This window comes from Mesorhizobium sp. GW821-FHT04C10, from assembly GCF_059420305.1.
The window spans coordinates 1-113,651 of record NZ_JBWKTL010000001.1; the positions used below are offsets into that span (position 1 = coordinate 1).

Here is a 113,651-nt window from a genome sequence, read left to right on the forward strand (position 1 = left end):
ATGGCGGTCTCCAGCGATGCGGAACAGAAGTTCGACCGGGTCAAGACCCAGTTGAAGGCGCGCCTGGGGGCTGAAGTCTATTCGAGCTGGTTCGGCCGGATGAAGGTCGCGGAGGCATCCAAGGGCATTGTCCGCATCTCGGTGCCCACCGCGTTCCTGCGCTCGTGGATCAACGGCCACTATCTCGACCTCATCTCCGAGCTGTGGAAGCAGGAGGATGCCGATCTCCTCAAGATCGAGATCGTGGTGCGCACGGCCACCCGCCAGGGACGCAGCCATGCGGAACCGGAATTGGCCCCGGCACGCAAGATGACACGGCAGACGCAAACGGCATTGGCCGCCGGCACCGTGAGCCCCGGCAGGGTGGAACGCCCCCCGGTGCCGCGTCCGGGCGCCGCGACAGAGAGCGAGTTCCGCCACAATGTGCTGGGATCCCCGCTCGACCCGCGCTACACGTTCGGTTCCTTCATCGAAGGCCCGTCGAACCGGGTGGCTTTCGCCGCCGCCAAGGCCGTGGCGGAATCGCAGTCGAGCGCAGTGCGATTCAATCCGCTTTTCCTGCACGCGACTGTCGGGCTCGGCAAGACCCATCTGCTGCAGGCCATCGCGGCGGAATCGCTGAAGCAGAATCCCAAGTCGCGCGTCGTCTATCTCACCGCCGAATATTTCATGTGGCGCTTCGCCACGGCGATCCGCGACAACAATGCGCTGACGCTCAAGGAACAGCTGCGCGACATCGACCTGTTGATCATCGACGACATGCAGTTCCTGCAGGGCAAGTCGATCCAGCATGAATTCTGCCATTTGATCAACATGCTGCTCGACAGCGCCAAGCAAGTCGTTGTCGCCGCCGACCGGCCGCCGTCGGAGCTGGAATCGCTCGAGCCGCGAGTCCGCTCGCGCCTCAATGGCGGCGTCGCGCTCGAAATGTCGGCACCTGATTTCGCCATGCGCCTCGGCATGCTCAAGCTGCGCCTGGCCACGGCCCGGGTTGACGACGCGTCGCTCGACATTTCAGACGAAATCCTCAATCACGTCGCCCGCACCGTGACCGGCAGCGGACGCGAACTGGAAGGCGCGTTCAATCAGCTGCTGTTCCGCCAGTCGTTCGAGCCGCAGATCACCATCGACCGCATCGACGAGATCCTCGGCCATATCTATCGCACCGGCGAGCCGAAGCGGGTTCGCATCGAGGACATCCAGCGCATCGTGGCGCGCCACTACAATGTCTCGAAGACGGAGTTGCTGTCCAATCGGCGCACGCGCACCATCGTCAAGCCGCGGCAGGTCGCCATGTACCTGTCGAAGGTGATGACGCCGCGCTCGCTGCCCGAAATCGGACGGCGCTTTGGCGGCCGTGACCACACCACGGTGCTGCACGCCGTGCGCAAGATCGAGGACCTGTCCGGCAACGACAACACGTTGGCGCAGGAACTCGAGCTGCTGCGGCGGTTGATCAACGACCAGGCCTGAACGGACCGGGACAGGCAAGCCAGAACCGCAGCGGAATTCAATGGCTTGCCTGCTCCGTGGTCGCGCTGAAATTGGCTCGCGGCACTGGCTGGCGGCGATCCGGATTCCGGATTCAGCACCCTGCCCGGCGGTCTTCGCGGCCTTTATCCCCAGAAAGCCCGCGCACCCGGCCGGAACCGGCGGCGCGGGCTTGCGTTTGCTGGCTTTTTCCTGTCAGTTTACGCAGATTCTGAGCCTGTTCAGACCTTTCGCGGGGCGCCGCCAGCCGGAGACCCGCTCATCCTTTCAAGCGAGCCTGTTTCGTCATGCGTGTTATCCTGGAACGGTCAAATCTCCTGAAGTCGCTCAACCACGTCCATCGCGTGGTCGAACGGCGCAACACGATACCGATCCTGTCCAATGTGCTGCTCAGCGCCGAGGGCGCCAGCCTCGAAATGAAGGCGACCGACCTCGATCTGGAGGTGACGGAAGCGACGCCCGCCAAGGTCGAGCGCGGTGGCGCGACGACGGTTCCGGCGCACCTGCTCTACGACATCGTGCGCAAACTCTCGGACGGCGCCGAGGTGATGCTGAAGACGGATGAAGACGGCAACGCCATGACGGTGACGTCGGGCCGATCGAGCTTCCGCCTGCAATGCCTGCCGCAATCCGATTTCCCCGAGCTCTCCGCCGGATCCTTCTCGCATATCTTCCGGCTCGACTCGGTTGCCCTGAAGGGGCTGATCGAGAAGACGCAATTCGCCATTTCCACCGAGGAAACGCGCTACTATCTCAACGGCATCTACCTGCACACACATGAAGTCGGCGGCAAGCTGAAGCTGCGCTCGGTGGCCACCGACGGCCACCGCCTGGCGCGCGCCGAAATCGATGCGCCGGCGGGCTCCGAGGGCATGCCGGGCATCATCATTCCGCGCAAGACGGTGAGCGAGCTGCAGAAGCTGGTCGACGACCCGGATGTCGCCGTGACCACCGAACTGTCCGACACCAAGATCCGCTTCACCATCGGCAGCGTGGTGCTGACCTCGAAGCTGATCGACGGCACCTTCCCCGATTATCAGCGGGTCATTCCGACCGGCAATGACAAGAAGCTGATCCTCGACCGCCAGAGTTTTGCCGCCGCGGTCGACCGCGTCTCGACCATCTCCTCCGAACGCGGCCGCGCGGTGAAGCTTTCGATCAGCGAAGGCCAGGTGACACTTGCGGTCAACAACCCGGATTCAGGCAGTGCCACCGAGGAACTGGCCGCCGACTATTCGTCCGACCCGATCGAGATCGGCTTCAACGCCAAATATCTGCTCGATGTCGCCGCGCAGCTGACCGGCACGGAAGCCAAATTCATGCTGGCCGATGCCGGTTCGCCGACACTGATCCACGACATGGCCGACGAGACCGCGCTTTACGTGCTGATGCCGATGCGGGTATAGCCGGCGCTTCATCATCGGTCCGGTTCTGCGGCGGGACCCGCAGCGACAACAATGGCGACTTCTACAGGCGGATAGCGGTTGCCGGCACAAACCCATATAAGTAGGCTTACACTTACCAATTTTCGCAACTATGCGGCGCTGGCGATCGATCTCGCCCCTGGGCCCGTGGTCTTTTCCGGCGACAACGGCGCCGGCAAGACCAACCTCCTCGAAGCGATTTCCTTTTTAACGCCCGGACGCGGCCTGCGCCGTGCGCCCTATGCCGATGTCGCACGCGAGGGCGGCGATGGCGGCTTTGCGCTGCACGCCCGTCTCGACGGGCCTGACGGTCAGGTCGAGATCGGCACGGGCATTTCCGGCGGTGAGGGCGAAGGCGGCAGGCGGGTTCGCATCAACGGCGCGACCGCGAGATCGGCCGAAGACATGCTGGAATGGCTGCGGGTGGTGTGGCTGACGCCGGCCATGGACGCGCTGTTCACCGGACCGGCCGCGGATCGCCGACGCTTTCTTGACCGGCTGGTGCTGGCAATCGATCCCGGCCATGGGCAGCGGGCGCTCGACTACGAAAAGGCGATGCGCGGCCGTAACCGATTGCTGACGGATGGGTCCCGGGACGATCGCTGGTTCGAAGCGATCGAGATACAGATGGCCGAAACCGGCGTCGCCATTGCGGCGGCGCGCGCCGAACTGGTGCGCCTGCTCGCCGCCATGATCGACAGGCTGCCCGACACCGGACCGTTCCCGCAGGCCGACATCAGCCTCTCCGGCGATCTGGAAGCCGAAGTTTCCGCCGCGCCGGCAGTCGATGTCGAGGAGCGGTTCCGACGGGCGCTCGCCGACGGCCGCGATCGTGACCGCGCCGCCGGACGAACGCTCGAAGGGCCGCACCGTTCCGATCTCCTGGTGAGACACAGGCCCAAGGCGATGCCGGCCGAACTCTGTTCCACCGGCGAGCAGAAGGCACTGCTGGTCGGCATCGTCTTGTCACATGCCCGGCTGACCGGCGAGATGTCGGGCCTGACGCCGATCCTGCTGCTCGACGAGATCGCCGCTCATCTCGACGGTGGGCGGCGGGCGGCGCTGTTTTCCATCCTAGAGGAGTTGAACTGCCAGGCCTTCATGACGGGTACCGATGCCGCGCTGTTTTCCAGCCTGCAGGGCCGCGCGCAGTTCCTGACCGTCGACCACGGCACGGTTGGGCCAACCAAAGGCTCCTGACAAGGTTTTTCAGCCGCTATATGGTCCTGACATGACCACCGCGCTCACCTCCGACGAAATCGAACGCTATGCCCGCCACATCGTGCTGCCCGAGGTCGGCGGCCCGGGCCAGCAGAGGCTCAAGCAAGCACGGGTCCTGGTGATCGGCGCCGGCGGGCTGGGCGCGCCGGTGCTCGAATATCTTGCGGCCGCCGGCGTCGGCACGCTCGGCATCATCGACGACGACACCGTGTCGCTGTCCAATCTGCAACGCCAGGTCATCCACGGTACCGATACGGTCGGCATGCTGAAAACCGAGAGCGCAAAGGCGGCGATCGCCCGCATCAATCCCAACACCGCGGTCGAGACCCACACGGTCCGGCTGAGTACGGAGAACGCCCCTGCCCTTGTCGCCCGCTACGACATCGTCGTTGACGGTTCCGACAATTTCGAGACCCGTTATACGGTGGCCGATGCCTGCGCGGGCGCGCGCAAACCGCTGGTGCATGCCGCTGTCGGTCGTTTCGACGGCTCGGTGACGGTGCTGAAGCCCTTCGAGAACGGCAAGGATGGCAAGCCGAACCCGGGCTATCGCGATCTCTTTCCGGAAGCTCCACCGGCGGGCCTCGTGCCGTCCTGCGCCGAGGCCGGGGTGCTTGGCGCGCTGACCGGCGTCGTCGGAACGCTGCAGGCGATGGAGGCGATCAAGCTGATAACCGGTATCGGCGAGCCGCTGGTCGGCAGGCTGTTGCTCTATGATGCGCTGGCCGCACGCTTCGAAACGATCCGCTACGCCAGGCGCTGACCTTGACGCAAACGACGCCCCTTTCCATCGACCACATTTCGGTCGGCTTCAACCGCTGGGACGAGGTGCTTGCCCTGATCATGCGTGCCTTCGCCTTCATGGATGGCGTTATCGACCCGCCGTCCTCCGCTCATCTGCTCACCGTAGACACACTGCGCGACAAGGCCGGGCGGGAGACCGGTTTGGTGGCCTTCGACGGCGCCAGGATCGTCGGCTGCGTCTTTGCTCTTGAAAGGGCAGATGATTTCTACGTCGGCAAGCTCGCGGTCGACCCGGACTGCCAGGGGCAAGGCATTGGCCGGCGGCTGATGCGGGCGGTCGAACTGCTCGCGCTCGACCACGGCAAGGTGGCACTGGAGTTGCAGACACGGATCGAACTCACTGCCAACCATGCCGCCTTTGCCCGCCTCGGCCTCCACGAGACCGAACGGACGGCGCATGACGGCTACGCCAGGCCGACCTCGATCACCATGCGCAAGGCTCTTTCGTAACTTTTGGCTTTCGCTTGAATACGGCGAGCCGGTCAGGTCCTGAGCGGCAGCACGCGGTCCGGCGGGCGGTGGCCATCGACGAATGCCCGGATATTGATGATGACCTTCTCGCCCATGTCGATGCGGCCTTCGAGCGTCGCCGAGCCCATATGCGGCAGAAGCACGACCTTGTTCCTGGCGGCGAGCTTGAGCAGCTTGGCATTGAGCGCCGGCTCGTGCTCGTAGACATCGAGGCCGGCGCCGGCGATCTTGCCGTCCTGGATCAGCTTGACCAGCGCTTCCTCGTCGATGATGTCGCCGCGCGCGGTGTTCACGACATAGGCCGTGGGCTGCAGCAGAGCCAGGCGCCGTGCCGACAGAAGATGGAAAGTCGCCGGCGTCGACGGACAATTGACCGAGATGATGTCCATGCGGGCCAGCATCTGGTCGAGACTTTCCCAATAGGTCGCCTCAAGCCCGTCCTCGACAGCCGGCAGGACGCGATGGCGGTTGTGGTAGTGGATGGAGAGGCCGAAGGCCTTGGCGCGCCGAGCGACGGCCGTGCCGATACGCCCCATGCCGACAATACCGAGGCGCTTGCCCCAGATACGCCGGCCAAGCATCCAGGTCGGCGACCAGCCCGCCCATTTCTTGTCGCCGGTGAGCACATTGGCGCCTTCCGCGAGCCGTCGCGGCACCGCCAGCATCAGCGCCATGGTCATGTCGGCGGTGTCTTCGGTGAGCACATTCGGCGTGTTGGTGACGGTGATGCCCTTCTTGGCCGCCGCCGCCACGTCGATCTTGTCGACGCCGTTGCCGAAATTGGCGATGAGCTTGAGGTTGTCGCCGGCCTGGGCGATCAGCGCCGCGTCAATCTGGTCGGTCACCGTCGGCACCAGCACGTCGGCCTCCTTGACGGCGGCAACCAGTTCGGGCTGCGTCATCGGCCTGTCCTCGACATTCAGCCTCGCGTCGAACAGCTCGCGCATGCGGGTCTCGACCGGGTCGGGGAGCTTTCGCGTGATGACCACGAGAGGCTTCTTTTTGCCTGGCATTGTTTCCCTCGTTGAGACCTCTTTAACCAAGACCGGCGAAACTGAAAGCCGGTCGCGGTAGCCGATTTACCCATGTAACAAGCGGTGCCGCCGAAGACAAAGAAAAAGGGGCGCCGAGGTCACCGGGCCAGCGCCGAAAGGAACGAAAGTGTCTGGTTTCGCGTCGCTTCGCCTGACCCTCAGCGCAGCATTTCTCGGCGCTCTCCTCTATTCCCCGCTCGCCGCGGCGCAGAGCGCGGCCGCACCCGCCCAGAGCGCCGTCACGCTCGGGCCGAGCGGCCTGCCATTGCCGCGATTCGTCAGCCTCAAATCCGGACGCGTCAACTCGCGCGTCGGCCCCGGCGCCAATTATTCGGTCGACTGGATGTATATGAAGGCAGGGCTGCCGATGGAGATCATCCAGGAGTTCGATACGTGGCGCCGCGTGCGCGATGCCGACGGTTCGGAAGGGTGGATCAACCAGTCGCTGCTGTCAGGCCGGCGCACCGCGATCATCGCGCCCTGGCAGCGCGGCAAGGGCGCCCAGATCAATCTTCTGCGCAGCCCCGACAAGGATGCCAGCGTGGTGGCGATCGTCGAGCCGGGCGTCATGGGCACGATCAAGTCCTGCGACGGCCAATGGTGCGAAATGACGCTCGACGGCCATACTGGCTGGCTCGCCCAGGCGGCGGTCTGGGGCGCCTATCCCGGCGAGCGGGTCAAGGACTGAGGTCGTTCCGCTCGCGCCCGATACGGCCGAGATGGGTATCCTGAAAACCGGTTGACAGTTTCAGGCCATGGCCCGATGCGCGGTCGATGGCGATGTGGCGATCCAGACGGCCGCACGACAGCCGATTCGAGCCTGATTGTCAGATTGTTACAGTCTTGCCGGTCATTCCTGGCGCTTGGGGCGCAATCTCACCACGATATCGACATTGGCGATTTCCATGCCCTCGGGCGGGTCCGGCAGGTTGGTGACCGTCACCGGGCCGCTTGCAATGTCGAAAATCCGGTTCTCGCCTTCGACGTAGAAATGATGGTGGTCCGAGGTGTTGGTGTCGAAATAGGTCTTGGCGCCCTCGACGGCCAGGATGCGCAGCAGTCCCGCCTGGGTGAACTGGTGGAGCGCGTTGTAGACCGTGGCCAGCGACACCGGCACGCCGGCGGCCAGTGCTTCCTCGTGCAATTCCTCGGCCGACAAATGGCGGTCGCCCTTGGCAAAAAGCAGGTCGGCCAGCGCAATACGCTGGCGCGTCGGCCTCAGGCCGGCTTCACGCACCCGCTTGTCCACAGCGACATTTTCCTTCCGGCAGCCCCGGTCCATCTGGTCTTCCAAGCTTGCAGTCCCGCTTCAAGACACGCCCAGAATGGCAAAAAAATGAACGTCTGCCGAAACCGGACCCCTGTCGACATATATTCTGTCGTCCGAATGCGATCAATAGCGCGCATTGACCCGGGCAGACTGGCGGGTTAAGCGCAAACGCCGGTTTCCGGCCTGAAACAGATTGTGTTAGGACACCAACGACAAGGGCGCGCTACCGCCCGGACGATATGGGGACGAGATTGATGGCGGGTAAATCCAGCTACGACTACGAAGAATTGCTGGCCTGCGCCCGCGGCGAACTGTTCGGAGAGGGCAATGCCCAGCTGCCCTACCCGCCCATGCTGATGTTCGACCGCATCACCGAAATCAGCGAGACGGGCGGCGCCTTCGACAAGGGCTTCATCCGCGCCGAGTTCGACATCAAGCCGGACCTGTGGTTCTTTGCCTGCCATTTCATCGGCAATCCGATCATGCCGGGATGCCTCGGCCTCGACGCCTTGTGGCAGTTGACCGGCTTCTATCTCGGCTGGCTCGGCGAACCGGGCAAGGGAATGGCGCTGTCGACCGGTGAGGTCAAGTTCAAGGGCATGGTCACCCCATCGGTCAAAAAGGTCGAGTATGGCGTGGATTTCAAGCGCGTGATGCGTGGCCGACTGGTGCTCGGCATCGCCGATGGCTGGATGAAGGCGGATGGCGAGCCCATATATGCGGCTACCGACCTGAAGGTCGGTCTGTCCAAGCAGTCGGCGGTCGCTTGACCGCAGTCCTGGCCGACCAACTGGCCAGCATCCCTGGAAGGAGTTGCGAATGAGACGTGTCGTAGTCACAGGCCTCGGCATCGTGTCGTCGATCGGCAATAATGCCAACGAGGTGCAGACCTCGCTGCATGACGCCAGATCCGGCATCAGCTTTTCCGATTCCTTCGCCGAACATGGCTTTCGCTGCCAGGTCTGGGGCGCACCTACACTCGACCCGTCCGCCATGATCGATCGCCGTGCGATGCGCTTCCTGTCACAGGGCGCGGCCTGGAACCACGTCGCCATGGATCAGGCGATCGCGGATGCCGCCTTGAGCGAAAGCGACGTCACCAACGAGCGCACCGGCATCGTCATGGGCTCGGGCGGCCCCTCCACCCGCACCATTGTCGAGGCGGCCGAAACCACGCTCAAGAACGGCAGCCCCAAGCGCATCGGTCCGTTCGCGGTGCCAAAGGCGATGTCGTCGACCGCGTCGGCGACGCTGGCCACATGGTTCAAGATCCACGGCGTCAACTATTCGATCTCATCGGCCTGCTCGACCTCGGCGCATTGCATCGGCAATGGCTACGAACTGATCCAGTGGGGCAAGCAGGATATCGTCTTTGCCGGCGGCCACGAGGATCTCGACTGGACGATGTCGGACCTGTTCGACGCCATGGGCGCCATGTCGTCGAAGTTCAACGACAGGGCATCGGCCGCTTCCCGCGCGTATGACGTCAATCGCGACGGCTTCGTCATCGCCGGCGGCGCCGGCGTGCTGGTGCTGGAAGAGCTGGAACATGCCAAGGCGCGCGGCGCCAAGATCTATGCCGAGATCGTCGGCTACGGCGCGACCTCGGACGGCCACGACATGGTCGCGCCTTCCGGCGAAGGCGCGGTCCGCTGCATGCGCCAGGCGCTGGCGACGGTTTCCACGCCGATCGATTACATCAACACCCACGGCACCTCGACGCCGGTGGGTGATTCCAAGGAAATGGGCGCCATCCGCGAGGTGTTCGGCGAGAAGATGCCGTTCATCACCTCGACGAAATCGCTGACCGGCCATTCGCTGGGCGCGGCCGGCGTGCAGGAATCCATCTATTCGATCCTGATGATGCAAGGCGGTTTTATCGGCGAGAGCGCCCATATCGAAACGCTCGATCCTGAATTCGAGGGCATGCCGATCGTGCGAAAGCGCATCGACAACGCCAAGATCGACACCGTCCTGTCAAATTCCTTCGGTTTCGGCGGCACCAACGCGACGCTCGTTTTCCAGCGCTATTCCGCATAAGGCCAGCGTTTTTCTAAAAGGATTGCCTGACATGGACGGACTGATGAAGGGCAAGCGCGGGCTTGTCATGGGTGTCGCCAACGACCATTCGATCGCCTGGGGCATCGCCCAGAAATTGTCCGAGCATGGGGCGGAGCTCGCCTTCACCTACCAGGGCGAGGCCTTCGGCCGCCGGGTCAAGCCGCTCGCCGACAGGCTGGGCGCGTCGCTGGTCGTTCCCTGCGATGTCGAGGACAGCGCTTCGGTCACCGCCACGTTCGAGACGCTTGGCAATGCCTGGGGCGGGCTGGATTTCGTCGTCCATGCCATCGGCTTTTCCGACAAGAACGAGTTGAAGGGCCTTTACGCCGACACCAGCCGCGACAACTTCGTCCGCACCATGGTGATCTCCTGCTACTCCTTCACCGAAGTCGCCCGCAATGCCGCGCCCCTGATGACGCAGGGCGGCTCGATGATCACGCTGACCTATGCCGGTTCGGTCCGCGTCATGCCGAACTACAATGTCATGGGCGTCGCCAAGGCCGGCCTCGAGGCCAGCGTGCGTTACCTCGCCAATGACTATGGCCCGCGCGGCATCCGGGTGAACGGCATCTCGGCGGGACCGGTGCGCACGCTGGCCGGCGCCGGCATTTCGGACGCCCGCCACATGTTCTCCTACCAGCAACGCAACTCGCCGCTGCGCCGTACCGTCACCATCGACGAGGTCGGCGGCTCGGCGCTTTATTTGCTGTCCGACCTCGCCTCCGGCGTCACCGGCGAAATCCACTATGTCGATTCCGGCTATCACATCGTCTCGATGCCGACGCTCGATGAGTTGAAGCAGACGGATGGCTAACGAGCCCTGAAACGGGTCAAGGCGACACGTTTCGGGCAATATGGATGGAGCCGTTTCGCGCAAATGGTCCTTTTTCCAGTAAAGAAATAATCCTCTCCAGTAAAATTGGATGCATTCGCGGAAACTCATTTTAAGAGGATTTCCGCTATAGAGGCCCGCAATCTGGGGACCTTTGAATGCCTGCCGTCAGCAACCCGAAGCGAACACCGGTGTTCCGACTGCTCACGATAGCAAGTTCGGGGATTGGCAGTTTCGTCCTCGGCATCTGGGGTCTGAAGCACGGTCTCGGCGCCGAGTTTGCCGGCATATCGGTGGACATGATGGTCGCGATCATGGCTGCGCTTTGCGCACTCGCGGCATCGGTTGCGGCAATGTCCTTCTTCGCCGGCGTCGATGAATCGGCGGATTTCGTTTTCAACGAAACCCATTTCGACAAGCTGACGGGACTTCTGGCGCGACCGGCGATGGTCGGCAAGATCGCCGAGGCGGCATGCGTGACAAGCCGGACCGGAGAACCGGTGTTCCTGATCGACATCGACATCGACCGGTTCAAGCAGATCAACGACGCGATTGGCTATAGCCAGGGCGACGAGTTGATCCGCGCCTTCACCAAGCGGCTGCAAGACAGCGTGCCCGCACGCGCCCTGATCGGGCGCATCGGTGCCGGGGAGTTCGCGGTATTGCTGCCGGATCACCAGATCCCAGGGACGATGGAGGGCATGATCGAGCGGCTCATCGACGAGATGATGGAGCCCTATGAACTCAGCAGCCATCAGCAATCGGTGAGCCTGTCCGTGGGCATCGTGGCCATGCCCAAGGATGGCGTCGATCCGGTCCTTATCCTGCGCCGGTCCAACCTGGCGCTGCAGCATGCGCGCGCCAGCGGCGTTGGCAACTGGTCGGTATTCGACAGCGAGATGGGACGAGTCGCCGACTATCGCCAATGGGTGGAATCCGAGCTGCACACGGCTTTCGAACGTGGCGATTTCGACCTCCACTATCAGCCGCAGCTCGACCTGCCGAGCGGCCGAATCGTCGGCTATGAAGCGTTGATCCGCTGGAACCATCCTGAGCGAGGCATGATCCCGCCCATGGAGTTCATCCAGATCGCCGAGGAAACCGGGATGATCAACCCGATCGGCGAATGGGTCCTGCGCAAAGCCTGCAACGACGCCCGGCATTTGCCAGACGACTGTTTCGTCGCCGTCAACATTTCGCCGGTCCAGTTCATGACCAAGGATTTCGTCGGCATCGTGCGCGACACGATGCGGGCCACTGGCATCAAACCGTCGCGGCTGGAGCTGGAAGTCACAGAGACGGCGATGATGCAGGATCGAGATCGCGCTGCCGCCATCCTGAAAGAGCTTGCCGAAATGGGCATCTCCGTTGCCGTCGATGATTTCGGCACCGGCTATTCGAACCTCAGCTATCTGATCGATTTCTCCTTCGGCAAGCTGAAGATCGACCGCTCCTTCGTCAGCCGCATCGATACCGATTCCAGCTCCGGCGCCGTCGTCTCGACCATTGTCGGGCTTTCGCGCGCGCTTGGCGTCAGCATCATTGCCGAAGGCGTCGAGACCGAGAGCCAGGCCACGCTGCTGCGGGCAGCCGGCTGCGAGGTGGTGCAAGGTTATCTGTTCGGCCGGCCGGCGCCGCTCAAGATCGGCCTTGGTGGCGGGCAAGCCACGGAAGAGGCCCGACGCGTCGCCAACCTGCACTGACCGCGATACGCATCGTTTCAGCGACGCGCGACAAACACCTTGAACATGCCGTCGCGGGCAAGCTCCGCATGGCTGGCGAAGGCGGCCGACAGCACGGGCTCGTAGGGAAGCTGGCGGTTGGCGACCATGACCAGCCTGCCACCGGGCTTGAGCGCCTTGGCTGCCGCGCGGATCATGCCGGCGCCGATCTCCGGCTCCGCCGCACGGCTGCGATGAAAGGGCGGATTCATGGCGATGACGTCATAGCGGCGCTCGACAGGCTCGGCGAGCAGATCCGTCCAGAAAAAGCCTTGCGCCGCTGTGTCGACGAGGTTTCCCTTGGCAGCCTCCAGCGCATCGAAATCCGCCTCGTAAAGATCGAGCCCCGACAAGCCGGGCAAGCGGGCAGCCATCTCGGCCGCCACATAGCCCCAGCCGGCGCCAAAATCGGCACCACTGCCGCGCAGATCGCCGGGCAAATTGTCGACCAGCAGTTTCGAACCCGCATCGACGCGATCGAAGGAAAACATGCCGGGGGCGGTGCGGAACCGATCCTCGACCAGCAAGGCGGGGTTGGCGGCGCGAAATGCCGCTGCAGCCCGCATATCCGCCGGGCGGCGCAGCCAAAAGGCAATGCCGTGATATTTCGGCATATGCCCGTCGAGCGGCACGAGCTCGTCGACGCGCTTGCGCAGGCTGGCAATGCCGTCGTCCTTGCCGCCAGCGATGACGACCAGTCCGCCCGGCACCACGCGCTCGAGAGCCTCGGCAATACGCAGTTCATTCTGGCCGCGATGGCGGCCGGCGAGCACAAGGGCGGCATCAAAACCGTCACCCACCGGTTGCGGCGTGACCGTGAAACCCGCCGCCTGCAACGCGCGGAAATGCGGCCGGAAGCCCTGTACGAGATGCAGCGAGGCCTCGAAGCCCGGTGGTGAGCGCAGGCCGGGCTCGGCGCCGAGGAAGAGGATGCGCTCGCCCTTTCCCGGCATGGCAAGAGCCTCGGCCTCGAACGGATGGAAAAGCGTCTTCAGCGCTTCAGCGGACATTCCCTCTACCTTCCAAACGAAAACGGGCGCGACATCAGCCGCGCCCGTTTCGATTTCCGTGTCAGACCAATCAGGCGGCGTCTTCTTCGCCTTCGGCCTTCTTCTCGCGCACGACTTCCTTGCCGGTGGCCTGGTCTACGACCTTCATCGAGAGGCGGACCTTGCCGCGCTCGTCGAAGCCCATCAGCTTGACCCAGACCTTGTCGCCTTCCTTGACGACATCCGAGGTCTTGGCAACGCGCTCATTGGCGAGCTGCGAGATGTGGACGAGACCATCGCGGGGACCAAAGAAGTTGACGAAAGCGCCGAAGTCGGCGGTCTTGACGACCGTGCCTTCGTAGATCTCGCCGACTTCCGGCTCGGCGACGATGGTGTGGATCCACTTCTTCGCCGCCTCGATCTCCTTGGCGTTCGAGGAGGCGATCTTGACCGTGCCGTCGTCCTCGATGTTGATCTTGGCGCCGGTCTTCTCGACGATCTCGCGGATGACCTTGCCGCCCGAACCGATGACGTCGCGGATCTTGTCGGTCGGAATGTGCATGACCTCGATGCGCGGCGCGAACTCGCCGAGTTCGGCGCGGGCGCCGGTCAGGGCATGCGCCATTTCGCCGAGGATATGCTGGCGGCCATCCTTGGCCTGATCCAGCGCGATCTTCATGATCTCCTCGGTGATGCCCTCGATCTTGATGTCCATCTGCAGCGAGGTGATGCCGTTGGCGGTGCCGGCGACCTTGAAGTCCATGTCGCCGAGGTGATCTTCGTCACCCAGAATGTCGGACAGAACCGCGAAGCGCTCGCCTTCCTTGATCAGGCCCATGGCGATACCGGCAACGGGCTTGGCCAGCGGCACGCCGGCATCCATCAGCGCCAGCGAGGTGCCGCAGACGGTGGCCATCGACGATGAGCCGTTGGACTCGGTGATCTCCGAGACGACGCGCAGCGTGTAGGGGAACTGGTCAGCGCTCGGCAGCATCGGCCGGATGGCGCGCCAGGCCAGCTTGCCGTGGCCGATTTCGCGGCGGCCCGGCGAACCCATGCGGCCGGTCTCGCCGACGGAATAGGGAGGGAAGTTGTAGTGAAGGAGGAACTTCTCCTTGTACATGCCGGTCAGCGAATCGACATACTGCTCGTCTTCGCCGGTGCCGAGCGTGGCAACGACCAGCGCCTGGGTCTCGCCGCGGGTGAACAGCGCCGAACCATGGGTGCGCGGCAGCACGCCGACTTCGGAAACGATCTTGCGGACCGTCTTCAGGTCGCGGCCATCGATTCGCGAGCCGGTGTCGAGGATGTTCCAGCGCACGACCTTGGCCTGGAGTTCCTTGAACACGGACCCGATCTGCTCGGAGGTGTATTTGGGGTCTTCGCCTTCGGCCGGAGCGAACGCGGCCTTGACCTTGGCCTTGACGGCGTCGACGGCGGCATAGCGCTTCTGCTTGTCGGTGATCTTGTAGGCTTCACGAAGCTCGTCGCCGACGATGTTCAGCATTTCGCCTTCAAGCGCGGAATAGTCGGGCGCGGTGAAGTCGCGTGGCTCCTTGGCGGCAACTTCGGCCAGCTTGATGATGGCGTCGATAACCGGCTGGAAGCCCTTGTGGCCGAACATGACAGCGCCGAGCATCAGCTCTTCGCCAAGTTCCTTGGCTTCCGACTCAACCATCAGCACGGCGTCGGCGGTGCCGGCGACGACGAGGTCGAGCTTGGATTCCTGCATCTCGTCGATGTGCGGGTTGAGAACGTATTCGCCGTTGATGTAGCCGACGCGCGCGCCGCCGACCGGCCCCATGAAGGGAACGCCCGACAGGGTCAGAGCGGCCGAGGTGGCAACGATCGACAGGATGTCCGGATCATTCTCGAGGTCATGCTGGACGACCGTGACAACGATCTGGGTGTCGTTCTTGTAGCCGTCGGCGAAGAGCGGACGGATCGGGCGGTCGATGAGGCGCGAAACCAGCGTTTCCTTTTCGCTCGGACGGCCTTCACGCTTGAAGTAGCCGCCCGGGATCTTGCCGGCGGCGTAGGTCTTTTCCTGGTAGTTGACGGTCAGCGGAAAGAAATCCAGGCCGGGCTTGGGCTCCTTCATCGAAACGACGGTGGCCAGAACCTTGGTCTCGCCGTAGGTGGCGAGCACGGCGCCGTCAGCCTGGCGCGCGATCTTGCCGGTTTCGAGGATGAGCGGGCGACCGCCCCATTCGATTTCCACTTTGTGTTGATTGAACATGTCTTGTCCTTTGTATGAGGAAAGGCCGCGCCGTTTCAGCGTGCGCGGGTGCCCTTTCCCCTGGCTTCCTTTCTCGGGCAGCCACGGGCAAGACAACGGGAGGCTCGGGTTTCATCGGCGCGGTGGCCTTCGAGCGTCCTGCAATCCTGCCCCATGACCGTCCATGGGTGGCTTCGAGTGGCCCTCTGCGCGCTCGAAGCCGGATATGGCCAATCGATCAACTGGCCTGCGCACAACCCCGAAGCCCACGGCTTACGGAACGCGTCATGCGCAAATTCCACTTTTCGAGCGTCCGTCCGGCATCCGGAAGGGTGCGCGGCGCTCCAGTCCTGCATTCGAGATCGGGTTGGCCCGGGGCTCGAATGCGCGACCGGCGGACTCCTTGAAGGAGCCCGCCGGTCAATTCGTCAACGGCGCAGACCGAGCTTCTCGATCAGTGTCTGATAGCGCGCGTCGTCCTTGCGCTTGAGATAATCAAGCAGGCTGCGGCGCTGGGACACGAGAGCGAGCAGACCACGGCGGGAATGGTTATCCTTCTTGTGGTCCTTGAAATGGTCGGTCAGGTTCTTGATGCGCTCGGAAAGGATGGCCACCTGGACTTCCGGAGACCCGGTATCGCCCTTGGCGGTAGCGAATTCGCCCATCAATTCCTTCTTGCGCTCGGCAGTAATCGACATCGTGTTTTTCCTTATCTGTTTGAGGAAACGGGTCGCCCTCAGCCGGGATGTCGTCCAGCAGGGGCCGGTGCAAGCAAAGCGTCGTGGCGCTATGCTGCGGCGCATATAGTGCAATTCCCGGCAAAACACCAGCCCAATTCACCAAGCCGGCTTTTCAGCCCCAAATGGCAAGTTTTGCCGCAGTCAAAGCCATTTCTTCCATTTGAAGAACGCAATCAGGCTGACCGCGATAACAGCCATGAACAGGAGCGCCTCCGGATAGCCGTAATAGGCCTTCAACTCCGGCATGTTCCAGGGCGAGCTCTCGGGATCGAAATTCATGCCCCATACACCGACCAGGAAGGTGAGAGGCATGAAGATGACCGAAACGATGGTGAGATAGCTGATGACGTCGTTGGTGCGCGCCTGGCTCAGCGACAGATGCATCTCGATCAGGCCGGTCAGCATGTCGCGCTGGGTCTCGACGAGTTCGATCAGCCTGAGCGAATGGTCGAGCGTGTCATTGAGGAAGACCTTGGTCTCGGCTCTGACATAGGGCACTTCGTTGCGGATCAGCGTCGCCAACGCATCGCGCATCGGCCACAGCACGCCCTTCAGCACATTGGCGTCGCGCCGCAATTCGTGCAGCTGCCGCATCTGATGCTTGTGCGGCGAATGCAGCATCTCATCCTCGATGCTGTCGACCAGGTCGCCGGCCCCCTCGATAGGCGGAAAATAGCTGTCGACGATAGCGTCGATAAGCGCGTAGGCCAGATAGTCGGCGCCGCGGGTCCGCAACCGGTTGGGCGCCGAACTCTCGATGCGCTTGCGCACCGGGTCGAACGGATCGCCCTCGCGCTCCTGGAAGGTGACGACGAAGTTTTCGCCGACGAAGAGAGCGATCTGTTCGTAGCGATGCGAGGTGACATCGTCGATCATGCGCACGACGACGAAGGCATGATCCTCGAAGAAGTCGACCTTCGGCCGCTGGCCGGTGTTGACGACATCCTCCAGCGCCAGCGGATGCAGGCTGAAGATGCGACCGATCTCCTCGATCAGCCCGATGTTGGCGAGGCCGGTGCAGTCGAGCCAGATCACCGGCCATTTCCGGCAATTGGCCTCGACGTCGGCGATGCTGGCATTGTCGATGGTCTTGAACTTCTGCGGCGAGATCAAGGTCAGCCGCAATTCGGAGTGTCGCGCCGCTGGATCGGCGATCAGCGTACCCGGCGAGGCGCCGACCGGCGGCCGCCTTATCTTCACCGGCGCCCGCTTTTTCACCGCCTCGGCTTTTGCCATGTGCCCCTCGAGCGTAGAGTCGACGTGAAGTTAGAACCTTGTTCTCGCAATTTCGAACAGAAAACCGTTTTCGCACTTTTCCTGGGATTGCGTCAGCCGTCAGCCGGCAAAGACCCGCTTGGGCTTGAACATGCCCTGCTCGATCGCGCCGATGGCGACCAGCTTGCCGCGCGCCGTGGCGCAGGCCTCTTCGGCCTCTACCGGCGCATCGCGGCCGCGAATGATGACGGGATTGCCGAGACGGATCTTGGTTGCCGCATCATCGCTTATGGCGATCTGCGGCAAGCAGTCGAGAGCCGCCGATGTGTCGACAAGAAGCGCATCAATGGCATCGAAGTCGACGGGGATATCTATCGGCTCGGCGCCGTCGGCGGCCTCCGGTTTGTCCTCACCTTGTGCTCCGAAGCGGGCCGCCTCGAGCTCGGCGATGGTGACGAAATCCTCTTGCGTAAACGGCTCGACCTCGACCCGGCGCAGGTCGGAAATATGGCCGAAGCAGCCAAGGTCGCGGCCCATGTCACGAGCCAGCGAGCGCACATAGGTGCCCTTGCCGCATTCGACCTCGAAAACCGTGTGATCAGTGTGGTGCTCGATGATGTCCAAACGACCGATCTCGATCTCGCGCGGGGGGATGTCGACCGTCTCGCCTTCGCGGGCAAGGTCATAGGCGCGTTCGCCTGATATCTTGATGGCCGAGAATTGCGGCGGCGTCTGCATGATGACGCCGGTGTATTTCGCCAGCAGCGCCTGGACCTCGGCTTCCGCCGGACTCAGCTCGGAACTCTTCGTCACAGGCCCTTCGAGATCGTCGGTGGAGCGCTCATCGCCCCAGGCGACGGTGAAGCGATAGATCTTGGCGCCGTCCTGCACGTAAGGCACGGTCTTGGTGGCTTCGCCGAGCGCGATCGGCAGCATGCCGGAAGCCAGCGGGTCGAGCGTACCGGCATGGCCGGCCTTTTCCGCCTGGAACAGCCACTTGATCTTGGAGACAGCCTCGGTCGAGCCCATGCCGACCGGCTTGTCGAGCACCACCCAGCCGGAGACCGGCCGGCCCTTCTTCTTGCCGCGGCGCGCCATTATTCGCTGTCCTTGTCTTCGTCTTTGTCTTGGCCGTCCGCATCGAGATCGCGCGCCACTTCGGGCGACTTCAACAGGTCGTTGATCCTGGCGAAATTGTCGAAGGAGGTGTCCAGCCGGAAGCGGAACTCCGGCATGTATTTCATCTGCCTGAGCGCGCCGGAGACACGGCCGCGGACGAATTTCGCATGCTTGTTGAGCGCCTCGATGACGGCGCCGGCATCCTTGGCGCCGAGCGGAGAAACAAAGGCGGTGGCGATCTTCAGATCGGGTGACATGCGCACTTCCGAGACCGAGACGACCGAGTTTTCAATCAACGGGTCGAGGATCTCGCCGCGCTGCAGGGTTTCGGACAGGGCGTGGCGTACCTGTTCGCCGACGCGAAGCATGCGCTGGGACGGGCCAGCCGTTGTTGCTCTTGGCATGAAAACTCTTCCTTCGCGCGGGTTCGAACCGCATCAAATCGCTGACTTAGCGCCGTTGGGCAGGTTTGGCTACCCCACGGAGCCAAGAGTGCCGGTTTGTTCTAGTGCAACGTACGTGGCTCAGGACGCTCAGTCTGTTGGCCAATCTGCCCTGATGTCATGACTGATACGATGTTGTCGTACTCAACCTTCATTTCAGTCTCAGTTCCAAATGCATTCTTCGGGATTATCCAACCGCCTTGTTGCGTCACGAGACCGATGCCGAATTCGGTCAGGGTGATCTTGTCTACCGACCTCCAACCAATATGGGTTTCTGAATCTGTGACGAGCTTTGAGATGCCCGTGCCATTCACCCGGATCAGCGTCGGCTCGGGGTCGAAATGAGCAACCTCTCCTTTTCTCGCCAAGATGGGACTGAGATTGGACATGATGCCTGTAACAATAATCATCATGCCCACAACGCCCATCACACCAGCTAAAGCACCGGTGCGGTCGAGAACATATGTGGCAAGCATAAGCGGGATACCGATGAGCAGATGGTAGGACAATCTTCTCAGGGCGCTGAGACGATTCTCGCTCCGCGCCCTTGAGTAGACTCCTGAAAAATCGGCAGGAGATAGAACAAAGCGGTACTCAAGGCTTCGCTCTAGCTCCATATGCCAACCACTTACAGCGTCCGGGTCACCATCTCGACGCGGAAGCACTCGATGATGTCGCCGACGCGCATGTCCTCGTAGTTCTGGAAGGCCATGCCGCACTCCTGGCCGCCGGGAACTTCCGAAACCTCGTCCTTGAAGCGCTTCAGCGTCTTCAGCGTGCCTTCGTGGATGACGACGTTGTCGCGGATGAGGCGTACGCCCGCGCCACGCTCGACCTTGCCTTCGGTGACACGGCAGCCGGCGATCTTGCCGACCTTGGTGATGTCGAAGATCTCGAGGATCTCGGCATTGCCGATGAAGGTCTCGCGACGCTCCGGCGACAGCAGGCCCGACAGAGCCGCCTTCACATCATCCACGAGGTTGTAGATGATCGAGTAATAGCGGATCTCGATGCCTGCGGCCGCGGCCGCGGCGCGCGCCTGCACGTTGGCGCGAACGTTGAAGCCGATGATCGCGGCACCAGACGTTTCCGCCAGCGAGACGTCGCTTTCGGTGATGGCGCCGGCGCCGGCATGGACGATACGCGCACGCACCTCGTCGGTGCCGAGCTTGTCCAGTGCGGCGTTGATCGCCTCGATCGAACCCTGAACGTCGCCCTTGATGACCAGCGGGAATTCCTTCAGCCCGCTCGTCTGCAACTGCGACATCATCTGTTCGAGCGAGCCACGCTGACCGGCATGCCTGGCCACCGCCTTCTCGCGCGCCAGGCGCTGGCGATACTCGGTGATCTCGCGGGCGCGGGCCTCGTTGTTGACGACCGCGAAGCGATCGCCAGCCTGTGGCGTGCCCTGAAGGCCGAGCACCTCGACCGGCATTGCCGGCGGCGCTTCCTTGATCTGCTCGCCGCGGTCGTTGACCAGAGCGCGCACCCGGCCCCACTCGTTGCCGGCGACGAGGATGTCGCCCGGCATCAGCGTGCCGGTCTGCACCAGCACGGTGGCGACGGGACCACGGCCCTTGTCGAGCTGCGCCTCGATGACGACGCCCTCGGCGGTACGGTCCGGATTGGCCTTCAGATCGAGGATTTCGGCCTGCAGCAGGATCGCCTCGAGCAGCTTGTCGAGATTGGTGCCCTTGGTCGCCGACACTTCGACGTCCAGCACTTCACCGCCCATGGATTCGACGAAAACCTCATGGCGCAGCAGTTCCGAGCGCACCTTCTGCGGATCGGCGTCATGCTTGTCGATCTTGTTGATCGCCACGATGATCGGAACGCCGGCCGCCTTGGCATGGCTGATCGATTCGATCGTCTGCGGCATCACGCTGTCGTCGGCAGCCACCACCAGGATGGCAATGTCGGTGGCCTGGGCGCCGCGGGCACGCATCGCCGTGAAGGCGGCGTGGCCGGGCGTGTCGATGAAGGTGATCTTCTGACCATTCTTCTCGACCTGATAGGCACCGATATGCTGGGTGATGCCGCCGGCCTCGCCGGAGACGACATTGGCATTGCGGATCGCGTCGAGCAGCGACGTCTTGCCGTGGTCGACGTGGCCCATGATGGTCACCACCGGCGGACGCGAGACCAGATCTTCGGCATTGTCGGCGATGTTGAACAGGCCTTCCTCGATGTCGGACTCGGCGACGCGGCGGACCGTGTGGCCGAATTCGGTGGCGACCAGCTCGGCCGTGTCGGCGTCGATGACGTCGCCCGGCTTCAGGATCTGGCCCTGCTTCATGAAGAACTTGACCACATCGACCGCACGTTCGGACATGCGCTGCGCCAGTTCCTGGATGGTGATGGTTTCGGGCAGGATCACTTCGCGCATGACTTTCTCGCGCGGCTCATTGTGCATCGCGCGCTTGAACTTCTCCTGGCGGCGACGCATCGACGACAGCGAACGAGCCCGCGCATCCTCGTCGGAAAGCGCGGAATTCAGTGTCAGCTTGCCACGGCGACGATCTTCCTCGCCCTTGGTCGGCTTGGCCGGACGCGCCACTTCGGGCGTGACCAGGCGACGTACCGGCGCACCGGCGCCCGTCCGCTTCGGCTTGACCTCTTCCTCTTCGTCGACGGTTGCCAGTTCCGCGGCCTGCGGCGCGCGGCGGCGTGCCTCTTCCTCGGCGCGACGGCGCGATTCGGCCTCGGTCTGCAACCGCGCCTCTTCCTCGGCCTGGCGGCGTGCGGATTCCTCGCGTTCGCGCTTGCGGCGCTCTTCATCCTCGGCGCGGCGCTTGGCGTCCTCGGCGGCACGCTGACGGTCCTCGACCTCGCGCACCTTCGAGCCTTCGAGCGCCCTGCGGCGCGCTTCCATTTCACTGCGCGACAGTTCGTTCAGCACCATGCCGCTGCGTTCGACCGGGGGCCGCGGGGGGGGCGGAGGCGGAGGCGCCTTGGGCGCTTCCTGCACGACAGGTGCCGCGACGACGACCGGCGGCTTCGGCGTGAAGACAGGCACAGGCGCGGCAGCAACCGGCTCCGGCTTGTCGCCGGGCAGGGAGAACTTGCGCTTCTTGGTCTCGACCACGACCGACTTGGTACGGCCATGCGAGAAATTCTGGCGCACGGTGCCCTGTTCCATGCCGGGGCGCTTCAGCGTCAAGGTCTTCTTCGGTGTAACACTCAACGTCTTGTCGTCGCCCGATTTCGTATCGCTCATTCCATATCCTCTGCGGGCTCATCTTCGTCAGCAACGGCCGCAAGCATTGCCAGATCGTCCGGGGTACCGCCCCGATATCGGTCGAGCGCAACCATGCGCTTCTGGACCGCCTTACCCGCGTCTCCCGCGAGGACGGCAGCATGTATCACATTTGTACCCCCCAATGCCAAGCTCAACTCGGCCTCGGAGAAAAGTTTGTAGGCAAGGGTGGAAGGGCCGCCGAGATGGACAGTCGCCCGTCGCGCCTGGCTGATCTTGCGCACGCCATCGTCCGATGCTTCGGTCGCGTGGAGCACGAAAAGCGCCAGCCCGCCGCGCACGGCACTCTCGACCTTGGTAGCACCGAGAGCGATCGCGCCTGCCTTGCGGGCGAGACCCAGCATGCCCAGCGCGGATCGGGAGAGCAGTCCGTCGACCATGCCGCCAAGATCCGGCGGCACAACCACCTGTGCCTTGAAGGCGCGGGCAAAAAGGTTCTTGGCCGCCGCCTTGTCGATATGTAGGCGGTCGGCGCTTACCCAGCAACCGCGGCCGGGCAGATTTCTCTTGAGATCGGGAACGACGGCCGAATCCGGGCCGACGACGAACCGGATCAGATCATCCGGTTCGGCCTGCTTGCGGGTGACGATGCAGGTGCGATCGTTCATCTCGTCCTGGGGCGGGTTCTGTGCGATGCGGTTTCACCTCACGCACCAACGGCTTCGTCAGCCGATGCTTCTTCGGCTGCAAGCTCGTCTTCGGTGATCCAGCCGGCCTTGAGGCGGGCATTGAGCACCATCTGCTCGGCATCGGCGCGCGAAACACCGTGATTGGCCAGCACGCCCGGATAGACTTTTGTCTCGCCGTCCTTGCGTTCCTTCCAGCCGGTCAGGTCATCGGCGGCATAGCCGGCGAAATCCTCGATCGTCTTCACGCCGTCCTCGCCGAGCGTCACCATCATGGCGGTGGTGATGCCGGGGATTTCGCGCAGTTCGTCCGAGACACCCAGCGCCTTGCGCTTCTCGTCATGCTCGGCCTCGATCTTTTCGAGATATTCGCGGGCACGGGTCTGGATTTCCGAAGCGGTATCTTCGTCGAAGCCGTCGATCGAGGCGATCTCGCCAGAGTCGACATAGGCGACTTCCTCGACGCTGGTGAAGCCTTCGGAGGCCAGCACCTGGCCGACCATCTCGTCGACATCGAGGGCTTCCATGAACAGCGCCGAGCGCTCGACGAATTCCTTCTGGCGGCGCTCGGATTCCTCGGCCTCGGTCAGGATGTCGATGTCCCAGCCGGTGAGCTGCGAGGCGAGACGCACGTTCTGGCCGCGGCGGCCGATGGCCAGCGACAGCTGATCGTCGGGAACCACCACTTCGATGCGCTCGGCGTCCTCGTCGAGCACGACCTTGGCGACTTCCGCCGGCTGCAGCGCATTGACGATGAAGGAGGCGGCCGAGGGCGACCACGGAATGATGTCGATCTTCTCGCCCTGCAGTTCGCCGACGACGGCCTGGACACGGCTGCCGCGCATACCGACGCAGGCGCCGACCGGATCGATCGAGCTGTCACGCGAGATGACGGCGATCTTGGCGCGAGAGCCCGGGTCGCGAGCGACCGACTTGATCTCGATGATGCCGTCATAGATCTCCGGCACTTCCATGGTGAAGAGCTTGGCCATGAACTGCGGATGGGTACGCGACAGGAAGATCTGCGGGCCGCGCTGCTCGCGGCGCACATCGTAGACATAGGCGCGAACGCGGTCGCCATACTTGTAGTTTTCGCGCGGGATCAGTTCGTCACGGCGGATGATGGCTTCGCCACGGCCGAGATCGACGATGACATTGCCATACTCGACGCGCTTGACGGTGCCGTTGACGATCTCGCCGATGCGGTCCTTGTATTCGTCGTACTGACGGTCACGCTCTGCCTCGCGCACCTTCTGCACGATGACCTGCTTGGCCGACTGGGCGGCGATGCGGCCGAAATCCATCGGCGGCAGCTGTTCGGCGATGAAATCGCCGAGCTGGGCGTCGGGATTGCGCTCGCGGGCCGAAGAAATGGCGATCTGCGTGGCATAGTCGTCGACCTTTTCGACCACTTCCATCAGCCGCTGCAGCTTCATCTCGCCGGTGTTCGGGTTGATGTCGGCGCGGATGTTGGTCTCCTGGCCATAACGCGAACGCGCCGCCTTCTGGATCGCATCGGCCATGGCGGCGATAACGATCGACTTGTCGATCGACTTTTCACGCGCGACCGCGTCGGCAATCTGCAGCAGTTCAAGTCTGTTGGCGCTTACAACCATCTTATTTCTCCCGAGCTTGTTGCCGAGCTTTTACGCCCCGCCGCTCAATCATAGTTCCTGTTAGATTTCATCTTCCGCGCCGCCTTCAACACCCTCGGGTGCGTCATCAGGCTCACCGCGGCGTTTCTTGGCTTCCTTGCGTTCCCGGTTGTCCTTCGACAACGCCTCACGGATGAGGTCGTCGGTAAGGATCAGCCGCACATCGGCGATCGCGTCATAGGGAACGCGCACCGTCGGCTCCTCGCCATAGGCTGCCTTGTCGCGCTCGATCAGCACATCGTTCTCGCCGGCCTCGGCAATCTTGCCCTTGAAGCGCTTGCGATCCGCGACGATGACCGACGTTTCCATCTTCACCAGATGACCGGTCCAGGTGACGAAATCCGATTTGCGCACCAACGGCCGGTCGATACCGGGCGAAGAGACTTCGAGATGATAGGCCTTTTCGATCGGATCATCGACATCGAGCGCCGGCGACACCGCGCGGCTGACCTCTTCGCAATCCTCGACGGTCATGGTGCCGTCCTCGCGCTCGGCCATAATCTGCAGCGTCAGCCCGTTCTGGCCGGACAGATGTACGCGCACGAGGCGAAAGCCGATGCCGCGCAGCACCGGTTGGACGATCAGCGCAATGCGCGCATCGATGCCGCTTTCGCGGATGATGCGGTCGTCACCTTCGCTTGCCGTTGCAGTCATCAATTACCTGTCGTTCGTTTCGAACCTATCGGCAGGTAATAAAAAAGAGCGGGACCGGGTGGACCCACTCTTCGTCATACCGACCAAGAATTTGAGGCTGATATAAACGAACACGGCCCGTGTTTCAAGCCCGGCGTGGCAAACCGACGAGGTATCACGCCGCCGCGCCAGCGTTGCGTCAGACGCATGGCCTCCATGCAGCCTCACCTCTGTGAGCTTTGACGCCGCATCCCCATTTGTAGTGCATCACAAAAAATTAAAGAGATTTCGCAGACGCGAAAGGGCATGACCATGAGCAACCGTAAGATTTTTTCCGCCATAGGCGATCTGTTCACGACGTTCGGCAGCGCGGTGGCCGCATCGCGCGCCGTGGAAGCCGGCCGCAAGCCGCGCGCTGACGACCCGCGCAAGCTTGGCATGGATCCGGCTGTCTTCAACCGGATCGGTCGTTTTTGAAAATCCGGCGGGATGCGCCGTGATACTTATTTCCTGATAAAAGTCAGATAGGCCGGCGGCCGGCCCTCGCGAATGGCCTTCGCCTCGTAACGCGTGCCTGGCCAACCATCGTAAGGGCGATGCCAATCCGCCGCTTCCGCTGCCTGCCATGCGAAGGCGCCATGCGTCCGGCAATGAAGCAAGGTCCAGTTGACATACGTATCGATGTCTGACGCGAAGCGGAATTTTGAACCCGGTTTCAGGACGCGGGCGAAACGGTCAAGGTTGACCGGGCTGACGAAACGCCGCTTCCAATGCTTCTTCTTCGGCCAGGGATCGGGATAGAGAAGGTCTATGCCATCGAGCGAGGCCGGGGGTAACCAGTCGAGCAGCCGGGTGGCATCGTCGTCGTAAACCCTGAGATTGGCCAGCGGCCTCGCCCGCACCGCCATCATCATCTTGGCCATGCCGTTGACGAAGGGCTCCACACCGATGAAGCCGACCGTCGGCGTCTCGATTGCGCGATGCAGAAGATGCTCGCCGCCGCCAAAGCCGATTTCGAGCCGAACCGCCGAAATGTCAGCCTCAAACAGAGTGCGCAGATCCGACGGCGCTTCGGCCGTCAGATCGAGCCGGTAGGCGCCAAGCCCGCTTTCCAGGGCCGCCGCCTGCTGCGGGCGAACGGGCTTGCCGCGTCGGCGACCGAAGAAGGCTTCGGTCGCGCGGCTTGGCCTGTTTTCAGGGCTCATCTGGTTGGCGCGGGGTCTGTCGCGGCTCAGGCCGCGACAGCATCCTTGAGCGCCTTGGCGAGATCGGTCTTCTCCCAGGAGAAAGACCCGTCGCGGCCGGCCTTGCGGCCGAAATGACCGTAAGACGACGTCTTGGCGTAGATCGGCTTGTTGAGGTCGAGATGCCGGCGGATGCCGGATGGCGACAGGTCCATCACGCTGCGCAGCGCTTCCTCGAGCTTTGCCTCGTCGACCTTGCCGGTACCGTGCAGGTCGACATAGACCGACAGCGGCTGGGCGACGCCGATGGCGTAGGAGAGCTGGATGGTGCAGCGGTCGGCAAGCTTCGCCGCCACGACATTCTTGGCCAGGTAGCGCGCCGCATAGGCGGCCGAACGGTCGACCTTGGTGGTATCCTTGCCGGAGAACGCGCCGCCGCCATGCGGTGCCGCACCGCCATAGGTGTCGACGATGATCTTGCGGCCGGTGAGGCCGGCATCACCGTCCGGGCCGCCGATGACGAACTTGCCGGTCGGGTTGATGTACCACATGCAATCGTCGGCAATCTTGAGATCACCAAGCGCCTCGCGGATATAGGGTTCAACGACCTTGCGGACTTTCTTGGAATCCCAAGTCGCGTCGAGATGCTGTGTCGACAGCACGATCTGCGTTGCCTCGGCGGCCTTGCCGTCGATGTAGCGGACGGTGACCTGGCTCTTGGCGTCCGGTCCGAGCTTGCCGGCCTCGCCGTTGTTTTCGTGACGGGCGGCGGCCAGCAGTTCGAGGATCTTGTGGCTGTAGTAGATCGGCGCCGGCATCAGGTCCGGCGTCTCGCGGCAGGCATAGCCGAACATGATGCCCTGGTCGCCGGCACCTTCCTCGCCCTGGCGGTCGGCGGCGTTGTCGACGCCCTGGCCGATGTCCGGCGACTGGCCGTGCAGGAGAACCTCGATCTTGGCTGTCTTCCAGTGGAAGCCGGCCTGCTCGTAGCCGATCTCGCGGATCGCCTTGCGGGCGACGGATTTGAACTTCGCCGGATTCACGACCGGGTGACCCGCCGCGTCCTTGAGGATATTGCCGGCCTTGTCCTTCTTCAGCAGCGTCTCGGGGACGCGCACTTCGCCGGCGATGACGACACGGTTGGTGGTCGCCAGCGTCTCGCAGGCGACACGCACTTTCCATGGGTCCATGCCGGTCTTCTTGGCTTCACGGTAAACCAGATCGACAATTTCGTCGGAGATCCGGTCACAGACTTTGTCGGGATGACCCTCGGCAACGGACTCCGAGGTAAAGAAGTAATTCTGCCGCGTCACGGGTGTCCCCTCTTGAAAAACGATCGGCAGGCTGCCGATTTTGGCGCGCCACGTGTTAGCGGGGCAAAGCGCCGCTCGTCAAGCGTTGCCGCCGTTCTGGCACGACTGTCGATATCAATATCTTGTGCCACCGGCGGCGGATGCCGCCGGTGGCAGGCGCATTGAGCGTCAGTCGAGGTCGTCCGCGGCGAGCGACTTCACCAGATCGATGATCCTGCGCCGTACCTTGACGTCGGCGATCTTGACGAAGGCCCGGTTGAGCTGAAGGCCTTCGGGACTGCCGCAGAATTCCACGGCGAAAGCCATCGACGCATCCTCGGCAAAGCCACGATTGGCCGCGGACTCCTGACCCGGCGCATCCTCGAAAAAGAAGGCGACAGGCACGCCGAGTATGGAGGCAATCGCCTGCAGGCGGCTGGCGCCGACGCGGTTGGTGCCCTTTTCATATTTCTGGATCTGCTGAAATGTGATGCCGAGATTCTCGCCCAGCTTTTCCTGGCTCATTCCGAGCATGTTGCGCCGGAGCCGGACGCGACTTCCAACGTGGATGTCGATGGGATTCGGTTTTTTCTTGTTTTCTTCTGTCATTTTTTCCTCGCCGAATTTTTTCGGCTTTGTGATTTTTTCCCACCCAAACAAAGCCGGGGGCGACTGCCCCAACAGAACGATCCACCGGCTTTGAGAAATTTTCAGGCAGTACAGTATGAGTTTCTAATGTGTCGACTGTCAATTCACCCGTAGCCTTTGCCTTACGTTCAACAGCGCCCCCACCACCGCAAACAGCAACATGATCAGCATTCCGTTAATGCGCCGCTGGCCCGGGGAAACGACCGTCTGTCCGGAAATCGGCACCTTCACATCGATGGCGCCGCGCGCGTCGATCGCCAGCGCATCGACGATGCGTCCGTGTGGATCGACGACGGCCGAAATGCCGTTGTTGGCAGCACGCAGCAAGGGCAATCCGTTCTCCACCGCGCGAATCTGGGCTTGTCTGAAGTGCTGATACGGTCCCGGCGTGTCCCCAAACCAGGCATCGTTGGTGACGTTCACAATAAGCTGCGCTGACGTAGCGTCAACTGCCACAAGATCCGGAAAGATCACCTCATAACAAATAAATGGCAGGGCTCGGATGCCGCCAGGCAGCGTGATGGCGTGCCGCTCGTTACCGGCTGCGAACGTCACCGGCCCAGCAACAAGCTGGGCGATGCCGAAACGGTTGAGCAGATCGGCGAAAGGCAGGTATTCGCCGAACGGCACCAGATGGACCTTATCGACGGCATCAGTGATTTCGCCCTTGTCGTCGATCGCCACCACGGAATTGTAATAACGGCTGTCGGCAGCCGCGGAGCCGCCTTCCTCGCGGACGACGCCGGCGATCAGCATCTGACCATCGGCCAGCATGTCGCCCAGCGCCGTCAGCGCATCCGGACGCTCGGTGAAGAGGAATGGCACCGAGGTTTCCGGCCAAAGAATCAGTTGTGGCTTACCGTGACCGGGGTCCGGCGCCTTGGCGGACAGGCCCAGCAAGGTGGCGAAGATACGGTCGCGCACCGAGGCGTCCCATTTTTCCGACAGGTCGACGGCAGGCTGGACGATGCGGACATCAAGGCTGCGCTGCGCCGGCTTTTCAGGAGCTGCAAGCCTGACATAGCCGAACCCGACATGGGCCACCGCAAGCAGGACGAACAGCGCCGCGCCCAGGCGAAGATGCCGGCGCGCCGCCAGCAGCGCGGGTAGCGAAAAAAGGAACACCGCAAGCGCATTCATACCGATCATGCCGGTCACCGAGACGCTCTGCATCAGCAGAGGCACGGGCATTGCCGCGTAACCGATCGCATTCCAGGGAAAACCGGTGAACAGGAAGCCGCGCAGCCACTCCGTCAGCCCGAAGCCGAAGGCCAGGGCGGCAATGCGGCCGATATCGCTGCTCCACAGCAGCCGGGCAACCATCGTTGCGAAGCCATAGAAAAAGGCGAGCGCGAAGGGAATACCGACCACGGCGAAGGGAAGCGCCCAGGCAAAATCATCGGCCTCGACCAGCAACGCCGAGCCGATCCACCAGAGACCGGCGAGGAAATAGCCGAAACCAAACCACCAGCCTACGGCGAAAGCCGGCCGCAGGCGCCGGAACAGGCTGCCGGAGGCTTCGCCGGTCGCGCCGTCAAGCAGCCAGACCAGCACCGGAAACGAGATGAAGCAGGCTGCGAAGAAATCATAGGGCGCCTGCCCAAGCACCGTCAGCGCTCCGGCAAGAAAGGCCACGAGCGCGCGCCGCCAACCCCAAAGCAGAATTATCCGGCCGGCAAGGCGCTCCATGCATACTTCCGAGTCGCGCGAATCAGGACGCAAGATTTATCAGGCCGCGGCCTGTGCTCCAAACGGCCGGTCAGCCGGGATGCCTCGACCGCCGTTCTAAAGCGCATCGCGTCGAAACGGAACCGTGCGACGCGCTTCAGGTCTTTGTTCTTATGCATGTCGTTCCCCCAAAACCGAGGTCACTTCTGGGCGACGCCCATTAACGGTGCCAGCCGTCGATGCGCAGGCCACTCAGCCGCTCGGCTTCTTCGCGGGAAACGGAACGGATGGGCTGGGTGAAGGTCCAGACATGCCCCTCGGGATCGCAGGCCCGATACTGGCGTTCGCCGTAGAACTGATCGGTCGGCTCCTGGATTATTTCGGCGCCGGCCGCGCGCGCCTGCTCGCAATGCCCATCCAGCCCGCCCACGAGCCTGACGTAGACCGACTGCGTGTTCTTGCCCGACACCGAAGCAGGGCTGGCGACATAATCGCTCCATTCGGAATCGACGATAATGTAGCAATCGCCGAAGCGCATCTCGGAGTGGACGAGCTTTCCCGCGGCATCGGTCACCACCATGCTGGGCTCGAAGCCGAAAGCCGCTTCGAGCCATGCCAGCGCTGCGCGAGGATCCCTGTAGAAGACGCCGGAACCCAGACTTGCGTGCCTGAACGGGTCGTCGATCGTCATCGAAGAGCCGAACCGCTCAGGCTTGTTCGGTGCGCGCCGTGGCCCGCCGGCGGCGCTCGCCCTTCTGGCTCTGCACGATGCGCACGCGCTTGACGCGGCGCGGATCCGCATCGAGCACATGGAACTCGAAGCCCGGAATGGCCTGTACCACCTCGCCACGCGTCGGCACGCGGCCGAGCGTGTTGAAGATCATGCCGCCGATGGTGTCGACATACTCGCCATGCTCGCCGGCGGCGAAGTCCTCGCCGATCATCTTGGCGACGTCGTCGATCTCGGCCTTGCCGTCGACGATGAACACGCCGTCACCGGCCTGGGTGATCATCGGCTCGTCATCGTCATGCTCGTCCTCGATGTCGCCGACGACCATCTCGACAATGTCCTCGAGCGACACAAGTCCGTCGGTGCCGCCATATTCATCTATGACCAGCGCCATCTGCGTGCGCGTCGTCTGCATGCGGCCCATCAGGTCGGAAGCAAGCATCGATGGCGGCACGAACAGAACCTGGCGGATCAGGTTGAGCTCGCCGATGGTGCGCGCGAGATCGACCTGGGCAAGATCGAGCTGCGTGGTGGCAGGCGTCTTCCTGGTCGTGCGGCCCTTCTTGACGCGCGCGAGCTTGGTGATGTGAGCCAGCACGTCGCGGATATGGACCATGCCGCGCGGGTCGTCGAGCGTCTCGGAATAGACCGGCATTCGGGAATGGCCGGATTGTTCGAAGGTGCCCAGCAGGTCGCCGAGCGTCGTGGCGATCTCGACCGCCTCGATGTCGGCGCGCGGCACCATGACGTCCTCGACGCGCACCTCGCGCAGGCGCAGGATGTTGTTGAGCATGGCGCGCTCGCCAGGCGAAAAGGATTCCGCATCGCTAGCCGTCTCGGCCAGCGCGCCGGCGATTTCCTCACGCAGGCTGGTGCCGTTGCGTTGCCTGAACAGGCCCAAAACGCGGTCGAACAGGGAGGGGCCGGCAGGCGAAGACTCGCTGGCAACGCTGCCGGTGTTGGCAACACCAGTGGTGACGGTACTCGGACTTGATCCCTCTTCCGACGTATCGGAAGCCTTGGGCGCACTGCCGGCGTCGGGGCGGGCGGCAGTTTCTGGTTTGTCGTTCATCGTCGTCCGGTCAATTGTCAGATGTAGTTACGCGTAGGGATCGGGAATGGCAAGCCTTGCAAGCGCCACGCGTTCGATGGCTTCCATCTCCTCGGCCTCGGCGTCGGTCTCGTGATCATAGCCGAGCAAATGCAGCAGGCCATGGATGACGAGATGGGTGATATGGTTCTCCAGGGGCTTGTCTTCCAGTGCCGCCTCGCGCGCCACTGTCTCGGCGGCAAGCACGATATCACCCAGCATGGGCGGCAGCGGGCCGCCGGGCACGGGCGGAAAAGCCGGGAAAGACAGGACGTTGGTGGGTTTGTCCTTGCCGCGCCAACCGGCATTGAGCGTACGGATATGGGCGTCGTCGGAAAAAACGACGCTGAGCTCGGAACGACCGGTCACGGCGGTCTCGGCGAAAGCAGCATCAACCGCTCGATCGACCAGCCGCGTCAGGCTTGCCTCATCGGGCCAGTCGCCCGCTTCGACCGATATATCGATGTCGACGGGCACCGAAGGGCTCCCGTCGCCGGATAAATTGTCCTCAGGCATGAAGCCGCATCGCTGAAATCAATTCTCCGCGCCGAGGCCGCGCGCCAGCTTGGCATCGCGGTCATAGGCCCTGACGATCTCCGCCACCAGCGGATGGCGAACGACGTCGACATCGTTGAAGCGCACGGTTACCGCGCCGGCTACACCATCAAGGACACGCAAGGCCTCGACCAGGCCCGATTTGGTGCTCGGAGGAAGGTCGATCTGGGTCGGGTCGCCGGTGACAATCATGCGCGAGTTCTCGCCAAGACGCGTCAGGAACATCTTCATCTGCATCGGCGTGGTGTTCTGTGCCTCGTCGAGGATAACAGCGGCATGCGCCAACGTGCGGCCGCGCATGAAGGCGAGCGGCGCGATTTCGATGACTTCAGCGGCAATGGCGCGCTCGACCTTGTCGGCCGGCATCATGTCGTAGAGCGCATCGTAGAGCGGCCGCAGATAAGGATCGACCTTCTCCTTCATGTCGCCGGGCAAGAAGCCCAGCCGCTCGCCGGCCTCGACGGCCGGCCGCGACAGAATGATGCGCTCGACCATGCCGCGCTCGAGCAGCATCGCCGCATGCGCCACCGCCAGATAGGTCTTGCCGGTGCCGGCAGGACCGATGCCGAATACCAGTTCAGACCGCTCGAGCGCCCGCATATAGGCGTCCTGGTTCAGCGAGCGCGCATAGATGGTCTTCTTGCGGGTGGCGATCTGGGCGGCGGAGACCTTGCCCTTGCGCTCCAGCGTCGGCAGCGTGAGCTGATCGTCGGCGGCGACCGCCATGCGCACGGCACCGTCGACATCGGACTGGCCGATATCGACGCCTTTCTGCAGAATCCCGTAGAGATTGTCCAAGGCACGGCGCGCCTGCTCGGCGGCAGAAGCGGACCCCTTGATGGTCAGCTGGTTGCCGCGCGAGCGGATATCGACGCCGAGCTTCTGCTCAAGCCGGGCGAGGTTCTCGTCGAACTGACCGTAAAGGGCGCTGGCAAGCTTGTTGTTGTCGAAAGTCAGAACGATGTGCGCCATGTCAGAAGCCCCAGATGCCGGTACCGGGGGCAGGTTCTTCAGCTCTGCTGCGCTCAACCGTCTCTCCTCATCTGCCGAGACCATCAGGCCAATTCGGCGAACAGGCTGTTGTAGCCCGTCTTCGTGATTCGCACCTGGATAATGTCACCGATTTCGCCGGCCTTTTCATCAACAATAACGGGCTGCAGCCAAGGTGAGCGGCCGACCTTCTGACCAGCCTGGCGGCCAGGCTTCTCGATCAGCGTGTCGATGGTGCTGCCGACAAGGCTCAAGCCGAAATCCTGCTGTTGTTTCAGGAGCAGTGCCTGGAGGCGCTGCAAGCGCTCGTCCTTGATGGTTTCGGGCACATGATCAGGCATGTCGGCGCCCGGCGTGCCCGGACGCGGCGAATATTTGAACGAGAAGGCCGAAGCGTAGTTCACCTGGCGCACCAGTTCCATGGTCGCCTCGAAATCGGCTTCCGTCTCGCCGGGGAACCCGACGATGAAGTCACCAGACAACGCGATATCGGGGCGCGCGGCGCGGATGCGATCGAGCAACGCCAGATAATCGCTGGCCGTGTGCCTGCGATTCATCGACTTCAGGATGCGGTCGGAGCCCGATTGCACCGGCAGATGCAGATAAGGCATCAGCGACGGCAGGTCGCGGTGGGCAGCGATCAGTTCGTCGTCCATGTCGCGCGGATGGCTGGTGGTGTAGCGCAGCCGGGCCAGGCCGGGGATTTCAGCCAGCCGGAACAGCAGCCGGCCAAGGCCCCACTCCTCGCCGTTCTCGCCCCGGCCGTGCCAGGCATTGACGTTCTGGCCAAGCAGCGTCACCTCGCGCACGCCGGCCTCGGCCAGGCGCTCGGCTTCAGCAACGATCTGCGCCACCGGCCGCGAGACTTCCGAGCCCCTGGTATAGGGCACGACGCAGAAGGTGCAGAACTTGTCGCAGCCTTCCTGCACAGTGAGGAAAGCGGTGACGCCGCGCTTGATCACCTCGGCGCGCTTGGGCTGCGGCAGGTGTTCGAACTTGTCCTCGATGGCGTAGTCGGTCTCGACGATCTTCTCGCCGCCGCGCACTCTCGCCAGCACGTCGGGCAGGCGGTGATAGGTCTGCGGCCCGATGACCAGGTCGACGGCCGGCGAACGCCTGATGATCTCCGCACCCTCGGCCTGCGCCACGCAGCCGGCGACGCCGATCAGCAGTTCGCGGCCGGCAATGGCGCGCTCCGCCTTCATGTCGCGGATGCGGCCGAGCTCGGAATAGACCTTTTCGGCCGCCTTCTCCCTGATATGGCAGGTGTTGAGCAGCACCAGATCGGCCTCGCCGATGGCATCGGTCGCGGTATAGCCGTCGGCGGCCAGCGCGTCGGTCATGCGCTGGGAGTCATAGACGTTCATCTGGCAGCCATAGGTCTTGATGAAGACCTTCTTCGCCGCCGTGGCGCGCACTGCCGGCTGTCCGGCCACGGAGCCGATGTCGTCGCTTTCAATCGTGTTCAAGTCCATCCGGCGGCTTCTAACGCCTTTCCGTGACAAAAAACAGACGATTCTCGGTGTGCGCCGCCAAGGCGCATGTCGGGGCTAGCGGCTCGAGCGCGGATCGGCGAGTGCCGCCTGCATCATCCCGCGCACCTGGCTTTCCATCAGCTTCGACGTTTCCTTTCGGTTCGAACCCTTCGCAAAGGCGATCGGTTCGCCGAAATGCACTTCGACGTCGAGCGCGCCTTCCGCCATCAGCACCTTGAGATGCGGCATCAGATCCTCGTCGCCGATCCAGGCCGCGATCGGCCGGTGCCGCCGGCCGAGCGGCACGCCATGCAGGCGCGTATAGGCGATCGCCACCGGCTGGATAAACACCTGCTCGGCCGCTCCCTCCGAAATCGCCATCGAGGCGGCGCCGAACAGCGTGCTCTTGAACGGCAGGATGACGTTGCCGTCACCGGTCGACCCCTCGGCGAACAGCACCATGGCGTCGCCCTTGGCCATGCGGCTGGCGATCTCGCTTGCCTGGTCGCCGGAGGAACGCTTGCGCTCGCGCTCGATGAAGACGGTGCGCTGCAGCTTGGACAGCATGCCGATCAGCGGCCAGCCTTCCATATCGGCCCTGGCGATGAACTTCACATCGGCAAAAGAGCCCAGCACCATGATGTCGGTCCAAGAGATGTGGTTCGAGGCAACCAGCAGCGGGCGCTTGGCCGACAGCGCCCCTTTGACATGGACGCGCATGCCAAGCGCCCTGAGCACAAGCCTGTGCCAGATCTTGAGGATGAAGGTTTCCGGCCACCAGCCGGTCTTCATCGACAGGATTTGCAGCGGCACCAGGACCAGCGAACCGGCGACGACAAGGCCCAGGGCCAGGAAAATCCTGATTTTTCCGATCATGCTGTCCTGGTCCTGCCATTACAGCGCCGCGCGTTCTCTCGGATGCGCAAAGGACGCCGTAATGCTTTAATCTCGGCGCATGATCCTTTCCGACAATCGGAACCGATTTTCGGGGTCATGCGGCGTCTGGCTAGCGAAGATCGCGGCGCATGACAAGCGCACCGGTCGGCCCGCGATCGGGCGACCTGTAATAGTCCGGGCGCTTGCCGACTTCGCGGAAGCCCAGCCGACGGTAGAGGGCGATCGCGGCGATGTTGGTCTCGTCGACCTCCAGGAACAGCGCTTCGGCGCGTTGCACATGCAGTTCGCGCAGCACAGCGTCCATCAACTGCCAGCCCAGTCCCTGGCGGCGATGGGATCGCGCCACCGCGACAGTCAGGATCTCGCCCTCGCCGGCGGCCAGCCGGGCCAGCACGAAGCCGACAGGCGGCTTGGCGCCCTGCCCGGTTTCGCGCGCGGCGTAGCCGAACACGGTGTCCTGCTCGAGCAAAGCGGCGAACTCGCCATCGGTCCACGGACGGACGAAATCCTCGCGATGCAGCAACGAGACCGCGGGGCTGTCGGTGATCCTGAGCGGCTCGAGCGCATAGTCCCGGCGCCGTGGCTGTAAGAAAGGTATGCGCATTAATTCTGTTGCCTTGAAAGAATAAATCCGGCTTGCGGCTTTGCATCGGCGCCGCGCAGGTAAAGTGGTTTCGGCCTTTCACCCTCGCCTTTGGCGGCGGCGAGGCGGGCGTATGTGACAATGTCGGTGGTGGCCGTCCGAGGCCCGATGTCGGAAACCCGACCCGCCGATGCGGCGATCTGCACCGCCGCGGTGCCGGCAAGCACCGCAAGGTTCTCCACCGCCAGGGCAGTGGCTTCCGGCAATGTGGTCACAGCTGGACCGTAAGTCAAAACTGACATTTCGTCGTAGAGCGCGGTATGGATTTCCTCGCGGCCGGCATCGAGCGCCGCCAGCACGGCACGCCCGGGAAATACCGCTGCCGCCTCGGCAGCCAATGCCTCGAGCGTTGTCACCCCGATCGCCGGTATTTTCAACGCCAGCGCCAGGCCGCGCGCGGTCGACACGCCGACGCGCAGGCCGGTGAAGGACCCTGGGCCGACAGAGACGGCAATGGCGCCAAGGCCGGGATAGTCGGTCGCGCCCGCCTTCAGCGCCTCGGCGATGACGGCCATCAGGTGCTCGGCATGGCCCTTGCCGAGATCGAGCACCGCGCGGCCAAGCTCCCGCCCGGCCGCCGCGTCGTAGACGCAGGCGGCGCAGAGGCTGGCGGCACAGTCGATGGCAAGCACTTTCATGAAACGAAACAACCGGTTCCGAAAAACAACTTCCCTGTGCCCGCCAAGGGGCGCCACCGCAAGCATAATTTGTTAAGCGGCTTCGCTTCGCCGCCTCGACGTCAAACCTGCTCGATGCGCAGCATGTGGTTGTCCCAGACATACTCCGGTTCCCACCGCGTCGCGCCGCTGCCCTCGATGATCTCGCCGGCGCCGGTGGTTGCCATGAAACCAGCCCCGTCCGGCGCCAGGCCACAAACCTCGACCAGCGCACTGGTCGAGACCACCCTGCCGCTCGCCACGTCGACCACGGCAAGTGAATTGCCTTGCGGTGACGAGACGGCGACGGTGCCCGCCAAGGGATTGGCGGCGACCGAGCCTATATAGTTGCGGAAGCCGGACAGCACGTCCGGCGACATGTCGAGCAACTGCAAATCCTTGCCGCGCGCGGCGCGGCCGACCAGCAGCGGACGGTCGGTGCCCGGCCCCCTATACTGACAGCCGAACCAGACGGTGCCGGCCTGGTCGGTGTCCATGTGGCGGATCGACAGTTGGTGCAGGGAAGCCGCCAATTCATGCTTCTCGATCAGGTCGCCCGTGACACGGTCGATCAGCACGTAGGACGGCTTCATGGTGGCGATGTTGAGTTCCGCGCGGCCATAGTCGGGATGGGTCTCGATGCCGCCATTGGCGACCGCGATCGCCCGGCCGTCGCCCAGCAACAGAAGCTCGTGCGGACCCATGCCGTAAGTCGGGAATTCACCGATGCGGCTGAACTTCGCCCGCGCATCGTAGATGCCGACGACGCCGGCAGCGTTGTCGAAGTCGTTCTCGGTGGCATAGAGCAGGGCGCCGTCGGGCGAGAACACACCATGGCCGAAGAAATGCCGGCCGGTGATGCTGGCGATGGTCAACGGGGCGTCGCGGCCGGTATGATCGAACACCACGGCGAAGGTGCCGGGCTGGCGGGCAAAGACGACTGAGCGCTTCGATACGGGATCGAAGGTGACGTCATGGCCGCGATCGGGCAGATCGATCGCATGCAGAACCTTGCCCGCCTCGGACAGGACGGCGGCGCCAAAACTGCCGTCGCGCTTGACGAAGGCGGTGGCGAAGACGGCGTCGGCAGCAAGTGTCCTTGCCCAGGCGGACGGCGCCATCGCAGCGGCAAAGCCGATGCCCGCGGCTCTCAGGAAATCCCGACGATCGATGAGGGTGGTTTTCAAGACATGGCCCTCCCCTGCACTGGCCGGCTCCAAGACATGGTAATTTCCAGGGATCGGAGCTGACGCTTGGCACTTGCAGATTCTTCGAATGATTCATCGCAGACGTTGGAAGTTGGCCGAAGCCTCCGGAACTTCGTCATCCTTGGGCGGAGCAGGAGCGTAGCTCCGTCGCGGAGACCCCAGGACGACGAAGCTATGGGCGTTTCGGCCAATATCAAGGTCATACTCAGTCTCCATCCAGCGACGAAAAGCCTGCGGTCAGGCCGAATTCGGCGGTCAGCCGGGTGCCGATCAGGGTCGACAGGCTGGAGGTGATCAGGGCGAAATGCTCGAGTTTTTCGCGCAGTGCCGGGTCCGCGAGCGTCTTGTCGATCGGACCCGGGACGGACTTCGCGGTGGCGACACCGTTGACCAGCTGGATATGGATCGACTCGGCCATCCAGCGCGTATCGGGCGGCAGCGCATCGCCAAGTTTGGAGGCCTGGAACAGCGCATCGATGCCTGCGAGATTTCCCGCCAGCGAATTGGTGGTGTTTTGCGAACGCCAGTAGATCGCCTGCTTGGGCTTGTCCGCCTCGGGCTTGCCGCCCAGAAAGCCCTTCAGACGGACATCCCTCACCATCTCCAGCTCGTTGATGAAGACACCGACCAGTTCGGTCACCGCTTCGTTGCCGTCGCGGTAGAGCGCGTTCTGCGGCCCGGGATTGGCCCAGAGTACGGCAAAACCGTCCGGCTTGTTCCAGGCTGCGCTGACCTCGCCGGCCATGGTTTCGATATTGCCGGCAACCGCCGCGCCATAGGCGCAGCGATAGGGATCATCCTTGCCCGTCAGTGCATCGGCGCCGTCGCCGAAAAGCACGAATTCCAGCGCGCCGAGCCCCTGCATGGCGACGCTCTTGCCGGCAAGCTGTGCCGGATCGGCGGCGGCCGGATCCTTGTCCGACAAGGCCGCCTGCACCTGTTTGAGACCGATGCTCTTGCGGTCCGGCCAGAACAGCATGCGCTCCAGACGGTTGTTCTCCTTGATCGGTCCAAAACCGATGATCTCGGCCGATGACCAGGCATGGACCGTGGCGGAAAACTCGGTGCGCGCCGCGTCGAGCTCGCCTTGCGAAGGCGCCTCGCAGAGCTTGTGCATCGCCTTCGTCAAGGTTTCGGCATGCTGGTGCAAATCGGCATAGGCCGGGCGGACGAAGCCGTCGATCGCCCGCTGGATGATGTCGGAGGCTTTCACCGCCGCCGATGCGGGGAAGGTACCCAGCAGGGCCAGCGGAAGAGCGAGAACCAGTGCGGAACGCTTCAGCATCAGAGTGACTCCAGGAATTTGACCAGTGCATCGCGCTCGGCCGCATTGGCGGCGGCAAAGCGGTCGCGCGCCTTCTGCGCCTCGCCACCATGCCACAGGATCGCCTCGGTCAGGCTGCGCGCGCGCCCATCGTGCAGAAAGAAGGAATTGCCGTTGACGGTCTCGGTGAGGCCGATACCCCACAGCGGCGGGGTGCGCCATTCACTGCCCGTCGCATCGCCTACCGGCTGGCCGTCAGCCAGGCCGGGACCCATGTCGTGCAGCAGGAAGTCGGAATAGGGCCAGATCAGCTGGAAGGCCTGCGCCTTGTTGGGTGCATCGCGACGGGTGACGAATTTCGGCGTGTGGCAGGAAACGCAGCCCATCTCGTAGAAGACCTTCTTGCCGGCGAGCACATCAGGCGCAGCGAGATCGCGGCGTGCGGGCACGGCCAGGTTCTGCGAATAGAAGGTGACGAGATCCATCACCGGCGTCGGCGCCTCGACCGGACCGAGGCGCGCCTGCACGCCATTCGGCATTGCGAGGCATTCCGACTGCGCGGCGGTGCAATCGCCCCAATGTCTTGGTTCTTCCGGCGTCGAGATGCCGATATCGCCGGCAAAGGCATCCGCGGCCTGCTGCCGGATCGATGCGGTCTGCGCCTTCCAGCCGAAACGGCCAAGCGTCAACTCGCCGCTCAGACCGTCGAGCACGATGTTGGGCCTGCCGGAAATGCCGTCATTGTCGCGGTCGTCCGGATCGGCGTGGGCCAGAATGTCCGCCGGCGCGATCTGCTCGATCAAACCAAGGCCGATCATCGGCGGCGTCAGGCGCGGCGACAGCGTGGTATGCGGATCGAGCGGCCCATAGGCGAGATCAGTGACGGAATAGCTGGGCTTGCGCAGGGAAACCACGGCGCCATCCGTCAGCTCCACCTTACGTTCCTGATAGTCGACGCGCATCCGGCCTTCGCCGCGCAGGCCGGGCACCGCCAGCTCCTGCAACTGCGTGCCATAGACCGGGTCGGGAAAATTGAGCAGTTGGCGGTTGGCGATCGCCGCTTTTTCCTCGGCGCTGCCGGCGTCCCGCGCCAGGCGCAGGAACATCGAGGTGGTGCCGGTATCGCCTTGCGGCGGACGGCCGCGGCCGTCCTTCAGATGGCAGTTCTGGCAGGCCCGCTCGTTGAACAGCGGACCAAGCCCGTCCGACGCCTGCGTCGAGGATGGCGACGAGACCCAGTTCTTGCGGAACAAGGCGTTGCCGAGCTTGAAAGTGCCCTCTTCCTCGAAGGTGATGTTGGCCGAGGATTGCGAGAAGGCGTCGCGGCTGACGTCCTTCTCGGACGTGCCGGCGCCGCCTTGCATCAGCTCGAACGGCTCGGGTTTGGAGAAATCCGTGGTCGGCCTGGTGACGGCGGTGACACGCGCCTGATCCCGGGCATTGAGGTCGCCGCGCGTGGTGGCAAGGCTGGCTGGCTGAAGGTCACCCGCAATCGCGGACGATGTCAGCGCCAGGACAAGAATTGTACAGCGCCGACCAGCCGGTCCGGCTGGCCTTTTCAGGAGGAGCGGCGAGCCGGCGGCCCGCCGCGAGCGGCGCAGGAATTCTAAGGGGCGCCGCATTCCCGCATGCCTTTACTCCGCCTCGTTGGCCGAGTCGGCGTTGAGCTGGCCGTACTTCTCCTCGCCGATCGAGGCGAGCAGGTCGAGCTGCGTCTCGAGAAAGTCGATGTGACCTTCCTCGTCGGCCAGCAGATCCTCGAACAGTTTCATCGTCACGTAATCGCCCACCTCGTGGCAGATCTCGCGCGAACGCTTGTAGGCAGTGCGCGCGTCATATTCACCGGCAAGGTCGGATTCGAGCACTTCCTTGACGTTCTGCCCGATGCGCAACGGCGCCACGGACTGCAGGTTCGGATGGCCTTCAAGGAAGATGATGCGCGCGATGAGCTTGTCGGCGTGGTGCATCTCCTCGATAGATTCGGCCCGCTCCTTCTTTGCCAGCTTGGTGTATCCCCAATCCTCCAGCAGACGGAAATGCAGCCAATATTGGTTGACGGCTCCAAGCTCCAGAAAAAGAGCCTCGTTAAGCCGCTCGATGATCTGACTTTCGCCCTTCATGGGTTCTGCTCCCGTATTGGATGCGCAGGCCTCTGACGCGATCCAGATGTGAAACGACATCCACGCCGCTCGCCTCCGAGCGGGCATGGTAATTTTCGGTGACCCGAATGATCGTTTCCACCACATTTGGGAAGCAGCCGCAACAGCGACCGCGCTTTTGCATCGAGTGATAGATCTTTGCCGGCACGATAAGTTGCCAAGGGTCCTGGTCCAGCAGCCCGATGATCGTCTGCTCGATCTCTCTCTCCGTGATGATGTTGCAATGGCAGATCAGCATTTATAGTGCTCGGATGGCTGACGGCGCCTTCCGCGCCGTGTGGCTTGATTGGTCCTGGAGCCCATTCCGGAGCCAATTGTCAGGCTCCGGAACCGCGCACCAGGTTCGGTCTTACTTGAACACCTTGTCGGGCGCGTCGAGGCTGTCGGAGCCTTCGAAGGCGATGGCGTTGAGTTTCAGCGAGCCAACGGCACGTTCGATCGACTTGGTCTGGTCGACCAACGCGTCGATCGCCGCCTGCACGGTGGCGTTGCCTTCCTTGTTTCCTTCAGCGATCTGCTGGTCATAGGCCTCACCGGCCTCGGCCCGCGCCTTGATCGCCTCCATCTTGGCGACGGTGACATCGAGCTTGTCGGACAGCTCCTTGTCGATCGCCGGATCGGCTGCCTTGACCATGTCATGCACCGAAGGCCCCGAAACGACGGTGCCGTCGAGCCTGGTATAGCTGGCGAGGTAGGCGGCACGGATGCCGATCGCGTCATAGAGATGCGAGTTGTAGGTGCTGTCGGAGAAGCAGTCATGCTCCTCTTCCGGGTCGTGCAGCAACAGGCCGAGCTTCATGCGCTCGCCGGCCAGTTCACCATAGGACAGCGAGCCCATGCCGGTGAAGATGACCGAGATCGCGGTGTTCGGCTCGCCATCGACCAGGTTCTTGCGCGCCGCGCCGTCTTCCTTCCAGTTGCCGACCATCTCCTGCAGGTCCGAAACCAGAAGCGTGCTGGCCGACTTCAGATATTCTGCACGGCGGTCGCAATTGCCGCCGGTGCAGTTCTTGAGGTCGTAGTCGGTGTAGGGGCGCTCGCCGGCGCCCGGGCCGGTACCGTGCAGATCCTGGCCCCAGAGCAGGAATTCGATGGCGTGATAGCCGGTGGCGACATTGGCCTCGATGCCGCCGGCCTCCTGCAGCGTGCCGGAGAGGAATTCCGGCGAAAGCTTCGAGGCATCGACCTTCTTGCCGTTGATCTCGATTTCCCTGTTGGCGATGACATTGGCGGTATAGAGCGAATTCGCATCCGATTCGGTGCCGTAGCTCTTGGCGACATAGTCGATCAGGCCTTCGTCCAACGGCCAGGAATTCACCTTGCCCTCCCAATCGTCGACGAGCTTGTTGCCGAAGCGGTAGACCTCGGTCTGCTGGTAAGGCACGCGCGATGCCTTCCAGGCGTCGCGAGCGGCCTTGAGCGTGTCCGCGGACGGATTGGCAAGCAGCGCGTCGACCGCCTTGTCGAGGGCCTGGGCCGCGGTCAGCGAATCCTCATATTTGGCAAGCGCGATGTCGGAATAGGTGTTGATGACCGCTTTCGCATCGGTTTCGGCCTTGGCCGGCAGCACAAACACCGCCGCCGTCAGCAGTGCCGTGGCGCCAATCGCCGCAAGCCTGCCGCCATATCGTGCTGTCATTATCGCTCTCCAGTTTTTTGGAAATTGTATAAACGGCGCGTGCGGCGGCCGGCGCCATGCCATGTTGACGCCATGGGGCGCAAGACTTGCCACGCGATCGCGCGGTTCAGGGAAGAAAGACACCTAAATGCCTCCAATCGAACGGGTTCAAGGCCCAGACATCAAAGGGATGCGCTAACGCGCAGGCTTCCATAAAGCTTCGACGCCCATGGAAGTCAATGAAAATCGTCTGGAAAAGCCAATTGAAACAATAGTTTAGAATTATTCTAAACTACGAAGGTCAACTTTATGTCTCGACTGTACCGGCTTTGCCGCCGAACTGTACGATTGACAGCCGTCATCCCGGGTGCGACCCGCAAACGCTCTCTTGCGGCGGCGCCAGACAATTGCCACTTGGCGAGACGCCCTAGGATCGAATCGGGATCGGAATGCGATGAAGAACGGTGTGGTCATTGTTGGTGCGGGTCACGCGGGCGTGCAGGCGGCCGCCAGTCTGCGCGAGGACGGCTATGACGGGCCGGTGATCCTCGTCGGCGACGAGAAGGAGTTGCCTTACCACAAGCCGCCGCTGTCGAAGACCTTCATCAAGGATGCCGAGGCCAAGCCGCAACCCTTGCGTGGCGATGCCTTTTATACCGGCAACGCGATCGACTACCGGCCGGGTGTCCGGATCGAGCGTATCGATGCCGGCCGCCACAGCCTGGAAATATCAGGCGGCGGCGAACTTGCCTTCGACCATCTGATCCTGGCGACCGGGTCGCGCCCACGCGTCCTGCCGCTGCCGGGCTCGGACCTGTCGGGCGTCTTGTCGTTGCGCTCGCTGGCCGACGCACGGCTGATCCGGGAGCTCAGCGCGAGCAGCGAGGATGTCGTCATCCTCGGCGGCGGTTTTATCGGGCTGGAGATCGCCGCGACGCTGCGCGCGGCCGGCCGCACGGTGACTGTGGTGGAAGCGGTCGACCGGCTGCTTGGCCGTGCGGTGGCGCCCGTGGTGGCCAGCCATGTCCGCCAGCGGCTGGAGGCGAGCGGCGTGCGCATCCTGACCGGCACCTCGATTTCAAGGCTCGAAGGCGAAAACGGCCATGTCGTGGCCGCGATCACCTCGTCGGGCGAAAGGCTGCCAGCACGCATGGTCATCGTCGGCATCGGCGCCGTGCCCAATGTCGAGCTGGCACAGGAAGCCGGCCTTGCCATCGCCAACGGCATCCGCGTCGACCACCAGATGCGCAGTTCGGCGCCGGAAATCCTGGCCATCGGCGACGCCGCCTCCTACCGGCACTGGTTCACCGGCGGCGACGTGCGGCTGGAATCGGTGCAGAACGCCACCGACCAGGCGCGGCTCGCGGCCCGCACGATCACCGGTCACGCGGACGCCTATTCCGCGGTACCATGGTTCTGGTCCGATATTGGCGACATGAAGCTGCAGATGGTCGGGCTGACCGCCGGCGGCGACAGCCACGTCGTGCTGGGCGACCTGCCCGACAACAAGTTTTCCATCTATCACTATGCGGGTGACCGGCTGCTCGGCATCGAATCCGTCAACCGCCCCGGCGACCACATGCTTGGCCGCAAGATGCTCGGTGCCGGCTTCTCGCCGACGCCGGAAACGGTTGCGGCTGGACCGGATGGGCTGAAGGCGGCGCTGGCCGCGTTTCAGCAGGATGAGCCGGCAAGGGCTGCGGGCTAGCTGGCATTCTATCCCTAAGGCGGGAAAATCCCGATCTGGAGCGCCAGCGCCGCCCCTCATCCGCCTACCGGCACCTTCTCCCCGTATAGGGACGGGGAGAAGGGAAGCGCTTCAGTTCAGGCAGCGCAGACTTCGCGGATCGAGCTTTCCAGGATGTCGAGCGCCTCGTTCATGACCTCGTCCTGGATGGTGATCGGTGCCAGGAAACGGATGACGTTGCCGTAGACGCCGCAGGTCAGCAGGATCAGGCCCTTGTCCAGTGCCTTCAGCCGGATGGCGTTGGCGATCTCTGCCGAGGGCAGGCCCTTCTTGACGTCGTTGAACTCGACCGCGTTCATGAAGCCGAGGCCCCTGATATCGACGATCTCGGGCACGTCGTCGCGGATCGACTGCAGGCGCTGCTTCAGCCGCGCGCCAAGCGTGTTGGCGCGGTCGCACAGCTTTTCGTCCTCGATCACGTCAAGCACGGCGTGTGCCGCGGCGACGCCGATCGGGCTGCCGCCATAGGTGCCGCCGAGGCCGCCCGGGCCAGGCGCGTCCATGATCTCGGCGCGGCCGGTCACCGCCGACAGCGGGAAGCCGCCGGCAAGACTCTTGGCCATGGTGGTGATGTCGGCCGCGACCTCATGATGATCCATCGCAAACATCTTGCCGGTGCGGGCGAAGCCCGTCTGCACCTCGTCGGCGATCAGCAGCATGCCGTGCTGGTCGCAGAGCTTGCGCAGCGCGGTCAGGAGTTCGCGCGGCGCGTCGTAGAAGCCGCCCTCACCCTGGACAGGCTCGATGATGAGCGCGGCGACGCGGGCCGGATCGACATCGGCCTTGAACAGCTTGTCGAGCGCGGCAAGCGAATCGGCGACCGAGACACCATGCAGCGCCACGGGGAACGGCACGTGGTAGACGTCGCCCGGCATGGCGCCGAAGCCGACCTTGTAGGGAACAACCTTGCCGGTCAGCGCCATGCCCATGAAGGTGCGGCCGTGGAAGCCACCGCCAAAGGCGATGACGGCCTGGCGGCCGGTGGCGTTGCGGGCGATCTTGATGGCATTTTCGACCGCCTCGGCGCCGGTGGTGACGAAAATGGTCTTCTTCTCGAACTTGCCGGGCAGCATGGCGTTCAGCCGCTCGGCCAGCCTGACATAGCTCTCATACGGCACGACCTGGTGGCAGGTGTGGGTGAAACGGTCGAGCTGCGCCTTGACCGCCTCGATCACCCTGGGGTGGCGGTGGCCGGTGTTGACGACGGCGATGCCGGACGAGAAGTCGATGTAGCGGCGGCCCTCGACATCCCAGATCTCCGAGTTTTCAGCCCGGTCGGCGTAGATTTGCGTGGTCATGCCGACGCCGCGCGAGATCGACTGGTTCTTGCGTTCGGAAATGGCTGAATTCTTCATGATATCCCTCATCGGGCCGGCGCCCGTCCTCGTTGATCAGATGTCTTCTGACCTTATTTCATGTTTTCCTCAAGTCGGCACCAGCGGATGGCGATTGGGCCTGCCACGAGCGTATCTCCGCCCTTAACCAGTCGGGCGATACAGGTACGAGAACGGTTTCCTTTTTCGGGGGATCGATTATCCTCCGCATATCGGCGAGGCATTGCTGTCAGCGAGTGGCCCGCGGCTGGGGGAGCCCATGAGCAGGAACGCGACATCGTCCGTCTCGCCGCCATCCGTCAAAACCTCCAGCCTTTTGTCCTTTTCCTCGGCAGTGTGCGTCTGCGCAGCCGCCCTGCTGCTGGCCGGTTGCCAGAAGCAGGAAGCGGCGGCCAGGAAACTGCCGGTCATGGTGCGCGCGGAAACGGTGGCGATGGCCGACTACGCACCGAGGACCTCGCTGACCGGGGTGATCGCGGCGCGCACGCTGAACAATCTGTCGTTTCGGGTCGGCGGCCGCGTCGCCGAGCGGTTTGTCGATGTCGGCCAGCATGTCGACCAGGGCGCGGTGCTGGCCCGCATCGATCCGCAGGAACAGGAATCCGATCTGCGCTCCGCACAAGCCGATCTCGATGCGGCGCAGGCGCAGCTGACCCAGTCCGCCGCCGCCTTCCAGCGGCAGAAGACGCTGCTTGCCCAGGGCTTCACCACCAGGCGCGACTATGACGCCGCCGACCAGGCGATGAAGGTGGCGCAAGGCAGTGTCGATGCCGCGCAGAGCGCATTCGCCAATGCCCAGCAAAACCTGTCCTTCACCGAGCTCAAGGCGGGCGCCCCCGGCGTCATCACCGCCCGCCAGGTCGAAACCGGCCAGGTGGTGCAAGCGGCGCAAACCGTCTTTACCGTCGCCGAGGACGGTGACCGTGACGCCGTGTTCAACGTGCAGGAGACGCTGGTCGCCAGGACGCCGGCCTCGCCGGCGGTGACGATCACGCTGCTGGCCGATCCGCAGGTCCGGGCAACTGGCAAGGTGCGCGAAATCTCGCCGGTGGTGGACCAGGCCTCCGGTTCGATCCGGGTCAGGGTCGGCATTGCCGACACGCCCGCCGGCATGCCGCTGGGGGCGGCCGTGATCGGCTCGGTCGGCGCCAAACCGACGAAGGCGATCCTGTTGCCCTGGCAGGCACTGACGTCCAGTGCCGGCAGACCGGCCGTCTGGATTGTCGACCCAGCGACCAAGGCAGTGTCGACGACGCCGATCGAGGTGCTGGCCTTCGATTCGGGCACGGTCGTCGTCGCCAGCGGTCTGAACGAAGGCCAGAGTGTCGTTACCGCGGGCGGGCAGTTACTCAGTCCCGGCCAGACGGTGGAGATATCGGGGGCGGGCCAATGAACCGGCTGCCACGAATCGTGCTTGGCCTGTTCGCGCTTGGCGCGCTTGGCGCCTGCTCGAAATCCGAAGAAAAGCCGACGGAAATCATCCGGCCCGTGCTTTCGGTGGTGGTCGAGCCGCGCACGACCGAGACCTTCGGCTTCGCCGGCTCGGTCGAGCCGCAGGTCAGCGCCGACCTTGCCTTCCGCCTGCTTGGCCGGGTCGTCTCGCGCGACGTCAAGGTCGGCGACATCGTCACCAAGGGCACCACGATCGCCGCGCTCGACCCGACCGCGCTGGAGCTGGCGGTGCAAGCGGCCAAGGCAGAGCTCTCCAATGCCGAGGCACAGTTCGCCAACGCCGCGGCGAGCGAGGAGCGCCAGCGCCAGCTGCTGGCGTCGGCCAACGCGTCGCAGGCCGTCTTCGATGCCGCGCAGCAGGCGCGCAAGGCCGCGGAAGCCAGCGTCGAGCGGGCCAGGGCCTCGCTGGCCAAATCGCAGGAACAGCTAGGCTATGCCAGGCTGTTCTCCGACTTCGACGGCGTCGTCACCGCGGTCGGCGCCGAGGTCGGGCAAACGGTCTCGGCGGGCCAGACAGTCGTCACCGTGGCGCGCTCCGACCTGCGCGAAGCGGTGGTCGACATTCCCGACCAGCTGATCGGCGATCTCACCGCCGGCACGCCGTTCCAGGTCATCCTGCAATCGCTGCCGACGATCCAGACCGAGGCCAAGCTGCGCGAGATCGCGCCACAGGCGGAGGGCTCGACGCGCACCCGGCGCGTGCGGCTGACGCTCACCGATCCGCCGCAGGCCTTCAGGCTCGGCTCGACGGTAACGGCAACCCGCGTGACCAAGGTGGCGCCGACGATCGAACTGCCCATGTCGGCGCTGCTCGAAAAGAACGGTTCCGACAAAGTGTGGATCGTCGATCCGCAGACGTCGAGCGTGAGTACGCGCGACATCAAGATCGCTTCCAGGAATGGCGGCACCTTCACTGTGGCCGAGGGACTTGAGGCCGGCATGCGCGTGGTCACCGCCGGTGTCCATAGCCTTAGCCAAGGCCAGAAGGTTAGAGTGCCGGAGGGCGGCGTCTGATGAAGGGCTTCAATCTCTCCGACTGGGCGCTCAGCCACCGCTCCATGGTCTGGTATTTCATGCTGGTCTTCGTGGTGGCCGGCATATTCTCCTACCTCAATCTCGGCCGTGAGGAAGACCCCAACTTCACCATCAAGACGATGATCATCCAGGCCAACTGGCCGGGCGCGTCGGTCAAGGAGACGGTGCAGCAGGTGACCGACCGCATCGAGAAGAAGCTCGAGGAGCTCGACAGCCTCGACTTCACCAGATCCGTCACCACCGCCGGCCAGACCGTCATCTTCGTCAACCTGAAGGACACCACCAGGGCGCGCGATGTCGTGCCGAACTGGCTTCAGGTGCGCAACATGGTCAACGATATCAAGGCGCAGTTTCCGCAAGGCGTGCAGGGGCCGTTCTTCAACGACCGCTTCGGCGATGTCTACGGCAACATCTACGCCTTCACATCGGACGGGCTGACACCGCGCCAGTTGCGCGACTATGTCGAGGACGTCCGCACAAGAATCCTGACCGTGCCCAATGCCGGCAAGGTCGATCTCGTGGGCGCGCAGGACGAAGCCATATATCTCGAATTCTCGACGCGCCAGATCGCGGCCCTTGGCCTCAACCAGCAGGCGATTGTCGCCAGCCTGCAGGCGCAGAACGCGATAACGCCGTCCGGCGTCATCCAGTCCGGACCGGAGCGCATCAGCGTGCGCGTCGGCGGCCAGTTCACGTCCGAAGAGAGCCTGCGTGCCATCAATCTGCGCGTCAACGACCGCTTCTTCCGGCTGAGCGACGTGGCGACGATCACACGTGGCTATGTCGATCCGCCGACGGCGCTGTTCCGTTTCAACGGCCAGGACGCCATCGCGCTCGCCATCGGCATGAAGCCCAACGCCAATCTGCTCGAATTCGGCGCGGCGCTGCACAGAGAGATGGACAAGGTGCTGGCCGACCTGCCGGTCGGCGTCGGCGTGCATCTGGTCGCCGACCAGCCGGTGATCGTCGAGGAGGCGGTCTCGGGCTTCACCCGCGCGCTGTTCGAGGCGGTGGCCATCGTGCTTGCTGTCTCGTTCATCAGCCTTGGCATGCGCGCCGGCTTCGTCGTGGCGCTGTCGATTCCGCTGGTGTTGGCCATCACCTTCACGGTCATGGAGTATCTCGGCATTTCGTTGCAGCGCATTTCGCTGGGCGCGCTGATCATCGCGCTCGGGCTTCTGGTCGACGACGCCATGATCGCGGTCGAGATGATGGTGGCGCGGCTGGAGGTTGGCGACAACCTGCGCAAGGCGGCGACCTATGTCTACACCTCGACCGCCTTTCCGATGCTGACCGGCACGCTGGTGACGGTCGCTGGCTTCATCCCGATCGGTCTCAACTCAAGCGCCGCCGGCGAATACACCTTCACCCTGTTCGTCGTCATCGCCGTGTCGTTGCTGGTGTCATGGATCGTGGCGGTGCTGTTCGCGCCGCTGCTGGGCGTAACAATCCTGCCGGCGACGATGAAGACCAAGCATCACGACCAGCCTGGCCGATTCACCTCGCTGTTCCGGCGCGTGCTGGTGTTTTCGGTGCGCCGGCACTGGCTGACCATCATCGTCACGGTGCTGTTGTTCGCGGCCTCGATCGCCGGCTTCGGCCTCGTCCAGCAACAGTTCTTCCCGCCGTCCGACCGGCCGGAGCTGATCGTCGACTGGAACCTGCCACAGAACTCGTCGATCGCCGAGACGCGCGACCAGATGGAGCGGTTCGAGCAGCGGGCGCTGGTCGGCAATCCCGACATCGACCATTTCTCGTCCTATATCGGCCAGGGCGCGGTGCGCTTCGTGCTGGCCTATGACGTGCAGCCGGCCAACCCCTATTTCGGCCAGACCGTGATCGTCACCAAGAGCCTCGAGGCGCGCAACCGGGTCAAGCCGGCGCTGGAGAAGCTGCTGCGCGAGGAGTTTGTCGGCACCGACGCATTCGTCAAACTGCTCGAACTCGGACCGCCTGTCGGCCGTCCGGTGCAGTATCGCGTCGGCGGTCCCGACATCCAGACGGTGCGCGAGTTGGCGCAGCAATTCGCCGGCCTCATCTCGGCCAATCCGAAGCTCGCAGCACCCACCTTCGACTGGAACGAGCCGCAACGCGTGCTGAGGGTCGATGTGCTGCAGGACAAGGCACGCCAGCTCGGCATCACCTCGTCCGACATCGCCAGTGCGCTCAACAGCACGGTCGGCGGCGCCACCATCACCCAGGTGCGCGACGCCACCTATCTGATCAATGTCGTGGCGCGCTCACGCGATGCCGAACGTGGCTCGATCGGGACACTGCAGAACATGCAGCTGCCGACCAGCACCGGCGAAGCCATCCCGCTCGCGGCGGTGGCCAATTTCAGTTACGACCTCGAGCAGCCGACAGTGTGGCGGCGTGACCGCATTCCGACGATCACCGTGCGCGCCGGCATGGTGGGCGACACGCTGCCGGCCACCGTGGTCAACGAGCTGAAGCCGTCGGTGGATGCCTTCATCGCCAAGCTGCCGCCGGGCTATTCGGTGGAAACCGCCGGCTCGGTCGAGGAAAGCGCCAAAAGCCAGGGGCCGATCGCGGCCGTGGTGCCGCTGATGCTGTTCATCATGGCGACCATCCTGATGGTGCAATTGCAGAGCTTCCAGCGTCTGTTCCTGGTCGTGGCGGTGGCGCCGCTCGGGCTGATCGGCGTGGTGGCCGCCCTGGTGCCAAGCGGGGCGCCGCTCGGCTTCGTCGCCATCCTCGGCGTGCTGGCGCTGATCGGCATCCTGATCCGCAACTCGGTCATCCTGATCGTGCAGATCGAGGACCTCGTCCGAGAGGGTAAGGACCGATGGACGGCCGTCATCGAGGCGACCGAACACCGCATGCGGCCGATCGCGCTGACGGCAGCCGCCGCCAGCCTGGCGCTGATCCCGATCGCGCGCGAAGTGTTCTGGGGCCCGATGGCCTACGCGATGATGGGCGGCATCATCGCGGGTACGGCGATCACGCTGCTGTTCCTGCCGGCGCTTTATGTGACGTGGTTCAGGATCAAGGAGCCCAAGCAGGAGCAGGACGATGCGCAAGGCGAAGCACTGCCGGAGGGCGGGGCGGCATAAACGGAAGTGCGTTCATTCGATACAAAATTGACAGCCGGCGGGACAGCGCCCCCCTCTGTCCTGCCGGACATCTCCCCCACAAGGGGGGAGATCGGCTGTCTCGGCGCCGCGACCATTCTACAACACTGGAGATTGGCGAAAGCCGCGATGACTGCCAATCTCCCCACCCGTGGGGGAGATGGCCGGCAGGCCAGAGGAGGGCGCGACAGAACTCGACGTAGAAAACCCAGTTACGCCCGCACAAACCCGTCGCTGGCTCGCAGCAGGTTGCGCGTATAATCCTCGGTCACGCGGTGCGCGACAAGTTGGGCCGCAGTCAGATTCTCGACCGCCTCACCGCTCTGCATCACCATCAGCCGCTCGCACATATGGGTGATGATGGCGAGGTCGTGGCTGACCATCAGGAAGGTCAGCTTGCGCCGCCGGCGGACCTCTTCCAACAGGTTCAGCACTTCCGCCTGCACCGAGGCATCGAGCGCCGAGGTCGGCTCGTCGAGCAGCAGGATGGACGGCTCGAGGATCAGCGCACGCGCGATCGCCACCCGCTGGCGCTGGCCGCCCGACAATTGATGCGCGTAGCGGAAGCGGAAGCCGTTGCCGAGACCGACCTCATCAAGCGCACGCTCGATGCGCTTCTCACCATCGGCAAAGCCGTGGATGGCAAGCGGTTCCTGCAGCAGGCGGTCGACGGTCTGGCGCGGGTGCAGCGAGCCATAGGGATCCTGGAAGACCATCTGCACTTCGCGGTAAAACGCCTTGTCGCGACGCGCGCCGAGCTTCTTGCCATTGACGGTGATGCTGCCCGAAGCGACCGGCGCGAGGCCGGCGATGGCCCTGAGCAGCGTCGATTTGCCGGAGCCGCTCTCGCCGACCAGGCCGAAGGATTCGCCTGACCTGACTTCGAGGCTGACGCCTTTCAGCGCGCGAAACCGGTCGAAGATCACTTCCAGCCCGTCGACGGTGATCGCAGAAGTCATGCCGCCCACTCCGGCTTGCGGTCGAGCACCGGCAGCGGGTGGCGTTCGAAGCCTATCCTGGGCATGCAGTTGAGCAGGCCGCGCGTGTAGGGATGCTGGGCCTGGCCGAGTTCGGAGGCCTTGAGCTGCTCGACCACCTTGCCGGCATACATGACGATGACGCGGTCGCAGAAGGACGAGACCAGGCGCAGATCATGCGAAATGAAGATCAGCCCCATGCCGCGATCGCTGACCAATTTATCGAGGATGCCGAGCACGTCGAGCTGCACAGTGACGTCGAGCGCCGAGGTCGGTTCGTCGGCGATCATCATTTCCGATCCGGCGATCAGCATCATGGCGATCATGGCGCGCTGACCCATGCCGCCGGACACTTCGTGCGGATGCAGGTCGAAAACGCGTTTGGGATCGCGGATCTGCACCGCCTCCAGCATGGCCAGCGCCCGCTCGCGCGCTTCGGCCTTGGAGACCTTTTCGTGCGTGCGCAAGGTCTCGACGATCTGGCGGCCGATGCTCATCACCGGGTCGAGCGAATATTTCGGATCCTGCAGGATCATGGCGATGCGGTTGCCGCGCAGTGCCCGGCGTTGGCGCGCCGAAATGCCGAGCAGATCGATGCCGTCGAAGGCCAGTTTCCTGGCCGATATCCGGGCCTGCGGGGGCGTCAGGCCCATGATGGCGCGGCCGGTCTGCGATTTTCCCGAACCGCTTTCACCGACGATGCCCAGCCGCTCGCGGCCAAGCGCGAAGGAGACGCCGCGCACCGCTTCGATCAACCCAGTGCGGGTTGGGAAGGTAACGCGCAGGTCCTCGACCTCGAGAAGCGCGCTCATTGGTCACCACTCATTGGTCGCCGCTCCGCGGATCGAGCGCATCGCGCAGACCGTCGCCAAGCAGGTTGAAGCCGAGGCTGACGATGAGAATGGCAAAGCCCGGGGCGCCAGCCACCCACCATTGGTCGAGGATGAAGCGGCGGCCGGACGCGATCATGGTGCCCCATTCGGGCAGCGGCGGCTGCGCGCCGAGACCGAGGAAGCCGAGGCCGGCGGCGGTCAGGATGATGCCGGCCATGTCGAGCGTCACGCGGACGATCAGCGAGGAGATGCAGAGTGGCATGATGTGGCGCAGCACGATGCGGAAGGGCGAAGCGCCCATCAATTGCACCGCCTTGATGTAATCGGAATTGCGCACCGTCAGCGTTTCCGCGCGGGCAATTCGAGCGTAAGGCGGCCAGGAGGTGATGGCTATCGCCAGCACCGCGTTTTCAATGCCGGGGCCGAGGGCGGCAACGAAGGCCAGCGCCAGAACCAGCTTCGGAAAGGCGAGGAAGATATCGGTGATGCGCATCAGGATGGCATCGGTCCAGCCACCGGCGTAACCGGCAACGGTGCCGACCAGCAGACCGATGGGGGCGGCGATGATGGCGACCAGGATGACGACATAGAGCGTCCAGCGCGAGCCGTAGAGGATGCGCGAATAGATGTCGCGGCCGAGGTCGTCGGTGCCGAACCAGTGCTCGGCGCTGGGCGCCAGCAGCCGCGAATTCTTCAAGTCGCCGAAAGTCGGCGAATAGGGCGCCAGCACGCCGGCAAGCGCGGCGATGACCAGCAAGGCGATGATGATCAGCAGGCCGACAAAGGCCAGCCGGTTGGCGGAAAAGCGCCGCCACGCGACATAGGCGCGGCCGAGTCTTGCCTGCATGCGCGAGGCCGGCCGCTCGCTGAGCAACCAGTCGCGTCGGCTCTGGATGGTGTCTGTGCTCATCTTACCTTCGTCCTCGGATCGAGCACACGGTAGAGAAGATCGGACAAAAGGTTGATGCCGATGAACACCGAACCGATGACGATGGTGCCGCCGAGCACGGCGTTCATGTCGGCGTTCTGCAGCGAGTTGGTGATGTAGAGGCCGATGCCTGGCCAGGAAAAGACGGTCTCCGTCAGCACCGAACCTTCGAGCAGACCGGCATAGGAGAGCGCGATCACCGTCACCATCGGCACGGCGGCGTTGCGCAGCGCGTGGCCCCAGATGATGCGGGTTTCCGACAGGCCCTTGGCGCGCGCCGCGACGATGTATTCCTGCGCCAGTTCGTTGAGCATGAACGAGCGCGTCATGCGGCTGATATAGGCGAGCGAGAAATAGCCGAGCAGCGAGGCCGGCAGGATGATGTGGCGGAAGGCGTCCCGGAAGACATCCCACTGACCCTGCATCGCCGAATCGAGGAGGTAGAAACCGGTGATCGGCGTGAAGGTGTATTCGTAGACGACGTCGAGCCGGGCCGGAAAAGCCACCCATTGCAGCTTGGCGTAGAACAGCACCAGGCCGAGCAGGCCGAGCCAGAAGATCGGCACGGAATAGCCGATCAGGCCAATCACACGCACGACCTGGTCGATGATGCTGCCGCGCTTCACCGCGGCCAGCACGCCCAACGGTACGCCGAACAGCGCGCCGATCAGTGTCCCCAGCGTCGCCAGTTCCGTCGTTGCCGGAAGCGCGCGGCGGATGTCGGTCATGACCGGATTGGTGGTCAGCACCGAAGTGCCGAAATCACCACTCAGGGCATTTTTCACATAGATGTAGAACTGCTCGATCAGCGGCAGGTCGAGGCCCATCTCGCGGCGCGTGCGCTCGACGACATTGGCCGGCGCCCGGTCCCCGAGCACTGCCAGCACCGGGTCGATCGGGATGACACGGCCAATGAAGAAGGTGACCGCGAGAAGACCAAGATAGGTCGTCACCGCGATGACCAGGAAACGGCCGAGCGATGATGCAAGGGCGACGGCGCGGGCACCACCGCGCCCGCCTCCGTTTTCAACCGCGCTCATGCGGCGCGTCCGCGGGCGCTATTCTTTCGAGACCGGCCCGACGAAATTGGTGTCGAAGCTCGGGCCAAGCGCGAAGCCCTTGAGGTTCTTGCGCACACCGGCGACTTCCAGCTGTTGATGGATGACGACGAACGGGCTGGTGTCGAGGATCTTCTTCTCGAGGTCCTTGTACATGTCGGCGCGCTTGCCCGAATCCTTTTCCAGCAGCGCTGCTTCCGTCTGCTTGGTCAGGTCCGGAATGTCCCAGGCATTGCGCCATGCGAGCGTCTTGGATTTGCCTGCATCCGAATTGTCCGGATTCGAGGCAAAGGTCTGGGCGTTGGAGTTCGGATCGAAATAGTCCTGGCCCCATTGGCCGATATAGATGTCGTGATTGCGGGCGCGATACTTGGTCAGCGTCTGCTTGCCGTCACCCGGGATGATCTCGAGCTTGATGCCGGCCTGGCCGAGCGTCTGCTGGATCGATTCCGCCATGCCGGTCGTCGGCTGACCGGTGCGCACGTCCATGGTGACGCTGAAGCCGTCGGGCAGGCCTGCCTTGGCCAGCAACTCCTTGGCCTTGGCGACGTCAAGCTTGAACGGGTTCTCGTCCAGTTCGCCAAGCACGCCCTTGGGCAGGAAGGTCTGGTGGATCTCGCCGATGCCCTTGAGGATGGTCGAGCTCAGCGCATCATAGTCGACAAGATATTTGAAGGCCTGGCGCACTTCGGGCTTGGCCAGGTTCGGATTCTTCTGGTTCAGGCTGATGTAATAAACCGTGCCCTTCGGCGCGCTGGTCGAGGTGAGGTCGGCGTTCTTGGCGATGGCGTCGAGATCGTTCGGCTCGAGGTTGCGGGCGACGTCGATATCGCCGGCTTCCAGCGCCAGGCGCTGGGCCGAGCTTTCCTTCATGTTGCGATAGATGACGCGGGCAAGCTTGGCCTTCTCGCCGTGATAATTGTCGTTGCGCTCCATGACGACGGCTTCGTTGGCGCGCCATTCACGCAGCTTGTAGGCGCCGGAGCCGGCATATCCGGTCTTCAGCCAGGCATTGCCGAAATCATTGTCCCATTTGTAGTCGGCGCTCGGCGTCACTGCCGCGACATGTTCCTTGACCAGCTTGGCGTCGACCACCGAAGCGACGGTGGCCGAGAGACAGTTCAGCACGAAGCTCGGCGCATAGGCCTTGTCGACGGTGAACTGGAAGGTGGTGTCGTCGACGGCCTTGGCCTTTTCGGTGACGTTGTCGCCGCTGATGCCGAACTGGTCGATGATGAAGGCCGGGCTCTTGTCCAGCTTGACGGCGCGCTCGAACGAATAGGCGACGTCAGCCGCGGTGATCGGATTGCCCGAGGCGAATTTGAGGCCCGGCTTGAGCTTGAACGTGTAGGTTAGGCCATCGTCGGAGACGGTCCAGCTTTCAGCGAGATCGGGCTTGACCTTGGACGTGTCGCTGAGGTCGAGGCGGACCAGCAGGTCGTAGGTGTTGCCGGTGACTTCGGCGGTCGACAGTTCGAACGCCTCGCCCGGATCCATGGAGATGATGTCGTCGATCGCAAAACCTTCGACCAGCGTGTCGGCGGGGGTGACCGCGCCAGCCGGCGCTCCGGCCAGAAGCAGTGCCGACATGGCCGCGCCCGCGAGCAAGATGCGGGATCGTAGAGCAAGCTTTTCCATCATCATGGTGATTGTTCCCTTTTTTGTTGTTAACCTGAGTTCCCGGCTCAGGGTTGAGGTCTTCTTTTCAAGGCCTATGATGGCCCCTTGTCCACTTACCGTCGTGGTTTTTGTCCATTTGGTCAACACCATATCCGGCGGCTCCGTGGCCGGCAACGAGCATTTATACGACGACTCATTGAAGCAGGATGGGTGGTCGCGCGTCGACGCATAGGCCGGCCAATCGAGGCCGCCGATCGAGAATAATCTGCTAATTTCGGCGCTATTTCAGTGCGGCGACCAGGCCCGCATCGGGAAAGCAGGTTGCGGCCTGGCCGTTCTTGGCCTGCCACTTGCCGATCGAGCGGCGGGTCTTGAAGCCGGGCAGGCCATCGGCGCTGCCGACATCATAGCCCTTGGCCTCCAGCGACCGCTGCAGGGCGGCAATATCGGAACGGTGCAGATCGCCGACGGGGCCCCAGCTGCCGGAAAAGTTCTGATCGCCATGCGCGATGCGGTCGGCACCATGGCCGATGAACAGCGCGTAGAGGTCGCTGGTGTTGTATTCCTTCAGCACGTAGAAATTGGGCGTGGCGATGAAAGCCGGTCCGCTGCGGCCGGCCGGCATCAGCAGGAAGCCCTCCGCCTTAAGCTCGCTCGCCGGAAACGGCTTGCCGCCGACACGCTTGATGCCCATACCAGCCCACTCAGATATCTTCTTGCCCTGATCGGGACCTTCCAGCGAGCAGGAGACGCTCTCGGGCACGGTCACCTCGAACCCCCAGCCCCGTCCCCTCACCCAGCCATAATGGACAAGATAGTTGGCGATCGAGGCGAGCACGTCGGGCGTCGAGTTCCAGATGTCGACGCGGCCGTCGCCATCGAAATCCACGGCATGCTTGAGAAAGGAGGTCGGCATGAATTGCGGCTGGCCGAGCGCACCGGCCCAGGACGATTTCATCGCGCCGACCGGGGCCATCCCACGCTCGACGATTTCCAGTGCGGCCAGCAATTCGGTGCGGAAGAAATCCTTCTTGGTCGACATGAACGCCTTGGTGCCCAGCACCTCGAAGGCGTCGTAGGGCATCTTCGCGGCGCCGAAACCGGTCTCGCGGCCCCAGATCGCCAGAACGATCTCGCCGGGCACGCCGTAGCGTTTTTCGATCGCGGCAAGGGTCTTGGCGTTGGAAGCCTCGCGCGTGCGTCCGCCTGATGTCACGGCGCGAACCGTCTTTTCGGCGAAATAGGCGCCGGGCGAGCCGAACTCGGCCTGATGCTGCTTCTGCGGCGTCTTCGGCTTCTCGCCGGGCATGACAAGGTCGGGCAACTTCAGATTGGGGTTTATGCCGTCGAAGGCGGCATCGAAGGTCTTCTTGGAAATGCCTTTGGCCTTGGCTTCGGGCCAGAGATCGTTCTGCAACCACGCGCGGAACTGGTCGTCGATCTTGGCGGCCGAGACCGGGGTGACGAGGAAGACACCGAGGAGCATAGCGACAAGGGCGAAGGTGATCGTACGAAGGAATGCAGTCATTTCAGCAAACATCCCCGCCAATTGCGTCAAAACGCCGTCCGCGAGCGCAGCGCAGCGGCGAGCGTGCCCTCGTCGAGATAGTCGAGTTCACCGCCGACCGGCACGCCATGCGCCAGCCTTGTCACCTTGAGGTCGAAGCCGGACAATTGGTCGGTGAGGTAATGCGCGGTGGTCTGGCCCTCGACCGTTGCGTTGACGGCGAGGATGATTTCCTTGACCTCGCCGCCGGCAACGCGGTCGATCAGCGAGCGGATGTTGAGCTGATCAGGGCCGACGCCGTCGAGCGGCGACAGCGTGCCGCCGAGCACATGGTAGCGTACGTTCATTGCCGCCGCGCGTTCGAGCGCCCAGAGATCCGAGACGTCCTCTACGACGATGAGGGTGGCGGCATCGCGGCGCGGATCGGTGCAGATCATGCAAGGATCCGACGTATCGACATTGCCGCAGGTGGAGCAGATGCGAACCTTGTCGGCAGCCTCGCCCATGGCGGCGGCGAGCGGCGACAAAAGTTGCTCCTTCTTCTTGATCAGATGCAGTGCCGCACGCCTGGCCGAACGGGGACCAAGCCCCGGCACCTTGGCCAGGAGCTGGATCAGACGTTCGATCTCGGGACCGGCGATTCGCTTGGACATCGCTCTGATCTAGGATTTTTCAGAGCGCTTTGGAACATCCCGTGTCAGCGCATGGTCTGCCATGCTGCCACGGGATGCCGGGGCGATGCGAATCAGTTGACCTCGAGCGGTCGACTCTGGCTGGCGATCATCGCACCGATGGCGTCGGTGTTCTCCGGCGTCGATTGGAATCCCATCGCCGCCTCTTGCGGCTCACCTTGAACCGAGGAGATGACCCTCGTGTTCAAGGTTCCGCCGAAACGGGCGGCATCCGGTTCTTCCATCGGCTCCTGCATGGCGACCATCGTCTGCTTCGTGGTCACGCGCGCCGACTTCGCCGTGGCCACCGCGGCCGCTGTCACATAGGTCTCTTGAGCCGGGGCGGTCCTGGTTTTGGGCTGCCGGGCCGGTTCCGCGGCGGCGGTCATATAGACCTGCTGCGCCGGAGCGACGCGGGACGCTTTGGCCGGGCGCGCCGGCTCGGCCGAGGCAACCATCGTCACCGGCGCGGACGGCTTCACGATTTCGGACCCAGCCGAGGCAACCGCCACGGTCGGCTCATCGGGCAGCGGCTGCCAGTTGCGGCCGCGCTTCTCATAGAAGGCATTGCCGCCGGCGACCATGGTGTAATGCATGTTCTTGTAGGGGAAGCGCAGGCCCGCCGTGTGGAAATACATGGTGTTCTTGAGCTTGGCCTTGCGCTCGCCCTTGAGCACGGCGTTGGCCGCTTCCTCGACATCGGGCATGGCGCGCGAATTCATCGGCCTCGTCATGACGCCCGGCGCGAACTGCCCAGGTTCACCCACCACGTCACAGATGGTGCTGCCGTGGTTGCCGGAACGCAAGCGGTTCATCACCACGGTGCCGACGGCGATCATGCCGTCGCGGCTCGAGCGGTTGGATTCGAAGAACATCGCCCTTTCCAGGCACTCCCTGTCCTTTGGCGAGTGGCCTGAGGCGCGCGAGGTCAGGAAACTCGGCGTGATGGCATCGGTGAGGCCGGCGACGGACATGCCGTGCGAGGTTGTCTGGCTGCACGCAGCCAAAAACAGGGGAGACGTAATGACGCCGAGCAACAGCGGCGTCTTCCATCGCGTGACGATCAACAGGTTACCCTCTCACTTCGATGCCCGCCCCCAGGCTGCGGCAAGAATGAGACACTTTCGGGCAAAATGATGGCCAAAACGTTATTAACAACGTACTGTTGCCGAAAAGGCACAATTTCGAGGCTTTCCAGATAGATCGAGCCATCATTTCACAAAAGCGATGACCGCTATCCCTTCGTTTCGCCGTAATTGTCGAGGGAAAACCGCGGCACGCTTTTCCGGCGAATCGCTACCGCCCCGCCGCAATCGCGGCCGGCCGACCAGGCTCAAGCTCCTCGACTTTCTCCGAAAACAGGCCGCGCCTGAGGAACAACGCCCGCGCGTCCCTGGCCGTCGGCGCGATCTTTCCCGGCCAGTCGCTATCGATGAATTCGGCCTTGGTGAAATCGGGATTCGTTTCGGAAGCGGCTTCGAGGAATTCGGCGATTTCCAGCACGACCGCGCGCTCCTCCTTCGAAAGCGCCGAGGTGCCGGCCTCGATCGACGGGCGATGCACGAAATCCTCGAACAAGTGGAAATAGCCCTTGATGCCGACGATATCGACGCCGTCATCGCAATCCGCGAGGATTTCCAGGATCTCATAGATCCTGTTGCGGATACGCTGCTCGATCAGTCTTTCGGACGGCTCTTCGGTCATGGGCGCATCGCCGCTGGGCTCAACTTTCGTGCATGCCGTTGCCCCAAAACCGCTGCACGGTTTTGGGCATCATGCATCAGAATGGCAGTTTCATTCCCGGCGGGATCGGCAGGCCAGCGGTCAGCGCCTTGGTCTTTTCCTGCATGATCTGCTCGACCTTGGCCTTGGCGTCATTGTGGGCGGCAAGAATCAGGTCCTCGAGGATCTCGACATCGTCCTCCTTGAATAGAGACGGGTCGATCTTCAGCGACTTCATGTCGAACTTTCCGCTCAGCGTGACGCTGACCAGGCCGCCGCCGGCCTGGCCGACGGATTCGACCGTGGCGATCTCGTCCTGCATGGCCTGAAACTTGGCCTGCATTTCCTTCGCCTTGCCCATCAGGCCGAGAAGATCTTTCATGGTCCGATCCTTGTCTTGGTTTATCAGGTCTCGTCGTCATCCGCCGGCGGCTCGACCGGCACTTCCGCCTCGGTCTCGTCTGCCTCCGGCGCATCGGGAATGCGCACGTCGATGATCTTGGCGCCGGGGAAACGCGCCAGTATGGCGGCCACGGCCGGATCGCTCTTGGCATCGAGGAAGGCGTTTTCGCGCTTCGTCGATTCCATTTCAGCCAGAGTCTGGCCGCCCTCTTCCTTGGATAGCGAGACAAGCCAGTTGCGGCCGGTCCAGGCGCGCAGTTTCGTTGTCAGATCGTTGAGCAGCAGCTTGGGCGCATCTTCGGTCAGGCTGACGTCGATGCGGCCGGGTTCGATGCGCACGGGACGAATGCAGCGCTTGACCAGCACCTTGAAGGCGATGTCGCGTTGTGCGTCGGCGAGGGCAACGATGTCGGCCAGCGATTTCAGGGGTACCGGCGGCGTCTCCGGCGCCGGCTGGGGAGGGGTAACGAAAGCCACCGGCGCGGGTGTGGCCTCGACCAGCCGCATGGTCTGCGCGCCACCCTGTCCGGATGGCATGCGCGTTTGCGCAACCGCGCTGGCACCACCGCCATTGCCAGGGCCAGCGGGCGCCCCGTTTGGACGCGATGCGCCATTTTGAACCGGTCCCGCGCCCTCGAGCGATCTCAGCGCCTCGTCGAGCGTCGGCAGGTCGGCGGCATGCGCCAGCCGGATCAACACCATTTCGGCGGCGCTCACCGGCCGGTTCGAGGATTGCACCTCGGGAATGCCCTTGAGCAGCATCTGCCAGGTTCGCGACAGCACCTTGACGGACAGCGTCCTGGCAAAATCGGCCCCGCGCTGGCGCTCGTCCTGCGACAGCGAAGCATCATCCATGGCGGTCGGTACGAAACGCAGCCGGGTGACAAGGTGGTTGAATTCGGCAAGATCGGTCAGTACGGCGGCCGGATCGGCGCCGGTGTCGTATTGAGCGCGGAATTCGGCGAGCGCCGCCGCCACATCACCCTTCATCACATGTTCAAACAGGTCGACGATGCGGGCGCGGTCGGCCAGGCCCAGCATGCCCCGGACGGCCTCGGCGCTGACGGAGCCGGCGCCATGGGCGATCGCCTGGTCGAGGATGGAGAGCGAATCGCGAGCCGAGCCTTCCGCGGCGCGCGCGATCATCGCCAGCGCGTCGTCGTCGACCGAAATGCCTTCCTTGGCGGCGATCGAAGAGAGATGCGCGACCAGCGATCCGGCATCGATGCGCCTCAGGTCAAAACGCTGGCAGCGCGACAGGACGGTGATCGGAACCTTGCGGATTTCGGTGGTGGCGAAGATGAATTTAACGTGCGGCGGCGGCTCTTCCAGCGTTTTCAGCAGGCCGTTGAAGGCCTGCGTCGACAGCATGTGCACTTCGTCGATGATGTAGACCTTGTAACGGGCCGAGACCGGCGCATAGCGCACACGCTCGATGATGTCCCTGATGTCGTCGATGCCGGTATGCGAGGCGGCGTCCATCTCGATGACGTCGACATGGCGGCCTTCCATGATCGCCTGGCAATGCTCGCCGAGGACGGCAAGGTCGACCGAAGGCTGGTCCACGGTTGATGTCTTGTAGTTCAGTGCCCGCGCCAGGATGCGCGCCGTGGTGGTCTTGCCGACGCCGCGCACGCCGGTCAGCATCCAGGCCTGGGCAATGCGGCCGGTGGCAAAGGCGTTGGTGAGGGTGCGCACCATCGGCTCCTGGCCGACCAGCTCGGAAAAGTTCGACGGACGGTATTTGCGCGCCAGCACGCGATAGGCAGCGGCCTTTCCATTCTCCGGGCCTTTTGGCTCCAGGCTTTTTGGCCCCGAATTTCCGGCTTCGCTCATTCGCCCGTTAAGCTCCAAAAGGCCGCGCCCAAAGGCGCCGATTCCTGCGCATAGTCTCGCCCGCGCTGCAATGCGTCGTCAATGTCGCGAGGAGGGCCGATGAGGTGGGAGGCTGGAACAATGACCCGTTCCGGGCTCGTTAGGGCTGCTTCCTTCCGGACCTGACCCGGTTGGCGAGTGGATCGTCCACCACCAACCTCCCGCTGTCCATATCGGCAATTGCGCGATGAAATGCAAGTGCACACGCGATTTGGCGCACCAAACCGTCAGAGGAACAATGATTCGCTTGCAGCCCTCTTGCCGCCGCTCTAGCGTCATGGGTTCGAGGAAACCAAGAAAAGCAAGGGAAACGCCGATGCTGCCTGGCCTGAAGGCCGGATTCACGCTGGATGCCCGGCTGGAGGCGGACAGCGAGCAGTTGATGTGGCTTGGGCTGTGCGAATTGCGGGTAATGAACGATCGCCGCTGGCCATGGCTGCTTTTGGTACCGCAGCGGCCGGGCGCGGAGGAAATCCACGACATGACGCCGCTCGACCAGGCCATGCTGACCTTCGAGACCAACATGGTGGCGCAGGCGCTGAAGAAGGTGAGCGGTTGCACCAAGATCAACACCGGCGCGCTCGGCAACATCGTGCGCCAATTGCATATCCATATCATCGCCCGGTCCGAAGGCGATCCCGGCTGGCCGGGCCCGGTGTGGGGGCACGGCCTGCGCGAGCCCTATGAGCGCTCCGACCTGCGTCGGTTTGCCGAAACGATAAGGGCGGCGCTATAAGCTCCCCTGTGTTCATTCCAAAACATGTCCATCCCAAAGAACCAGAGTCCGCATGAGCTTCAGCCTGTTTGACGCGCCGCTGCGCGAGCCGAGCCAGTTTGTCGGCTTTGCCGGCAACACCATCGACCGGCAATCCGAGAACCGCGCCGACGATTCGGTCGACAAGGCGCTGGCCGATCCAACGACGCGGCTGCTGTTGATGAATGGCGGCCGGCTCTATCTGAAATTGGGGAATGGCAGCGGCCTCGATCCCTGGTTCGGCGTCTCCGAGAGCCAGTCTTTCAAACCTTCCTTCGACCAAAGCGTCCTGCTCGGCTTTTCCGACCAAGGACCGGTGCTTGCGGTGGTGGCGGGCGTTGACCCCGAACAGCTGCCCGAGACCGTCAAGGCGATCGACTACAGGTCGGTCTACATGCAAGGGCTGATCGACGAAGCGGCCGCCGGCGCGATGGCGCAAGGGGCCGCTTTGCTCGCCTGGCACGCCAGCCACCGTTTCTGCAGCAAATGCGGCACGCAGTCGGAAATGCGGGCCGGTGGCTACAAGCGCCATTGCCCGAATTGCGGCACCGAGCATTTTCCGCGCACCGACCCAGTGGCGATCATGCTGACGGCAACGCGCGAGAAATGCCTGCTTGGGCGCGGCCGGCACTTCGCGCCGGGCATGTATTCGGCGCTCGCCGGCTTCATCGAGCCGGGCGAGACGATCGAGGCAGCGGTACGCCGCGAGACGCTGGAGGAAGCCGGCATCCGGCTCGGCCGCGTCGTCTACCACGCCAGCCAGCCCTGGCCGTTCCCTTACTCACTGATGATCGGCTGCTTCGGCGAGCCGCTCAATGACGACATCCAGGCCGACCTCAACGAACTGGAGGACTGCCGCTGGTTTGGCCGCGACGAAGTGCGCCTGATGCTGACCAGGGAGCATGCCGATAATCTGGTCACGCCGCCGAAAGGGGCGATCGCGCATCACCTTATCCGCGCCTGGGTCGACAGCGAATAGGCGATATTGAAATTCATTGCAGGAGAGACAAATGATCCGCCACACCGTCGTCTTCACGCTGAAGCACGCGCCGCATTCGCTGGAGGAAAAGCGCTTCCTCGTCGATGCCAAGAAAATCCTCACCGCGATCCGGGGCGTCACGCATTTCGAGCAATTGCGGCAGATCAGCCCCAAGAACGACTATCAGTTCGGCTTCTCGATGGAGTTCGCCGACCAGGCCGCCTACACCAGATACAACGACCATCCCGACCATGTCGCCTTCGTGCGCGACCGCTGGGTGCCGGAGGTCGAGAAATTTCTCGAGATCGACTATGTGCCGCTGGGCTTTGGCTGAGATGATCGGCACCAACGTCTGAGATTGGCGCGGCCCTTCATGACATCGTCATGAACGCCTCCGCCAATCTCGAACGTGCTGTCGCGCATTGAAATGCCGGTCAGTTGACGGCGCAATGGCTGGCTAATCCGCCACCTTCCATTGCTCGCGCGACTGGCTGGCCGGATAGACGCCCAGGATGCGCACCTCGCGGGAGAAGAAGCGAAGCTCGTCCAGCGCCAGCTTGACCAGCGGATCGTCGGGATGGCCCTCGATGTCGGCGTAGAACAGCGTCGCCGTGAAAGCGCCGAGCTGGTAGCTCTCCAGCTTGGTCATGTTGATGCCGTTGGTGGCGAAGCCGCCCATCGCCTTGTAGAGCGCGGCCGGCACGTTACGGACGCGGAAGATGAAGGTCGTCATCATCTTGGTGTCGGCCGTCGGCCGTTCGGCCCATTGCTTGCTCTTGGTCAGGACGACGAAGCGCGTGACGTTGGAATCGGTGTCCTCGACGTTCTCCTCGATGATGTCGAGCCCATAGAGCGTCGCCGCCAGCGCCGGCGACAGGGCGGCCATTGTGCGGTCCTTGACCTCGGAGATCATCTTGGCGGCGCCCGCCGTATCGCCCGCGACGACCGCCTTCCAGCCGTTCTTGCGGATGTATTTGCGGCACTGGCCAAGCGCATGGATGTGGCTGTGAACCGTCTTGATTTCTTCCCGCTTGACGCCGGGCAGCACCATCAGCTGGAAATGGATCGGCAGGAAATACTCGCCGACGATGTGCATCCTCGATTCCGGCAAGAGATGGTGGATGTCGGCGACGCGTCCGGCGATGGTGTTCTCGATCGGGATCATGGCGAGATCGGCCTTGCCGGTCTCGACCGCGTTGAACGCATCCTCGAAAGTCGGGCACGGCAACGGCTCCATCGAGGGATAGACGTTGCGGCAGGCGGTATCGGAATTGGCACCCGGCTCGCCCTGGAAGGATATTCTGTTGGTTTTTTCAGGCATGGCGAAGGAATTTCTCAGTTTGAAAGGATGGTTCGGGCGCGCTCAAGGTCTTCCGGCGTGTCGACGCCTAGCGGCAGCGACCGGACGATCTCGGCATCGATGCGCATGCCGGCTTCCAGCGCCCGCAGCTGCTCCAGCCGCTCGCGGCGTTCCAGCGGCGACGGCTTCAGCGCGACGAAGCGCTCGAGTGCCGCGCGGCGATAGGCGTAGAGGCCGACATGGTGATAGAGCGGCCCCTCGCCCCAAGGTGCCGTGGCGCGGGTGAAATAGAGCGCCCTCAGCCTGGCGGCGGACAGCGGCGAGCCCACGATCTTGACGACATTGGAATTGGTCTTTTCCTCCTCGCGGACGATCTCGACACCGAGTGTGGCGATATCCACCGCCGCGTCCTCGAATGGCCTGAGCGAGGCGGCGATGATGCCGGGATCGATGGTCGGCAGGTCGCCCTGCACATTGACGATCGTTTGGACCTCATGTCCAGGATCGAGCGCGACCAGCGCCTCATGGATGCGGTCGGAGCCGGACTCGTGGTCGATGCGCGTCATCACCGCCTCGAACCCATGCGCGCGCACCGCTTCGGCCACGCTTTGCGTGTCGGTCGCCACCACCACCCGGCCGAGGCCGGCTTCGGCCGCACGGCGGGCGACATGGACGATCATCGGCACGCCGGCGATGTCGGCCAGAGGTTTGCCCGGCAGGCGGGTGGAGGCCATGCGGGCCGGTATCAGGATCAAGGTGGACATCGCTGTGGCAAGGCGTTCGAAAAGAGGAGGGGAAAAGTGGCAAAAGGTCTCACTGGCAGCGCCCTTATAGGTGTTGCAACGCCGGAGCAAAAGACCTAGTTTCCGCCCGATTTGACCGGCTCTGGAGGGCAGGTCTCGATACCGACGGACGGAGTGGACGGTTCGGTCCGCCGGAAAAGGGAGCAAGGGGCGTATGGATTCCAACGAAGTCAATAAACTGCTCGCCGGATTGCTCGGAACCGTTTTCGTCGTTTTCTCGGTCGGGCTGGTGTCGGACGCACTGTTTGCCTCGCCGGCCCCGGAAAAGCCCGGCTTCGCCATCGAGGCGGCTGAGCCCGCCGAAGGCGGCCCGGCCGCGCCGGCTGCCGCGGCCAAGCCGATCGCCGACCTGCTGCAGACCGCCAATGCCGAGGCGGGCGCTGCCGTCTTCAAGAAGTGCCAAGCCTGCCATTCCGGCGAAAAGGGCGGCCCCAACAAGGTCGGCCCCGATCTGTGGGATCTTATCGACCGCCCCGTCGCCGAACATGAAGGCTTCGCCTATTCGGCCGGCATGAAGGAATTCTCCAAGGGCGGCACCGAGAAGTGGACCTACGACAACATCAACCACTTCATCACCTCGCCGAAGAAATTCGTGAAGGGCACCGCCATGGGCTTCGCCGGCCTGCCCAAGGACGAGGACCGCGCCAACGTCATCGCGTATCTGCGCACGCTGTCGGACAATCCCAAGCCGCTGCCGGCACCTGGTGCCGCCGCGGACGCTAGCGCGCCCGCCAAGCCGGCCGAAGCAGCCGCCCCGGCGAAGCCGGCTGAAGGCGCCGCACCGGCCAAGCCGGCCGCTCCAGCTCCAGCGCCAGCACCCGCCCAGTGAACAATTTGTAATCTCCACGATCTTGAAAAAGCCGGGTTCAGCCCGGCTTTTTTATTGGGAAAATCCGGGGTGCGGCGACAAAGCCGGCGCATTGCGGTTTTCACCAGCGCCAAATCATCTAGGATCGTGTCCCGGATGATCTGGCACGCATCGCGAAGAGGATAGTGCATGACGGTTGGCCGAACGCTTCTCAAGTCGCTGCTGGCGGCGGCCCTGCTGGCGGCGGGGTTGCAGACAACCCTGGCCGACGAGTGGCGGACCACCTCATCGCTGATCGGCCAATCCAAATACGGCGACAATTTCCAGCATTACGACTACGTCAACCCGAACGCGCCGAAAGGCGGAACGCTGAATTCGGTGCTCCTCGGCACCTATGACAGCTTCAACCCCTATATCGTCCAGGGATCGCCGGCGGCGGGTTTGGCCGGCTTCGGCGGCGGCCTGCTCTACGACACGCTGATGGAGCAGGCGACGGACGAGGGCAGCACCAGCCACCCGCTGATCGCCGATGCCTATAAATATCCTGCCGACTATTCCTCGGCCACGTACCGGCTTGACCCGCGCGCGAAGTGGCATGACGGCCAGCCGATCACCGTCGACGACGTGATCTGGTCGTTCCAGGTGCTGAAGGCCAACAGCCCGCAATACAACCGGTATTTCGAGAATGTCACCGACGCGGTGGCGATCTCCGATCGCGAGGTCGAGTTCCATTTCAACCAGAAGGGCAATCGTGAACTGCCGAAGATCATCGGCGACCTCGTCGTTCTGCCGAAGCATTGGTGGGAAGGTACCGACGCCAATGGCAAGAAGCGCGACATCACCAAGGGAACGCTGGAACCGCCGCTGGGCTCGGCCGCATACAAGATCGCCAGCTTCAAGCCGGGCTCCGAAATCGTCTGGCAGCGCGTGCCGGACTATTGGGCGGCCAAGCTGCCGGTGAAGATCGGCCGCGAGAATTTCGACACGCGCCGATACACCTACATCCTCGACGACAATGCCGCCTGGCTGGCCTTCACCAAGGGCGGACTGGAAGACATCAACCGCGAATACAGCTCCCGCAAATGGGCGACGGCCTATAATTTCCCAGCCCTTCAGGCCGGCGACGTCATCAAGAAGGACTTCCAGACCCAGTCGCCACAACCGATGCAGGGCTTTGTCCTCAACCAGCGCAGGCCGCTGTTCCAGGACCGGCTGGTCCGCGAGGCACTGACCATACCGTTCGATTTCGAGAGCATGAACCGCACCTTGTTCTTCGGCTTCAACACCCGCACGTCGAGCTATTTCCAGGGCACCGAGCTGGCATCCAGCGGGTTGCCGCAGGGCAAGGAACTGGAAATCCTGGAAAAATACCGTGACAAGCTGCCGCCCGAACTCTTCACCCAGGAATTCAAGCTGCCCGTCTACGATTCACCGCAAGCGGAGCGAAAGTACCTGAAGCAGGCTGTCGATCTCTTCGCCAAGGCCGGATGGGTCATAAAGGGCGGCAAGATGGTCAACGCCAAGACAGGCGCGCCGTTCAAATTCGAGATCCTCGGCTGGAACGACACCGACCAGGTAATCGCCAGCCCCTACATTGCCAATCTGCGCAAGATCGGCGTCGACGCCTCGTTGCGCATCATCGACCAGACGCAGTACATCAACCGCGTCAACAACTTCGATTTCGACGTTGTCACGGGCCTGTTCGGCCAGTCGGATTCGCCCGGCAACGAGCAGCGCGATTTCTGGAGTTCGAAGGCCGCCGACGCACCTGGTTCGCGCAATCTGATGGGCATCAAGGATCCGACCGTCGATGCGCTGGTCGACCGCATCATCTTTGCCACGGATCGCGATGATCTCGTTGCCGCAACCCATGCGCTCGACCGCGTGCTGCTATGGAACTTCTACGTCGTGCCGCAGTATCACCGGTCGGCGGTCTGGCTGGCCTATTGGGACAAGTTCAAATTCCCCGACAAGCAGCCTGCCTATGTCGGTGTCGATATCGATTCCTGGTGGATCGACGTCGACAAGGAAAAGGCGCTGGCCGCCAAGTACAAAGGCGGCAATTGATGGGGCGGCAATCGATGACCGCCCTGCCCCGCCGTGATTTTCTCGCGCTTGGCGCGGCGGCGGCCGCCGCCGCCCTGTTGCCCGCAAAAGCTTTCGCCGACATTGCGACCGGCACCAAGCTGCATGGATTGTCCGCCTTTGGCGACCTCAAATACGGACCGGATTTCACCCATTTCGACTATGTGAATGTCGATGCACCAGCCGGCGGAGTTTTCAATTTCTCGCCGCCGAACTGGGGCTACAACCAGGACACACAAACCTTTAACACGATGAATTCCTTCGCCGACAAGGGCGATGCGCCGCCGCGCATGGAGATGTGCTTCGACGGGCTGATGGTGCGCGCACTCGACGAGCCCGACGCCGTCTACGGCCAGATCGCCGACGGCGTGACACTGTCGGAAGACCGCAACTCCTTCACCTTCTCGCTTCGCCCCGAGGCGCGCTTCCACGACGGCACGCCGCTGACCGCCCAGGACGCAGCCTTCACCTTCAAGCTTTACAAGGACAAGGGCCATCCCGACCTGTCGTTGTCGCTGACGCACATGGTCGATGCCGTTGCTGTCGACGACCGCACGCTGCGGCTCACCTTCTCCGGCAAGCAATCGGCCCGCACCGTGCTCAACGTTGTGGAATTCCCCATCCTGTCGAAGGCCTTCTATACGGCCAACCCGTTCGACTCTTCGCAGTTGAACCCGCCGCTCGGCTCCGGTGCCTACAAGGTCGGCCGGTTCTCGGCCGGTGCATGGATCGAATATGATCGGGTTGCGGACTATTGGGGCCGTGATCTGCCGGTCAATCGCGGCCAGAACAATTTCGACCGTATCCGCATCGAATTCTACCAGAACCGCACCGCCGGCTTCGAAGCCTTCAAGAAGGGCGAAATCACCTACCGCGAGGAATTCACCTCGCGCGTCTGGGCGACCGCCTACGACTTCCCCGCGCTGACAGCCGGCAAGGTGGTAAAGCACGAATTCCCGGCCGAGAAGCGGCCGACCATGCAGGGAACGGCCGTCAACCAGCGGCGCGAACAGTTTCGCGACGCTCGCGTGCGCCAGGCGATCGCGCTCTGCTTCGATTTCGAATGGACGCGGCGCAACTTCTTCTACGGCTCCTACGAGCGCTCGCAATCCTGCTTCGAGAAATCGGGTTTTCGCGCCGAAGGTGTGCCATCAACGCAAGAGCTGGCGCTGCTGGAGCCGCTGCGAAGCCAGGTGCCGGCTGAGGTCTTCGGCCAGGCCGTGGCCCAGCCGGCATCCGACGGTTCCGGTCGCGACCGCAAGCTGCTTGGCCAGGCGGCAAAGCTTCTGGCCGCAGCCGGCTGGAAACGGTCGGGCGATTTCGTCGTCAACGGCAAGGGTGGCCGGCTTTCGGCCGAATTCATGGTCGACGACGACACTTTCGTGCAGGTCTATTCGCCCTGGGTCGCCAACATGAAGGCGATCGGCATCGATGCCACGATCCGGCTGGTGGATTCTGCCCAATACCAGGCCAGGCAGGCGACCTTCGATTTCGATCTGCTGTCAGCCGCTTTCTCGTTCAGCGCGACACCGACGCGCGACGATCTCGAAGGCTTCTTCCATTCCAGGACGGCCAACCTCTCCGGTTCGCGCAATCTGCCGGGCACCTCAGACCCCGCGATCGATGCGCTGATCGGCACGGTGGGCGCGGCAAAAGACCGTGAAAGCCTGACGGTCGCGATGCGAGTGCTCGACCGGGTCTTGCGCGCGCGGTGCGATTGGATTCCTAGTTGGTTCCTGGCGAATCACCGAAGCGCCTATTGGGACATGTTCGGCTTTCCCGAGCAAAAGCCCGATTTCGGCTTTCCGGTCGAGGCGCTGTGGTGGTTCGATAAGGGCAAGGCGGCAAAAATTGGCAAAGGCTGAGATATCGGTCCGCAGAGGGCAGGAAGCCTGATGGGCGCCTATATACTGCGCCGCATCCTTTTGATGATCCCGACCCTGTTCGGCATCATGGCGATCTCCTTCGCCGTCATCCAGTTCGCGCCGGGCGGCCCGGTCGAGCAGGTCATCGCCAAGCTGACCAATCAGGGCGGCAGCGACCGCCTCGGCGGTGGCGGCGGCGATGCGGGCGGCTCCAACTTCGACGCCGCCGGCGACGTCAGCTCGAAATATCGCGGCGCGCAGGGGCTCGATCCGGAATTCATCAAGAAGCTGGAGAAACAGTTCGGCTTCGACAAGCCGCCGCTCGAGCGCTTCGGCATGATGCTGTGGAACTATGCCCGCTTCGATTTCGGCAACAGCTATTTCCGCGACATCTCGGTGCTCGACCTGATCCTGGAAAAGATGCCGGTGTCGATCTCGATCGGGCTCTGGATCACGCTCCTGTCCTATCTGATTTCCATCCCGCTCGGCATCCGCAAGGCGGTGAAGGATGGCTCGCCTTTCGACGTCTGGACCAGCGGCGTCGTCATCGTCGGCTATGCCATTCCCGGCTTCCTGTTCGGCATCATGCTGATGGTGCTGTTCGCCGGCGGCTCGTTCTGGGACTGGTTCCCGTTGCGCGGTATCGTCTCGGACAATTGGGACCAGTTGTCCTGGCCGGCCAAGATCGCCGACTACATCTGGCACATGACCTTGCCGCTGACGGCGCTGGTGCTGTCGGCCTTCGCCACCACCACGCTGCTGACGAAGAACTCGTTCCTGGAGGAGATCCGCAAGCAGTATGTGGTGACGGCGCGCGCCAAGGGCCTGTCCGAACGACAGGTGCTCTACGGCCACGTCTTCCGCAACGCCATGCTGATCGTCATCGCCGGCTTCCCCGGCGCCTTCATCTCGGCCTTCTTCACCGGTTCGCTGCTGATCGAGAACATCTTCTCGCTCGATGGCCTCGGCCTGCTTGGCTTCCGGTCGGTGGTCGAGCGCGACTATCCCGTGGTGTTCGCCAATCTCTACATCTTCTCGCTTCTCGGCCTGTTCGTCGGATTGTTGTCCGACCTCATGTACACCTGGGTCGATCCGCGCATCGATTTCGAGCGGAGAGACATCTGATGTCGGAGGCAAGCGTGACCGCCGGAGTGGTGCCGGAGCGGATGCCACGGCCATTCCTGTCGCCGCTCAACAAGCGCCGCCTGCAGAATTTCAAGGCCAACCGGCGCGGCTACTGGTCGTTGTGGATTTTCCTCGTCCTGTTCGTGCTGTCGCTGTTTGCCGAGTTCATCGCCAACGACAAGCCGATCATCGCTTCCTACAAGGGCGAGATCCTGTTTCCCGTGCTGGTCGCCTACCCCGAGGAAAAGTTCGGCGGCTTCTATGCCGTCACCGATTATCGCGACCCGGTGATCCAGGACGAGATCAACGCCAATGGCTGGATGATCTGGCCGCCGATCCGCTATTCCTACCAGACCGTCAACAACGCCATCCCGGAGGCCGCACCCGCCAGGCCGTCCTGGCAGTATGATGCCGCCAAGCGCTGCAACCAGTATCCGCAAGGGGCTGCCGACCCGGCCTGCATCGTCGGCAACTGGAACTGGCTCGGCACGGACGACCAGGCGCGCGACGTCCTGGCGCGGGTCATCTACGGTTTCCGCATCTCGGTGCTGTTCGGCCTGATCCTGACCATCGGATCGGCGCTGATCGGCGTCGGCGCCGGCGCGTTGCAGGGCTATTTCGGCGGCTGGACGGACCTGCTGTTCCAGCGCTTCATCGAAATCTGGTCGGCGATCCCGGTGCTCTATCTGTTGCTGATCGTCGCCGCCATCCTGCCGCCGGGCTTCTTCATCCTGCTCGGGCTGATGCTGTTGTTCTCCTGGGTGGCGCTGGTCGGCGTGGTGCGGGCCGAGTTCCTGCGCGCCCGCAACTTCGAATATGTCAACGCCGCCCGCGCCCTCGGCGTGCCCAACCGAACCATCATGTTCCGGCATTTGTTGCCCAACGCCATGGTGGCGACATTGACCTTCCTGCCCTTCCTGCTCTCAGGCTCGATCTCGACGCTGACCTCGCTCGACTATCTCGGCTTCGGCCTGCCGCCGGGGTCCGCCTCGCTCGGCGAGTTGCTGAAGCAGGCGCAGCGCAACCTCAATGCGCCGTGGCTCGGCATTTCTGGCTTCGTCGTCATCTCGCTGATGCTGTCGCTGCTCGTCTTTGTCGGCGAGGCAACCCGCGACGCCTTCGATCCGCGCAAGACGTTCAAATGAGCGAAGCGCCCCTGCTCAGCGTACAGGACCTCAGCGTCGCCTTCAGCCAGGGCGGCGGCCAGTCTGTCGCCGTCGACCACATCTCCTTCGACATCGCGAAGGGCGAGACAGTTGCGCTGGTCGGGGAATCCGGCTCCGGCAAGTCGGTGTCGGCGCTGTCCGTGCTGAAGCTCCTGCCCTATCCCAGCGCCAGCCACCCGTCGGGAAAAATCCTGTTCCAGGGCGCCGACCTGCTGGCGATGAGCGAGAAGCAGCTGCGCCAGGTGCGCGGCAACAAGATCACCATGATCTTCCAGGAGCCGATGACCTCGCTCAATCCGCTGCACACGATCGAGCAGCAGATCGTCGAGATCCTGAAGCTGCATCAGGGCATGGCCGATCGCCCCGCCAAGGCGCGCACGCTGGCTTTGCTCAACGAGGTCGGTATCCGCGACCCGCAGAAGCGCCTCGACGCCTATCCGCACCAGTTGTCCGGCGGACAGCGCCAGCGCGTGATGATCGCCATGGCGCTGGCCAACGAGCCGGAACTCCTGATCGCCGACGAGCCGACGACGGCGCTCGACGTCACCGTGCAGGCGCAGATCCTCGAACTGCTGGCCGGCCTTAAAAGCCGCAAGGGCATGTCGATGCTGTTCATCACCCACGACCTCGGCATCGTCCGCAAGATCGCCGACCGGGTCTGCGTGATGACCAAGGGCAAGATCGTCGAGACCGGTCCGACCAACGAGATCTTCGCCAACCCGCAGCACCCCTATACGCGCCACCTTCTGGCGGCCGAGCCGAAAGGCAAGCCACCGGCGGCCAATGCCGACGCCAAGCCGGTGATGACCGGCAAGGACATCAAGGTCTGGTTCCCGATCAAGCAAGGCTTCTTCCGCAGCACCGTCGACCATGTGAAGGCTGTCGACGGCATCGATGTCACCGTGCGCGCCGGCCAGACGCTGGGCGTGGTCGGCGAATCCGGTTCGGGCAAGACCACACTCGGCCTGGCGCTGGCGCGGATGATCTCGTCGACCGGGACCATCCAGTTCAACGGGCGCGACATCAATCAGCTCACCTTCAATGCCATGCGGCCGCTCAGGCGCGAATTGCAGATCGTGTTCCAGGATCCGTTCGGTTCGCTCAGCCCGCGCATGTCAATCGCCGAGATCATCGAGGAAGGGCTCAAGATCCACGAGCCGAAGCTGTCGCCCGATGAACGCGACGACAAGGTTGCGGACGTGCTGAAGGAGGTCGGCCTCGATCCGGCGACCCGCAACCGCTATCCGCACGAATTTTCCGGCGGCCAGCGCCAGCGTGTCGCCATCGCGCGCGCCATGGTGCTCAACCCGCGCTTCGTCATGCTGGACGAGCCGACATCGGCGCTCGACATGAGCGTACAGGCGCAGGTCGTCGACCTCTTGCGCAATCTGCAGGCCAAGCATGACCTCGCCTATCTCTTCATCAGCCACGACCTCAAGGTCATCCGGGCGCTTGCCAACGATGTCATTGTCATGCGCAATGGTCGGATCGTCGAAGCCGGCCCTTCCCAGCAGATTTTTGAAAATCCGCAAACCGACTATACTCGGGCGCTGATTTCGGCGGCCTTCAAGATAGAGACGGCGCCGGTCGGCATCGTCAGCCAGTGATTAGAGGGACTAAACGAACAACAATGGAAAAAGGCCGCATCCTGCTTGCCGTCACCGGCTTTCACCCGCAGCGCTGGCGCGAGCTGTTGTCGGCCGAGCGCGAGGTGGTCCTGGAGCCGGACGGCGCCAAGGATCCGTCGATCACCTATGCGGTGGTGTGGAAGCAGAAGCCGAACCTGTTGTCGTCGCTGCCCAATCTGCGCGCCATCTTCTCGATCGGCGCCGGCGTCGACCATATTTTCGCCGATCCCGGCCTGCCCGACGTGCCGATCGTCAAGGTCGTCGCCGACAATCTCACCCAGTACATGACGGAATATGTCGTCTGGCGGGTGCTCGATCACCATCGCCATGGCCTGCTCTACCGGTCGCAGCAGCCGAAGAAGATCTGGCGCGAGCCGCAGCAGAGGCCGGCCGGCGACATTTCCGTTGGCATTATGGGGCTCGGCAATCTCGGCCGCGCCGCGGCCTCGGTGCTTCTTTCGCTCGGCTTCGCCGTCAATGGCTGGTCGCGCAACGACCGGCCGATGCAAGGGGTTGCGACCTATTCCGGCGAGGCCGGCTTGATCCCGTTCCTCAAGGCAACCGACATACTCGTCGTGCTCCTGCCGCTGACACCGGACACGCAGGGCATCATCAATTATGGCGTGCTGAAGGAATTGCGCAAGCGCAACGGCCTTGGTGGCTCGGTGCTGATCAACGCCGGACGCGGCCGCCTGCAAAAGGACGCCGACATCGTGCGGGCGCTGGACGACGGCACGTTGAAGGAGGCGAGCCTCGATGTGTTCGAGGTCGAGCCGCTGCCGAAGACCAGCCCGCTATGGAGCCATCCGAAGGTGTTCGTGACGCCGCACGCCGCGGCGACCTCCGATCCGATGCACCTGGCGCCGATCATGCTGCGCCAGATGGATGCCTTCGAGCGCGGTGAGCCGTTGCAGAACCTGGTCGATCGCAAGGTGGGTTACTGATCGCGTCAGCGCTCTTGCGCCATGCTTTCCAGCTTCTTCGAATGCTGCACCCCTGCCAGGTCCATCACATGCTCCTTGCGGGCACGCTGAAGGTCCAATGGTGACTTGCCTTCGATCATCCGGGCAATGTCTTCCACAATCAGGTGGCCCATCAGTTGCCGGCCGCCGCTTACCGCCGCGGCACGGTGGGGCGACAGAATGACGTTGGGCATGCCGCGCAGGGCATGATCCCTGGCCAGCGGCTCCGACGGGAACACATCGATTGCAGCGCGGATGCGCTTTGTCCGCACCGCCTCGACCAAGGCATCGAAATCGATGAGATGTGCACGACTGACAAGGACGAGCAACGCGTTCGGCTGCAGCCTGGCGATGGTGGCCGCGTCCACAAGGCCCTTGTTGGTCCTGGTCGGCGCCGCCGTCACGAAGAGCACGCGGCAACTGCTCGCGACTTCCGCCAGGGAAGCGAGCCTGACGCCATGCTGCCTGGCCACCGACGGATCAAGCCAGGGGTCGTAGGCGGATATCCTCGGCGAGAACGGCGCCAGGAGCCGGCTGCACTCCTTGGCAATGGCGCCGAAGCCAACAAATCCTATCGTCTGTTCGAACAAGGTGAAATCGGTCGCCGGATTGTCGTTGAGCCAATGTTCACCGCCGGTACGGAACAGTTCATGTTCTTCCACGAGGCCACGCGCGCCCGACAACGCCATGGCCACCGCCATTTCGGCGACCGAGCCGCGCATGCCTGGACCGGTTGCCAGCACCTCGATGCCGCGGTCGAAGCAGGAAGCGTAGTCGATAGTGTCGGGAAAGGCGCCGTAGAGCTCGATCACCGCCTTGAGTTTGGCCGCGCGCCTGATCTGGGCGGCATCGAGCGTCGGCAAGGCCGAGAGATAGAAGGTCATGCCGGCCAGATTTTCATCCAGTACATGATCGGGCATGGGCTCGTTCTTCGCCCAAACCAGATCGCAAAGCTCGCCAAGTCGCCTCAGGTCAGCCTGCGTGAACAGTTCGTCAAGCTGTCGCCATTGTGGGTCAAGGACCGCAACGGGTTTGTTCATATCGACATCCTCCCTTGGAATTGAAGCTGTTGACGCGGTGCTCCCGCGGCATCACGCGTTCGTTGCCTTCGCCCGCCGGCTGCTCACGACTTTGCCCCGGTGATCAAGGCGACCAGTTCCTCGCCCGAGGTCTCGCTCGTGCGGCGATGACCGACGACGTGACCGTTGCGCATGATCCATATTTCGTTCGAGAGGCGCATCACCTGATCGAAATTGTGACTGATCAGAAGGAAGGTCCTGCCTTGTTGCCGCAAGCGGTCGATCAGGCCTTCGACTTCAAGACGTTCCCGCACGCCAAGGGCCGCCGTCGGCTCATCCATGATGGTGAGTTTGGCGTTCCAACCCACCGCGCGGCTGATGGCCACCGCTTGCCGCTGGCCGCCGGACAGCTGACGCACGCGCGCATTGATCGACGGTATGTTGATCTGCAGGCCGGCCAGCATGGTGCGCGCCTGGGCGGCCATGGCCCGCTTGCGGGTGATGCTCAACGGACCACCCCAGGTAAGCTCGCGGCCGAGGAAAAGGTTCTGCCAGATCGTCAGGTCATCGACGAGCGCGAGATCCTGGAACAGTGTCTCGACACCGATGCGCCTTGCGTCGTCAGGGCTGCGCAGCGTCGCCGGTCGGCCATCGAAAAATATCTCGCCGGACGTTGGTTGATGCACGCCGGTCAGTATCTTGACCAGGGTGGATTTGCCCGCGCCATTGTCGCCGACGATGGCTGCGACCTTGCCTTCCTCGACGGAGATGCTGACGCCATCGAGGGCGACGACCGAGCCGAAATGCTTGTGGACATTGCGCACTTCCAACATCTTGCGCCCGGCGGGGGTGCCGACCGCGCCATCATTCGAAGCAGGAGCGATCGTCATTTTTGAAACCGATAAGCGATGGCGAAAAGGATGACGACCATGCCCGTGACGATCGGCTGGTAGAAAACGCCGACGCCAAGCAGCGTCATCAGGTTCAGAAGGGCGGTCAGGACCAGGGCGCCCACTACCGGGCCAATGATCGTGCCACGGCCGCCAAAGAGGCTCGTTCCGCCTAGCACCGATGCGGCTATCGAGTTCAGCAAGTAGGAACTGCCGGTGGCGGGTTCGGCGGATCCGATGCGCGCGGTGAGCATGACGCCGGCGATGCCGGCGAGCAAGCCGCTGATGGCAAAGGCCGCTATCTTGATCCTCGCGACCTTGAGGCCGAGGTTGCGGCTGCCTTCATGGTTGCCGCCGATGGCGAACAGGTGCGTGCCCAGTTGTGTATGGAACAGGAGCAGGTGGGCAATGACGGCAACCACGGCCGCGAGCAGCGTTATGTTGGGGATTGGCCCGAAGCTGCCGCTGGCCAGTTGCGTAAGCAAGGGTGAAATGACGCCGACCGGTCGGCCGTTCGATAGCACCAGCGCACAACCCGATGCAATGCTGAGCATTCCCAATGTCGCTATGAAATCGCTGATCTTGCCCTTCGAAATGACGATGCCGCTGATGATGCCAAACATCATGCCTGTAACAACGGCCATCACGATGCCGATCGGCACACCCCATTTCTGGGTGACGGAGATGCCGATCATCACGCAGGATATCTGCACCAGCGACCCGACCGAAAGGTCGATGCCCGCCGTGATGATGACGAAAGTCTGACCGATCGCCACCACAACGAGGATCGAGCAGGCGACAAGAATCGAAGTGATGTTTCCGGCCGTCAGGAACAGTGGCGAAGCCAGCGCTCCGACCGCCATGAGCACCAGGAGCGCCAGGACGATCGCCCAGTCCAGCACACCGCTCGACCTGACCGTCCTTGCGATGCGGCCGGCCGACGCTCGGACGGCCGTTCCTGTCCCTGCTTGCAAGCTCACGCGCCAGGCCCTGCTATTTGATCAGCTTGGCAATCGGGCTGTGATATTCGAACCAGGGCTGCGGTGACGACGTCTTGGCCGCGGCGATATTCTCGGAGGTGATCAGGGCCTGTGGCGCGACCGTGGTCGCGTCGACTGTGGCACCCTGCGACGCCGCGAGGCAGGCTTCGACCTCGATCTGGCCCATCAGGTAGGGGAACTGCGCGGCGGTGCCGGTCATCTGTCCGGCCTCGATGGAATTGAGCGCGTCGTCGATGGCATCCGTGCCGAACACGAGGACCTTGCCGGCCAGGCCAGCGTTGTTGACCGCCTGCTGGACGCCCAGCGCCATGCCGTCGTTGGCGGCGTAGAAACCTTTCAGGTCGGGGTGAGCGCGCAGGATCGCATCGGCGGCGTTCAGAGCCTTCTCGCGATCCCAATCGGCCGCCTGTTCCTGAACGATTTCGAGGCCGCCGGCGCCGGAGCGAAACCCTTCGAGTCTCTGGATGCTGGCCGGATGGCCCGCCAGGCCGCCGATCAGAGCAACCTTTCCCGTCCCGCCGAGGCGTTTTACCATTTCCTCCGCCACGGCCTTGCCCGCATCGGTATGGCGCACGGTGACATAGGTTGTCAGCTTGACGCCGGCGGCGGCGAGCGCGTCGTTGTCGAATGCGTCCCCCGCGACGATCGGGATGTTCTTCTTGGCCGCCGTCACCAGTGGCTGAATGAGATTGCTGTTGCTGATCGGCGCGACGATGAAGCAATTGAAATCCTGTCCGACCATTGTCTGGACCATGTTGGTCTGTTCGTCGATGGCCGACTCATCCGTGCCGGCCTGAACCGTGACCGTTGCGCCGATCTCCTTTGCCTTCGCCTCGATGCCTTGTTGCGTGGCCAGCCAATAGGGATTGGCGAGTGTCTTCAGCACCACGGCGATCTTCAGGTTCTTCCCCGGCAGGTCGGCGGCCCATGGCTGACCGACAAGGACCAGAGACAGGATCGATCCTGCAAGCAGACTTTGCATCGAGACTTTAACGCGCATGCCTTATTCCTCCCATTGTGCGGTTCGCCAGGCTGGCTCCATCCGGTCCAGCGCAGAAGCGTGAAATTGTGCGCTTCTTGAGCGGCGCACATCTTTCCGAAGCTCAGGATAGAGGCTGCCCGGTCATCAACAATCAGCAGCTCCATCAGATCGCATCAAACGGCGGCGAACCGTCACTGTCGTGCAAAGGAACGAAGTGCATCGAGCCCCGCTTGCGGCGGAGAAACACGTAAGGGACCGCACGGGTGGCGGCTCTCCGATACGGTGTGTCGGGATCGTCAGCCCGGCAGAGCGAACTTCTTCTTCTGATTGTCCGGCTTGCCGCAGTCGCGGCGGTCGATGGACCGGTTCATGGCGTCGATCTCGCCAGTCGCCTTGTCGCTGTCGCGCTGGGCCTTGGAGCGCATGTCGGGCGTGAACGGACCGAAACCCATCGCGGGATTGGAGAAGGTCGGCTTCACGGTCGTCGCAAGATTGTACTGCTGTGCCAACCCATTGCGCTGCGCCAGCAACTGATCGCACGGCACGGTGTCGTATTGCAGGGAGGATTCTATGTTGGCGTCCTGCCGCTCGGACATCGAATTGCCAACGCAGCCGGCCATTGCCAGGCAAGAGGCCAAGACCATCATGTTCCAGCGCATCCGATATGCTCCTCCTGATATCCCGCCCCTGACGCGACCAGATCGCAAATATCAGTCGCGCACGCAAATCGGACTTTTTCGCAGCAGCGCGGAGCGGTGACGGGATTCACCGCGCAATGATCATGCACGCTTCAATCGGCGTGAGCCTTCAGGGCCAAGACGACCCAGCCTTTGACGGGCTCGCGGCGATCCTGCCGGATGGTCGTCGGCTCCAGCGCCAGGATTGAAAGCCCGTTGGCCTCGAGTGTCCGCCTGACATAGCTGTCGGAATGGGCATAGCGCCGCGAGGGCTGCAGCGCGAAGTCGCCGCTTGCGAGGCTCTCGACAGAGAAAGCAAACAGGCCGCCGCCGGCGAGCACACCGGCGACCCTCCCGATCAGGCCTTCGAGTGCGCCGACATAGATCAAGACGTCGGCCGATGTCACCAGATCGGGGTTTTCGCCTGAGTGGGAGAAGCCCTGCAGATCAGCCTTTGTCAGCGTGTCATAGATGCCTTTCGTCCGCGCCTTCTTCAGCATCCTGGCCGAGATGTCGATCCCCTCCAGCCGGTCGACGATCGGCCTCAGCCTCTCGCCCATCAGCCCGGTGCCGCAGCCCAGGTCGAGCGCCAGACGGAAGCGGCCCGATCTTGCCTTGCGAATCATCCGTTCGAGGGCTTCGGGCAACCGGTAGTCGAGCTTGCCGACCAGCATCTCTTCGAATGTCTCGGCGTAGTGGTCGAACAGCGTTTCGACAAAGGCGCTGGGCGGCGCGCTGGAAACCGGGGCTTTGCCGATCAGCTGCAATTTGAGGGCCGCGCCCTGGCGATCGGCTGGATCCAGGTTCAGCACCATCACCCAGGCCTGCGTCGCCAGGTCGAGCCTGCCTGATGCCTCCTGCATCTCGCCAAGGCGAAACCAGCCCATTGCCCATTGCGGCGCCAATTCCAATGCGCCGAGCAGGAGCTCGGCCGCCGCCACGTGGTCGCCGGAGGCAAAGAGCATCTCGGCATAGTCGGCACGGCGATCAGCGTTCAAATCGCCCGATGAGGTCTGCAACGGCTTCATGATAGCGGTTCCGCCGGCGGAGGCAGCCGGGCCGCCATCTCTGTAATGCAAAGGGTGCGGAAGCTGAACCGAATTGAACGTTCTTTGCCAGGAGAGTCAGCAGTCTCCGACGACAGGCTTCCCGCAGCGGAATTATATCCTATCTTGCAGACCATGCGCGCCAGCGACCTGCTTCATCCCCGGCCCGAAGGCCTTTACTGCCCGCCGGGCGATTTCTTCATCGATCCGGTGCGGCCGGTGGACCGGGCGCTGATCACCCACGGTCATTCCGACCATGCGCGTTCCGGCCACCGCTCGGTGCTGGCGACGCAGCAGACGCTCGACATCATGGGGCTGCGCTATGGCGAGGGCTTTGCCGGCACGACGCAACCGGCACGGCTCGGCGAGACGATCGTCCTCAATGGCGTCAGCGTCAGCTTCCATCCGGCCGGCCATGTGCTGGGCTCGGCACAGATATCGGTCGAACATCAGGGCATGCGTATCGTCGCCTCCGGCGACTACAAACGGCGAAAGGATGCGACCTGCGTGCCGTTCGAGCCAATCCGCTGCGACGTTTTCATCACCGAGGCGACCTTCGGCCTGCCGGTGTTTCGCCACCCGCCCGACACGGAAGAGATCGCCCGCCTGCTGAAATCGGCGGCGCAGTTTCCCGAACGCTCGCATCTGGTCGGCGCCTATGCGCTGGGAAAGGCGCAGCGGGTGATGCGGCTGTTGCGCGACGCCGGCTACGACAGGCCGCTCTATATCCATGGCGCACTGACCAGGCTCAGCGAGTACTATCAAAGCCAGGGCATCGACCTCGGCATACTCGAACCGGCGACGGTGGAAGGCGGCAAAGGGGATTTCGCCGGCGCCATCGTGGTCGGCCCGCCATCGGCCTTCGCCGACCGCTGGGCGCGGCGGTTCCCCGATCCGATCTCGTGCTTCGCGTCCGGCTGGATGCGCATCCGCCAGCGCGCCAAGCAGGGCGGTGTCGAACTGCCGCTGATCATCTCGGACCATGCCGACTGGGACGAGCTCACAGCGACCATAAAGGAGACCGGCGCCGAGGAAATCTGGGTCACGCATGGCCGTGAGGAAGCACTGGTGCGCTGGTGCGAACTCGAAGGCATTGCCGCCCGGCCATTGCATCTTGTGGGCTACGAGGACGAGGGCGATTGAGGGCATGAACCGCTTCGCCGAACTCCTCGACCGCCTGGTGCTGACGCCGTCGCGCAACGGCAAGCTGACTCTGCTGGTCGACTACTTCCGCAGTGTCGAGGACCCGGATCGCGGCCTGGCGCTCGCCGCCATCACCGGCGATCTGAATATCGCCGCGGTCAAGCCGGCGATGCTGCGCATCCTTGTCACCGAGCGCATGGACCCGGTTCTGTTCGGCTATTCCTACGACTATGTCGGCGATCTGGCCGAGACGGTGTCGCTGGTCTGGCCGCAAACGCCGGGACATATCCCGAACCGTGAACCGACGCTCGGCGAGGTCGTGGCCAGGTTGCAGGCGGCAAGCCGCTCCGACGGACCGAAGGTGCTGGCCGGGCTGCTCGACAGCGCCGGCATTTCGGCACGCTTCGCCATCATCAAGCTGGTCACCGGCGGCCTGCGCATCGGTGTGTCGGCGCGGCTCGCAAAGCAGGCGCTGGCGGATTTCGGCAAGGTCGACGTCGCCGAAATCGAGGAACTCTGGCACGGGCTGTCGCCGCCCTATACGGCGCTGTTCGCGTGGCTGGAGGGCAAGGCTGAAAAACCCCGCAACACGGCGATGGCGCTGTTCAGGCCGGTGATGCTGTCGAACCCGGTCGGCGACGGCGACCTGGAAAAGCTCGATCCGGCGGACTATGCGGCCGAATGGAAATGGGATGGCATCCGCGTCCAGGCAGTAGCGGAAGGCGGCATCCGCCGGCTCTACTCGCGCACCGGCGACGATGTCTCCGGCGCCTTTCCCGACCTTGCCGACGCGATGGATTTTTCCGCGACGCTGGATGGCGAGTTGCTGGTTGGCGATCCCCGACAGGCGACGGGAACGTTCTCGGATTTGCAGCAGAGGCTGAACCGCAAGACGGTGACGCCGAAGATGCAGCAGCAATATCCGGCCTTCATGCGCTGCTACGATCTGCTGCAGATCGGCGCCGAGGATTTGCGCGGGCTATCCTTCCGCGAGCGGCGCGGCCGCCTCGAAGCCTTCGTCAGGACGCTCGACCCCAGCCGCTTCGACCTGTCGCCCTTTGTCGACTTCGCCGATTGGCAGGCGCTGGAGGAGATGCGCCGCGCGCCGCCGCACCCGATCATCGAAGGCGTGATGCTGAAACGCTGGGATTCGCCCTATGTCGCCGGGCGGCCGAAAGGCCCATGGTTCAAATGGAAGCGCGATCCGCACACGGTGGATGCCGTCCTGATGTATGCCCAGCGCGGCCATGGCAAGCGCTCGAGCTTCTACTCCGACTACACGTTCGGCGTCTGGTCCGGACCCGAGGGCGAGGAGGAACTGGTGCCGGTGGGCAAGGCCTATTTCGGCTTCACCGACGAGGAGCTGAAGCAGATCGACAAATATGTCCGCGACAATACGGTCGAGCGCTTCGGCCCGGTGCGCTCGGTGCGGGCGGACCGCGACAATGGCCTGGTGCTGGAAGTCGCCTTCGAAGGGCTCAACCGCTCGACCCGGCACAAATCCGGCGTCGCCATGCGCTTCCCCCGCATTTCACGGCTGCGCTGGGACAAGCCGGCCAACGAGGCCGACCGCATCGAGACGCTGCAGGCGCTGCTCGATCGCTGAGTTCCAGCCGACTAAGGCTCGATCGAGACGCGGATCTCGTAGATGTTGACCGCCTTGCCCTGCTTGTCGAAATCGGAATTGACGGCGATGGTTCCGGCCGAACCCGGACGCTTGTTGGGGAACTGCACGTCGAACAGATATTCGTTGCGCTGCTGGCCGACCGCATAGCGCTTGCGGCCACAGTCGCCAAGTTCGCCGAAATTGCAGTCGACGGAGATTTGCGTGTCCTTGCCGTCCTCGGCGCGGGCAATGATATCGAACACGGCATGCTTGCCGGCCAGCTTCTCCAGCACGCCTTGCCCGACATCGAAGGCGATCGCCGAGCCGGAGGCGCCGGACCGGATGCGCAGGAACGGACCGGTGTCGTCCTTCATCACCTCGGCCTTGGCGTCCGACGGGGCGGCGACATGCGTCGGATCGGCCGGCGAGAACACATTGATCCAGTCCCGCGATTGGTCCGCGGCACCGGGCTTTGCCGGCGCGTTGGCGCCGTCGGCCGGCGTGAAATCGTCGTCCTCCACGGTTGGCGGCGCCTCCGGCGGTGCCGTATCGAGTTGGGCGGCAGTCTTGAATACGCCGGTCTGCATAGCGAAAAACAGGCCGATGCCAATCGCCGCAAGCAGGGTCACGGTGAAGAAGATGGCGGTCAGCGGCAGGCGACGACCGCGAATGCGGCGCTCGTCGCGATCGGGCGCCACTTCCGCCGCGGCTCCCGAAGCGGCAGGAACGGACATGTCGATGGCCGGCGCCCCGGGCAGCGTGGCGTCCGGCATGATGTCGGGAACGACCGGCAGCACGCGCGAGCGCGGCGCGTCGGATGCGGGCTGCGCGGGCCCGTCGACGGCGACCGCGGGCGGCGGCGTCCTGTCGCCGATCTCGATCGCGGGCGCCGCGGTGGCCGCGGGCTCGACCGCCGGGGCATCGACCTGCGGACCAGCATCCGGCACCGCCGGCAGGAACTCGGATTCGATTTCGGCGATCTTCGCCTGGATCGCCTTGCGGCGCTTGATGGCGACTTCCACGGTCACGCCGGGATTGGCCTGGAGCGCACGATCGAGCGCGGCAAAGGCCGACCGATAGACCCTCTCGCGGAACGCGCGGTCCTCGGCATTGCCCTTCTCCAAGGCGTTCCGGATCGCTTTTTCGATGGCGTCCAAGCGAGATCCCTCTGCAAATTGCACCAATCTTCCCTGATGGTTAGCCGTAGGCGACCAATCAATCAACGGGCGTGCGGCTGCATTCTGCCTCGACGGGCCGTCGAAAGTCCATCTTGGCGATGTTCCGGCAAATAAAATCGGACTATCCCGGCGATTCTTCGCAGGCAGCGACACCCCAACCCTGATTTCGACCGTGTTGGGCGCTCGTGCAGAATTGCCAAGTCGCATCTTGAATTCGTGGCCGGTTGAGTCTATCACCCAGCCCATCTTGGAGGCCTCGGCCTCCCGGGCCGCTTTAGCTCAGTTGGTAGAGCACCGCATTCGTAATGCGGGGGTCGCGTGTTCGAGTCACGCAAGCGGCACCAATATTCCCCAAGGGTTTGCGGGTTCCCGAGGCATAGAGCGAAAACGCATTGCCAACACCATGCCAACATTTTTCGGGGTCATTTGTTCGCCCTTTGTAGCGCCTCGACAAGGACTCGGCTGGACACTTCGCGGGCGCCTAGAGCGATGGCCCGCGCCCGAGTGGCCTTTGAAAGGTCGTAGTGGGGACGGCCTGGCTTGTCCTGAAACCATCGGCGGACCCCGAGGGCTTCGGCCATAGCGTGAAGCTCGGCGAGTGAATCGGCCGCCATATGGCACATCACCATCCGGCCAAGGCGCCAGCGCGGCCGGTCGACGTAGACCACTATCTAGCCGCTTTGACGGATCGTTTGCGTTGCCGCAGCGTCCGCAGAATGAAAGAGTTGATGGCAGAGCGGACATCGAACCTTCCGCCATCGACCTTCTGCGCTACGATTTGGTGCCCGGCATGGAGAACTTTAATTTCCTTGCGTCTGGAAGCCACGAAAACATTGATGGCTTCTTCCGGCCTCGTTTCGATCGGTTGTTGCCGTTCCCAAGCGTAATCGTCCCAGATAATGGTCCCGCCATTCTTGAGTAGAGGCCACGCCAGAAGGGAATCGACGTGAACCGCGTCCCGGTCGTGGGCACCATCGATATAGATCAGGTCGTAAGATCTTTTTTGGCCCTGCAGGTCGATCAATGCCTTGCTGGAAATCGACTTCAGCTTTGTGACGCGCCCGGCATACGAGGCCGTGTTGGTATCGAAGCGCTGCTCTACTTGGGCAAATCCACCGGCCAAAGTTACGTATTCGTTCTGCTCTCCAGCGAACGGATCGATGCACGTAATCCGCGACAGATGGCAGTACTCAAGAAAAAAGATCGCGGAACGTCCTTCCCAAGATCCGATTTCCAAGATGTTGAGAGGTCGATCCCGCATACTTGCAAGGCAAGCACTCCAGAGATGGAAATTATTTGACGTCCAATCGGAGGAAAATTCTTTCCCTTCGTACCACTTAGCAAAATCGACCACTGCTAACTCCTCTATTTGCGGCGATCTAGCGCGGCTCACGATCGCCAGTTATATTGACGCCGCTTCAGCGTCAATGTTGGATCTGAACCGACGTCCCTGCCGCTGGCAAAGTGCGCCGCCCCGGCAATTCGTCGGTACCCAGGCCCCAGCTTTCCATCCGCCGATCATCATCCGAAAGGAACAATCACGGCTGTTTCCCGTGAAAAAGAAGCGCTTGCCCGCGTACTTGCGCATGAAGGCGGCTATTCAAATCATGCAGACCCCGGCGGCCTGCCATCTTCTACCCCGAGCGCGTCAATGAGGCGGTGCCGCAATTGGCACATGCACCACGGTCTGCGTGGTGGAGCGCGTCGCCGGCGATCCATATCCGCCATTGTCGCGACTCAGCTTTGGTGGGAAACTCGCGGGCCTCAGCATGGGAGGCCCAAAATGCCCAACACTTTCAAGACCGGAGACGTCGTCAAGCTGAAGTCGGGAGGGCCGAGGATGACGGTCAGCGATGGGGCCGCTTCCGGCATGTACCTCTGTCACTGGTTCAACAAGGAAGGTGACGTTTGGACGCCGCAGCATGCGGGCTTCAAACCCGACCAGTTGGTCGCCGCCGATCAACCGGCGTAATCCCTGCCCGTCCGCCAGGAGTGGTGGCCGGCCCGGCGTGAATTCAGGCGGCGCGGGAATAATGCGTCACGGCGGTCGCTCTCGGGAGCGATGCCGAGTCGGCATCGCAATCGAAGAGATCGGTACAGGCGACCGACGGATTTTCCCGGTCTCGGCGTTTAACGGTTGAAGCGTGACCATGGCATGGGCCGTGGCCGACGCGCCAACCGGAGACGCCGAAGCATGATACGCCGTTCGATCCTTGCCGCTGCCTTGAGCCTGCTGACCGTCGCGGCTCTCGCCCAGACAGCGACACAGCCCCCGGCTGCCACGCCGCCAGCCGCCGCTCCCGCGGCGTCAAATGCCAAGTCTGAACTCACGCTGGCCAAGTTCCAGAAGCGGCGGGAAAAGGCGGTCATGGCCGCCGACACGGACGGTGACGGCAAGATCAGCCTCCTGGAATGGGAAGCCTTTCAAGCCAAGCGCAACGTCAAGGGAGACGCCGCCAAATCCTTCGCGCGTATCGATTCCAATCATGACGGCTTCATCGATCGCGCCGAGCTCGATGCGTTCTTCGCCAAGCGTTTTGCCAAGCTGGACAAGAATGGCGACGGCGTTCTGACGGCCGACGAGATGCCAGGCCACAAATCCGCTCCCAAGCCGGAGCAATGACCAAGAGGCTATGACGCGTGATGGATATCGGGAGTGCGCGAGCCGATGAGCGCCGATCCGGACGAGGAGCTGGTTCGTCGTGTCGGTGCTGGCGATCCCGCGGCGGTGCAGACGCTCGTCGCGCGCAAATTGCCGCGCATCCTTTCACTTGCCGTGCGCATGCTGGGCGACGCGGCGGAGGCCGAGGACGTCGCGCAGGAAACCTTCGTGCGCATCTGGCGTCATGCCTCCAGCTGGCGGCGCGGCAATGCGCGCTTCGACAGCTGGATCCACCGGGTGACGCTCAACCTTTGCTACGACCGGTTGCGTCGGCGCCGCGAGGTGGTGACCGACAATCTGCCGGAAATGGCCGACCCTGCCCCGCTTCCCGACGCCCGCGAAGAGCCACATCGGGTCGAGCAAGCCCTGCAGGCGATCGCGCCGCGCCAGCGCGAGGCCATCATCCTGGTCTACTACCAGGAGATGTCCAACATAGAGGCGGCCGCGACCTTGGAGATCAGCGTCGATGCGCTGGAAAGCCTGCTTTCGCGCGGCCGTCGGTCCTTGCAGATGATTCTGGCCAGGGACGGCGTCCATGACTGAGAAAGGGGCGATCATGGATGCCGGACATTCATCGCGCCTTGCGGGCGTCCGGTGGGGACCGGTCCGCCTCGTTTCCAACCCGCGTGGGCACGCGGCACCAAGGGGCAAGGGGAAAACACATGGCTGAAGACATCGAGGACGGCCCGGCAATGGATGCCAAGCGCTTCGCGGCGCTCGCCGAAGCCTATGGCGGCGATCCGCGGCGCTGGCCGGAAGCGGAGCGTGAGGCAGCCACCATTTTCGCTTCAACCGAGGCGGGCCAGGCCATTTCGCGGCATGCCGGCTCGCTTGACGCCCTGCTTGACAGCTATGGCGTCGCGCACCCCGGCAAGACACTGCACGACACCATCCTGCGGACCGCCGGCCGGCACATCGTCCGGCGCCGGCGTCAGCGGTTCTGGTGGCTCGGGCTGGGGCTGGCCGGCATCGGGCTGGCCGGCGCCATCGCCGGACTGGCCCTGGTGACCGTCGTTACGCCGGAGGTTCAGCCCGATCACTATGTGCTCGACGCCAACGCGACGGCCTTCGGCGACGCCGGACCCGACACGATCGAGGAAGACCTATGAGCACCGGCCGCAACCTCCTCATCGCGTCGGTGGTGTTGAATGTCTTCCTGGCCGGTGCGCTTGCCGGCGGAGCCGTCTGGATAAGAAGCGGCAAGCCGGCCCAGGGCTATTCGCTGGAAGCGGCCGGCGGCCGCCTGCCCGACCAGCAGCGCACGCTGTTCCGAAAGGCGTTGCGCGAGGTCCGCCAAGAGTCGCGCGAAATCATTCGCGATGGCCAGCAGGCCAGGCGCGAGGCGGCCGACCTGCTGCGGCAGCCTGTCCTCGACACGGCGGCCCTGTCGGCCGCGCTCGAGCGGGCCCGCAATGCCGACGTCACCGTGCGCACGCGGCTGGAGCAGCGCATCGTCGAGTTCGCGGCAGCAGCGTCCACCGAGGATCGCAACATGCTGGCCGAGGGCCTCGCGAGACGCAGCGGGACGCAGCCATCCGCAACGCCAAAAAAATCGCCGTGACGACCGACGGAAAATGCCGATGGCGCCCGTTTAACGAGATGAAGGGCAGGATCTGCCGGACCACCTGGCACCGACAGGTTTCAACCTCGGACAACTTCGGAGTTTGGTCATGAACTATCTGGCAAAATACGCGATCACCGCCGCTCTCGCGGTGACCGGAACGGCTGCGACCGTCGCGGCGTCCTCGGCAATGCCGCTGGCGCCGCTTGCCGCCCCGGCGGTGGTGGAGCAAGTCGCCTGGGGTTGCGGCCCCGGCTGGCACCCCAATCCCTGGGGGCGCTGCGTGCCCAATCGCGTGGTGGTCTATCCCCGCTATTACTATTGGCACGGCCCGGCTTATTACGCCTGGCATCCGCACCGCCACTGGCACCGCTGGCATCGCTGGTAAGGGCCATCGCTGGTAAGGGCCATGGGGCCGCCCACCGCGCGGCCCCATGATCCCAGCTAAGCAGGCACGAACCGGCTCGAACGGGCTTCAGGCGCTGCTCGCCGGAAGTCCCAGCAATGGAGAGCTGACTTGGCTATCCCGGCCTCCTCTTCCCCGCCAGATCCGACCCCAGATCCGACCCTTGTCGCTTTCAACCGCTTCGGGCTCGGGGCAAGGCCCGGCGACCGCGACAGGATTGCCGGCGACCCGCACGGCTATCTGAAGGCGGAACTGCGGCAACCCGACGTCGCCCTGATCCCGCTTGACGATCCGGCCTATGCCGGCCTGCTGGGCAGCACGCCGGCTATCCAGGCCAGCATGGCGGCAAATGTCCAGCGCAAGCTCGACCGCGAGCGGATGGCCGCGGCACCGCCGGCGATGGCAACGGCGAGCATCCAGAACATGCCTGCGCCGGTCCAGCCCAAGCCGGTCCAGAGCACACCGGTGCGGGTCGCGCCCGTCCAACCCATGCCGTCGCCCGCCGCCCCGCCAAAGCCAGCCGTTCCGCCGGTCGAGGCCACGCTGTTCCGCGCCGAAGCCCAGGCGCGCTTCGACAAGGCTCTGCGGGCCGATGCCGGCTTTGTCGAACGTCTGGTCTATTTCTGGTCGAACCATTTCTGCGTTTCCGTGGCCAAGGACAACATCGTGCGGGCGAGCGCCGGTGCGTTCGAACGGGAAGCGATCCGCCCTTTCGTGCTCGGCCGTTTCGCCGACATGCTGATGGCCGTGGAGCGGCATCCGGCGATGCTGTTCTATCTCGACAACCAGCAGTCGATCGGCCCGGATTCCCGCGCCGGCAAGAACCGCCAGCGCGGCCTCAACGAGAACCTCGCCCGCGAGATCATGGAACTGCATACGCTCGGCGTCGGCAGCGGCTATACCCAAGCCGATGTCACCAGCTTTGCGCGCATCCTGACCGGCTGGACGATGGCCGGGCGCGAAGGTCGGCTGGGTGAGCCCGGCAGTTCCGTCTTCAACGCCAATGCGCATGAGCCGGGTGACGCGGTTCTGCTCGGCAAGACCTATCCGGCCGGGGGCATGGCCCAGGCCGAGGCGGCACTCAACGACATCGCCAGCCACCCGGCAACGGCGCAGCACATCGCCACCGAGCTCGCCCGCCATTTCATATCCGACGATCCGCCGCCGGCCGCGGTGGCGCGGCTGGCCAAGGTTTTCGCCAAGAGCGACGGCAATCTCAGGGCACTGGCCTCGACGCTCATCGATATGCCGGAGGCCTGGTCGACGCCATTGGCCAAGATGCGCTCGCCGTTCGACTACATCGCCGCCATCCGGCGGGCGGTCGGCCCGGGTCCGGCGAACGATCCCGGCCAATCGCTCGGCTGGCTTAACGCGCTGGGCGAGCCGCTCTGGCAGCCACCGGGACCGAACGGCTTTTCCGACCAGGCGGACAGCTGGGCGTCGGCGGAAGGCATGAAGGTCCGCCTCGACATCGCCTGGCAGGCGGCCCGCCAGGTCAAGGACATAGGCAATCCCAGCGACATGCTCGACGCCGTCATTGGGCCTTCCGCCTCGCCGGAGACGCGGCAGGCGATCGCCCGTGCCGAGTCCAAGCAGCAAGGCCTGGCGCTGCTGCTGATGGCGCCCGAATTCCAGAGACGATAGGTCGAGCGATAGGTCCGGCGCCGACAACTCCCATGGAGACCAAGTCATGAGCCTGCTGTGTGAAACCCCTCATCCCTCCCGCCGCGCCGTGCTGATGGCCGGCGGCGCGCTGTTTGCCTGGGCCTATCTGCCCCGCTTCGCCCGCGCCGCCGACAATCGCGACCCACGCCTGATCGTCATCGTCCTGCGCGGCGCGCTCGACGGCCTGTCGGCGGTCGGCCCGGTCGGCGATCCCGACTATGCGGGCCTGCATGGCGACATAGCTTTGTCGCTCACCGGCCCGCACGCGGCGCTGCCGCTCGATGGTTTCTTCGCGGTCAATCCGGCGATGCCCGTGTTCGCGCGGCTGTTCAAGGCAAGCCAGGCGGCGGTGGTGCATGCGGCCGCGACGGGCTATCGCGAACGCTCGCATTTCGACGGGCAGGATGTGCTGGAAAGCGGTTTTGCCGGACCCGGCCATGTCGCCACCGGATGGCTCAACCGGGCGCTGGAAAGCCTGCCGGCGGGCGATCGCGTGGCCGCGCTTGGTGGTCTCGCCGTCGGCCCGTCGACGCCGCTGGTGATCCGTGGGGCTGCCCCCGTACTCGGCTGGGCGCCGCAATCCCTGCCGGAGCCGGCCGGCGACCTCGCGGCGCGGGTTCTCGATCTCTACCAGCATCGCGATCCGGTGCTGGCGGTGGCGCTGCAAAAAGGCCTCGATGCCGACCGTATGGCGCTGGACGACCAGATGGGCGCCAAGGCAATGAAGCCGAAGGGCGGCCTCGACAGTGCCGCCGGCATGCGGCAGGCCGCGCAAGGCGCCGCCAAGCTGATCGCGGCCGATGACGGTCCGCGTGTTGCGGCACTGGCCTTTGACGGCTGGGACACGCATGTCAACGAAGGTGGCGCGACAGGCCGGCTCGCCACGCTGCTCGGCGGCCTCGACGGCGCCTTCGAGGAGTTCGAGAAAGGTCTGGGCGACCGCTGGAAGGACACGGCGATCGTCGCCATCACCGAGTTCGGGCGCACGGCGCAGATCAACGGCACGGTCGGTACCGATCACGGCACCGGCACGGTGGTGCTGCTCGCCGGCGGCGCGATCAAGGGCGGCCGCGTCATCACCGACTGGCCGGGCTTGAAGCCGGCTCAGCTTTACCAGCAGCGCGATCTGGCCCCGACCAGCGATGTCAGGGCGGTGCTGAAGGGGTTGCTCGCCGACCAGTTCGGCCTTTCGGCGGCCGTGCTCGGCGACAAGGTGTTTCCCGAGTCCGCGCAAGTGAAGCCGATGCGGGATCTCGTTGCCTGATGGCTTGAACGAAAAACACCCGCGCCGTTTCCGGAGCGGGTGTTCCGATCGCCCGTCTGATCGCTCGAGGGATCACCAGCCCCAATAGCCGGGGTGCCAACGGTGGTGGGCCCAGAAGCCGGGATGCCAATGGCGCGCCGGCCGGATCATCATGCGGCGGTTCGGCACGCAATTGCCCCAACGGTTCATGTGCCAGCCGGGACCGCAGCGCCAGCCGACGGTTTCGATCGGCGGCGGCGCGGCACTTGGCGCGGCCATCGGCATGGCCTGAGAGCCGGCGCCGGACAGCATCAAAGTGCCGGCCGCCAGTGCAAGGGGCAGCAAGTATTTTGTGAACATGCGTTGTCTCCGTGGTTTCGTCCCTAACCACCGTGAAACGCGGCGCACGGCCGAAACCCGTCGCAGCGGGACGGATCACATCTTCGTCAGATCGGCACAGCGTTCCGGGCGCACAGAGGTTCGGCACACAGTGCCTCGCGATTCATACCGGCTGCGCCCGTCGAAAATTTCGATCGATGGCGGCGCGGCTTCGTCATTGACAGGGCAGGCCTCGACCTTTGCAGCATGGCAGATTGATCCAGATCAATGAGCGATGACAGGTCCCGCGCTAGGGTTGATGGAAGCCAATTGACAGATATGCTCAGGTTGAAGGCCAGGTAAGACCAGGAGATCACACCTATGATGATCCGCACGCTCTCTACTTTGGAATGCACGAAATTGCTGGCGGCCAACCGCACGGGCCATCTGGCATGCGTGAAGGACGGACAGCCCTACGTCGTGTCCTTCAACTACGCCTACGCCGACAGTCACCTCTATGCATTCTCCCTGCTGGGCAAGAAGATCGACTGGATGCGGGCCAATCCCCTGGTGTGCGCCCAGGTGGAAGAACATACAAAGGGGCGCGGATGGAGAAGCGTGATTGTCGACGGCCGCTATGAGGAACTGCCGGACCGGATCGGCCACAAGGTTCAACGGGACCATGCATGGTCGGTGTTGAGCAAGCACGTGGACTGGTGGGAGCCTGGCGCGCTCAAGCCCGTCACGCCTCCCGTGTCGGAAAGCTTGCCGCACGTCTTTTTCCGGATCCTTGTCGAAAAGGTTTCTGGACGGGAAGCAAGCGAATAGGTCTTGTCCACCGTTCGGTGCTTGCGCCCGGCGCCGCCTCGCGCAGGCGGCGGATCGGGCCGATGGCGGCGTCGCGACCCTGGACGGAATCGCGCGCCGCAATCACGCTGGGCGCAGGGTCTCGCTTTTGATCACGCGGCCTCGACCTTGGCGACCGGCACATCCTCCCCACGCACAAGTTTGGTCACGCCGGCAAAGTCGAGCTTGCCGGAGCCGAGCACCGGCACTTTCTGGACGACGCGCACTTCGGCGGGCACCATCAGGTCCATGGCACCGTTCGCCTTGGCGAACGCCAGGAACTCGGCACGCGTGGCGCCGGGGGCTTCGGTGATGAGAATGAGCTTCTCGCCCTTGCGCGCATCCGCCACAGCCGCGACGGCCGACAACGAGCCCTTCCACAATTCACCCGCCAGCGCTTCGACGGCGGCGAGCGAAATCATCTCGCCACCGATCTTGGCGAAACGCTTGGCGCGGCCGCGAATGGTGATGAACCCTCCGTCGTCGACCGAGACGACGTCACCAGTGTCATGCCAGCCATCCGGCAGCGGTTCGAGCACGCCAGGTCTCTCGGCGCGCAGATAACCCGCCATCACGTTCGGCCCACGGACATGCAGCCGGCCGCCATCGTCGACACCTGGCACCGGATCGAGACGATACTCCATGCCGGGCATGATCTTGCCGACGCTGCCGGAGCGGTTGTACATCGGCGTGTTGATGGAGATTACCGGTGCGGTCTCGGTGACGCCATAGCCTTCCAGGATGCGCACGCCGAACTTCTCCATATAGGTCATGCGCGTGGACGCCTTGACCGGTTCCGCGCCGGCAAAGCAATAGCGTATCGAGCGGAAGTCGTACGGGTGCGCGGTCCGCGCATAACCGCTGAGGAACGTGTCGGTGCCGAAGATGATCGTCGCGTTGGATGCGTAGATCAGTTCCGGCACGATGCGGTAGTGCAGCGGCGACGGGTAGAAATAGACCGGCACGCCCGAAATCAGCGGCAGCACCGTACCGGCCGTCATGCCGAAGGAATGGAAGATCGGCAGCACGTTGAACACCTTGTCGCCCGAGTGGAAGTCGATGCGCGAAGCTGCCTGCGCGGCATTGGCCAGGATGTTGCGGTGGGTCAGCACAACGCCCTTCGGAGTGCCTTCCGAACCCGAAGTGAACAGGATTACCGCCGGGTCGTTGGGCTTGCGCGGCGCGCGCGGCGTCGACTTGCGCAGCAGGCCGAGCAGTTTGTCCTTGAGACCGATCGTCTTGCGCAAATCGTCGAGCCAGACGATGTCGACCGAGCGGCCGATTTCCTCGACCACCGCGCCGAGCTTTGCCTGCTCGACAAACGCGCGGGACGTGAGCACCGTGCGCACTTCAGCGGCCTTGCAGGCGGACAGGATATTGGCGGCACCCGCGGTGAAGTTGATCATCGCCGGCACCTTGCCAGCCGACATCACGCCAAGCAGCGTCGCGCATGAGCCGTTGGCGTTGGGCAGCATGACGCCGAGCGTCTGCTGATCGGCATAAAGGTTCTTGAATTTCTCGCCAAGCACGGCGGCCGCCGTCAGCAGCTTGCCATAGCTTAGCGAGCCGGTGACCGGATCCTGCACGGCGAGCCGTTTCATGCCGCGTTCGTTCGCGGTCAGGATGATCTTTTCCAATACCGTTCTGTCGATGTCCTGGGTGCGGAAGACGAGATCCGACATGACCTGATAGAGGGCAGCACCCGCCGCGGCGCGGCGCTGGCGGCCTTTCAGCTCGGGCGGCACTTCCAGCTTGACCGGCTCCAGAATGGTCACCTTGACCTTCGGGAACAGACGGCGGCGCACATGCTGCGACGTCAGCCGGGAAAATGGGCTTTTCTCCAGCCCGTCGATGCGGATCGGCACAACCATCGAGCCGGTCTTGTCGGCCACCATGGCGGCGCCGTCATAGACCTTCATCAGCCCACCGGTGACGGTGATGCGGCCTTCGGGGAAGATGACCAGCGGATCGCCGCCCTGCACGATCTTGATCAGCGTGCGGGTCGACATCGGCTTGGCCGGGTTGAGCGGCAGAGCGCGGGCGAGCTTCATGAACGGCTTCATCCACCAGGCCTGGGCGATGGTGTAGTCGATGGCGAAGACCGGCTCCTCATCGGTCAGCGTCAAGGCGAGCGGACCGTCGAGGAAGCTGACATGGTTGAGCGCCAGGATCGGCGCCTTGCCGGCCGCCTTGAGGTTCTCCATGCCCTCGACCTCCAGGCGCAGGAAGGCGCGGAACAGGATGGAGACGAAGTCGCGGAACGCGTTGGTCGGCAGGAATTTCAGCATCAGCCAAGCTGCAATGGCATTGGCCACGGCCAAGCCGAACAGGATGCCGCCGGTGGAGACTTTCGTCTGGATCACGGCGACAACGATGCCGCCGACCGTCATGAAGCCGGCATTGACGATGCTGACGGCGGCGACGACGCGGGCGCGGCGCGCTTCAGGCGACCAGGCCTGCACGGCAGCGAAGGTCGGCACCACGAGGAAGGCGCTGGCGATGGCCATGCCGGCGAGGTCGATCGCGACACGGATCGTGTTTGGCCCGGCGAAGAACAGGGCAAGCGTTTCGGCCCTCGGCGAGGGCTGCATGCTCCAGATGGTCCAGGCCAGATGCAGGCCGAACAGCGCCAGCAGGGCCGTGCCGACCGGCGCGGGCAGAAGCACGATGCGCCCCTGCGACATCCAGGCGGCGATTGCCGAACCGATGGCGATCGAGACGGCAAAGACCGCGAGATAGACGGTGACGGCGATCTCGTCGCCGCCGAGCGAATCCTTTATCAAGGTCGGCAGGATCGAAAGCACGATGGCGCCGATCAGCCAGAACCATGAAGTCATCAGGCCGGCGCGCCAGATGCGCTTGTCGGTGCGCAACTCGCTGACCTGGCGCCAGGTCGAGCGAAAGATATTTCTGTCGATGACAAGGTCGGGCGCCGCGGAACCCGTGGACGGAATGTAGCGGCTGACGAACCAGCAGCCGACCGCCAAGGCCATCATGATCGGCCCGAACACCGTGACGCCGATGCCATCGGCCGAGACGACGCCGCCGGCAATGGTGCCGCCGAGGATGGCGGCAAAAGTGGCCGACTCGATCCAGGCGTTGGCCTTGGGCAGTTCCTTGCGCTCGAGGTGATCAGGCAGGATGCCGTATTTGATCGGTCCGAACAGCGCCGAGATGATGCCAAACATCAGCAACGCCGTCATCAGCACCGGGATCGACGACAGCGCGATGCCGGCGACAGAGACACCCGCCGCGGCAATCTCGGCGAATTTCAGCCGCCGGGCTATAAGGGCCTTGTCGAAGCGGTCGGCGATCTCGCCGCCAAGCGCGGACAACAACAGGAAGGGCGCCATGAAGACAGCCCCCGCCAAAGTGACCAGCGAAGCCGCCTGATCGGCGGCCAGCGTGAAAAGAATCAGGAACACCAGCGTGTTCTTGAGGAAATTGTCATTGAAGGCGGACAGGAACTGCGTCCAGAACAGAGGCGCAAAGCGCCGGGACAACATCAGATGCGTGTTCATGGCGATTTCCATTTGGCGGAACCCTACGACGCGTGCCGGGGGCCCTGCGGGGTTGCAGGCGCTATTTCAATCTCAGTGATATCAGTGAGCTGATTAAACTTCCTTACTGCGCTTGACGCCCATCCATGGCTTTCGGTTGCCGGAAATGAACATCGTTCACAATCGGAGCTTATCATTTTTTGAACAGCGTTCAAGCGAAAAATGAACAATGTTCATTGCAGATGGAAACAGCGACCGCGGCCAGCGGCGTTTGTAAGGGGTCAGGGCGCCCCGGTTGCCGGACCTGGTCCGAGCGTCGCCACTGTCTTCAGCGCGCCGTCGAGCATGTCGCCCTTCTCGTCCTTCAGCGCCGCCTCGCGCAGGCGGCGGATCCAGTCGGCGGCATCGGTTCGGCCCTTGAGCATGGGAAGCGCCGACAGCACGCGGTCGAATTTCGACTGGGCGCGCACATGGGTGTCGCTGTAGCCCTTGATCAGCCGGCGGCAATTGAGGATTTCGACAGCGAGCGCATAGTCCTGGGACACATGGGCGAGCGCCAGCGCGTACCAGCGGTCGAGATGGCTCATCTCGACCTTGTGACGCAGCAGACTGCGGCGCCAGCGGCGCAGGCCGCCGATGAACCACAAAGCAGCAAAGCCGGCAAAGCTGTCGGTGCGGATGCGGCGGCCATGATTGATGCGCCGGTCAAGGAAGGCGGCGAGCTTCGGCCGGTGCTCGATGTAGCTGCCGAGCCCCGTCGGCAGCGTGCCGCAGAACTCCTCGATGCGCGGATGGAAATATTCGGTCACCTGCAGGACCGAGCCTTCCTTGACCCCGACCTCCTTGCGCACCCGCCGATCACGGGTCGAACGCGTCTTCAGGTCGGCAACGCGGATCATGTCGTCGTAGCAGAGCGCGTTGGCGAGATGCTTGGCGGCGGCGATGGACAGCGCGTGGGTATGGCCGGTGCTGTCCAGCGCGACGGCCTTGTCCAGCCGGTCGAGATACTCGCCACCATAGGCGATGTCCTGATAGTCGACGACCTTCCTCAGGCCCCGTAGCGCCATGTCGCGCACGGCGACGGGCATCAGGTCGATGCGAGCGGCGAGCACCTGCCAGCCTTGCAGCAGGTTTTGCGGACCGGTCACGCGCCCCGCCCCCAGGGCGGGTTCGACAATCGCGGGCTCAGCCGGCTTTGGCGCAGGCGCGGCCGTGCCGCGCGCGCGGTCAAACGCGGCGCCAAAGGCGGCAAGGCTGGCCTTGACGCCACGGCCGCCGGCACCGATCGCCTGCTCATAGCTTTCGCGCGTGAACGGCAGCGCGTCCGACCCGGCCAACGCGCCAAGCAGGCTGGCCGAGATCATCGAACCATTGTCGGCGGCGATCTTTTCCATGTCGAAGGCGATGAAGCGCTTCGATGCGGCCTCCGCCGTCGCATGCACCTTGGAGGACGAGGCCCGGCCATCGCCCGGTTCGATCTTTTCCGACACGGCGGCGATGCGATGCGACGAAGCGATCAGCGTCGTGCGCTCCGGCGTGACGAAACCGCGGATGATGGCGCGGCCGGCCTCCATCAATTCGGCGGCGATCAGGATATCGACGTCGCCCTGCGAAGGCGACAGCGCGAAGACCGGCAGCCGGCCGGTGTCACGGGCCATCTCGATATAATAGATCGTCGCGCCGGTGCGTTGGGCCACGCCGGCGACCGAGGTCGATTGCGCGACGTAGCCGTTGCGCTCGGCGACATCGGTGATCCAGTCGGCCAGCACGCCGCCGCCCTGGCCACCGACAGCCAGCACGGCGAGCTTGATGACGCGCTCGTCGTCCTGGGCGCCGGCCCTGGCGCGGAATGGCGGGACAGCGTCAAGCATCGGCGAAGGTCAGGCGCCGGCTTTCGCGGCGGCGTTGCAACAGGCTGATCACGGAGCGGCGCGCGCTTTCCAGGAAGCGGTCCCAACGGCTCGGATTGTGCACGACATCGGCGCGGTAGAAGGAGGGGCAGAGCACCGCCGCATCGGCGACCTCGCCGCAATTGCCGCAGCCGACGCAGTTCTGATCGATCGATGCCACCGGATCGTCGCGCAGCGGATCGTCGAGCGACTTGACCGACAGCGACGGGCAGCCGGAGAGCCGCATGCAGGCATGGTCGCCGGTGCAGATGTCCTCATCGACGCCGAATTTCGGCTTTACCACGCGCTCGCCGCCCTTGATCGCTTTGTCGACCAAAGGCTTTTCGCGGCGCTGCCGGTTGAGCATGCATTCGGACGAGGCGACGATGACCTTCGGCCCCTTCTCCTCCGTCGTCAGCGCCTCGCGCAGCGTGGCTTGCATCTTGCCGACATCGTAGGTGCGGTCGACATGGCGCAGCCATTTGACGCCCATGCCTTCCACCGCTTCGGTGATCGGATGTTTTGTCGACTTGGTCTTGTTGCCGGCACGGGACGAGAGGATGTCCTGTCCGCCGGTGGCGGCCGAATAAAAGTTGTCGACGATGACAATGACGCCGTCATTCTTGTTGAACACGGCATTGCCGATCGAGGAGGTCAGGCCGTTGTGCCAGAAGCCGCCATCGCCGACGAAGGAGATCGAGCGGCGCTTGGCGTCGGGCGAATTGAACGCCGAGGCCGAAGCCGGGCCGAGACCATAGCCCATCGTGGTGGCGCCGAGTTCGAAAGGCGGCATGATCGAGAACAGATGGCAGCCTATGTCGGAGGCGATGTGGTGCTTGCCGAGTTCCTGCTCGACCAGTTTGGTCGCGGCGAAGATCGGCCGCTCCGGACAGCCGATGCAGAAGCCCGGCGGGCGGCCCGGCACGACATTGATCAGGTCCGCCGTATCGACGCCATCGCCGACCTTATTGGGCGCACGCACTTCGCCCGGCAAGAGATGCGGCGCCTCGGCGCGCAGGAAGGCGCCAATGCCGTCGAGCATGACCTGGCCAGTGTACTCGCCGGCCATCGGCAGATACTCCTTGCCGACCAGCCTGGTGCCACGCCCGGCCTTGTGCAGCATCGCGGCAAAGGCCTGTTCGATGTAATTGGGCTGGCCTTCCTCGACGACCAGCACCGCCTGCTTGCCCTCGCAGAACGACAGGAACTCGTCGTCGATCAAGGGATAGACGGCGTTGAGCACATAAAGCGGCACATTGGTGTCGCCATAAGTGTCGGCAAGACCGAGACGCTGCAAGGCACGGATGACCGAATTGTACATGCCGCCCTGCATGACGATGCCGACCGAGCCGTGGTCCGACCCGAAGAATTCGTTGATCTTGTTCTTGGCGATGAAATCCACCGCCGCCGGCCAGCGCTTCGCCACTTTCTCCTTCTCATGTAGGAAGGAGGCGGGCGGCAGCACGATGCGGCCGGTGTCGCGGCGCGGCGCTTCCAGCGCGTCGGCCACCGTCATCGGCGGGCGCTTGTTGTCCTTGGCGATGAAATGGCCGTGGACGTGGCAGCAGCGTATGCGCACCTGCAGCATGACCGGCGTGTTGGAGACCTCGGACAACTCGAAGCCGTCCTCCACCGCCTTGACGATCGACGGCAGGTTCGGGCGCGGGTCGAGCAGCCAGACCTGGCTCTTCATGGCGAAGGCATGGCTGCGCTCCTGCATGATCGAGGAGCCCTCGCCATAGTCCTCGCCGACGATGATCAGCGCGCCACCGGTGACGCCGCCGGACGCGAGGTTGGCGAGCGCGTCAGAGGCGACATTGGTGCCGACGGTCGACTTGAAGGTCGCCGCGCCGCGGATCGGATAATGCACCGAGGCGGCCAGCATGGCGGTGGCGGTCGCTTCCGAGGCGCTGGCCTCGAAATGGACCCCGAGCTCGCCCAGAATGTCCTGCGCGTCGGCCAGCACATCCATCAGATGGCTGATCGGCGCGCCCTGATAGCCGCCGACATAACCGACGCCGCATTGCAGCAGCGCCTTGGTGATGGCGAGGATGCCTTCGCCGGCGAATTCCTCGCCTGCGCCGAGCCTGAGTTTCTCGACTTCCTTGGCAAAAGACCGTTCGGCCATTTCTTCAATCCTTCCGTTACCGCCCAGCCCGTTATCGGCTGGCACTGGCGGCGCGTAGGTCTAGATGTCGTGCTTGCGAATGTTCTTCAGCATCTTCTGCAGCGTCGTGATGAGGGCTGCGTATTCGGCATCGTCGACATCGTCGAACATCGCCTCGAACGCATCATGCATGGCCGGCCAGGCGCGCGTGAACTCGGCGCGACCCTCGTCGGTCAGGAACACATGGCGGATGCGGCTGTCGGTGACGCCTTGCTCGCGCCGCACGAAGCCTTGCCCCTCCAGCGTGTCGAGCGTGCGGCTCAAGGTCGACTGCTCGATGACCGTATAGACCGAGAGGTCGTTGACGGTGACGCCGTCCGTGACCGACAGAACGGCCAGCGTGCGCACCTGCGGAATGGTCAGGCCCTGCTTGCGAAAATCGTCGCGCAAGGTGGCGTTGTAGCGGCCCATGATGCGGTTCATCAGATAGGGCGCGAATTGCTGCAGGCCGATCTGCCCAAGGGTCGAGATGCGCTGGCGCTTTTCCGCAACCTTCTGCTCCATCACAGCCTCCCCGCCAGGAGAAAGCCGGAGCCGCCGCCGAGGCCGGCACCGGGATGGGTCGAGGCGCCGATATGGTAGAGGTTCTTGATGCCGGTCTGGTGGTTGCGGCTGGTCTTGAACGGCCGCCACAGGAAGGACTGGTCGATGGTCGAGGAGCCGCCATAAGGGTCGCCCCCGACCAGATTGATGTTCATCGCCTCAAGATCGGCCGGCGAATAGGCGCGGCGCGCGATCACGCTGTCCTTGAAGCCGTCGATGTGGCTGGCGAGGATCGCTTCGGCGCGGTCAGCGTAGGCCTCGCGCAGCGCTTCGGTCCATCGCCCGTCAGCCGGCGCCTGCAGCTTGCCGGCGGCATCGCCCTTGATATACCGGGGCGCCTCGGGCAGTTGCAGCCACAGGATCGCCTTGCCCGCCGGACAGCGCGAGGGATCGAGCGCATGCGGCTGGCCGACACAGATGGTGGGCACCTCCGGCAGCATGCCGCGCGCCGCCTCGTTGCAGGCCTTGGAGACGCCATCCAGTCCCGGCGTCAGATGCAGCAACGCCACCTTGTCCAGCCCCTCGCCGCGCCATGCCGGCGGCTTGTCGAGGGCGTAATGGATCTGGAAGTTGCCCTTGCCGTAGCGATATTTCCGCGTCGCATCGACATCGGCTTGGGCGGCATCCGTGCCGAGCAGCCGACCGTAAAGCTGCGTCGGCGTGACCGAGCAGATCACGCTCTTCTTCGCATGAACCGTTTCGCCCGAGGCCAGCCGCACGCCGGTGGCGCGGCCCCCATCCAGGATGATGGAAGCAACGTCCGCACCCGTGGAGATGACGCCGCCGCGCTCGGTGATCAATGCCTCGAAAGCCGATAGCAGGTTCTTCGCCCCGCCCTTGACGATCGGCGCGCCGGCCGCCTCGAGCGCGAAGGCAATCACCTTGGCGATCTGGCCGGAGAACGCGTCCTCGGGGCCTAGTCCGGCATGCAGTACCCAGGGCGCCCAGAGCGCCCGGATGGTTTCGGACTGGTAGGTACTTTCCAGCCAGCCACGCGCCGGCACCAGGGCGTCGCCGAGAAAGGCGGCAAGGCCGCGCGAGCCACGCCGCCAGGCATCGCCGGCCAGCAGCTTCGCCGTCGGATAAGACCAGAGCGCCCCGCCGAGCAGACCGAACAGCAGGCCGGCATTGCGCTCGATGCCGCCGACATCGTCCGCGTGCCGATCGCCGTCACCCGCCGCGATTGCGTTGAGTGCGGCGACATTGGTGGCACGGTCGGTGCCGAGCACCGCATGGCTGCCATCCGGCCGAAGCACGCCGGTCGGCGTGCCGGTGTGGCAGAACTCCAGGCCATGCCGGGCGAGATCGCCGCCCAACGCCGCAAAGGCCGGCGAGGTGATGAACAGCACGAAGGTCGTCGCCATCACATCGTGGATGAAGCCGGGCGCAGTGATCTCCTCGGTGCGCATGCAACCGCCAATGCGGTCGTTGCGTTCGAGGACGAGCACGTTCGCACCCTTGCCGCCAAGCATCGCCGCGCAGACCAGTGCGTTGATGCCGCTGCCGACGATGATGTGATCGGGGGCGGTCATTGGGGGTTTCCTGTGGGCAGCAGATAGACTTGGGAGGTCAGCCCTCTACGACGCCCCCCTCTGTCCTGCCGGACATCTCCCCCACGAGGGGGGAGATCGATTGTCAAGCCGGCTTTCGCCAATCGCCGACGTTGCAGGAATGAGCGAGGCGCCAAAGTTGCCAATCTCCCCCCAAGTGGGGGAGATGCCCGGCAGGGCAGAGGGGGGCGCCGTAGGGCGCGAGCGCCGCCAACCTGCCTCCCTATCGCCTCACCTGCGCGCATGATCTTCTCCCGAAGATCCCTTACTGCCCCGATACCAGCGCCAATGCGCGGATCGGGCTGCCGGTGCCGTGCTCGATCTTGAGCGGCGCCGCGATCAGGATCGCGCCCTTCGGCGGCAACTGATCGAGGTTGCAGAGGCTGGCGAGTCCGTAGCGGTTGGCCTTGTGCATCAGCGTGTGCGCCGGGAATGGCGGCTCCATGCCGCCGGCCTTGCCGGCGTCGGTGCCAATGGTCTCCGAACCCCAGCCCTTGATGTCCTTGCTGATCAGGAACTGGATGGCTTCAGCCGTCGGGCCGGGCGTATGCGGGCCGGTCTCGTTGGCGTTGAGGAACTCGGCTTCCGAGCCGTTGCGCTTGTACCAGTCGGTGCGCATCACCACCCACTCGCCGGCGTTGATGGCGCCATGCTTGGCTTCCCATGCCTTGATGTGGTCGACGGTGAGCAGGAAATCGGGATCGGCGGCGGCTTCCTTCGAGCAGTCGATGACATTGACCGGGCCGACGAAGTTCTGCGCCGGAATGGTGTCGGTGGCGCCGTCCGGGTAATCCTTGCCGCTGATCCAGTGCTGGGGCGCATCGAAATGCGTGCCCGAATGCTCGCCAAGCTTCAGCCAGTTCCATGCCCACCAGGGACCGTTCTTGTCGTAGCGGGAGATGTTGTGGATCTCGACTTTCGGCGTGTCGACCGCGAGTTCCGGCGGCAGCTTGATCAGCGGTGTATCGGGACCGAGCGGTGCCGACAGGTCGACCACCTTGATGGCGCCGGAAAGAAGCTGGCCGGCGACCTCGCCGAGGAGTTTTTGGGTGTCCATGGTCTCTGTTCCCTCTTTTCGATGATGATCAAGGCTCGTCTCGGCCCTTAATATCCTACTAGACGAAAACATATGCATCTGCAATTATCTTTAAGCATAAAGGAAATGGGAACGGGGCGTGAGCGAGTTCGACGCCATCTTTGTCGGGGCGGGCCATAATAGTCTGGCATGCGCCGCGCATCTTGCGCTCAAAGGCTGGAAAACCGGGATTTTTGAGCGCAGCGCAACAATCGGCGGTGCTGTCCAAACCCGCGAATTCACCCTTCCCGGCTTCCGCCACGATTTCGGCGCGATGAATCTGAGCCTGTTTGCAGGCTCCGCCTTCCTTCGGAAATATGCAAATGAATTGAAAGCGCAGGGGCTGGAGTTCGCGCCCGTCGCCGACTGTTTTGCCAGCGCCTTTCCGGATGGACGCTGGTTCGGCGTCAGCAACGATCTGGAAAAGACCGCGGCGCGCATGGCGGCTTTCTCCACTGCGGACGCCACGACATGGCGCAGGCTGGTTGCCGCGTTCCCGGCGGAGGCCGAGCATCTGTTCCGGCTGCTCGGCTCGCCGATGGGTGCCCGCGCGCTTGCCGGCACGGCGTGGAACCTGTGGCGCAAGAAGGGTGTCACCGGCGCACTCGACACCGGTCGGCTGCTGTTGTCGTCGCCACGCGCCTGGCTGGAGGAGACTTTCGAGTCCCCCCATGTGCGGGCAACGCTCGCCACCTGGGGCATGCATCTCGATTTCGCGCCCGATATCGCCGGCGGTGCGGTGTTTCCCTACCTGGAATCGATGGCCAACCAGAGTTTCGGCATGGTGCTGGGCAAGGGCGGCGCCGATACCATCATCCGGGCTCTGGCCGGCATGGTGACCTCCGCCGGCGGCCAGATCGTCACTGGCGCCGATGTGGCCGAGATCACGGTATCCGGCGGCAAGGCGACGGGGGTGCAGCTCGCTTCCGGTGAGACGCATACCGCCACCAGGGCGGTGATCGCAGGCGTCGCGCCCCGGGCACTGACTGGCAAGCTGCTGCCCAACGGGTCCGGCGACGCCGGCTTCGACACGGCGATGAAAAAGTTTCGCCATGCGCCAGGCACAATGATGATCCATCTCGCGCTCGATGACCTGCCCGATTGGCGCGCCGGGGCAGAGCTTCGGCAGTTCGCCTATGTGCATCTGTCGCCCTCGCTCGATGCGATGTCGCGGACCTATCAGCAGGCGATGGCGGGCATGCTGCCGGACGAGCCGGTGCTGGTCGTCGGCCAGCCCTCGGCGATCGACCCGTCGCGCGCGCCTCAGGGCAAGCATGTGCTGTGGGTGCAGGTGCGCATGCTACCAGCCGACATCCTGGGTGACGCATCGGCCAGGATCGCGCCCGCGCATTGGGATCAGGTCAAAGAGGCCTATGCCGAGCGCGTGCTCGACATCATCGAGACCTATGCGCCCGGCCTGCGGGGCAAAATTCTCGGGCGGGCGGTGTTCTCGCCCATCGACCTCGAACGCGAGAACCCGAACCTCGTCGGCGGCGACCAGGTCTGCGGCAGCCACCATCTGGCACAGAACTTTCTGTTCCGCCCGGCGCGCGGCTATGCCGGCTGGAACACGCCGGTCAATAATCTGCATCTAACGGGCGCCGCGACATGGCCGGGCGCCGGCACCGGTGCGGCCTCGGGCTTCATGCTCGCGCAACAGCTTGGCGGGAGGTAGGCCGACGATTTATCGAGGTGACGAGAGGCAAGGCGCTGCTGCCCACGAAGCCTGAACCAATGACCTGACACTGCCGCGCAAAGACAATAACCAACAAGGGGAACGACCATGACAATCAACAGACGCGAATTGCTTGGATACAGTGCCGCCGCACTTGGTGTGGCCGCCATCGGCCTGCCGCGGATCGCCAAGGCGGCCGCCGGCGAACTGACCATCGCCTACAATGTCAACCTGCCCTCCTGGGATCCGACCACCGGACCCTCGGCCGTCAACCCGACGATCCAGGGCCTGTATCAATCAGTCTTCGACCGGTTCATTCCGCAGAAGCCGGACCTGTCCTTCGCGCCGGGCCTGCTCACCGAATGGGGCTGGAACGACGACCGCACCAAGGTGACGATGACAGTGCGCGAAGGCGTGACCTGGCATGACGGCTCGCCGTTCACGCCCGAGGACGTGGTCTGGTCGCTGCAGCGGGCGGGCGACGAAAAGACCGGCAATCCGATCCAGTTCGTCTGGAAGAACGTCAACAACTTCAAGATCGACGGCAACAGGATCACCGGCGACGTGGTGCAGTTCGACCCGGTCTATTTCAAGTGGATGTCGTTCCTGACCGGCTACATCCTGCCGAAGGCCTATTACGAGAAGGTCGGCGCCGAAGGTTTCGAGAAGGCGCCGATCGGCACCGGCCCGTACATGGTCGAAAAATTCGAACGCAACGCCTTCCTGCGACTCAAGGCCAATCCGAACTATTGGGGCGGCAAGCCGGCCTTCGAGAATGTGACGATCAAGTTCGTCACCGACGCGGCAAGCCGCGTGGCCGAGATCGAGTCCGGCTCCTCGCAGGTGACGCTCGAAATCCCGTATGAGGAATATGACCGGCTGATCGCCAAGGACGGGCTGGCCGGCTCGTGCAAGAACGTCTCCGACATCGGCATGATCTTCTTCAACAACAAGGACGCCATGCTGGACAAGAATGTCCGCCAGGCAGCCGTGATGGCAGTGGACAAGGAGCTTCTGGTCAAGCGGCTGCTGCGTGGCTACGGCCAGCCGATCGCGACGCTGGAGACGCCGGAATACGCGGCCTTCGATCCATCGATCAAGGTCGAGCACAATCCCGAAAAGGCCAAGGAGTTGCTGGCGGCCTCCGGCTACTCGCCGGAGAAGCCGGCCAAGGTCACCATCCAGACGACCAAGGGCTTCAAACCCAAGGACTACGAGATGGTGCAAGCGATCGTCGGCATGTGGCGCAAGGTCGGCATCGAGGCGACGATCGAGGTCTACGAGATTGCCAAGCACTATGAACTGCGCGCCGCGCACAAGCTGGCGCCGGCGGCCTTCTACAACTGGGGCAACGCCATCGGCGATCCGACCACCTCGACCGGTTTCGCCATGTTCGGGCCGTCGCCGCACTCGTCCTGGAAGACCGACGACCTCGACGCCAAGATCGGTCCGCTCTGGGGCGAGAAGGACGAGGCCAAGCGCATCGCCGGCTGGAAGGCGGTCGACAAATACATCGCCGAGCAGGCCTATGTGCTGCCGCTGCTGCAGTTCGCCCAGCCGATCGTGCACGCCAAGGGCGTCAACGTCGTACAGCATATCTCCGGCGCGCTGCTGCCGGCGCTGATGACCCCGGCCTGATATCGGCCTGGAATTGCCGCGCGCCGTCGATAGCGACGGCGCGCATTTTTCTATCGGGCATACGAGCCTGCGGGCTCCTGCAAAGATTTACATGCTCCTGCAACGATTCCTGATCCGTCTGCTGACGATGCTGATCACGCTGTTCGGCGTGGCGATCGTCGTCTTCGTCGTGATCCGCGTCGCGCCTGGCGATCCGATCGCGATGATGCTGCCGCCCGGCGCGACCGATGCCGACATCGCCCGGCTGCGCGCGCTCTACGGCCTCGACAAGACGATCGTCCAACAATTCTTCATCTGGCTGTCCGGCGTGGTACGCGGCGATTTCGGCACCTCGATCTCGCTGCGGCAAGACGTGCTCGGCCTCGTGTTCAACCGGCTGCCGGCGACGCTGGAACTCGCCATTGTCGCGCTGATCATGGCGGTGGCGCTCGGCGGCACGACGGCCGTCCTCGGCGCGCGCGAGCGCGGCACGGCGGTGGAAGCCGGCATCGACATCGCCAGCGGCGCCGCGCTTTCCATTCCCGATTTCCTCTGGGGCCTGGTGTTGATCCTTTTGTTCGGCGTGCTGGTGCCGATCTTCGACATTTCCGGCCGGGTCTCGCCACAGCTCGACCTGCCCTTCGTCACCCAGTTCTATTTCTTCGAGAGCCTGCTTCGGCTGCGCTTCGACCTGACCTGGGACCTGTTGAAGCACATGCTGATGCCGGCGGTGGCATTGGCGCTGCCGCTGGCGGCGATCATCGCGCAGTTGTTGAAACAGTCGCTCAAGGAAGTCCTCGACCTCGACTATGTCGTGCTGGCCCGGGTCAAGGGTTTTTCCGAGACGCAGGTAATCCTGCGCGAGGCACTGAAGAACGCCGCTCTGCCGACGCTGACCCTGGTCGGCGTGCAATTCACGTTCCTCATCGGCGGCACGGTCATCGTCGAGCGGCTGTTTTCCTATGAAGGCCTCGGCAACATGGCGATCGATGCCGTCATCAACCGCGACCTGCCGCTGATCCAGGGCATCGTGCTGGTCTTCGCGCTGCTGTTCGTGCTGATCAACCTTGCCGTCGACATGATGTATGCGCTGCTCAATCCGAGGCTGCGCCATGGATAGAGCCACAAGACGCGGACTGAGCCCCAGGCTGTGGCTCGCCGGCGGCTGGCTGCTGCTGGCGCTTCTGGCCGCGATCTTCGCGCCGCTGGTGGCGCCGCAGGATCCGCTGGCGCAGGATCTGATGCTGGAGCGGCTGCCGCCCTTCTGGCTCGATGGCGCCGAGCCGGGCTATTGGCTGGGCACCGACAGCCTCGGCCGCGATCTGTTGTCCAGGCTCATCTTCGGCGGCCGCATCGCCTTCATCGTCGCCTTTGCCGCGGCCATCGCCGCCTGCCTGGTCGGCTCGACACTCGGGCTGATCGCGGGCTATTTCGGCGGCTGGGCCGACCGCATCATCTCGCGCATCGTCGATGTCTGGATGGCGTTCCCGCCGGTGCTGTTTGCCATCCTTTTGGTAGCCGTGCTGGGCACCGGCTTGAGCTCCGTCATCCTCGCCATCGCGATCATAGACTGGACGCGCTTCTGCCGGGTGATCCGCGCCGAGGCGATGGGCCAGTCGCGGATGGATTATGTCGAGAATGCCCGCATCGCCGGCTATGGCCGCATCGGCATCATGCTGCGCGAAGTGCTGCCCAACGTGGTGCCATCGATCGTAGCACTCCTGTCGCTGGAGATGGGCATCGCCGTCATCGTCGAGGCGATCCTGTCCTTCGTCAATCTGTCGATCTCGACCGATGACCCAACCTGGGGCGGCCTCATCGCCGAGGGCCGGCTGTCGATCCACCAGGCCTGGTGGGTGCTGGTGTTTCCGCTGATCACGCTGATCCTCACCGTGCTGTCGTTCAGCCAGTTCGGCGAAGCGCTGAAGGCGCGTTTCGACCCGGTGCTGCGATGAATGCCTGTCTCGACATCGCCAATCTCAGCGCCGTGCTGCCGAACGGCGCCCGCGTGCTGCGCTCGGTCTCCCTCTCCGTGCAGCCCGGCGAGGTCCGCGCCCTGGTCGGCGAGAGCGGCGCCGGCAAGACGATGATCGGCAAGGCGGTGCTCGGCGTGCTGCCGTCGAGCGTGCGCATCGTTGAAGGCGACATGCTGCTCGAGGGCGAAGACCTCGGCAGGCTTCAGCCCAAGGCACGGCGCACGCTGATCGGCGCCCGCACGGCGCTGATCCCGCAAGACCCGCTGACCGCGCTCAACCCGTCGCGCCGCATCGGCTCGCAGATGACCGACCGGCTGGTGCGCATTCTCGGCTGGAGCGGCGACAAGGCCGACGCACGCATCCGGCACTTGCTTGACGAGGTGCAGATCCGCGACCCCGACCGCGTGCTGAAAAGCTATCCGCACGAGCTCTCCGGCGGCATGCGCCAGCGCGTGCTGATCGCCGCCGCCTTCGCCGCCGAGCCCCGGCTGATCGTCGCCGACGAACCGACCACGGCGCTCGACGTCACCGTGCAGAAGCAGATCCTGCGGCTGATCGCTGCGTTGCAGCGCGAGCACGGCACCGCGATCCTGTTCGTCACCCACGATCTCGGCGTCGTCGCCAAGATCAGCCAGAAGGTCTCGGTTCTCTATGCCGGCAAGGTGGTGGAGGAGGCTGACACGGCCGCTCTCTTCGCGGCGCCGCAGCATCCCTATACGCGCGCCCTGATGGCGGCCACGCCGCGCTACACCGATCCGTTCGCCTCGCTGAAACCGGTGGACGAAGCGGTGCTGGCCGGGCTTGCGGCGGAGATCGCGGCGGCGGACCAGGCGTGGAGGCCCAGCCATGGCTGAGCCGCTGTTTTCTGTGCGCGGGCTGAAGGTCGCGCTGCCAGACATGACACGCAAGCCGCTGATCGGCCGCGCGCCCTTGGCCGAGATCTTGAAAGGCCTGGATTTCGACCTGCCCAAGGGTTCGGTGACCGGCATTGTCGGCGAATCCGGGTCCGGCAAATCGACTCTCGGCCGCGCTTTGGTGCGGCTCTTGGAACCCAGCGCCGGCTCGATCAGCTTCGACGGCCGCGATATCACGCATCTGCCGGAAGCGGAGTTGCGGCCGTTGCGCCGCGACCTGCAGATGATTTTCCAGGATCCGATGTCGTCGCTCAATCCGCGCCGCACCATCGCCAGCATCATCGCCGCGCCGCTCAAGCAGAACGGGCTTGGCGACAGGCTCAAGGAACGCGTCGCCGAGGCGCTGCAGCGCGTCGGGCTGCCGCAGAGCTTCGCCGGCCGCTATCGCCACGAACTGTCGGGTGGCCAGCGCCAGCGTGTCGGCATTGCGCGCGCGCTGGCGCTGTCGCCGAAATTCGTGCTGGCCGACGAGATCGTCTCCGGCCTCGACGTGTCGACACAGGCGCAGATCCTCACCCTTCTGGAAAAGCTGGCGGCGGAGATGGGTCTGACCGTCGCCTTCATCAGCCACGACTTGTCCGTCATCCGGCGGCTGTGCCGGCAAGTGATCGTCATGCGCGAAGGCGTGATCGTCGAAGCAAGCGCCACCGAAGCTTTGTTCGACAATCCGCTGCAGGCCTACACGCGCGACCTCATCGCAGCCATTCCGCTGCCCGAAATCGATGCCGGCTGGCTGGACATCCCTTCTGCCGGCAAGGCGCCGCCATGATTGCATACGCACGCCGAAAAGCGGGCCTCGGACGTGCGACCGGCAAACAACCAGGTCCCGCCAATGGAGAGGACTGACATGAAGACGATACTTCGAAACGCGACGCTCGCCGCCGCTATCCTTGGCAGCGCCGGCACGGCCTCGGCGGATTCGATCCCCGGCATGCGTGGCCACGATCACACCGGCATTACCGTTCCCGACATGAAGCAGGCGGTCGACTTCTTCACCGAAGTGGTCGGCTGCAAGAAGGCGATGTCCTTCGGCCCGTTCGCCGACGACAAGGGCACCTTCATGCAGGATCTTCTGGGCGTCGATCCCAAGGCTGTCATCGAACAGGTCACCATGGTTCGTTGCGGCTATGGATCGAACATCGAGCTGTTCAAATACACCGCGCCCGACCAGAAGAACCTGACGCCGAAGAACAGCGACATTGGCGGTTTTCACATCGCCTTCTATGTCGATGATGTCGCCGCGGCGAAAGCCTATCTCGACGGCAAGGGCGTCAAGACGCGCATGGGCCCCTTGCCGGTCAAGGAAGGACCCGCCGCCGGCCAGACCATTCTCTATTTCCAGGCGCCCTGGGGGCTGCAACTGGAAGCGATCAGCTATCCCGACGGCATGGCCTATGAGAAGGGTGCCGAGACAGTGCTGTGGAGCCCGAAGAGCCCGGACAAGTGACCACCCGGCGCGCGCTTGCGGTTCGAC

General features: G+C 63.8%; 105 protein-coding genes, 1 tRNA gene, 1 other RNA gene and 1 pseudogene. 45 read left to right on the forward strand and 63 right to left on the reverse strand.

Features of this window, described 5'->3' with window-relative positions; genetic code table 11:
* The 5 genes from dnaA to AC07UC_RS00025 all read left to right on the forward strand — a co-directional run.
* Window positions 1-1,473 (forward strand): chromosomal replication initiator protein DnaA (dnaA, locus tag AC07UC_RS00005; protein WP_494903289.1); only part of this gene is annotated, 1,473 nt, incomplete at its 5' end.
* Window positions 1,474-1,778: 305 nt separating this feature from the next.
* On the forward strand, window positions 1,779-2,897 hold the full coding sequence (dnaN, locus tag AC07UC_RS00010) for a DNA polymerase III subunit beta (RefSeq protein ID WP_010913340.1): 1,119 nt from the start codon (window positions 1,779-1,781) through the stop codon (window positions 2,895-2,897).
* A 78-nt stretch (window positions 2,898-2,975) separates the two neighbouring features.
* Entirely contained in the window at window positions 2,976-4,115 is a 1,140-nt protein-coding gene (gene recF / locus AC07UC_RS00015; protein WP_494903292.1) for a DNA replication/repair protein RecF, read from the forward strand.
* Window positions 4,116-4,146: 31 nt separating this feature from the next.
* Window positions 4,147-4,899 carry a molybdopterin-synthase adenylyltransferase MoeB gene (locus AC07UC_RS00020; RefSeq protein WP_494903294.1) on the forward strand — a complete coding sequence of 251 codons (753 nt, stop codon included), beginning with the start codon at window positions 4,147-4,149 and terminating at the stop codon, window positions 4,897-4,899.
* Between the two features lie 2 nt (window positions 4,900-4,901).
* Window positions 4,902-5,390, forward strand: coding sequence for a GNAT family N-acetyltransferase (locus tag AC07UC_RS00025; RefSeq protein ID WP_494903296.1), 489 nt, complete (start codon window positions 4,902-4,904; stop codon window positions 5,388-5,390).
* A gap of 32 nt (window positions 5,391-5,422) precedes the next feature.
* On the opposite strand, the gene AC07UC_RS00030 is transcribed toward AC07UC_RS00025, so the two are convergent.
* On the reverse strand, window positions 5,423-6,424 hold the full coding sequence (locus tag AC07UC_RS00030; RefSeq protein ID WP_140775484.1) for a 2-hydroxyacid dehydrogenase: 1,002 nt from the start codon (window positions 6,422-6,424) through the stop codon (window positions 5,423-5,425).
* 148 nt (window positions 6,425-6,572) lie between these two features.
* On the opposite strand from AC07UC_RS00030, the gene AC07UC_RS00035 reads away from it, so the two are divergent.
* Complete coding sequence (locus AC07UC_RS00035) at window positions 6,573-7,133, forward strand: SH3 domain-containing protein (protein WP_140775485.1); 561 nt, start codon at window positions 6,573-6,575, stop codon at window positions 7,131-7,133.
* On the opposite strand, the pseudogene AC07UC_RS00040 reads toward AC07UC_RS00035, so the two are convergent.
* A pseudogene (locus tag AC07UC_RS00040) lies at window positions 7,123-7,230 on the reverse strand (DUF4260 family protein); the annotation flags it as partial. The gene AC07UC_RS00035 and the pseudogene AC07UC_RS00040 sit on opposite strands and share 11 nt — an antisense overlap.
* 65 nt (window positions 7,231-7,295) lie before the next feature.
* Complete coding sequence (gene irrA / locus AC07UC_RS00045) at window positions 7,296-7,727, reverse strand: iron response transcriptional regulator IrrA (protein WP_140775644.1); 432 nt, start codon at window positions 7,725-7,727, stop codon at window positions 7,296-7,298.
* 242 nt (window positions 7,728-7,969) lie between these two features.
* On the opposite strand from irrA, the gene fabA reads away from it, so the two are divergent.
* The 4 genes from fabA (at window position 7,970) to AC07UC_RS00065 (ending at window position 12,311) form a co-directional block, all read left to right on the forward strand.
* The gene (fabA, locus tag AC07UC_RS00050; RefSeq protein ID WP_010913332.1) at window positions 7,970-8,485 is read left to right on the forward strand and encodes a 3-hydroxyacyl-[acyl-carrier-protein] dehydratase FabA; all 516 of its coding nucleotides are present in this window, start codon (window positions 7,970-7,972) and stop codon (window positions 8,483-8,485) included.
* Between the two features lie 49 nt (window positions 8,486-8,534).
* A complete protein-coding gene (fabB, locus tag AC07UC_RS00055) occupies window positions 8,535-9,755 on the forward strand; it encodes a beta-ketoacyl-ACP synthase I (protein WP_140775486.1) in 1,221 nt (406 codons plus the stop codon).
* A 31-nt stretch (window positions 9,756-9,786) separates the two neighbouring features.
* A complete protein-coding gene (gene fabI, locus AC07UC_RS00060) occupies window positions 9,787-10,590 on the forward strand; it encodes an enoyl-ACP reductase FabI (protein WP_056569944.1) in 804 nt (267 codons plus the stop codon).
* Between the two features lie 176 nt (window positions 10,591-10,766).
* Complete coding sequence (locus AC07UC_RS00065) at window positions 10,767-12,311, forward strand: putative bifunctional diguanylate cyclase/phosphodiesterase (RefSeq protein WP_494903299.1); 1,545 nt, start codon at window positions 10,767-10,769, stop codon at window positions 12,309-12,311.
* A 17-nt stretch (window positions 12,312-12,328) separates the two neighbouring features.
* Here the strand turns inward: AC07UC_RS00065 and AC07UC_RS00070 are convergent, their stop codons facing one another.
* The 11 genes from AC07UC_RS00070 to rimP form a co-directional block, all read right to left on the reverse strand.
* Window positions 12,329-13,339, reverse strand: coding sequence for a class I SAM-dependent methyltransferase (locus tag AC07UC_RS00070; RefSeq protein ID WP_494903301.1), 1,011 nt, complete (start codon window positions 13,337-13,339; stop codon window positions 12,329-12,331).
* Window positions 13,340-13,409: 70 nt separating this feature from the next.
* Complete coding sequence (pnp, locus tag AC07UC_RS00075) at window positions 13,410-15,557, reverse strand: polyribonucleotide nucleotidyltransferase (protein WP_140775489.1); 2,148 nt, start codon at window positions 15,555-15,557, stop codon at window positions 13,410-13,412.
* A 407-nt stretch (window positions 15,558-15,964) separates the two neighbouring features.
* The gene (gene rpsO, locus AC07UC_RS00080) at window positions 15,965-16,339 is read right to left on the reverse strand and encodes a 30S ribosomal protein S15 (protein ID WP_269465810.1); all 375 of its coding nucleotides are present in this window, start codon (window positions 16,337-16,339) and stop codon (window positions 15,965-15,967) included.
* A gap of 78 nt (window positions 16,340-16,417) precedes the next feature.
* Window positions 16,418-17,512: a magnesium/cobalt transporter CorA gene (gene corA, locus AC07UC_RS00085; protein WP_494903304.1), complete on the reverse strand. Its 1,095-nt coding sequence runs from the start codon at window positions 17,510-17,512 to the stop codon at window positions 16,418-16,420.
* Between the two features lie 99 nt (window positions 17,513-17,611).
* Window positions 17,612-18,589, reverse strand: a complete 978-nt coding sequence (gene truB, locus AC07UC_RS00090) for a tRNA pseudouridine(55) synthase TruB (RefSeq protein WP_494903306.1) — start codon at window positions 18,587-18,589, stop codon at window positions 17,612-17,614.
* Window positions 18,589-19,014: a 30S ribosome-binding factor RbfA gene (rbfA, locus tag AC07UC_RS00095; RefSeq protein ID WP_494903308.1), complete on the reverse strand. Its 426-nt coding sequence runs from the start codon at window positions 19,012-19,014 to the stop codon at window positions 18,589-18,591. The genes truB and rbfA overlap by 1 nt, the downstream gene beginning before the upstream one ends.
* 101 nt (window positions 19,015-19,115) lie before the next feature.
* On the reverse strand, window positions 19,116-19,562 hold the full coding sequence (locus AC07UC_RS00100; RefSeq protein ID WP_494903310.1) for a hypothetical protein: 447 nt from the start codon (window positions 19,560-19,562) through the stop codon (window positions 19,116-19,118).
* A gap of 119 nt (window positions 19,563-19,681) precedes the next feature.
* Window positions 19,682-22,270, reverse strand: a complete 2,589-nt coding sequence (infB, locus tag AC07UC_RS00105) for a translation initiation factor IF-2 (RefSeq protein WP_140775493.1) — start codon at window positions 22,268-22,270, stop codon at window positions 19,682-19,684.
* Entirely contained in the window at window positions 22,267-22,917 is a 651-nt protein-coding gene (locus AC07UC_RS00110; RefSeq protein ID WP_202324674.1) for an RNA-binding protein, read from the reverse strand. The genes infB and AC07UC_RS00110 overlap by 4 nt, the downstream gene beginning before the upstream one ends.
* A 38-nt stretch (window positions 22,918-22,955) precedes the next feature.
* A complete protein-coding gene (nusA, locus tag AC07UC_RS00115; RefSeq protein ID WP_140775495.1) occupies window positions 22,956-24,551 on the reverse strand; it encodes a transcription termination factor NusA in 1,596 nt (531 codons plus the stop codon).
* Between the two features lie 60 nt (window positions 24,552-24,611).
* Window positions 24,612-25,244: a ribosome maturation factor RimP gene (rimP, locus tag AC07UC_RS00120; protein ID WP_202324675.1), complete on the reverse strand. Its 633-nt coding sequence runs from the start codon at window positions 25,242-25,244 to the stop codon at window positions 24,612-24,614.
* A gap of 285 nt (window positions 25,245-25,529) precedes the next feature.
* Between rimP and AC07UC_RS00125 the strand changes: the two genes are divergently transcribed.
* Window positions 25,530-25,700 carry a hypothetical protein gene (locus AC07UC_RS00125; protein WP_494909034.1) on the forward strand — a complete coding sequence of 57 codons (171 nt, stop codon included), beginning with the start codon at window positions 25,530-25,532 and terminating at the stop codon, window positions 25,698-25,700.
* Between the two features lie 26 nt (window positions 25,701-25,726).
* Here the strand turns inward: AC07UC_RS00125 and trmB are convergent, their stop codons facing one another.
* From trmB to AC07UC_RS00215, 18 genes are all read right to left on the reverse strand, one after another.
* The gene (gene trmB, locus AC07UC_RS00130) at window positions 25,727-26,428 is read right to left on the reverse strand and encodes a tRNA (guanine(46)-N(7))-methyltransferase TrmB (protein ID WP_140775499.1); all 702 of its coding nucleotides are present in this window, start codon (window positions 26,426-26,428) and stop codon (window positions 25,727-25,729) included.
* A gap of 26 nt (window positions 26,429-26,454) precedes the next feature.
* On the reverse strand, window positions 26,455-27,720 hold the full coding sequence (metK, locus tag AC07UC_RS00135; protein ID WP_140775500.1) for a methionine adenosyltransferase: 1,266 nt from the start codon (window positions 27,718-27,720) through the stop codon (window positions 26,455-26,457).
* A gap of 168 nt (window positions 27,721-27,888) precedes the next feature.
* Window positions 27,889-28,308 (reverse strand): helix-turn-helix domain-containing protein, encoded by a 420-nt coding sequence (locus AC07UC_RS00140; protein ID WP_140607758.1) that lies wholly within the window; start codon window positions 28,306-28,308, stop codon window positions 27,889-27,891.
* Window positions 28,309-28,446: 138 nt separating this feature from the next.
* Window positions 28,447-30,036, reverse strand: a complete 1,590-nt coding sequence (gene lnt, locus AC07UC_RS00145; protein WP_140775501.1) for an apolipoprotein N-acyltransferase — start codon at window positions 30,034-30,036, stop codon at window positions 28,447-28,449.
* A gap of 199 nt (window positions 30,037-30,235) precedes the next feature.
* Window positions 30,236-30,706, reverse strand: coding sequence for a VOC family protein (locus AC07UC_RS00150; RefSeq protein ID WP_494903315.1), 471 nt, complete (start codon window positions 30,704-30,706; stop codon window positions 30,236-30,238).
* Window positions 30,707-30,722: 16 nt separating this feature from the next.
* Window positions 30,723-31,817, reverse strand: coding sequence for a hemolysin family protein (locus AC07UC_RS00155; RefSeq protein WP_494903317.1), 1,095 nt, complete (start codon window positions 31,815-31,817; stop codon window positions 30,723-30,725).
* Between the two features lie 27 nt (window positions 31,818-31,844).
* Window positions 31,845-32,351, reverse strand: coding sequence for an rRNA maturation RNase YbeY (gene ybeY / locus AC07UC_RS00160; protein ID WP_494903319.1), 507 nt, complete (start codon window positions 32,349-32,351; stop codon window positions 31,845-31,847).
* Between the two features lie 18 nt (window positions 32,352-32,369).
* On the reverse strand, window positions 32,370-33,362 hold the full coding sequence (locus tag AC07UC_RS00165) for a PhoH family protein (RefSeq protein ID WP_019863063.1): 993 nt from the start codon (window positions 33,360-33,362) through the stop codon (window positions 32,370-32,372).
* Between the two features lie 83 nt (window positions 33,363-33,445).
* Window positions 33,446-34,855, reverse strand: a complete 1,410-nt coding sequence (gene miaB, locus AC07UC_RS00170) for a tRNA (N6-isopentenyl adenosine(37)-C2)-methylthiotransferase MiaB (RefSeq protein ID WP_494903321.1) — start codon at window positions 34,853-34,855, stop codon at window positions 33,446-33,448.
* Window positions 34,856-34,930: 75 nt separating this feature from the next.
* A complete protein-coding gene (gene olsA / locus AC07UC_RS00175; RefSeq protein WP_494903323.1) occupies window positions 34,931-35,731 on the reverse strand; it encodes a lyso-ornithine lipid O-acyltransferase in 801 nt (266 codons plus the stop codon).
* A 130-nt stretch (window positions 35,732-35,861) separates the two neighbouring features.
* The gene (locus AC07UC_RS00180) at window positions 35,862-36,356 is read right to left on the reverse strand and encodes a GNAT family N-acetyltransferase (protein WP_056569901.1); all 495 of its coding nucleotides are present in this window, start codon (window positions 36,354-36,356) and stop codon (window positions 35,862-35,864) included.
* Complete coding sequence (gene tsaB / locus AC07UC_RS00185) at window positions 36,356-37,033, reverse strand: tRNA (adenosine(37)-N6)-threonylcarbamoyltransferase complex dimerization subunit type 1 TsaB (RefSeq protein ID WP_494903325.1); 678 nt, start codon at window positions 37,031-37,033, stop codon at window positions 36,356-36,358. Before tsaB ends, AC07UC_RS00180 begins: the two co-directional genes overlap by 1 nt.
* Window positions 37,034-37,134: 101 nt before the next feature.
* Complete coding sequence (locus AC07UC_RS00190; RefSeq protein WP_494903326.1) at window positions 37,135-38,238, reverse strand: DUF1513 domain-containing protein; 1,104 nt, start codon at window positions 38,236-38,238, stop codon at window positions 37,135-37,137.
* 226 nt (window positions 38,239-38,464) lie between these two features.
* Window positions 38,465-39,544: an imelysin family protein gene (locus tag AC07UC_RS00195; protein WP_494903327.1), complete on the reverse strand. Its 1,080-nt coding sequence runs from the start codon at window positions 39,542-39,544 to the stop codon at window positions 38,465-38,467.
* Window positions 39,544-41,145, reverse strand: coding sequence for a di-heme oxidoreductase family protein (locus AC07UC_RS00200; RefSeq protein ID WP_494903328.1), 1,602 nt, complete (start codon window positions 41,143-41,145; stop codon window positions 39,544-39,546). The genes AC07UC_RS00195 and AC07UC_RS00200 overlap by 1 nt, the downstream gene beginning before the upstream one ends.
* A 12-nt stretch (window positions 41,146-41,157) precedes the next feature.
* Window positions 41,158-41,643 (reverse strand): bacterioferritin, encoded by a 486-nt coding sequence (gene bfr / locus AC07UC_RS00205; RefSeq protein ID WP_140775516.1) that lies wholly within the window; start codon window positions 41,641-41,643, stop codon window positions 41,158-41,160.
* Window positions 41,609-41,920, reverse strand: coding sequence for a (2Fe-2S)-binding protein (locus tag AC07UC_RS00210; RefSeq protein ID WP_140775518.1), 312 nt, complete (start codon window positions 41,918-41,920; stop codon window positions 41,609-41,611). The genes bfr and AC07UC_RS00210 overlap by 35 nt, the downstream gene beginning before the upstream one ends.
* A 111-nt stretch (window positions 41,921-42,031) precedes the next feature.
* Complete coding sequence (locus AC07UC_RS00215) at window positions 42,032-43,321, reverse strand: imelysin family protein (RefSeq protein WP_494903330.1); 1,290 nt, start codon at window positions 43,319-43,321, stop codon at window positions 42,032-42,034.
* Between the two features lie 433 nt (window positions 43,322-43,754).
* Between AC07UC_RS00215 and AC07UC_RS00220 the strand changes: the two genes are divergently transcribed.
* The gene (locus tag AC07UC_RS00220; RefSeq protein ID WP_494903331.1) at window positions 43,755-45,008 is read left to right on the forward strand and encodes an NAD(P)/FAD-dependent oxidoreductase; all 1,254 of its coding nucleotides are present in this window, start codon (window positions 43,755-43,757) and stop codon (window positions 45,006-45,008) included.
* Window positions 45,009-45,124: 116 nt separating this feature from the next.
* On the opposite strand, the gene AC07UC_RS00225 is transcribed toward AC07UC_RS00220, so the two are convergent.
* Window positions 45,125-46,402, reverse strand: coding sequence for a 4-aminobutyrate--2-oxoglutarate transaminase (locus AC07UC_RS00225; RefSeq protein WP_494903332.1), 1,278 nt, complete (start codon window positions 46,400-46,402; stop codon window positions 45,125-45,127).
* A gap of 238 nt (window positions 46,403-46,640) precedes the next feature.
* On the opposite strand from AC07UC_RS00225, the gene AC07UC_RS00230 reads away from it, so the two are divergent.
* From AC07UC_RS00230 to AC07UC_RS00240, 3 genes are read left to right on the forward strand one after another with little or no spacing between them, the layout of a single operon-like run.
* The gene (locus tag AC07UC_RS00230; protein WP_494903334.1) at window positions 46,641-47,774 is read left to right on the forward strand and encodes an efflux RND transporter periplasmic adaptor subunit; all 1,134 of its coding nucleotides are present in this window, start codon (window positions 46,641-46,643) and stop codon (window positions 47,772-47,774) included.
* Window positions 47,771-48,847, forward strand: coding sequence for an efflux RND transporter periplasmic adaptor subunit (locus tag AC07UC_RS00235; RefSeq protein ID WP_202324689.1), 1,077 nt, complete (start codon window positions 47,771-47,773; stop codon window positions 48,845-48,847). The genes AC07UC_RS00230 and AC07UC_RS00235 overlap by 4 nt, the downstream gene beginning before the upstream one ends.
* Window positions 48,847-51,942: an efflux RND transporter permease subunit gene (locus AC07UC_RS00240; protein ID WP_494903336.1), complete on the forward strand. Its 3,096-nt coding sequence runs from the start codon at window positions 48,847-48,849 to the stop codon at window positions 51,940-51,942. The genes AC07UC_RS00235 and AC07UC_RS00240 overlap by 1 nt, the downstream gene beginning before the upstream one ends.
* Before the next feature lie 230 nt (window positions 51,943-52,172).
* On the opposite strand, the gene AC07UC_RS00245 is transcribed toward AC07UC_RS00240, so the two are convergent.
* The 5 genes from AC07UC_RS00245 to AC07UC_RS00265 are packed head-to-tail and all read right to left on the reverse strand — an operon-like array spanning window position 52,173 to window position 57,400.
* The gene (locus AC07UC_RS00245) at window positions 52,173-52,919 is read right to left on the reverse strand and encodes an ABC transporter ATP-binding protein (protein ID WP_494903337.1); all 747 of its coding nucleotides are present in this window, start codon (window positions 52,917-52,919) and stop codon (window positions 52,173-52,175) included.
* The gene (locus tag AC07UC_RS00250; RefSeq protein WP_494903338.1) at window positions 52,916-53,749 is read right to left on the reverse strand and encodes an ABC transporter ATP-binding protein; all 834 of its coding nucleotides are present in this window, start codon (window positions 53,747-53,749) and stop codon (window positions 52,916-52,918) included. The genes AC07UC_RS00245 and AC07UC_RS00250 overlap by 4 nt, the downstream gene beginning before the upstream one ends.
* 10 nt (window positions 53,750-53,759) lie before the next feature.
* Window positions 53,760-54,680: a nickel transporter permease gene (gene nikC / locus AC07UC_RS00255; protein WP_140775531.1), complete on the reverse strand. Its 921-nt coding sequence runs from the start codon at window positions 54,678-54,680 to the stop codon at window positions 53,760-53,762.
* Complete coding sequence (locus AC07UC_RS00260) at window positions 54,677-55,738, reverse strand: ABC transporter permease (protein WP_140775532.1); 1,062 nt, start codon at window positions 55,736-55,738, stop codon at window positions 54,677-54,679. Before AC07UC_RS00260 ends, nikC begins: the two co-directional genes overlap by 4 nt.
* An 18-nt stretch (window positions 55,739-55,756) precedes the next feature.
* A complete protein-coding gene (locus AC07UC_RS00265; protein WP_494903340.1) occupies window positions 55,757-57,400 on the reverse strand; it encodes an ABC transporter substrate-binding protein in 1,644 nt (547 codons plus the stop codon).
* On the opposite strand from AC07UC_RS00265, the gene AC07UC_RS00270 reads away from it, so the two are divergent.
* A complete protein-coding gene (locus AC07UC_RS00270; RefSeq protein WP_494909035.1) occupies window positions 57,345-57,608 on the forward strand; it encodes a hypothetical protein in 264 nt (87 codons plus the stop codon). The genes AC07UC_RS00265 and AC07UC_RS00270 overlap by 56 nt on opposite strands.
* A gap of 48 nt (window positions 57,609-57,656) precedes the next feature.
* On the opposite strand, the gene AC07UC_RS00275 is transcribed toward AC07UC_RS00270, so the two are convergent.
* From AC07UC_RS00275 to ffs, 7 genes are all read right to left on the reverse strand, one after another.
* Window positions 57,657-58,862 carry a lytic murein transglycosylase gene (locus AC07UC_RS00275; RefSeq protein ID WP_494908867.1) on the reverse strand — a complete coding sequence of 402 codons (1,206 nt, stop codon included), beginning with the start codon at window positions 58,860-58,862 and terminating at the stop codon, window positions 57,657-57,659.
* A gap of 68 nt (window positions 58,863-58,930) precedes the next feature.
* Window positions 58,931-59,536 carry a recombination mediator RecR gene (recR, locus tag AC07UC_RS00280; RefSeq protein WP_140775537.1) on the reverse strand — a complete coding sequence of 202 codons (606 nt, stop codon included), beginning with the start codon at window positions 59,534-59,536 and terminating at the stop codon, window positions 58,931-58,933.
* Window positions 59,537-59,628: 92 nt separating this feature from the next.
* Entirely contained in the window at window positions 59,629-60,621 is a 993-nt protein-coding gene (locus AC07UC_RS00285; protein ID WP_494903341.1) for a cell wall hydrolase, read from the reverse strand.
* Window positions 60,622-60,850: 229 nt separating this feature from the next.
* Window positions 60,851-61,258, reverse strand: a complete 408-nt coding sequence (locus AC07UC_RS00290; RefSeq protein WP_494903342.1) for a hypothetical protein — start codon at window positions 61,256-61,258, stop codon at window positions 60,851-60,853.
* 76 nt (window positions 61,259-61,334) lie between these two features.
* On the reverse strand, window positions 61,335-61,658 hold the full coding sequence (locus AC07UC_RS00295; RefSeq protein WP_140775543.1) for a YbaB/EbfC family nucleoid-associated protein: 324 nt from the start codon (window positions 61,656-61,658) through the stop codon (window positions 61,335-61,337).
* Between the two features lie 23 nt (window positions 61,659-61,681).
* Window positions 61,682-63,514 (reverse strand): DNA polymerase III subunit gamma/tau, encoded by a 1,833-nt coding sequence (locus tag AC07UC_RS00300; RefSeq protein WP_494903343.1) that lies wholly within the window; start codon window positions 63,512-63,514, stop codon window positions 61,682-61,684.
* 104 nt (window positions 63,515-63,618) lie between these two features.
* Window positions 63,619-63,715: signal recognition particle sRNA small type (gene ffs, locus AC07UC_RS00305), an RNA gene on the reverse strand.
* 154 nt (window positions 63,716-63,869) lie between these two features.
* Here ffs and AC07UC_RS00310 point away from each other — a divergent pair.
* The 3 genes from AC07UC_RS00310 to AC07UC_RS00320 are packed head-to-tail and all read left to right on the forward strand — an operon-like array spanning window position 63,870 to window position 65,620.
* A complete protein-coding gene (locus AC07UC_RS00310) occupies window positions 63,870-64,289 on the forward strand; it encodes an HIT domain-containing protein (RefSeq protein ID WP_140775547.1) in 420 nt (139 codons plus the stop codon).
* A 52-nt stretch (window positions 64,290-64,341) separates the two neighbouring features.
* Window positions 64,342-65,286, forward strand: coding sequence for an NAD(+) diphosphatase (nudC, locus tag AC07UC_RS00315; protein WP_140775548.1), 945 nt, complete (start codon window positions 64,342-64,344; stop codon window positions 65,284-65,286).
* 31 nt (window positions 65,287-65,317) lie between these two features.
* Window positions 65,318-65,620, forward strand: a complete 303-nt coding sequence (locus tag AC07UC_RS00320; RefSeq protein WP_140775549.1) for a Dabb family protein — start codon at window positions 65,318-65,320, stop codon at window positions 65,618-65,620.
* 123 nt (window positions 65,621-65,743) lie between these two features.
* On the opposite strand, the gene AC07UC_RS00325 is transcribed toward AC07UC_RS00320, so the two are convergent.
* Together AC07UC_RS00325 and AC07UC_RS00330 are read right to left on the reverse strand one after the other, a co-directional pair.
* Window positions 65,744-66,607, reverse strand: coding sequence for a prephenate dehydratase (locus AC07UC_RS00325; RefSeq protein ID WP_056569822.1), 864 nt, complete (start codon window positions 66,605-66,607; stop codon window positions 65,744-65,746).
* A gap of 14 nt (window positions 66,608-66,621) precedes the next feature.
* Entirely contained in the window at window positions 66,622-67,350 is a 729-nt protein-coding gene (locus AC07UC_RS00330; RefSeq protein WP_140775550.1) for a 3-deoxy-manno-octulosonate cytidylyltransferase, read from the reverse strand.
* Window positions 67,351-67,543: 193 nt separating this feature from the next.
* On the opposite strand from AC07UC_RS00330, the gene AC07UC_RS00335 reads away from it, so the two are divergent.
* From AC07UC_RS00335 to AC07UC_RS00365, 7 genes are all read left to right on the forward strand, one after another.
* Entirely contained in the window at window positions 67,544-68,218 is a 675-nt protein-coding gene (locus tag AC07UC_RS00335; protein WP_494903347.1) for a c-type cytochrome, read from the forward strand.
* A 168-nt stretch (window positions 68,219-68,386) separates the two neighbouring features.
* Window positions 68,387-70,264, forward strand: coding sequence for an extracellular solute-binding protein (locus AC07UC_RS00340; RefSeq protein ID WP_494903349.1), 1,878 nt, complete (start codon window positions 68,387-68,389; stop codon window positions 70,262-70,264).
* Window positions 70,265-70,278: 14 nt separating this feature from the next.
* On the forward strand, window positions 70,279-72,147 hold the full coding sequence (locus AC07UC_RS00345) for an extracellular solute-binding protein (protein ID WP_494903351.1): 1,869 nt from the start codon (window positions 70,279-70,281) through the stop codon (window positions 72,145-72,147).
* Between the two features lie 30 nt (window positions 72,148-72,177).
* Window positions 72,178-73,272, forward strand: coding sequence for a microcin C ABC transporter permease YejB (locus tag AC07UC_RS00350; protein ID WP_056569814.1), 1,095 nt, complete (start codon window positions 72,178-72,180; stop codon window positions 73,270-73,272).
* On the forward strand, window positions 73,272-74,417 hold the full coding sequence (locus AC07UC_RS00355; protein WP_494903353.1) for an ABC transporter permease: 1,146 nt from the start codon (window positions 73,272-73,274) through the stop codon (window positions 74,415-74,417). The genes AC07UC_RS00350 and AC07UC_RS00355 overlap by 1 nt, the downstream gene beginning before the upstream one ends.
* Window positions 74,414-76,045, forward strand: a complete 1,632-nt coding sequence (locus AC07UC_RS00360; RefSeq protein ID WP_494903355.1) for an ABC transporter ATP-binding protein — start codon at window positions 74,414-74,416, stop codon at window positions 76,043-76,045. The genes AC07UC_RS00355 and AC07UC_RS00360 overlap by 4 nt, the downstream gene beginning before the upstream one ends.
* Before the next feature lie 23 nt (window positions 76,046-76,068).
* A complete protein-coding gene (locus tag AC07UC_RS00365; protein WP_140775558.1) occupies window positions 76,069-77,010 on the forward strand; it encodes a 2-hydroxyacid dehydrogenase in 942 nt (313 codons plus the stop codon).
* A 5-nt stretch (window positions 77,011-77,015) separates the two neighbouring features.
* On the opposite strand, the gene AC07UC_RS00370 is transcribed toward AC07UC_RS00365, so the two are convergent.
* The 6 genes from AC07UC_RS00370 to AC07UC_RS00395 all read right to left on the reverse strand — a co-directional run bounded on the left by AC07UC_RS00370 (window position 77,016) and on the right by AC07UC_RS00395 (window position 82,625).
* On the reverse strand, window positions 77,016-78,068 hold the full coding sequence (locus tag AC07UC_RS00370) for an NAD(P)-dependent oxidoreductase (protein WP_494903357.1): 1,053 nt from the start codon (window positions 78,066-78,068) through the stop codon (window positions 77,016-77,018).
* An 83-nt stretch (window positions 78,069-78,151) separates the two neighbouring features.
* The gene (locus AC07UC_RS00375) at window positions 78,152-78,937 is read right to left on the reverse strand and encodes an ATP-binding cassette domain-containing protein (protein WP_494903359.1); all 786 of its coding nucleotides are present in this window, start codon (window positions 78,935-78,937) and stop codon (window positions 78,152-78,154) included.
* On the reverse strand, window positions 78,934-79,917 hold the full coding sequence (locus tag AC07UC_RS00380) for an ABC transporter permease (RefSeq protein WP_494903361.1): 984 nt from the start codon (window positions 79,915-79,917) through the stop codon (window positions 78,934-78,936). The genes AC07UC_RS00375 and AC07UC_RS00380 overlap by 4 nt, the downstream gene beginning before the upstream one ends.
* Before the next feature lie 13 nt (window positions 79,918-79,930).
* A complete protein-coding gene (locus AC07UC_RS00385) occupies window positions 79,931-80,938 on the reverse strand; it encodes a sugar ABC transporter substrate-binding protein (RefSeq protein ID WP_483121458.1) in 1,008 nt (335 codons plus the stop codon).
* A 278-nt stretch (window positions 80,939-81,216) separates the two neighbouring features.
* Window positions 81,217-81,579, reverse strand: coding sequence for a hypothetical protein (locus AC07UC_RS00390; RefSeq protein ID WP_494903364.1), 363 nt, complete (start codon window positions 81,577-81,579; stop codon window positions 81,217-81,219).
* 131 nt (window positions 81,580-81,710) lie between these two features.
* On the reverse strand, window positions 81,711-82,625 hold the full coding sequence (locus tag AC07UC_RS00395; protein ID WP_494903365.1) for a methyltransferase domain-containing protein: 915 nt from the start codon (window positions 82,623-82,625) through the stop codon (window positions 81,711-81,713).
* Window positions 82,626-82,778: 153 nt separating this feature from the next.
* Between AC07UC_RS00395 and AC07UC_RS00400 the strand changes: the two genes are divergently transcribed.
* Together AC07UC_RS00400 and AC07UC_RS00405 are read left to right on the forward strand one after the other, a co-directional pair.
* Entirely contained in the window at window positions 82,779-83,786 is a 1,008-nt protein-coding gene (locus AC07UC_RS00400) for a ligase-associated DNA damage response exonuclease (RefSeq protein ID WP_494908868.1), read from the forward strand.
* 4 nt (window positions 83,787-83,790) lie between these two features.
* Window positions 83,791-85,392, forward strand: a complete 1,602-nt coding sequence (locus AC07UC_RS00405) for a cisplatin damage response ATP-dependent DNA ligase (protein WP_494903367.1) — start codon at window positions 83,791-83,793, stop codon at window positions 85,390-85,392.
* Window positions 85,393-85,403: 11 nt separating this feature from the next.
* Here the strand turns inward: AC07UC_RS00405 and AC07UC_RS00410 are convergent, their stop codons facing one another.
* Window positions 85,404-86,549, reverse strand: a complete 1,146-nt coding sequence (locus AC07UC_RS00410) for a hypothetical protein (protein WP_494903369.1) — start codon at window positions 86,547-86,549, stop codon at window positions 85,404-85,406.
* A gap of 289 nt (window positions 86,550-86,838) precedes the next feature.
* Between AC07UC_RS00410 and AC07UC_RS00415 the strand changes: the two genes are divergently transcribed.
* Window positions 86,839-86,914: transfer RNA gene (locus tag AC07UC_RS00415), tRNA-Thr, on the forward strand.
* Window positions 86,915-86,992: 78 nt separating this feature from the next.
* Here the strand turns inward: AC07UC_RS00415 and AC07UC_RS00420 are convergent.
* Both AC07UC_RS00420 and AC07UC_RS00425 read right to left on the reverse strand, forming a co-directional pair.
* Complete coding sequence (locus AC07UC_RS00420) at window positions 86,993-87,238, reverse strand: DUF4031 domain-containing protein (RefSeq protein ID WP_494903370.1); 246 nt, start codon at window positions 87,236-87,238, stop codon at window positions 86,993-86,995.
* Window positions 87,238-87,924 carry a class I SAM-dependent methyltransferase gene (locus tag AC07UC_RS00425; RefSeq protein ID WP_494903372.1) on the reverse strand — a complete coding sequence of 229 codons (687 nt, stop codon included), beginning with the start codon at window positions 87,922-87,924 and terminating at the stop codon, window positions 87,238-87,240. Before AC07UC_RS00425 ends, AC07UC_RS00420 begins: the two co-directional genes overlap by 1 nt.
* Window positions 87,925-88,353: 429 nt before the next feature.
* Here AC07UC_RS00425 and AC07UC_RS00430 point away from each other — a divergent pair, with 429 nt between their 5' ends.
* From AC07UC_RS00430 to AC07UC_RS00465, 8 genes are all read left to right on the forward strand, one after another.
* Entirely contained in the window at window positions 88,354-88,542 is a 189-nt protein-coding gene (locus tag AC07UC_RS00430) for a YodC family protein (protein ID WP_056569801.1), read from the forward strand.
* Window positions 88,543-88,764: 222 nt separating this feature from the next.
* Complete coding sequence (locus tag AC07UC_RS00435) at window positions 88,765-89,193, forward strand: EF-hand domain-containing protein (RefSeq protein WP_494903374.1); 429 nt, start codon at window positions 88,765-88,767, stop codon at window positions 89,191-89,193.
* Window positions 89,194-89,238: 45 nt separating this feature from the next.
* Complete coding sequence (locus AC07UC_RS00440; RefSeq protein ID WP_202324714.1) at window positions 89,239-89,775, forward strand: RNA polymerase sigma factor; 537 nt, start codon at window positions 89,239-89,241, stop codon at window positions 89,773-89,775.
* A 119-nt stretch (window positions 89,776-89,894) separates the two neighbouring features.
* A complete protein-coding gene (locus tag AC07UC_RS00445; protein WP_494903376.1) occupies window positions 89,895-90,341 on the forward strand; it encodes a hypothetical protein in 447 nt (148 codons plus the stop codon).
* Window positions 90,338-90,793: a periplasmic heavy metal sensor gene (locus tag AC07UC_RS00450; protein ID WP_140775578.1), complete on the forward strand. Its 456-nt coding sequence runs from the start codon at window positions 90,338-90,340 to the stop codon at window positions 90,791-90,793. Before AC07UC_RS00445 ends, AC07UC_RS00450 begins: the two co-directional genes overlap by 4 nt.
* 109 nt (window positions 90,794-90,902) lie before the next feature.
* Complete coding sequence (locus AC07UC_RS00455; RefSeq protein WP_494903378.1) at window positions 90,903-91,181, forward strand: GCG_CRPN prefix-to-repeats domain-containing protein; 279 nt, start codon at window positions 90,903-90,905, stop codon at window positions 91,179-91,181.
* Window positions 91,182-91,310: 129 nt separating this feature from the next.
* Window positions 91,311-92,843, forward strand: coding sequence for a DUF1800 domain-containing protein (locus AC07UC_RS00460; RefSeq protein ID WP_494903380.1), 1,533 nt, complete (start codon window positions 91,311-91,313; stop codon window positions 92,841-92,843).
* 46 nt (window positions 92,844-92,889) lie between these two features.
* Window positions 92,890-94,128, forward strand: coding sequence for a DUF1501 domain-containing protein (locus AC07UC_RS00465; RefSeq protein ID WP_494903382.1), 1,239 nt, complete (start codon window positions 92,890-92,892; stop codon window positions 94,126-94,128).
* A gap of 72 nt (window positions 94,129-94,200) precedes the next feature.
* Here AC07UC_RS00465 and AC07UC_RS00470 read toward each other — a convergent pair whose 3' ends face one another.
* Window positions 94,201-94,467, reverse strand: a complete 267-nt coding sequence (locus AC07UC_RS00470; RefSeq protein WP_140775586.1) for a GCG_CRPN prefix-to-repeats domain-containing protein — start codon at window positions 94,465-94,467, stop codon at window positions 94,201-94,203.
* Window positions 94,468-94,806: 339 nt separating this feature from the next.
* On the opposite strand from AC07UC_RS00470, the gene AC07UC_RS00475 reads away from it, so the two are divergent.
* Window positions 94,807-95,253: a pyridoxamine 5'-phosphate oxidase family protein gene (locus AC07UC_RS00475; protein WP_494903384.1), complete on the forward strand. Its 447-nt coding sequence runs from the start codon at window positions 94,807-94,809 to the stop codon at window positions 95,251-95,253.
* 131 nt (window positions 95,254-95,384) lie between these two features.
* On the opposite strand, the gene AC07UC_RS00480 is transcribed toward AC07UC_RS00475, so the two are convergent.
* The 6 genes from AC07UC_RS00480 to AC07UC_RS00505 all read right to left on the reverse strand — a co-directional run bounded on the left by AC07UC_RS00480 (window position 95,385) and on the right by AC07UC_RS00505 (window position 105,977).
* Window positions 95,385-98,792 (reverse strand): acyl-[ACP]--phospholipid O-acyltransferase, encoded by a 3,408-nt coding sequence (locus tag AC07UC_RS00480; protein ID WP_494903386.1) that lies wholly within the window; start codon window positions 98,790-98,792, stop codon window positions 95,385-95,387.
* A gap of 260 nt (window positions 98,793-99,052) precedes the next feature.
* Complete coding sequence (locus AC07UC_RS00485) at window positions 99,053-100,642, reverse strand: indolepyruvate oxidoreductase subunit beta family protein (protein ID WP_494903388.1); 1,590 nt, start codon at window positions 100,640-100,642, stop codon at window positions 99,053-99,055.
* Window positions 100,635-102,788 carry a thiamine pyrophosphate-dependent enzyme gene (locus AC07UC_RS00490; protein WP_494903390.1) on the reverse strand — a complete coding sequence of 718 codons (2,154 nt, stop codon included), beginning with the start codon at window positions 102,786-102,788 and terminating at the stop codon, window positions 100,635-100,637. Before AC07UC_RS00490 ends, AC07UC_RS00485 begins: the two co-directional genes overlap by 8 nt.
* Window positions 102,789-102,848: 60 nt before the next feature.
* Complete coding sequence (locus AC07UC_RS00495; RefSeq protein WP_140775596.1) at window positions 102,849-103,331, reverse strand: MarR family winged helix-turn-helix transcriptional regulator; 483 nt, start codon at window positions 103,329-103,331, stop codon at window positions 102,849-102,851.
* The gene (locus AC07UC_RS00500; RefSeq protein ID WP_494903392.1) at window positions 103,331-104,902 is read right to left on the reverse strand and encodes a phytoene desaturase family protein; all 1,572 of its coding nucleotides are present in this window, start codon (window positions 104,900-104,902) and stop codon (window positions 103,331-103,333) included. The genes AC07UC_RS00495 and AC07UC_RS00500 overlap by 1 nt, the downstream gene beginning before the upstream one ends.
* 283 nt (window positions 104,903-105,185) lie before the next feature.
* Window positions 105,186-105,977 carry a cyclase family protein gene (locus AC07UC_RS00505; RefSeq protein ID WP_494903394.1) on the reverse strand — a complete coding sequence of 264 codons (792 nt, stop codon included), beginning with the start codon at window positions 105,975-105,977 and terminating at the stop codon, window positions 105,186-105,188.
* A 118-nt stretch (window positions 105,978-106,095) separates the two neighbouring features.
* On the opposite strand from AC07UC_RS00505, the gene AC07UC_RS00510 reads away from it, so the two are divergent.
* From AC07UC_RS00510 to AC07UC_RS00540, 7 genes are all read left to right on the forward strand, one after another.
* Window positions 106,096-107,670 carry a phytoene desaturase family protein gene (locus AC07UC_RS00510; RefSeq protein ID WP_494903395.1) on the forward strand — a complete coding sequence of 525 codons (1,575 nt, stop codon included), beginning with the start codon at window positions 106,096-106,098 and terminating at the stop codon, window positions 107,668-107,670.
* A gap of 108 nt (window positions 107,671-107,778) precedes the next feature.
* Entirely contained in the window at window positions 107,779-109,308 is a 1,530-nt protein-coding gene (locus tag AC07UC_RS00515; protein WP_494903396.1) for an ABC transporter substrate-binding protein, read from the forward strand.
* 91 nt (window positions 109,309-109,399) lie between these two features.
* The gene (locus AC07UC_RS00520; RefSeq protein WP_140775604.1) at window positions 109,400-110,407 is read left to right on the forward strand and encodes an ABC transporter permease; all 1,008 of its coding nucleotides are present in this window, start codon (window positions 109,400-109,402) and stop codon (window positions 110,405-110,407) included.
* Entirely contained in the window at window positions 110,373-111,242 is an 870-nt protein-coding gene (locus AC07UC_RS00525; protein ID WP_181180100.1) for an ABC transporter permease, read from the forward strand. Before AC07UC_RS00520 ends, AC07UC_RS00525 begins: the two co-directional genes overlap by 35 nt.
* Complete coding sequence (locus AC07UC_RS00530) at window positions 111,239-112,117, forward strand: ABC transporter ATP-binding protein (RefSeq protein WP_494903398.1); 879 nt, start codon at window positions 111,239-111,241, stop codon at window positions 112,115-112,117. Before AC07UC_RS00525 ends, AC07UC_RS00530 begins: the two co-directional genes overlap by 4 nt.
* Window positions 112,110-112,946: an ATP-binding cassette domain-containing protein gene (locus AC07UC_RS00535; protein ID WP_494903399.1), complete on the forward strand. Its 837-nt coding sequence runs from the start codon at window positions 112,110-112,112 to the stop codon at window positions 112,944-112,946. The genes AC07UC_RS00530 and AC07UC_RS00535 overlap by 8 nt, the downstream gene beginning before the upstream one ends.
* A gap of 78 nt (window positions 112,947-113,024) precedes the next feature.
* The gene (locus tag AC07UC_RS00540; RefSeq protein ID WP_494903400.1) at window positions 113,025-113,624 is read left to right on the forward strand and encodes a VOC family protein; all 600 of its coding nucleotides are present in this window, start codon (window positions 113,025-113,027) and stop codon (window positions 113,622-113,624) included.
* Window positions 113,625-113,651 lie beyond the last annotated feature (27 nt).

Coding starts and splice junctions, on each gene's coding strand:
- dnaN (WP_010913340.1), top strand. CDS start 1,779: ATGCGTGTTATCCTGGAACGGTCAAATCTCCTGAAGTCGCTCAACCAC.
- AC07UC_RS00020 (WP_494903294.1), top strand. CDS start 4,147: ATGACCACCGCGCTCACCTCCGACGAAATCGAACGCTATGCCCGCCAC.
- AC07UC_RS00030 (WP_140775484.1), bottom strand. CDS start 6,424: ATGCCAGGCAAAAAGAAGCCTCTCGTGGTCATCACGCGAAAGCTCCCC.
- irrA (WP_140775644.1), bottom strand. CDS start 7,727: ATGGACCGGGGCTGCCGGAAGGAAAATGTCGCTGTGGACAAGCGGGTG.
- fabA (WP_010913332.1), top strand. CDS start 7,970: ATGGCGGGTAAATCCAGCTACGACTACGAAGAATTGCTGGCCTGCGCC.
- fabB (WP_140775486.1), top strand. CDS start 8,535: ATGAGACGTGTCGTAGTCACAGGCCTCGGCATCGTGTCGTCGATCGGC.
- fabI (WP_056569944.1), top strand. CDS start 9,787: ATGGACGGACTGATGAAGGGCAAGCGCGGGCTTGTCATGGGTGTCGCC.
- AC07UC_RS00065 (WP_494903299.1), top strand. CDS start 10,767: ATGCCTGCCGTCAGCAACCCGAAGCGAACACCGGTGTTCCGACTGCTC.
- AC07UC_RS00070 (WP_494903301.1), bottom strand. CDS start 13,339: ATGTCCGCTGAAGCGCTGAAGACGCTTTTCCATCCGTTCGAGGCCGAG.
- pnp (WP_140775489.1), bottom strand. CDS start 15,557: ATGTTCAATCAACACAAAGTGGAAATCGAATGGGGCGGTCGCCCGCTC.
- rpsO (WP_269465810.1), bottom strand. CDS start 16,339: ATGCGCCGCAGCATAGCGCCACGACGCTTTGCTTGCACCGGCCCCTGC.
- corA (WP_494903304.1), bottom strand. CDS start 17,512: ATGGCAAAAGCCGAGGCGGTGAAAAAGCGGGCGCCGGTGAAGATAAGG.
- truB (WP_494903306.1), bottom strand. CDS start 18,589: ATGGCGCGCCGCGGCAAGAAGAAGGGCCGGCCGGTCTCCGGCTGGGTG.
- rbfA (WP_494903308.1), bottom strand. CDS start 19,014: ATGCCAAGAGCAACAACGGCTGGCCCGTCCCAGCGCATGCTTCGCGTC.
- infB (WP_140775493.1), bottom strand. CDS start 22,270: ATGAGCGATACGAAATCGGGCGACGACAAGACGTTGAGTGTTACACCG.
- AC07UC_RS00110 (WP_202324674.1), bottom strand. CDS start 22,917: ATGAACGATCGCACCTGCATCGTCACCCGCAAGCAGGCCGAACCGGAT.
- nusA (WP_140775495.1), bottom strand. CDS start 24,551: ATGGTTGTAAGCGCCAACAGACTTGAACTGCTGCAGATTGCCGACGCG.
- rimP (WP_202324675.1), bottom strand. CDS start 25,244: ATGACTGCAACGGCAAGCGAAGGTGACGACCGCATCATCCGCGAAAGC.
- AC07UC_RS00125 (WP_494909034.1), top strand. CDS start 25,530: ATGACCATGAGCAACCGTAAGATTTTTTCCGCCATAGGCGATCTGTTC.
- trmB (WP_140775499.1), bottom strand. CDS start 26,428: ATGAGCCCTGAAAACAGGCCAAGCCGCGCGACCGAAGCCTTCTTCGGT.
- AC07UC_RS00140 (WP_140607758.1), bottom strand. CDS start 28,308: ATGACAGAAGAAAACAAGAAAAAACCGAATCCCATCGACATCCACGTT.
- lnt (WP_140775501.1), bottom strand. CDS start 30,036: ATGGAGCGCCTTGCCGGCCGGATAATTCTGCTTTGGGGTTGGCGGCGC.
- AC07UC_RS00150 (WP_494903315.1), bottom strand. CDS start 30,706: ATGACGATCGACGACCCGTTCAGGCACGCAAGTCTGGGTTCCGGCGTC.
- AC07UC_RS00155 (WP_494903317.1), bottom strand. CDS start 31,817: ATGAACGACAAACCAGAAACTGCCGCCCGCCCCGACGCCGGCAGTGCG.
- ybeY (WP_494903319.1), bottom strand. CDS start 32,351: ATGCCTGAGGACAATTTATCCGGCGACGGGAGCCCTTCGGTGCCCGTC.
- AC07UC_RS00165 (WP_019863063.1), bottom strand. CDS start 33,362: ATGGCGCACATCGTTCTGACTTTCGACAACAACAAGCTTGCCAGCGCC.
- miaB (WP_494903321.1), bottom strand. CDS start 34,855: ATGGACTTGAACACGATTGAAAGCGACGACATCGGCTCCGTGGCCGGA.
- olsA (WP_494903323.1), bottom strand. CDS start 35,731: ATGATCGGAAAAATCAGGATTTTCCTGGCCCTGGGCCTTGTCGTCGCC.
- AC07UC_RS00180 (WP_056569901.1), bottom strand. CDS start 36,356: ATGCGCATACCTTTCTTACAGCCACGGCGCCGGGACTATGCGCTCGAG.
- tsaB (WP_494903325.1), bottom strand. CDS start 37,033: ATGAAAGTGCTTGCCATCGACTGTGCCGCCAGCCTCTGCGCCGCCTGC.
- AC07UC_RS00195 (WP_494903327.1), bottom strand. CDS start 39,544: ATGCTGAAGCGTTCCGCACTGGTTCTCGCTCTTCCGCTGGCCCTGCTG.
- AC07UC_RS00200 (WP_494903328.1), bottom strand. CDS start 41,145: ATGCGGCGCCCCTTAGAATTCCTGCGCCGCTCGCGGCGGGCCGCCGGC.
- bfr (WP_140775516.1), bottom strand. CDS start 41,643: ATGAAGGGCGAAAGTCAGATCATCGAGCGGCTTAACGAGGCTCTTTTT.
- AC07UC_RS00210 (WP_140775518.1), bottom strand. CDS start 41,920: ATGCTGATCTGCCATTGCAACATCATCACGGAGAGAGAGATCGAGCAG.
- AC07UC_RS00215 (WP_494903330.1), bottom strand. CDS start 43,321: ATGACAGCACGATATGGCGGCAGGCTTGCGGCGATTGGCGCCACGGCA.
- AC07UC_RS00220 (WP_494903331.1), top strand. CDS start 43,755: ATGAAGAACGGTGTGGTCATTGTTGGTGCGGGTCACGCGGGCGTGCAG.
- AC07UC_RS00225 (WP_494903332.1), bottom strand. CDS start 46,402: ATGAAGAATTCAGCCATTTCCGAACGCAAGAACCAGTCGATCTCGCGC.
- AC07UC_RS00230 (WP_494903334.1), top strand. CDS start 46,641: ATGAGCAGGAACGCGACATCGTCCGTCTCGCCGCCATCCGTCAAAACC.
- AC07UC_RS00235 (WP_202324689.1), top strand. CDS start 47,771: ATGAACCGGCTGCCACGAATCGTGCTTGGCCTGTTCGCGCTTGGCGCG.
- AC07UC_RS00240 (WP_494903336.1), top strand. CDS start 48,847: ATGAAGGGCTTCAATCTCTCCGACTGGGCGCTCAGCCACCGCTCCATG.
- AC07UC_RS00245 (WP_494903337.1), bottom strand. CDS start 52,919: ATGACTTCTGCGATCACCGTCGACGGGCTGGAAGTGATCTTCGACCGG.
- AC07UC_RS00250 (WP_494903338.1), bottom strand. CDS start 53,749: ATGAGCGCGCTTCTCGAGGTCGAGGACCTGCGCGTTACCTTCCCAACC.
- nikC (WP_140775531.1), bottom strand. CDS start 54,680: ATGAGCACAGACACCATCCAGAGCCGACGCGACTGGTTGCTCAGCGAG.
- AC07UC_RS00260 (WP_140775532.1), bottom strand. CDS start 55,738: ATGAGCGCGGTTGAAAACGGAGGCGGGCGCGGTGGTGCCCGCGCCGTC.
- AC07UC_RS00270 (WP_494909035.1), top strand. CDS start 57,345: ATGGCCGCGCCCGCGAGCAAGATGCGGGATCGTAGAGCAAGCTTTTCC.
- AC07UC_RS00265 (WP_494903340.1), bottom strand. CDS start 57,400: ATGATGATGGAAAAGCTTGCTCTACGATCCCGCATCTTGCTCGCGGGC.
- AC07UC_RS00275 (WP_494908867.1), bottom strand. CDS start 58,862: ATGCTCCTCGGTGTCTTCCTCGTCACCCCGGTCTCGGCCGCCAAGATC.
- recR (WP_140775537.1), bottom strand. CDS start 59,536: ATGTCCAAGCGAATCGCCGGTCCCGAGATCGAACGTCTGATCCAGCTC.
- AC07UC_RS00290 (WP_494903342.1), bottom strand. CDS start 61,258: ATGACCGAAGAGCCGTCCGAAAGACTGATCGAGCAGCGTATCCGCAAC.
- AC07UC_RS00295 (WP_140775543.1), bottom strand. CDS start 61,658: ATGAAAGATCTTCTCGGCCTGATGGGCAAGGCGAAGGAAATGCAGGCC.
- AC07UC_RS00300 (WP_494903343.1), bottom strand. CDS start 63,514: ATGAGCGAAGCCGGAAATTCGGGGCCAAAAAGCCTGGAGCCAAAAGGC.
- AC07UC_RS00310 (WP_140775547.1), top strand. CDS start 63,870: ATGCTGCCTGGCCTGAAGGCCGGATTCACGCTGGATGCCCGGCTGGAG.
- nudC (WP_140775548.1), top strand. CDS start 64,342: ATGAGCTTCAGCCTGTTTGACGCGCCGCTGCGCGAGCCGAGCCAGTTT.
- AC07UC_RS00320 (WP_140775549.1), top strand. CDS start 65,318: ATGATCCGCCACACCGTCGTCTTCACGCTGAAGCACGCGCCGCATTCG.
- AC07UC_RS00325 (WP_056569822.1), bottom strand. CDS start 66,607: ATGCCTGAAAAAACCAACAGAATATCCTTCCAGGGCGAGCCGGGTGCC.
- AC07UC_RS00330 (WP_140775550.1), bottom strand. CDS start 67,350: ATGTCCACCTTGATCCTGATACCGGCCCGCATGGCCTCCACCCGCCTG.
- AC07UC_RS00335 (WP_494903347.1), top strand. CDS start 67,544: ATGGATTCCAACGAAGTCAATAAACTGCTCGCCGGATTGCTCGGAACC.
- AC07UC_RS00340 (WP_494903349.1), top strand. CDS start 68,387: ATGACGGTTGGCCGAACGCTTCTCAAGTCGCTGCTGGCGGCGGCCCTG.
- AC07UC_RS00345 (WP_494903351.1), top strand. CDS start 70,279: ATGACCGCCCTGCCCCGCCGTGATTTTCTCGCGCTTGGCGCGGCGGCG.
- AC07UC_RS00350 (WP_056569814.1), top strand. CDS start 72,178: ATGGGCGCCTATATACTGCGCCGCATCCTTTTGATGATCCCGACCCTG.
- AC07UC_RS00355 (WP_494903353.1), top strand. CDS start 73,272: ATGTCGGAGGCAAGCGTGACCGCCGGAGTGGTGCCGGAGCGGATGCCA.
- AC07UC_RS00360 (WP_494903355.1), top strand. CDS start 74,414: ATGAGCGAAGCGCCCCTGCTCAGCGTACAGGACCTCAGCGTCGCCTTC.
- AC07UC_RS00365 (WP_140775558.1), top strand. CDS start 76,069: ATGGAAAAAGGCCGCATCCTGCTTGCCGTCACCGGCTTTCACCCGCAG.
- AC07UC_RS00370 (WP_494903357.1), bottom strand. CDS start 78,068: ATGAACAAACCCGTTGCGGTCCTTGACCCACAATGGCGACAGCTTGAC.
- AC07UC_RS00375 (WP_494903359.1), bottom strand. CDS start 78,937: ATGACGATCGCTCCTGCTTCGAATGATGGCGCGGTCGGCACCCCCGCC.
- AC07UC_RS00385 (WP_483121458.1), bottom strand. CDS start 80,938: ATGCGCGTTAAAGTCTCGATGCAAAGTCTGCTTGCAGGATCGATCCTG.
- AC07UC_RS00390 (WP_494903364.1), bottom strand. CDS start 81,579: ATGCGCTGGAACATGATGGTCTTGGCCTCTTGCCTGGCAATGGCCGGC.
- AC07UC_RS00395 (WP_494903365.1), bottom strand. CDS start 82,625: ATGAAGCCGTTGCAGACCTCATCGGGCGATTTGAACGCTGATCGCCGT.
- AC07UC_RS00400 (WP_494908868.1), top strand. CDS start 82,779: ATGCGCGCCAGCGACCTGCTTCATCCCCGGCCCGAAGGCCTTTACTGC.
- AC07UC_RS00405 (WP_494903367.1), top strand. CDS start 83,791: ATGAACCGCTTCGCCGAACTCCTCGACCGCCTGGTGCTGACGCCGTCG.
- AC07UC_RS00430 (WP_056569801.1), top strand. CDS start 88,354: ATGCCCAACACTTTCAAGACCGGAGACGTCGTCAAGCTGAAGTCGGGA.
- AC07UC_RS00435 (WP_494903374.1), top strand. CDS start 88,765: ATGATACGCCGTTCGATCCTTGCCGCTGCCTTGAGCCTGCTGACCGTC.
- AC07UC_RS00440 (WP_202324714.1), top strand. CDS start 89,239: ATGAGCGCCGATCCGGACGAGGAGCTGGTTCGTCGTGTCGGTGCTGGC.
- AC07UC_RS00445 (WP_494903376.1), top strand. CDS start 89,895: ATGGCTGAAGACATCGAGGACGGCCCGGCAATGGATGCCAAGCGCTTC.
- AC07UC_RS00450 (WP_140775578.1), top strand. CDS start 90,338: ATGAGCACCGGCCGCAACCTCCTCATCGCGTCGGTGGTGTTGAATGTC.
- AC07UC_RS00455 (WP_494903378.1), top strand. CDS start 90,903: ATGAACTATCTGGCAAAATACGCGATCACCGCCGCTCTCGCGGTGACC.
- AC07UC_RS00465 (WP_494903382.1), top strand. CDS start 92,890: ATGAGCCTGCTGTGTGAAACCCCTCATCCCTCCCGCCGCGCCGTGCTG.
- AC07UC_RS00470 (WP_140775586.1), bottom strand. CDS start 94,467: ATGTTCACAAAATACTTGCTGCCCCTTGCACTGGCGGCCGGCACTTTG.
- AC07UC_RS00475 (WP_494903384.1), top strand. CDS start 94,807: ATGATGATCCGCACGCTCTCTACTTTGGAATGCACGAAATTGCTGGCG.
- AC07UC_RS00480 (WP_494903386.1), bottom strand. CDS start 98,792: ATGAACACGCATCTGATGTTGTCCCGGCGCTTTGCGCCTCTGTTCTGG.
- AC07UC_RS00485 (WP_494903388.1), bottom strand. CDS start 100,642: ATGCTTGACGCTGTCCCGCCATTCCGCGCCAGGGCCGGCGCCCAGGAC.
- AC07UC_RS00490 (WP_494903390.1), bottom strand. CDS start 102,788: ATGGCCGAACGGTCTTTTGCCAAGGAAGTCGAGAAACTCAGGCTCGGC.
- AC07UC_RS00495 (WP_140775596.1), bottom strand. CDS start 103,331: ATGGAGCAGAAGGTTGCGGAAAAGCGCCAGCGCATCTCGACCCTTGGG.
- AC07UC_RS00500 (WP_494903392.1), bottom strand. CDS start 104,902: ATGACCGCCCCCGATCACATCATCGTCGGCAGCGGCATCAACGCACTG.
- AC07UC_RS00505 (WP_494903394.1), bottom strand. CDS start 105,977: ATGGACACCCAAAAACTCCTCGGCGAGGTCGCCGGCCAGCTTCTTTCC.
- AC07UC_RS00515 (WP_494903396.1), top strand. CDS start 107,779: ATGACAATCAACAGACGCGAATTGCTTGGATACAGTGCCGCCGCACTT.
- AC07UC_RS00520 (WP_140775604.1), top strand. CDS start 109,400: ATGCTCCTGCAACGATTCCTGATCCGTCTGCTGACGATGCTGATCACG.
- AC07UC_RS00525 (WP_181180100.1), top strand. CDS start 110,373: ATGCGCTGCTCAATCCGAGGCTGCGCCATGGATAGAGCCACAAGACGC.
- AC07UC_RS00530 (WP_494903398.1), top strand. CDS start 111,239: ATGAATGCCTGTCTCGACATCGCCAATCTCAGCGCCGTGCTGCCGAAC.
- AC07UC_RS00535 (WP_494903399.1), top strand. CDS start 112,110: ATGGCTGAGCCGCTGTTTTCTGTGCGCGGGCTGAAGGTCGCGCTGCCA.
- AC07UC_RS00540 (WP_494903400.1), top strand. CDS start 113,025: ATGAAGACGATACTTCGAAACGCGACGCTCGCCGCCGCTATCCTTGGC.